We start from the raw sequence: 103,053 nt of genomic DNA, 5'->3' as shown, positions 1-103,053 counted from the left end.
GACCCGACCAGTGTTAGCCGCGGAAAAATCCCCTGGCAAAGGTGTGACCTACTACTGAACCGGGCGGAAAGGGGCACCCCGAACACCGGCAGAATGCCCGAATTGACCGCATAGGCGGCCCACTACCGCGAGTCGTATGTGACCTGGGCCCTATGGGTGCCCTCACAAGCCGGACCCCCCGCAGTCACGCTGCGCTGGGCACTGGTGACCGGATTTTGCGGCGAGAATGAAGCCGTGCCCGCACCGAACACCGCCTCCTTCACCGCCCTCCTCACCGACGAGGGCCGGCGCCTCCTCGACGAGCTGCGCCACTACGACCCCTCCCAGGAGCTCGCGACAGCGACCCGGCTGCGGCGTGAGCACCCCGCCGAGCTGGTGTCCGCCGCACTCGGGCAGGCGCGGCTGCGGCAGCGGGCGGTGGCGAAGTTCGGTACCGAGGATGCGTACCGCATGTACTTCACCCCCCACGGCGTCGAGCAGGCGACCCGCGCCTCGGTCGCCGCGTACCGCGCCCGCCGCTTCGTGGCGGCAGGGGTGCGCCGGGTGGCGGACCTCTGCTGCGGCATCGGCGGCGACGCCATTGCGCTCGCGCGGGCCGGCGTCTCGGTCCTCGCCGTCGACCGCGACCCGCTGACCTGCGAGGTCGTCCGGGCGAACGCGGCGGCGCTGGGGCTGTCCGAACTGATCGAGGTGCGCTGCGCGGACGTGACCGAGGTCGACACCTCCGCGTACGACGCGGTCTTCGTCGACCCCGCGCGGCGCGGCGGCCGCGGCCGGATCTTCGATCCCGAGGCCTATTCGCCGCCGCTGTCCTGGGCGGTCGAGGCGGCTCGCAAGGCCCCGTTCGCGGCGCTCAAGATCGCGCCGGGGGTGCCGCACGAGGCCGTCCCCGAGGAGGCGGAGGCGGAGTGGATCTCGGACGCCGGTGACGTGAAGGAGGCCGTGCTGTGGTTCGGCACGGACCCGGGCGTCCGGCGGGCGACGCTCCTGCCGGGCGGCGCGTCGCTGACGGGCCGGGGGCTCCCGGACCCGGCGGTCCGCCCGGTGGGGCGGTATCTGTACGAACCGGACGGCGCGGTGATCCGTGCGCACCTGGTCGCGGAGGTAGCGGAGGAGCTGGGCGGCGGGCTCGTCGACGAGACGATCGCGTACGTGACGGCCGACGAGCTGCGCGCGACGCCGTATGCGGCGGCGTACGAGATCACGGACGTGCTTCCCTTCAACCTCAAGAAGCTGAAGGCGGTCGTGCGCGAGCGCGGGATCGGGGTGGCCGTGATCAAGAAGCGGGGGTCGGCCGTCGAGCCGGAAGAACTGCGGAAGAAGCTGAAGCTCGACGGGCCGAACTCCTGCGTCATCGTGCTGACTCGGGTTGCCGGAGCGCCGACCATGCTGCTCGGGCAGGCTGTTCGGGCGTAGGTGGTCCGGTCCGGGTGGTTTTGGGCTAGTCGCGCAGTTCCCCGCGCCCCTTCGGGGCCCGGGAATCGCTCAAGTCCAGGTCCGTCAGGTCTTCCGCGTACAGCGTCGTCAACGGCTGCGGGCCCACGTACTGCTGGCAGTTGCAGCGGCCCGGCTCGTAGCCGACCGGCTTCCTGTCCGCGTCCCAGGCGACGGCCACCTCGACCGACTCGTGGCACTTGCCCTGCTTGTCGTGCTTGGCGAGGTGATGTCCGCAACCGCACACCGGGGCGGGCGGTTTGGCGGCCGCCTCCAGTGCAGCGCGCTCCTCGCGCTGGGACTCGCGCTGCGCCTCCAGCTCCGCCAGCTTGCGCTCATGGCGCATCTTGAGCCCGCTCCGGACGGGCTCGGTGACCTTGGCGACGATGCCCGCAGCCGGACCGGCGAAGATGAACGCCCACCAGAACCATTCCACCGCGGATCGCCGCCTTCCCCGTGTCCCCCGGTTGCACGAGCACCAGGATAAGCCGTCAGGAATACAGGTTGTCCTTGCTCAACTCGTGGAAATGGTCGTGGTCATGGCCGTGACCGTGGTCGTGCCCCGGCACGTGCGGCTCCGTCACCGGCAGCGAGGAGTCCGCCGAGAGGTCCCACGACGAGGCCGCCCGGCCCCGCGCCACCATCTCCGCGCCCAGCGCCGCGACCATGGCGCCGTTGTCCGTGCACAGCTTCGGGCGCGGGATGCGCAGGGTGATGCCCGCGTCCTCGCAGCGGCGCTGAGCCATCGCGCGCAGGCGGGAGTTGGAGGCGACGCCGCCGCCGATCATGAGGTGGTCGACACCCTCGTCCTTGCAGGCGCGCACGGCCTTGCGGGTCAGGACGTCGACGACCGCCTCCTGGAAGGACGCCGCCACGTCCGCGACGGGGACGTCCTCGCCCGCGGCGCGCTTGGCCTCGATCCAGCGGGCCACCGCCGTCTTGAGACCCGAGAAGGAGAAGTCGTAGGCGGGGTCGCGCGGGCCGGTCAGGCCGCGCGGGAAGCGGATGGCCTCCGGGTCGCCCTCGCGCGCGTAGCGGTCGATGACCGGGCCGCCCGGGAAGCCGAGGTGGAGGACACGGGCGATCTTGTCGAAGGCCTCGCCCGCCGCGTCGTCGATGGTGGAGCCCAGCGGGCGGACGTCGGAGGTGATGTCGGGGGCCAGGAGCAGCGAGGAGTGGCCGCCGCTCACCAGCAGGGCCATCGTCGGCTCCGGCAGGGCACCGTGTTCGAGCTGGTCCACGCAGATGTGGGAGGCCAGGTGGTTCACGCCGTACAGCGGCTTGCCGAGCGCGTAGGCGTAGGCCTTCGCCGCCGAGACGCCGACGAGCAGGGCGCCCGCGAGGCCGGGGCCGGCCGTCACCGCGATGCCGTCGAGGTCCTTCGCGCTGACCCCGGCCTCCTTCAGGGCGCGCTGGATCGTCGGGACCATCGCCTCCAGGTGCGCCCGGCTGGCGACCTCGGGGACGACGCCGCCGAAGCGGGCGTGCTCGTCGACGCTGGAGGCGACCGCGTCCGCGAGGAGCGTGTGGCCGCGGACGATGCCGACGCCGGTCTCGTCGCACGAGGTCTCGATGCCGAGGACGAGGGGTTCGTCAGCCTTGCGAGCCATGGGTCATTCCTTGCACTGCGGTAGAAGGGTCGGAGAGGCGCATGACGAGGGCGTCGACGTTGCCCGGCTGGTAGTAGCCGCGGCGGACGCCGACCGGCTCGAAGCCGAAGCGCTCGTAGAGGCGCTGGGCCCGGGTGTTGTCGACGCGCACTTCGAGCAGCACCTCGCGGCACTCGAAGGAGGTCGCGGTGGTCAGCAGCTCGGTGAGCAGCCGGGCTCCGAGTCCGGTCCCCCAGAAGTCGTAGGCGACCGCGATGGTCTGGACGTCGCCGGTGCCGTCGACGGCGGCGAGCCCGGCGTAGCCGACGACGCGGGGCTTCTCCTCGCCGGTCTCGGCGACCACGTAGCGGCGGTTGGCGTTCGGCCCGCGCGCGTGGGCCAGTTCGGACCAGAAGAGGCCCTTGGACCAGGCGTCGTGCGGGAAGAGCTCACGCTCCAGCTCGAGCACCGGGGCGATGTCCCACCAGCGCATCTCCCGGATGCGGACGGGCACATCGGCCGGGTCGGGCACGGGTGTCGCCGTCACTTCGGGGTGACCACCTTGTAGTTGGCCGGTACCTGGGCGTCGGGACGGCGCAGGTACAGCGGCTGGTCCGGCAGGAACTCCCCGCCCGTGCGCAGCTTCTCGGCCGCGAGCGCCGCCAGGGCGGCCGCGGACTGGTGCTGCGGCAGGTCGGCCCGGACGTCGGTGAAGGCGTCGGCGTACAGCACGGCGCCCGCACCGACGGCCGTCAGGCCGGCGAGCTTCTCGGTGAGCTCGGCGGGACGGTCCACGGCGGGCTCGGTCAGGCGGGTGCGCGGGTCCGCGTAGCGGGCCCAGTAGACCTCCTTGCGGCGGGCGTCCGTCGCCACGACGAACTCGCCGGTCAGGCCCGCCTGCCCGGCCGCGTACGCGATGCCGTCGAGCGAGCACAGGCCGTGGACGGGGACGGAGAGCGCGGCGCCGAAGGTGGCCGCCGTGACGATGCCGACGCGCAGGCCGGTGTACGGGCCGGGACCGACGCCGACGACGATGTCCGTCACGTCCGCCGGCTTCCGGCCGGCCTCGGCGAGGACCCGGTCGACGGCGGGAAGCAGCAGCTCACCGTGCCTGCGGGCGTCCACCTGACCCGATTCGGCGACGACGGAGTCGCCGTCGTGGAGGGCGACGGTGACGGCGGGGGTGGCGGTATCAAGAGCGAGCAGCAGCACACCGACAAGCGTACGGCGCCGGGTGGGGCCGCCGGTGCCGGGCCGGGAACCGAGCGGTGTGCGCACCGGGGCTGCCGGAGGCGCGGGCGGGGGCGCGTCCAGGTGCTACGGTCGCCGTACCGCAGGGCGCGTGTGCGCGCGTGCGCGTATCCGCAGCGTATTCGCAGACGAAGGGGTGCTCAGCGTGGCACGCAGCAGCTCGGGGGCCATCGTGGCCGCGCTCACCGCGGCGGCGCTGGCCGGGGTCGGCTTTCTCGCCTACCAGGCCGAGGCCGCGCCCGACAAGCCCGCCCGTCACGCCGCCGCCCAGGGCAAGGACAAGAAGGACCAGCCGGGCGGCAAGCCCGCTGCGGGCCCGCAGGGCGGCCAGCAGCCGGAGACGAACGCGGTTCCGGCGGCCTCGGGCACCGGGATGCGGGTCGTCTACGCGCTCGCGCAGAAGCGGGTGTGGCTGGTGGGGGCCGACGGCAAGGCCTCGCGCACCTTCGACGTCGCGCCGAGCGCGGTGAGCCCGCAGCCGGGGGCGTACGCGGTGACGTCGCGCTCGGCGAACATCACCGGGTCGGACGGGATCCCGGTGGAGCACGTGGTGCGCTTCCACGCGGTGAACGGGATCGTGTTCGGCTTCAGCGCCGCCGTGGACGGATCCTCGCCGGATCCGAGCTCCGGGAAGAAGACGGGCGGCATCCGTGAGAAGCCGGCGGACGGCAGGGCCATGTGGGAGTTCGCGGTGAGCGGGACGAAGGTCGTCGTCGTCCCGTAAGTGCGGGTCGACTGTGGTTGATCGCGCAGTTCCCCGCGCCCCCTACGGGGCGCCCTACGCCGCGTCGCGCTCCCGGTCCTCGGCCGGCTCGGCCGAAGGCTCGTCCTCGTCCCTCGGCGGAGTCGACACCGCATCGGCCGCCGCGCACGCCGCGAGCAGATCGCGCATCGAAGGCGTCCGCTCCTCGGAGCGGCTCGCAGGCTCGTGGGCCGACATGGGCGCCTCCAGGGATGCCATGGGCGAAGTTAGGCAGGCCTAACCGAGTCTCTGCACTCCATGTGACCACGCCCGGAGCCACCCGCGCAACATTTTGCCGACGGCTTGTCGGAATGTTGTCGGAATACCCGCCTCAGCAGCCGAGCGGCGCCAGGTCCACGTCCGCCCAGCGGGCGCCCACGCCCGTCACCGTCACGGTGCGCACGTCGTCCGCCTCCTCGATCGCAAGGCCGTCCGCCCCGACGGCCCGCTCGATGACGACCCGCAGCCGGTCGTCCGACAGGTCCTCGACCTTGCCGTCGCCCCACTCCACGACGATCACCGACTCCGGCAGGGAGACGTCCAGGTCGAGGTCCTCCATCTCGTCCAGCCCGCCGGAGAGGCGGTAGGCGTCGACGTGGACGAGCGCCGGGCCGCCCCGCAGCGAGGGGTGGACCCGGGCGATCACGAACGTCGGCGAGGTGACGGCACCGCGCACGCCGAGGCCCTCGCCCAGGCCGCGGGTCAGCGTCGTCTTGCCGGCACCGAGCTCGCCGGAGAGCAGCACGAGGTCGCCGGGGTGCAGCAGGCCCGCGAGCCTGCGGCCCAACTCCCGCATGTCGTCTGCGGACTTGACGGTGAGCTGCGCTGTGGTGTCGTGCGGGGCGTTCATGCAGACCGATGTTACGGGGCCGGAGCCGTCCGCGGCGCCGGGGCGGCCACGGCCCCCGCCTCGGCGAGCAGCCACGCGAGGCGGTCGTCGACGAGCCCGGACTGCTCCATCATCACCATGTGCCCGGCCCCGGGGACCACCACCAGCTCGGCGTCCGGCAGGGCCTCGGCGATGACCTCGCTGTGGCCCGGCGGGATGACCATGTCCCGGTCCCCGGTGAGGATCAGCACCGGCAGGTGGTCGAAGGCGCACAGCGCCGCGAGCTTGTCGTGCGTGGCGAAGACCGCGTAGAACTCGGCGACCACGTCCACCGGCGTCGCCTCGATCAGCCGCTCGGCGAAACGCGCCACCGCGGGGTCGACGTCCCGCGCGCCGAACGAGTAGCGCTTGATGACGCCGCCGACGATCTCGCTGGCGGCCCGGCGGCCCTTCTCGACCAGCTCGGGCTGGGTCGTCATCAGCTTGAAGGCGCCCGGCAGGATCCGCCGCGCCACGCTCCACCCGGCGGCCGGGAGCCCGTACGTCACCTCGGACATCCGCCCCGAGGACGTGCTGACGAAGGCCGCGCCGAGGACGCGCTCCGCGATCAGGCCGGGGTACTGCGCGGCGAGCGCCATGGTCGTCATACCGCCCATCGAGTGCCCCACGAGCACCAGCGGGCCCTCGGGGGCGGCGGCGTCGATGACCGCCTTCAGATCGCGGCCCAGAAGGTCGACGGAGAGGGGCGCGCCCCTCCCGCGCTCGGAGCGGCCGTGGCTGCGCTGGTCCCAGAAGACCATGCGGACCTTGCCGCGCAGGGCCGCGCGCTGGAAGTGCCAGGAGTCCTGGCTCAGGCAGTAGCCGTGGCTGAAGACGACGGTGACGGGCGGCGCCGCGGCGGCCTGCCGGCGGCCGAAGCGGCGCCCCGGGCGCTCCGCCGCCTCCTGGTCCGCGACCTCGTCGACCTCGTAGTAGATCTCGGTGCCGTCCTCGGCGACGGCCGTCCCGGGCGTGCCGCGCAGCGTCCCGTACGGGCCCGCCGAGTCCAGGACGAGGCGCGCCTTGCGGCGCATGCCGCGCCCGACCGTCAGCCGCTCCACCGCGACCCCGACGGCGGCTCCGGCCGCCACCACGCCGACCGCGGCCCCGGCGAAGCCCGCTCCCCGCCGCCAGGCGGCGCCGGCCACCGCGGTGCCCGTGCCCGTACTGTCGCCCTCGCTCATCCTGTGCCCCCCGTGTCGTGGTCACGTCCCGTGTCACCACGTGGTGTGCGCGCAGTGCTGCCGTTACTTGCAGTGTCACCGACATAGACGCGGGGCACACGCACCGAGATGCGGGTGACCACTTCATAGGCGATGGTTCCGGTCGCTCTTGCCCAGTCCTCGGCGGTGGGCTCGCCGTGGTCGCCCGGGCCGAAGAGGACGGCCTCGTCGCCGGGCTCCGCGCCGTCGCCGCCGAGGTCCACGACGAACTGGTCCATCGCGACCCGGCCCGCGACCGTGCGCCACTTGCCGCCGATCAGCACGGGGCCGGTGCCGGAGGCGGCGCGCGGGATGCCGTCCGCGTAGCCGACGGGGACGAGCGCCAGGGTCGTCTCGCCCGGGGTCGTGTACCGGTGCCCGTACGAGACGCCGTGGCCGCCGGGCACCCGCTTGACCGAGGCCAGGGAGGCCGTCAGCGTCATCACGGGCCGCAGGCCGAGCGACTCCGGGGTGCCGAGCTCGGGGCTCGGCGATATGCCGTACATCGCGACGCCGGTGCGCACGAGGTCGAAGTGGCTCTCGGGGAGGGTGAGGGTGGCCGGGGAGTTGGCGATGTGCCGCACCTCGGGGCGCAGGCCCTGGCGCTCCGCGTAGCCGACGGCGTCCCGGAAGACGGCCAGCTGGGCGCGGATGGAGGGGTGCCCGGGCTCGTCGGCGCAGGCGAAGTGGGACCAGATGCCGGTGACCCGCAGCAGGCCCGCCTCCTCCGCGGCGCGGGCGGCGGCCACGAGCTGCTCCCAGTCGCCGGGCTGGCAGCCGTTGCGGCCGAGGCCGGTGTCGATCTTCAGCTGGACGCGGGCGGGGCGGCCGCAGGCCCGGACGGCCTCGGCGACCTCGTCCAGCGCCCACAGTCCGCTGACGGAGACGTCGATGTCCGCCTCGACGGCGTCCCGCCACGGGTCGCCCGGCGTCCACAGCCAGCACATCAGCCGGCCGGTGTCCCCGGCGGCACGCAGCGCGAGCGCCTCCTCCGGCAGGGCCGTGCCGACCCACTCGGCGCCGGCCTCCCGGGCGGCGCGGGCGCAGGGCAGCGCGCCGTGGCCGTACGCATCCGCCTTGACCACGGCCATCAGCTGCGCGCCGCGGGCGCGGGCCTTCAGCGTGCGTACGTTGGCCCGCAGGGCGGCCAGGTCGACCACGGCTCGGACGCGCATCGGTGTCTCACTCATCCCCGTCAGTGTCTCAGGCCACGCGGCGGGCGGGGATGGGGGCGGTGCGGCGGGTGTCGCGACCGGGGCCCGTGGGGGAGGCTGGCCCCATGAGGACTGGCTACAGCGTGGAGACCGTACGGGCCGCCGAGCGGGCGCTCATGGCCGGGCTGCCCGAGGGCGCCCTGATGCAGCGGGCCGCGGCCGGACTGGCCGCGGCCTGCGCGGATCTGCTGGGGAAGGTGTACGGGGCCCGGGTGGCGCTGCTGGTCGGCAGCGGCGACAACGGGGGCGACGCCCTCTACGCGGGCGCCCGGCTCGCGCGCCGGGGCGCGGGGGTCACGGCGGTGCTCCTCGCACCGGAGCGGGCGCACCGGGGCGGCCTGGCGGCGCTGCGGGCGGCCGGCGGGCGGGCGGTGCCCGCCGGAGCCGGCGAACCCGCGCTCCGCCGGGCCGACCTGGTGATCGACGGCATCGTCGGCATCGGGGGCCGCGGCGGCCTGCGTCCGGAGGCGGAGGCCCTGGTCAAGGCTGCGGAGGGGGCGCTCGTGGTTGCCGTCGACCTGCCGAGCGGCGTGGACGCGGACACCGGGGAGGTGCGGGGGGCCGCGGTGCGGGCGGATGCAACGGTGACGTTCGGCGCGTACAAGCCGGGCCTGCTCATCGACCCGGCGCGGGAGCACGCGGGGGCGCTCCGCCTCGTGGACATCGGCCTCGGGCCGTTCCTGGAAGGCCCTCCGGACGTCGAGGCCCTCCACCACGCGGATGTGGCCGAATTGCTCCCCTTCCCCGAGCCGGAGAGTGACAAATACCGCCGCGGTGTGATCGGCATCGTCGCGGGCTCGGCCCGCTACCCCGGCGCCGCCGTCCTGGCCGTGGCCGGCGCCCTCCGGGGCGGCGCGGGCGCGGTGCGCTACGCCGGCCCCGCGGCGGACGCGGTGATCGCCCGCTTCCCCGAGACCCTGGTGACGGCCGGCCCGCCGTCGGAGGCGGGCCGGGTCCAGGCGTGGGTGGTGGGCCCCGGCCTGGGCGACGGCCCGGAGGCGCGCCGGGCGCTGGTGGACGTCCTGACCCAGGACGTCCCGGTCCTGGTCGACGCGGACGGCCTGCGCCTGCTGGACCCCGTGGCGGTACGGGCCCGCCGGGCCACAACGGTCCTCACCCCGCACGCCGGGGAGGCCGCGGCCCTGCTCGGCCTCTCCCGCGAGGAGGTGGAGGCCGGCCGCCTGCCGGCGGTACGCGCCCTGGCGGACCGCTTCGGGGCGACGGCTCTCCTGAAGGGCTCGACCACCCTGGTCACCGACGGCACGGACACCCCCGTACGGGTGAACCCCACGGGGACCCCGTGGCTGGCGACGGCGGGAAGCGGCGACGTCCTCTCGGGCCTGACGGGCTCCCTGCTGGCGGCGGGCCTGCCGGGGCGGGACGCGGCATCGGTGGGCGCGTACCTGCACGGCCTGGCGGCACGGGACCTCGGCGCGGCGCCGATCACATCGATGGCGGTGGCGGAGGGGTTGCGGGGGGTGTGGCGGGACGTGGTGCGGGGGTGAGAAAGCGGAGGCGGCTCCGGCAGACGGGGCCGCCCCGCCCCCTCACTTCTCCGCGATCACCACAGCGGAGGCCACCCCCGCGTCATGGCTCAGCGACACGTGCCACGACGTCACCCCCAGCGCCTCCGCCCGCGCCGCCACCGTGCCGGTGACCACCAGGCGCGGCTGCCCGCTGTCCTCCGCCACGACCTCCGCGTCCGTCCACAGCAGGCCCGCCGGGGCGCCCAGGGCCTTGGCCAGGGCTTCCTTGGCCGCGAAGCGGACGGCCAGCGAGGCGGTGCCGCGGCGTTCGCCGCTCGGCAGGTAGAGCTCGCGCTCCACGAACAGGCGCTCCGCCATGCCGGGGGTGCGCTCCAGGGCGGCGCCGAAGCGCTCGATCTCGGCGACGTCGATGCCGACTCCGACGATCATTCGACCGTCACCGACTTCGCCAGGTTGCGCGGCTGGTCCACCTCGTTGCCCCGCGCCGTCGCCAGCTCGCAGGCGAAGACCTGGAGCGGGACGGTCGCGACGAGCGGCTGCAGCAGCACCGGGGTCGCCGGGATCTCGATCAAGTGGTCCGCGTACGGGCGCACCGCCTCGTCGCCCCGCTCCGCGATCACGATGGTGCGGGCGCCGCGGGCCCGGATCTCCTGGATGTTGGAGACGATCTTGTCGTGCAGGACGGACCGGCCGCGCGGCGACGGCACCACGACCACCACCGGCAGGTCCTCCTCGATCAGCGCGATCGGGCCGTGCTTCAGCTCACCCGCCGCGAAGCCCTCGGCGTGCATGTACGCCAGCTCCTTCAGCTTCAGCGCGCCCTCCAGGGCGACCGGGTAACCGACGTGCCGGCCCAGGAACAGCACGGTCCCCTTGTCCGCCAGCGAGCGGGCCAGTTCGCGCACCGGCTCCATCGTCTCCAGGACCTCGTCCACCTGCGTGGCGATGTCCGACAACTCCCGCACGACGGACCGGACTTCGTCGCCCCACTTGGTGCCGCGCACCTGCCCCAGGTACAACGCCACCAGATAGCAGGCCACCAGCTGCGTCAGGAACGCCTTCGTCGAGGCGACCGCCACCTCCGGGCCGGCGTGCGTGTACAGCACGGCGTCCGATTCGCGCGGGATCGTCGAGCCGTTCGTGTTGCAGATCGCCAGGACCTTCGCGCCCTGCTCGCGTGCGTGCCGCAGCGCCATCAGCGTGTCCATCGTCTCGCCGGACTGCGAGATGGCGATCACCAGCGTCCGCGCTCCGAGGATCGGATCGCGGTAGCGGAACTCGCTCGCCAGCTCCGTCTCGCACGGGATGCGCGTCCAGTGCTCGATCGCGTACTTGGCGATCAGCCCGGCGTGGTACGCCGTGCCGCACGCCACGATCACGACCTTGTCGACCTCCCGCAGCACCGGGCCCGGGATCCGCACCTCGTCCAGCGACAGCGTCCCGGCCGCGTCGATGCGGCCCAGCAGCGTGTCCGCGACGGCCTTCGGCTGCTCGGCGATCTCCTTGAGCATGAAGTAGTCGTAGCCGCCCTTCTCGGCGGCCGAGGCGTCCCAGTCGACGTGGTACGGGCGGATCTCCGCGTCCTTGCCCTCGAAGGTGGTGACGGTGACGGTCACGTCCAGACCGTCCCGGCGGAGCTCGACCACCTGGTCCTGGCCGAGCTCGACCGCCTCCCTGGTGTGGGCGATGAAGGCCGCGACGTCCGAGGCCAGGAAGGCCTCGCCGTCCCCCACGCCCACCACCAGCGGGGAGTTGCGGCGGGCGCCCACCACCACGTCCGGGTCGTCCGCGTGCACCGCGACGAGCGTGAACGCGCCCTCCAGGCGGCGGCACACCTGCCGCATGGCCTCGGCCAGGTCGCCGCAGGAGGAGAAGGACTCCGAGAGCAGGTGGGAGACGACCTCGGTGTCCGTCTCCGAGACCAGCACGTGACCGCGCTCGGCCAGTTCGGCGCGCAGCGCGGCGAAGTTCTCGATGATGCCGTTGTGGACGACCGCGACACGGCCCGGATTGTCCAGGTGGGGGTGGGCGTTGGCGTCGGTGGGCGCGCCGTGCGTGGCCCAGCGCGTGTGGCCGATGCCGGTGGCCCCGGACGGCAGGGGGCGGGCGGCGAGCTCCTTCTCCAGATTGGCGAGCTTGCCGGCCTTCTTCGCGGCCGCGAGCCCGCCGTCGGCCGGCACCGCCACACCGGCCGAGTCGTAGCCGCGGTACTCCAGCCGCCGCAGCCCGGCAAGGACGACGTCGAGGGCGCACTGCCCTCCCACATACCCAACGATTCCGCACATGGACTGCAGCGTACGGCCCGGGTGCTAACGCCCGCGCTCGATCCGGTAGATGGCCTCCTGCACCAGCTCCAGGTACTCGACCTCCTCGCAGCGCGGTTTGCTGCCGAGAACGTACCGGTCCAGGCAGTCGCCCAGCTCCTGCCCCAGGTCCTCCTCCGGCAGCTCGGCGGCGAGCTCGCCGCGCACCCGGTCGGCGAAGACCTCACGATCGGCCACGGTGCCGCGCCCGGAGCCGGAGCGGCGGAGCGCGCGCCGGACCGAGTAGCGCAGGTGGCGGTGTACGAGACGGAGAACGAACACGGGAGCCTCGCGCGGGGTGCGAACGGGACCGGACCGGGACACAGCAAGACCGGAACGTATTCCTGACCCGCGAGTAAGTACAGGCTCCCGGCCGAACTTCACCCACCGGCACCACACGCAACCCTCGGTGTCGTCGGCGCCACACACCCCCGGGGTGATCACTGCCCGTGGCCCCCGCAGAATGGGGGCCGTGCCGACCACCACAGACCCTCATCAGCGACGGCGTGCGGACTCCTCGCCCTTCGTCGACCTCACCCGGGCCGAGTGGAGCGCCCTGCGCGAGAACACGCCGCTGCCGCTCACCGCGGCCGAGGTGGAGGCGCTGCAGGGGCTCGGCGACGTCATCGACCTCGACGAGGTCCGCGACATCTACCTGCCGCTCTCCCGGCTGCTCAACCTCTACGTGGGGGCCACCGGACAGCTGCGCGGCGCGCTCAACACCTTCCTCGGCGAGAAGGGGGCCCAGCGCGGCACGCCCTTCGTGATCGGGGTCGCCGGCAGCGTGGCGGTCGGCAAGTCGACCACGGCCCGGCTGCTGCGCGCCCTCCTCGCGCGCTGGCCCGAGCACCCGCGCGTGGAGCGGGTCACCACGGACGGCTTCCTGCTGCCCAACGCGGAGCTGCAGGCGCGCGGCCTGATGTCGAGGAAGGGCTTCCCCGAGTCCTACGACCGGCGGGCCCTGACGCGCTTCGTCGCGGACGTGAAGGCCGGCAAGGAGGAGGTCTCGGCGCCGGTCTACTCCCACCTGACCTACGACATCGTGCCGGGCGAGCGGCTGACCGTGCACCGCCCCGACATCCTGATCGTCGAGGGCCTGAACGTCCTGCAGCCGGCCCAGCCCGGCAAGGACGGCCGCACCCGGGTCGGACTCGCCGACTTCTTCGACTTCAGCGTGTACGTGGACGCGCGGGCCGACGACATCGAGCAGTGGTACTACCACCGCTTCAGGAAGCTGCGGGCCACGGCGTTCCAGGACCCGGACTCGTACTTCCGGCGCTACACGGAGGTGTCGGAGGAGGAGGCGCTGGACTACGCGCGCCGGAACTGGCGGACCATCAACCAGCCCAACCTCCTGGAGAACGTCGCCCCGACACGGGGCCGTTCGAACCTGATCCTGAGGAAGGGCCGGGACCACAAGGTGCAGCGGCTGTCGCTGCGGAAACTCTGAAGAACGCCGGACGGGCTGAGAAATCAGCCCGTCCGGCGTTTGAGGACACCGCGCGCAGCGCGGTACGGGGTCCGGGGCGGAGCCCCGGGAACTCCCCTAGCCCAGTGCCGACTTCACGACATCCGCCAGGCGCTGTGCAACAGCCCTGGCCTGCTCGATGTCGGCGGCCTCGACCATGACGCGCACCAGCGGCTCCGTGCCGGAGGACCGCAGCAACACCCGCCCGGTCGCACCGAGTTCGCGCTCCGCCGTCTTCACGGCCTCCGCCAGCTCCTCCGAGGTGGCGACGCGCGACTTGTCGACGTCGCGCACGTTGATGAGCACCTGCGGCAGCCGCTCCATCACGCCCGCCAGCTCGGCGAGCGAGCGGCCCGTGGCGGCGACGCGGGCCGCCAGCATCAGGCCGGTCAGCGTGCCGTCGCCGGTCGTCGCGTGGTCCAGGACGATGACGTGGCCGGACTGCTCGCCGCCGAGGGCGAAGCCGTTCGCCTTCATCTCCTCCAGGACGTAGCGGTCGCCGACCGCCGTCTGGACGAGTTCGACGCCCTCGCACTCCATGGCCAGCTTGAAGCCCAGGTTCGACATCACGGTCGCGACGATCGTGTTCTTGCGCAGCGACCCGGCATCGCGCATCGCGAGACCCAGCACGGCCAGGATCTGGTCGCCGTCGACCTCGTCGCCCTTGGCGTCCACGGCCAGGCAGCGGTCGGCGTCGCCGTCGTGCGCCACGCCCAGGTCGGCGCCGTGCTCGACGACGGCGGCGCGCAGCTTGGCCAGGTGCGTGGAGCCGCACTCGTGGTTGATGTTGAGGCCGTCCGGCTCGGTGCCGATGGTGACGACCTCGGCACCGGCCCGCGCGAAGGCCTCGGGCGAGACCCGGGCCGCGGCGCCGTGGGCACCGTCGATGACGACCTTGAGGCCGTCGAGGCGGTTCGGGAGGACGCCGATCAGGTGGGCGACGTAGTTGTCGAAGCCCTGGTCGTAGTCGCGGACCCGGCCGACGCCGGCGCCGGTGGGCCGGTCCCAGGGCTCGCCGGAGGCGTGGGCCCGGTAGGTCTGCTCGATGCGGTCCTCGAGCTCGTCGGCGAGCTTGTGGCCGCCGCGGGCGAAGAACTTGATGCCGTTGTCGGGCATCGCGTTGTGGCTGGCGGAGAGCATCACGCCGAGGTCCGCACCGAGCGCCCCGGTGAGGTAGGCGACCGCCGGCGTGGGCAGCACGCCCACCCGCAGGACGTCCACGCCCGCACTGGCCAGTCCGGCCACCACGGCGGCCTCCAGGAACTCCCCGGACGCACGAGGATCACGGCCGACCACCGCCACCGGGCGATGGCCCTCGAAGGTGCCCGCCTCGGCGAGCACATGCGCCGCCGCGACCGACAGGCCGAGCGCGAGCTCCGCCGTCAGATCGGCGTTGGCGACACCGCGCACACCGTCCGTACCGAAGAGTCGTCCCACTGGTGTCCTCCGAAAACACTGGAGTGCGGGGTCCGCGCACGGACCCCCGAACGTGAAGGTGTCGAGCCCGGGGCCAGAGCGTTTCCTCCAGGTATACGCCCCGGGCCGCCAATGGCCGAACGCCCCGGCGGCACGTTTCGTGCCACCGGGGCGTTCGGGCGGTGCAGCGAGCTGCGATTTAGCGCTTGCTGTACTGCGGAGCCTTGCGGGCCTTCTTCAGACCGGCCTTCTTGCGCTCGACCGCACGGTCGTCGCGCTTGAGGAAGCCGGCCTTCTTCAGCGGGCCGCGGTTGTTGTCGACGTCGGCCTCGTTGAGGGCGCGGGCCACACCGAGGCGCAGGGCGCCGGCCTGGCCGGACACGCCGCCACCCGCGATGCGGGCGATGACGTCGTAGCGGTCGTCGAGCTCGAGCACCTTGAAGGGCTCGTTGACTTCCTGCTGGTGCACCTTGTTGGGGAAGTAGTCCTCAAGGGTGCGGCCGTTGATCTTCCACTTGCCGGTGCCCGGAACGATCCGGACGCGGGCGATGGCGTTCTTGCGACGGCCCAGGCCGGCGGCCGGCTGCGGCTCGCCGAAGCGGGAGGCGAGGGACTCGGAGGTGTACTCCGACTCGACGACCTCGGTCTCCGTGGTGTACTCCTCGACGCCCTCGACCGGCATCTCGGCGGTGGTCTCAGCCACTGATTCTCCTCAGACTTTCTGGTTCGGCGGTGGCCGGGACTCAGCCCTGCTTGACCTGGGTGATCTCGAACGGAACGGGCTGCTGGGCGGCGTGCGGGTGCTGGTCGCCCGAGTAGACCTTCAGCTTCGAGAGCATCTGACGGCCGAGGGAGTTCTTCGGCAGCATGCCCTTGATGGCCTTCTCGACGGCCTTCTCGGGGTTCTTGTCGAGCAGCTCGTCGTAACGGACAGAGCGCAGACCGCCCGGGAAGCCAGAGTGGCGGTACGCCATCTTCTGGGTCTTCTTGTTGCCGGACAGGTGCACCTTGTCGGCATTGATGATGACGACGAAGTCACCCATGTCCATGTGCGGGGCGTACACAGGCTTGTGCTTGCCACGCAGCAGGGAGGCAGCCGTGGAGGCGAGACGGCCCAGGACGACGTCCTGCGCGTCAATGATGTGCCACTGGCGCGTCACATCGCCGGGCTTGGGGCTGAACGTACGCACGGTCGTAGCCTTTTCTCAGTTGAGTTTGGGTCCTGACACGGTCCGCACATGCGTGACCACACAGCATTGGCCGCACCACGGGGACGCAACCCGCGTGCAGGCCGCCGGCGATCAAACCTGACGGACAAGCGTAAGGGCCCCTCGCGTGAGAACGACCAAGCCAATACGCATAACGAACCCACAGAGTACCCGGCGGCGCCCGGCAGGGTCAAAACGTGCCGGGGCACCTTATCGCTTGCGCGCCACCCGGCCCTCGTCCCACACCGGCTCCGGCACCTCCCTGACGCGCCCGTCCGCGCCGAAAACCACGAACCGGTCGAAGGAACGAGCGAACCAACGGTCGTGCGTCACCGCGAGCACCGTGCCCTCGTACGCCTCCAGCCCCTCCTGGAGCGCCTCAGCGCTCTCCAGGTCCAGGTTGTCCGTCGGCTCGTCCAGCAGCAGCGCCGTCGTACCCGCCAGCTCCAGCAGCAGGATCTGGAAGCGCGCCTGCTGGCCGCCCGAGAGCCGCTCGAAGCGCTGGTCGCCCTGGCCCTCCAGCTCGTAGCGGCGCAGCGCCGACATGGCGCCCCCGCGGTCCTTGGCGTGCTCCGTCCACAGGATGTCGACGAGCGTGCGGCCCTCCAGCTCGGGGTGGGCGTGGGTCTGGGCGAAGTGGCCGGGGACGACCCGGGCGCCCAGCTTCCACATGCCGCTGTGCGCCACCTCCTCCCCCGCCAGGAGGCGGAGGAAGTGCGACTTCCCGGAGCCGTTCGAGCCGAGGACGGCCACCCGCTCGCCGTAGAAGACCTCCAGGCCGAAGGGCTGCATCAGCCCCGTGAGCTCCAGCTTCTCGCAGGTCACCGCGCGAATGCCGGTACGGCCGCCGCGCAGCCGCATCCGGATGTCCTGCTCGCGCGGCGGCTCCGGCGGCGGACCCGCCTCCTCGAACTTCCGCAGCCGGGTCTGGGCCGCCGCGTAGCGGGACGCCATCTCATGGCTGACGGCGGCCGCCTCGCGCAGGCTGATCACCAGCTTCTTCAGCTGGGCGTGCTTCTCGCTCCAGCGCCGGCGCAGCTCCTCGAAGCGGGCGAAGCGCTCCTTGCGTGCCTGGTGGTAGGTGGCGAAGCCGCCGCCGTGCACCCAGACGTCGCTGCCGGCCGGGCCCGGCTCGACGCTGATGATCTTCTCCGCGGCGCGGGCGAGCAGCTCACGGTCGTGGGACACGAAGAGCACCGTCTTCCGCGTCTCCCGCAGCTGCCCCTCCAGCCACCGCTTGCCGGGGACGTCCAGGTAGTTGTCCGGCTCGTCCAGCAGCAGCACCTCGTCCGGGCCGCGCAGCAGCGCCTCCAGCACCAGCCGCTTCTGCTCGCCGCCGGAGAGGGTGCGCACCTGGCGCCACTGGGCCTTCTCGTACGGAACGCCGAGCGCGGCCACGGTGCACATGTCCCACAGGGTCTCGGCCTCGTAGCCGCGGGCCTCCGCCCAGTCGGCCAGGGCCTGCGCGTAGGCCAGCTGCGCGGCCTCGTCGTCCACGGTCATCATCGCGAGCTCGGCCGCGTCCACGGCCCGCGCCGCCTCGCGGATGCGCGGCTGGGCCACGGAGACCAGCAGGTCCCGCACCGTCCGCTCGTCCCGCACGGACCCCACGAACTGCGGCATCACACCCAGCCCGCCGCCCACCGCGACCGTGCCGCCGTGCGGCTGCAGCTCCCCCGCGATCAGCCGCAGCAGGGTCGTCTTGCCCGCGCCGTTGGCCCCGACGAGGGCGACGGAGGCCCCTTCCCCGACGCGGAAGGAGGCGTCACCGAGCAGTGCCCTGCCGTCCGGTAGGTAGTACTCGAGATGCGCCGCCTCCACATGTCCCATGTGCCGCATTCTCCCGGCTGACCGGGCCGTGACCAACCGGTTTACGATGCCGGACATGAGTTTTGGGCAGGGGGGGCCGTACGGGCCCACGGGCGACTCCGGACCGACGGCTCCGCAGTGGGGGCCTCCCCCCTCGCAGCCCATGCCTCCGCACATGCCCCCGGCGTCCCACACGCCCGACTGGGCGCAGCTCGCCGACGACACCGCCGCCCGCGGCCGGCGCCGCAAGCTGCTGCTCATCGGCGGCGGGGTGCTCGGCGCGGGCGCCGTGGCCGCCATCGTGGCCACCGCCGTGGTCATGACGGGCAAGAACGACAAGAACGGCAAGGCCGACGCCACGGGCGGCAGACCGCCCAGCGCCTCGGCCTCCGCCGAGCCGACCTTCGCCCCGGTCGCACCGCCGTCGCCGCCGGACCCGCGGGAGTTCATATCCAGCGCGGACAAGGACAAGGCACCGCTCACCCCGCAGAGCCTCTTCCCGCAGGCCCAGCCGGTGATGAGCCCCGGCGCCGCCTACAAGCGCATCGCCACCGGCTCCACCGCCGACTGCACCGACGCCGCCGAGGGCGGCCTGGGCCAGGTCCTCAAGGACAACGGCTGCCGTCGACTGCTGCGCGCCACCTACCTGCGCAACGGCGTCGCCGTGACGGTCGGCGTGGCCGTCTTCGACTCCAAGGCGGCCGCGGACAAGGCGAAGGACCGGTACACGGGGTACGTCACCCCGCTGCCCGGCGAGGACGGCACGGCCTTCTGCCACGGGCCGGCGTGCCGCAACTCCGCGAACACGGAAGGGCGGTACGCGTACTTCACCGTCGCGGGTTTCACGGACGGCTCCGCGGTCGCCGCCGACGACACCAAGGCCCTGACCGCGGGCCGTGACGTGGGGGACTACACGTTCCGGCGCATCTACGCCCGCGGCAGCGAACAGGCCGCGGCGTCGGTGCAGTCGAAGACGCCCGGGCATTGATCCTTGCAACGTGACCCAAGCCACAATGTAGGCTGCCCGGGCAACCCAAATCCCTCTCAACGGTCTTAACCGACGGTGGGGAGACCTCGACACCCGGGCCAGGGGGAAGGACGGACGCAGCGCCTGCAGCGCGCCGCGGACACACCGCCATGAAGATCTCTTTCCTTTTGCAGAACGCCTACGGCATCGGCGGCACCATCCGCTCGACGTTCAACGTCGCGAGTGCCCTCGCGGAGCGGCACGACGTGGAGATCGTGTCGGTCATCAGAAGCGGGAAGACGCCGCGGCTGTCCCTCCACCCCAGGGTCAGACTGGTCAACCTCATCGACCAGCGACCCGACGAGGGCGCCGACCGCGACCACGAACTGCTCGCGCAGGAGAGCACGTACATCCCCGCGGTCGAGGCCAAGGGCGCGCACTTCAGCGCCCTCACCGACCAGCGCGTGGCCGAACACCTGGCGCGCACCGACGCCGACGTCGTCATCGCCACCCGCCCCGGCCTGGTGATGTACCTCGCCGAGTTCGGCACCGACCGCTACCTGCGCATCGGCCAGGAGCACCGGATCTACGGCACCCACGAGCCGGCCATCCGCGCCTACCAGGACGCCTCCATCCCGCACCTGGACGCGCACACCACCGTCTCCGAGGCGGACGCGGCCACCCACCGGGAGCACTTCCCCGACGCCAGGACGAAGATCGTCTGCCTGCCCAACGGCGTACCGGCCTCCGAGGTCGAACAGGCCGACCCCGAGGCCAGGATCGTCGTCGCCGCCGGCCGGCTCATCCCCGTCAAGCGCTACGACCTGCTCGTCAAGGCCTGGGCCACCGTCGCCGCCGCACACCCCGACTGGAAGCTGCGCCTCTACGGCCGCGGCCCCGAACAGGCCAAGCTGCGCGCGCAGATCGACCGCCTCGGGCTCAACGAGTCCGTCACGCTCATGGGCGCCCACTCCCCCATCGAGACCGAGTGGGCCAAGGGCTCCATCGCCGCCGTGACCTCCCGCGAGGAGTCCTTCGGCATGACGATCGTGGAGGCCATGCACTGCGGCGTCCCCGTCGTCGCCACCGACTGCCCGCACGGGCCCGGCGAGATCATCACCCACGGCGAGGACGGCCTCCTCGTCCCCGTCGGCGACAGCGACGCCATCGCCAAGGGCCTGCTCGAACTGATCGAGGACGACGGCCTCCGCCGCCGCATGGGCGAGGCCGCCCGCGCCTCCGCCCAGCGCTACTCCCCCGAACGCATCGCCGACGCCTACCTCGACCTCATCGAGGGCCTCCGCGGCGGGCACACCGGGACGTCCGGGACCGACAGCACGTCCGTGCCGCTGCGCAAGCTGCTGCGCCGCGCCCTCGGCAAGCTCGTCCGGCGGCCCGTGGCCAAGCCGGCCAAGCAGCCGGTGAAGAAGGTCCTCAAGGACATCGTCGTCCGCAAGCCGCTGCGCCCCGTGGCCTCCTGCCGCGTCGACGCCGACGGCAACATCCTGGTCTCGGTCGACGGCAGCGGCGTCTCCGGCGACAAGCTCACCCTCACCGTCACCCGCCGCCGCGAGGGCAAGCCCGTCGGCGTGCCGCTCACCCCGCCGGCGGGCGGCAAGGGCGGCCCCTGGACGGCCGTCCTGGACCGCCGCAAGCTCCGTCTGGGCGAGGGCCGTTGGGACCTGCACGTCGTGCGCGAGGAGGACCGTGCCCGCCGCCGTGTGGTCTCCCACCTCGCCGAGGGCAAGGGCCTGCTCACCGTGGAGCCGCTGCCGGACGCCCCGTTCACCTGGTGGGTGCCCTACCCGACCGTCGACGGCTACCTGGCGCTGCGCGCCTGGCACCGCCCGGCCCACGCCGAGGCCCGCAGCATCCGCACCGGCGAGGACGCGTTCACGGTCGAAGGCACCCTGCACGGCGCCGAGTTCACCGAGGGCGGCAAGCCCGTCCTCGTCGGCACCCCGCGCACCGAGAGCGCGGCCGAGGTGACGGTGGACGCCGAGGTCACCGGCGGGACGGCGTTCCGGGTCACCGTCCCCTACGAGCAGCTGAAGGCCGCCCGCGGCGGCACCGGGAGCACGACCTGGGACCTGGCCCTGGTCCCGGCCTCCGGGGCCGAACCGGTCAAACTCGCACGGCTCACCGGGGACATCGTCGACCGCAACAAGACCGACATCTACCCGACGGTCGCGGGCGTCCACCCGTACTTCACGATGTCGAGCGACTTGGCGGTCAACCTTCCATGACAGCGTCCCGCGCCCCGAAGGGGCGCGGGGAACTGCGCGACCAGCCACAGACGACCCGCAGGTTTCGGCCGAGCGCTCAGCAACACCCCGCCCCGCCGGGCAGCGTCCGCTTGTTGCGCGCTTCCCGGTTGCGGGCGGCCAGCTCGGAGTCGGCCGGGTAACCGACCTCCTCCAGCGTCAGCCCGTGCGGCCGCACAACGTGCACGGCCGAGTCCCGCACCCGCGCAGCCAGCACCTTCGCCGGCCAGTCGACCGGCCGGTGCCCGTCGCCGACGAACAGCAGCGCGCCGACGAGCGACCGCACCATGTTGTGGCAGAAGGCATCGGCCCGCACCGTCGCGGTGATGACGCCGGAGGCGTCCCGCACCCAACTCAGCTGCTGCAGCGTGCGGATGGTGGTGGCGCCCTCGCGCTTCTTGCAGTACGCAGCGAAGTCGTGTTCGCCAACGAGCTTCTCTGCAGCGGCATTCATCGCGTCGACGTCCAACGGCCAGTCGTGCCACAGGACATGACCGCGCAGCAGCGGGTCGACACCGCCGTGATGGTCCGTCACCCGGTAGGCGTAGCGCCGCCAGACCGCCGAGAAACGCGCGTTGAAACCGGCCGGGGCCTCCTCGGCCTTCCACACACGGACGTCGTGCGGGAGCCGTCCGGCCAGCCGGCGCAGCAGCTTGTCCTGGTGCTCGGCCCACACCTCGGCCGGCAGATCGACGTGCGCGACCTGGCCGCGGGCGTGCACCCCTGCGTCCGTCCGCCCGGCGACGGTCAGTTCGTACGTCTCGGACGAGCGCGTCACCGTCCGGATCGCGTCCTCCAGCTCGCCCTGGACCGTGCGCTGCCCCTCGCGCTGCTTGGCCCAGCCCGAGAAGTCCTTGCCGTCGTACGACAGGTCCAGCCGCACCCGGACCTTGCCGGGCTCCACCTCGTCACTCACCGCTGAGTTTCCTTCCACAAATGCGGGACGGGCCCGCCCCCGAAAGGGGCGGGCCCGTCCTGACACACGATGTGCGTCAGGCGTCCTTCGACTCCTCGGCCGGAGCCTCGGCGGCAGCCTCGGACTCCTTGACCGCACGCTTGGTGGCGGCCTCGGCCTCGGCGACGGTCGCCTTCTTGGCGATCTCACCCTCGACCAGCTCGATCACAGCCATCGGGGCGTTGTCGCCACGACGGTTGCCGATCTTGGTGATGCGGGTGTAGCCACCCGGACGCTCGGCGAAGCGCGGAGCGATCTCGGTGAAGAGGACGTGGACGATGCCCTTGTCCGTGATCGTCTGCAGCACCTGGCGACGGTTGTGGATGTCGCCCTTCTTCGCCTTGGTGATCAGGCGCTCGGCGACCGGACGCAGGCGGCGGGCCTTGGCCTCGGTCGTCGTGATGCGGCCGTGCTCGAAGAGCGACTTGGCGAGGTTCGCCAGCATCAGCTTCTCGTGCGCGGCACCGCCGCCCAGACGGGCACCCTTGGTGGGACGCGGCATGGTGTTTCTCCTAGGTGTCTGCCCCGGCCGTACCAGGTACCGGAGTCAGTATCCGAGCGAGCGGTTGCCCGTCGGAGATCCGGGGCTGCGCCCCGGAAGGGGCGCGGGGAACTGCGCGATCAAGCACAGCGCTCCCGCACCCGAAGACCGATCAGTACTGCTCGGTCTCCACAAAACCCGCATCCGCGTCGTCGTCGGCGCCAAAGGCGTCGGCGGCAGCGGTCGGGTCGAATCCGGGCGGGCTGTCCTTGAGGGCCAGGCCCATGCCGGCCAGCTTCGCCTTGACCTCGTCGATCGACTTCGCACCGAAGTTGCGGATGTCGAGCAGGTCGGCCTCGGAGCGGGCGACGAGCTCACCCACGGAGTGGATGCCCTCGCGCTTGAGGCAGTTGTAGGACCGAACGGTGAGCTCGAGCTCCTCGATCGGCAGCGCCAGATCGGCGGCCAGGGCGGCGTCCGTCGGGGACGGGCCCATGTCGATGCCCTCGGCGTCGATGTTGAGCTCGCGGGCCAGACCGAACAGCTCGACCAGGGTCTTGCCGGCGGACGCCATGGCGTCGCGCGGGCGCATGGCCTGCTTGGTCTCGACGTCGACGATCAGCTTGTCGAAGTCGGTGCGCTGCTCGACACGGGTCGCCTCGACCTTGTAGGTGACCTTGAGAACCGGCGAGTAGATGGAGTCGACCGGGATACGGCCGATCTCCTGGCCCACCTGCTTGTTCTGGACGGCGGAGACGTAGCCGCGACCGCGCTCGACGGTCAGCTCCATCTCCAGCTTGCCCTTGGCGTTCAGGGTCGCCAGGACCAGGTCGGGGTTGTGCACCTCGACGCCGGCCGGCGGGGCGATGTCCGCGGCGGTGACCAGACCCGGGCCCTGCTTGCGCAGGTACATCACGACCGGCTCGTCGTGCTCCGAGGAGACGACCAGCTGCTTGATGTTGAGGATGAGGTCGGTGACGTCCTCCTTGACGCCCGGCACGGTGGTGAACTCGTGCAGGACACCGTCGATGCGGATGGACGTGACAGCCGCACCCGGGATCGAGGAGAGGAGCGTACGACGCAGGGAGTTGCCGAGGGTGTAGCCGAAGCCCGGCTCCAGCGGCTCGATGACGAACCGGGAACGGAACTCGTCCACGACCTCTTCGGTCAGAGAGGGGCGCTGAGCGATCAGCATGTGTGGATCAGATCCTTCAGTCGTGGGCGCCCGCTATTTGACGCCCTGCTGTACTGCAAGGGTACGGGCGGCACGGCTCGAAAGAGCCGTACCGCCCGAATGCACGTGTGTGCCAGACCTCAGACGCGGCGGCGCTTCGGCGGACGGCAGCCGTTGTGCGGGGTGGGGGTGACGTCCTGGATCGAACCGACCTCGAGGCCCGTGGCCTGGAGGGAACGGATCGCGGTCTCACGGCCGGAGCCGGGACCCTTGACGAAGACGTCGACCTTGCGCATGCCGTGCTCCTGCGCGCGACGGGCAGCCGACTCGGCGGCCATCTGCGCGGCGAACGGGGTGGACTTGCGCGAGCCCTTGAAGCCGACGTGGCCGGCGGAGGCCCAGGAGATCACGTTGCCCGTGGGGTCGGTGATCGAAACGATGGTGTTGTTGAACGTGCTCTTGATGTGCGCGTGGCCGTGAGCGACGTTCTTCTTTTCCTTGCGGCGCACCTTCTTGGCAGCGCCCTGGCGTCCCTTGGGGGGCATTCGATTCTCCCGTGGAGGTGGTCGGTCCTACAGCGAAGACCGCTAAATGAGCGTCCGCTGAGGACTACTTCTTGCCCGGCTTCTTCTTGCCGGCGATGGCGCGACGCGGGCCCTTGCGGGTACGGGCGTTCGTGCTGGTGCGCTGGCCGTGGACGGGCAGGCCACGACGGTGGCGCAGACCCTGGTAGCAGCCGATCTCGACCTTGCGGCGGATGTCGGCCTGGACCTCGCGGCGCAGGTCGCCCTCGGTCTTGATGTTGGCGTCCACGTACTCGCGGATCTTGACCAGGTCCTCCTCGGACAGGTCACGAACGCGGGTGTTCGGGTTCACACCGGTGTTGGCGAGGGTCTCCTTCGCCAGGGTGCGGCCGATGCCGAAGACGTAGGTGAGTGCGACCTCCACGCGCTTTTCACGCGGGATGTCGACACCGGAAACGCGTGCCATTGAATGGCTCCAGGTGTTCGTCGGAGGTCTTCCACAAGACCACTCCCGGCGGCCGGCCTCTTTGGATTCAAAGATTTGGTACCGACCGGGTCCCCGGCCTCCGAGCCGGGGGTGCCGCCCTCCATCACAGAGAGGGACGGGTCCTGCGTATGTACGTATTGCGCGCGTCGCGCGAAGAAACTGCTGAAGTGCAGGTTCTGCGTCAGCCCTGGCGCTGCTTGTGGCGCAGGTTGTCGCAGATGACCATGACCCGGCCGTGACGGCGGATCACCTTGCACTTGTCGCAGATCTTCTTGACGCTCGGCTTGACCTTCATGGGATGCAGGTTCTCCGAAGTCAGTGCCTTCACCCCACGGGAGGCGGGGCTGTGGGCAAGATCTACTTGTACCGGTAGACGATCCGGCCGCGCGTCAGGTCGTACGGAGACAGCTCCACCACGACCCGGTCGTCGGGAAGGATACGGATGTAGTGCATCCGCATCTTGCCGCTGATGTGCGCGAGGACCTTGTGACCGTTCTGGAGCTCCACCTTGAACATGGCGTTCGGCAGAGACTCGATCACGGTGCCCTCGATCTCGATGGCACCTTGCTTCTTGGCCACGCTTCGCCTTTCGAATCGGCTACCTTGATCAACTCTGGTGTTCGCACGGCCACGCGGAACGCGGGCATGCGGATAGACGAGAGCCGACGCGTCAGTCTACGTCAGTGAAACGGGAAAGCCTAATCGAGGGTGATACGTCCACCCACTCCCCGACCTGCCACTGCGGGGGCGGCGCCCCCGCCCTCGCTGCAGGCCACTGCCTCCGTACGTTGCCCGGTGCCGGCCGTCCTGGGCCGGTCGCGCAGTTCCCCGCGCCCCTACGGGGCGCGGCCCCCGTCAGGGGCTAGGCCAACGGGTCCGGGGCCGCCGTGATGCCGAGCGCAGCGAGCTTGGCGCGGCCGCCGTCCGGTGAGGTGAGGACCAGCGGTCCCTCCTCCGTGACGGCGATCGAGTGCTCCCAGTGCGACGACCACGTCTTGTCGTCCGTCAGCACCGTCCACTCGTCCGCAAGGACGTACGTCTTCGCCGTCCCCAGGCTCACCATCGGCTCGATGGCGATGCAGAAGCCCGGCACCAGCTTCGGCCCCTTGCCGCGCTTGCGGGAGACGTAGTTCAGCAGGTGCGGGTCCATGTGCATCTCGGAGCCGATGCCGTGCCCGCCGTAGTCCTCGATGATCCCGTACTTGCCGCTCGCGGGGCGCGGCTGGCGGCGGATGTAGCCCTCGATGGCCTTGGAGAGGTCGACCAGGCGGTTGCCGGCCTTCACGGCGGCGATGCCGGCCCACATGGACTCCTCGGTCACCCGGGAGAGCTCGACCAGCTCCGGAGCGTGACCGGAGCCCACGAAGGCCGTGAAGGCCGCGTCCGCGTGCCAGCCGTCGATGATCGCACCGGCGTCGATCGAGATGATGTCGCCGTCCTTCAGGACCGTCTTCGTGTCCGGGATGCCGTGCACGACGACCTCGTTCACCGAGGTGCAGATGGTGGCGGGGAAGCCGCCGTAGCCCAGGAAGTTCGACTTCGCGCCGTGCTCGGCGATCACCTTGCGGGCGACCTCGTCCAGGTCCTTGGTCGTGGCACCGGGAACGGCCGCCTCCCGGGTGGCCGCGTGGATGGCGGCGACGACCAGCCCCGCCTCGCGCATCTTCGCGATCTGCTGGGGGGTTTTGATCTCCACCATGTGGGGTGCCTTTCTCGGCTCTCTGTTCGTGGGGTCGGGAACAACACTACGGCCGCGGTGCCCTTGCGGGCACCGCGGCCGTGTACGGACCGTGAGGGTCAGGCGCGCTGCGCCGACAGGGCGTCCATCGCCCGCCCGGTGACCTCGGCGACCTTGCCGAGGGCCGAGATCGTCACCACGAGGCCCTGGGCCTTGTAGTAGTCGATGATCGGCTCCGTCTGCGTGTGGTAGACCTCCAGCCGCTTGCGGACGGTCTCCTCGCTGTCGTCGTCGCGCTGGTACAGCTCGCCGCCGCACACGTCGCAGACGCCGTCCTGCTGCGGGCGGCTGTAGGTGACGTGGAAGACGTGGCTGGAGTCGTTCCGGCAGATCCGGCGGCCGGCGATGCGCTTGACCACCTCGTCCTCGGGGACCTCCAGGTCCAGCACGGCGTCCAGCTTCACGCCGTCCGCCTTGAGGGCCTCGTCGAGGGCCTCGGCCTGGGCGACGTTCCGCGGGAAGCCGTCCAGCAGGAAGCCGTTCTCCGCGTCCGGCTGGTTCATCCGGTCCTGGGCCATCCCGATGGTGACCTCGTCCGGCACCAGCTGGCCCTGGTCCATGTACTGCTTGGCCCGCAGGCCCAGCTCCGTGCCCTGGCTGATGTTCGCCCGGAACAGGTCACCCGTCGAGATGTGCGGGATCGCGAGATTCTTGGCGAGGTACGCGGCCTGCGTACCCTTGCCGGCGCCGGGCGGCCCGACGAGGACGATTCGCATCAGCGGAGGAACCCTTCGTAGTTGCGCTGCTGAAGCTGGCTCTCGATCTGCTTCACAGTCTCCAGACCGACACCCACGATGATCAGGATGCTGGTTCCACCGAACGGGAAGTTCTGGTTTGCGTTGAGTGTGACCAGTGCCACGGTCGGCACCAACGCGATCAAGCCCAGGTACAGCGAGCCGGGCCACGTGATGCGATTCAGCACGTAGCTCAGATACTCCGCGGTGGGTCGGCCGGCCCGGATGCCCGGGATGAACCCACCATACTTCTTCATGTTGTCTGCAACTTCTTCGGGGTTGAAGGAGATGGCGACGTAGAAGAAGGCGAAGAAAACGATCAGCAGGAAGTACGTGGCGATGTAGACGGGGTGGTCGCCCTTCACCAGGTTGGACTGCACCCACGTCGCCCAGCCCGCCTTGGAGCCGGTGAACTGCACCAGCAGCGCCGGGATATAGAGGAGCGACGAGGCGAAGATGACGGGGATCACACCCGCCTGGTTCACCTTCAACGGGATGTAGGTGGACGTGCCGCCGTACGAACGGCGGCCGATCATGCGCTTCGCGTACTGCACGGGGATCCGCCGCTGTGCCTGCTCGACGAAGACGACGAGCGCGACCATGGCCAGACCACAGAGGATCACCAGGCCGAACTCCAGCCAGCCGCCCATCAGCTTGCCCTGCATCTTGATGCCCCACAGGGCGCTCGGGAAGCCGGCGGCGATGGAGGTGAACATCAGGATGGACATGCCGTTGCCGATGCCGCGGTCGGTGATGAGCTCACCGAGCCACATGATGAGGCAGGTACCGGCGGTCATCGTGATGACCATCGTGATCGTGGTGAAGATCGAGTGGTTGGGCACGATCTGGTTGCCGACCGGGCAGCTCCCGAAGAGCGCACCAGTGCTGGCGGTGGCCACGAGACCGGTGCCCTGGAGGACGGCGAGGGCGACCGTCAGATAACGCGTGTACTGCGTGATCTTGGTCTGGCCCGACTGCCCCTCCTTCTTGAGGGCTTCCAGGCGCGGGATCACGACCGTGAGCAGCTGCAGGATGATGCTCGCAGTGATGTACGGCATGATGCCGAGCGCGAAGATCGTGACCTGCAGCAGTGCACCACCGCTGAACATGTTCACGAGGCCGAAAAGGCTCTGGCCGCTCTTGGCCTGGTCGAGGCACGTCTGGACATTGCGGTAGTCGACGCCCGGCACGGGGACGTGCGCCCCGAGCCTGAAGAGCACCATGATGCCCAGCGTGAACAGTAGCTTCTTGCGCAGGTCGGGCGTCTTGAACGCCCGGGCGAACGCGGTGAGCACGGTGCCTCCTGCGCCTCTCACGCAGCCACGCGAGAGGTGACGGTCTTGAGGATCGACGAATACATATCGGTCAAAGTCCGCACGGAAGCAGGCCGCACGGAGGTTAACAGCAGTGCACGCCACCTTACCGGCGACCGTGCCCCCCTTGGAACGACCAACCGGGGATGCCCCGTTATGGGACATCCCCGGTTGTCAGATCAACGAACTCAGATGAGCTCGGTGACGGTGCCGCCGGCGGCGGCGATCTTCTCCTTGGCGGAGCCGGAGACGGCGTCGACCGTCACCTGCAGCGCCACGGAGATCTCGCCCTGGCCAAGGACCTTGACGAGCTCGTTCTTGCGAACCGCACCCTTGGCGACCAGACCGGCCACCGTGACCTCGCCACCCTGCGGGTAGAGCTCGGCCAGCTTGTCCAGGTTCACGACCTGGAACTGCTTGTGGGCGGGGTTCTTGAAGCCCTTCAGCTTCGGGAGGCGCATGTGGAGGGGCATCTGCCCACCCTCGAAGCGCTCCGGAACCTGGTAACGGGCCTTCGTACCCTTGGTACCGCGACCAGCCGTCTTACCCTTCGACGCCTCACCACGACCGACACGGGTCTTGGCGGTCTTGGCGCCCGGGGCGGGACGGAGGTTGTGGACCTTCAGCGGGTTCTGCTCCGCCATGTCAGTCGACCTCCTCGACCGTCACGAGGTGGCGGACGGTCTGCACCATGCCGCGGATCTCGGGGCGGTCCTCCTTGACAACCACGTCGTTCAGGCGCTTGAGCCCGAGCGAACGCAGGGTGTCGCGGTGGTTCTGCTTGCTGCCGATGTAGGACTTGACCTGCGTGACCTTGAGGCGAGCCATTACGCACCCGCCCCTGCACGCGCCCGCAGCAGTGCGGCGGGGGCGACGTCCTCGAGCGGCAGACCACGACGGGCGGCGATCTCCTCGGGACGCTGCAGTCCCTTGAGGGCCTCCACCGTGGCGTGCACGATGTTGATCGGGTTCGACGAACCGAGCGACTTCGACAGAATGTCGTGGATGCCGGCGCACTCGAGCACCGCACGCACCGGGCCACCGGCGATAACACCGGTACCGGGGGACGCGGGCTTGAGCAGCACGACACCGGCCGCCTTCTCGCCAGTGATCGGGTGCGGGACGGTGCCCTGGATACGGGGGACCTTGAAGAAGTTCTTCTTGGCCTCTTCCACGCCCTTGGCGATGGCAGCCGGAACTTCCTTGGCCTTGCCGTAACCGACACCGACCGTGCCGTCACCGTCGCCCACCACGACCAGCGCGGTGAAGCTGAAGCGGCGACCACCCTTGACAACCTTGGCGACGCGGTTGATCGCGACTACGCGCTCAACGTATGCGGTCTTCTCGGCGGCAGCGCCACCGTCACGGCCCTTCCGGTCCCGCCGCTCGCCGCCACCGGCACCGCTCCCGCGGCGCTGGGGTCCAGCCATTGGAATTACCTCTCTCTGTTACGTCCGCTAGCTCCGGAACCGGGGCTTAGAACTTCAGCCCGGCTTCGCGGGCGGCGTCCGCCAGAGCGGCAATGCGCCCGGCGTACTGGTTGCCACCGCGGTCGAACACGACGGCCTCGACACCGGCGGCCTTGGCACGCTCGGCGACCAGGGCGCCCACCTTCTTGGCCTGGGCGCCCTTGTCGCCCTCGCCACCACGGATCGACGCGTCCAGGTGCGACGCCGACGCCAGGGTGTGACCCTTGATGTCGTCGATGACCTGAGCGGTGATGCCACGGTTGGAACGCGTCACCACGAGGCGGGGGCGCTCAGCCGTACCCGAGACGTTCTTACGGATGCGGATGTGACGGCGCTGCTTGGCGGCACGCTTGTAGGCGTCGCCCTTAGCAATCTTGACACCGTATGCCATGGCTTACTTACCAGCCTTTCCGACCTTGCGGCGGATGACCTCGCCCGCGTACTTGACGCCCTTGGCCTTGTACGGGTCGGGCTTCCGCAGCTTGCGGATGTTCGCGGCGACCTCGCCGACCTTCTGCTTGTCGATGCCCTCGACAGACAGCTTGGTCGGGGACTCCACCTTGAAGGTGATGCCCTCGGGAGCCTCGATCAGGATCGGGTGGCTGTAGCCCAGGGCGAACTCCAGGTTGGAGCCCTTCGCCTGGACGCGGTAACCGACACCGCTGATCTCGAGATTCTTGCTGTAACCCTGGGTCACGCCGGTGATCATGTTCGCCACCAGCGTGCGGGACAGGCCGTGCAGGGCCTTGTTCTGACGCTCGTCGTTCGGACGGGTCAGCTGCAGGATGCCGTCCTCGCCCTTGACGATCTCGATGGGCGCGGCCACGGTGTGGGTCAGGGTGCCCTTGGGGCCCTTCACCTGGACCGTGCGGCCATCAATGGTGACGTCCACACCAGCGGGAACCTGGATGGGCTGCTTGCCAATGCGCGACATTAGCTCTTCCTCCGTTCCCGATTACCAGACGTAGGCGAGGACTTCCCCACCCACGCCCTTCTTGCTGGCCTGCTGACCGGTCAGGAGACCGTGGGACGTGGAGATGATCGCCACGCCCAGGCCGCCGAGGACCTTCGGCAGGTTGGTGGACTTTGCGTAGACCCGCAGGCCCGGCTTCGAAATCCGCTTGATGCCCGCGATGGAGCGCTCACGGTTCGGACCGAACTTCAGGTCGATGACGAGGGACTTGCCGACCTCGGCGTCCTCGACCTTCCAGCCGGCGATGTAGCCCTCCTGCTGCAGGATCTCGGCGATGTGCGCCTTGATCTTGCTCGCAGGCATGGCCACGGAGTCGTGGTACGCCGAGTTCGCGTTCCGCAGACGGGTCAGCATGTCTGCGATCGGATCGGTCATGGTCATGTTTGGCCTTCGGCCTCTCTCGCCGTGGTTTCCTATCTGCGCCATCCCTCTCCCCGAACTTCGTCGGGACGGGTGCGGCGCGGGGACCTACGGCGTAGTAAGACGGTCATGGGCGGCGGGCGCCCAACCCTTCAACTCTACGTGAGCCGGGGTCGGGCCCCCACCATCCTTGATGCTTACCGAGAGCCCTGGTCAACCCAAGTGGGTTGTTACCAGGAGCTCTTGGTCACGCCCGGCAGCTCGCCACGGTGAGCCATCTCACGAAGGCACACGCGGCAGAGGCCGAACTTGCGGTAGACGGAGTGCGGGCGGCCGCAGCGGTTGCAGCGGGTGTACGCGCGAACCGAGAACTTCGGCTTGCGAGCGGCCTTGGCAATCAGAGACTTCTTCGCCACGGTCAGTTCTCCTTGAAGGGGAAGCCGAGGTGACGAAGCAGGGCGCGGCCCTCGTCGTCGTTCTTCGCCGTGGTCACCACGGTGATGTCCATGCCCCGGACCCGGTCGATCTTGTCCTGGTCGATCTCGTGGAACATGACCTGCTCCGTGAGACCGAAGGTGTAGTTGCCCCGACCGTCGAACTGCTTGGGGGAGAGACCACGGAAGTCGCGGATGCGCGGCAGCGCGAGCGACAGGGTGCGGTCCAGGAACTCCCACATGCGGTCGCCACGAAGGGTGACGTGGGCACCGATCGGCTGGCCCTCGCGCAGCTTGAACTGCGCGATGGACTTACGAGCCTTGGTGACGGCGGGCTTCTGACCGGTGATCGTGGTGAGGTCGCGGATGGCGCCCTCGATCAGCTTGGAGTCGCGGGCGGCGTCGCCCACACCCATGTTGACCACGATCTTGGTCAGGCCGGGAACCTGCATGACGTTCTCGTACGAGAACTCCTCACGCAGCTTGCCCGAGATCTCCTCGCGGTACTTCGTCTTCAGACGCGGAGTGGTAGCCATCAGATGTCCTCACCCGTCCGCTTGGCAACGCGGATCTTGTTGCCGTTGTCGTCGAAGCGGTAACCGACGCGGGTGACAACCTTCTTGCCGTCCTTCTCCACGACCAGCTGAACGTTGCTGACGTGGATCGGGGCCTCGGTCGTCACGATGCCGCCGGTCTTGGAACCGCGAGCGGTCTGGCCGGCCTTGGTGTGCTTCTTGACCCGGTTGACACCCTCGACGAGGACACGGTTCTCAGCGGGCATGGCCTGAACGACCTTGCCCTGCTTGCCCTTGTCCTTGCCGGTGATGACCTGAACCAGGTCGCCCTTCTTGATCTTCATGCTTACAGCACCTCCGGCGCGAGCGAGACGATCTTCATGAACTTCTTCTCGCGCAGCTCTCGGCCGACGGGGCCGAAGATACGGGTGCCGCGGGGGTCGCCGTCGTTCTTCAGAATGACGGCGGCGTTCTCGTCGAAGCGGATGTACGAGCCGTCCGGACGGCGGCGCTCCTTGACGGTGCGAACGACGACGGCCTTGACGACGTCGCCCTTCTTCACGTTGCCACCGGGGATCGCGTCCTTGACGGTGGCGACGATGACGTCACCGATGCCCGCGTAGCGGCGACCCGAGCCACCGAGAACACGGATGCAAAGGATCTCCTTGGCACCAGTGTTGTCGGCGACGCGAAGTCGCGACTCCTGCTGGATCACGTCTATCTCCTGATCGTCTGCCGGTTCCCGGCGGGGGCCTCATTGCTGAGGCCCCACGCCGAGCCTGGCGGAACTTATCCGAGGGAGAACCCCTCAGACTGCGTTACTTGGAATTCCCTTGCGGGAATTACCTACTTGGCCTTCTCGAGGATCTCGACGACGCGCCAGCGCTTCGTCGCGGACAGCGGCCGGGTCTCCATGAGGAGGACGCGGTCGCCGACACCCGCGGCGTTCTGCTCGTCGTGCGCCTTGAGCTTGTTGGTACGGCGGATGACCTTGCCGTACAGCGCGTGCTTGACGCGGTCCTCGACAGCGACGACGACGGTCTTGTCCATCTTGTCGCTGACGACGAGGCCCTCACGGGTCTTGCGGAAGCCGCGCTCGTTCGTCTCAGTCATGTTCTTCTCGCTCATCAGGCGCTCTCCACCGTCTCGATGCCGAGCTCGCGCTCACGCATCAGGGTGTAGATCCGGGCGATGTCCTTGCGGACGGCCTTCAGCCGGCCGTGGTTCTCAAGCTGTCCGGTCGCCGCCTGGAAACGGAGGTTGAACAGCTCTTCCTTGGCCTCACGGAGCTTGGCAACGAGGTCCTCGTTGTTCAGCTCACGCAGCTCGGTCGCCTTGGTACCGGCAGCCATCACGACTCACCTGCCTCGCGCCGAACAATGCGGCACTTCATCGGAAGCTTGTGGGCGGCTCGGGTGAGCGCCTCACGTGCAACCTTCTCGTTCGGGAAGGACAGCTCGAACATCACCCGACCGGGCTTGACGTTCGCGACCCACCACTCGGGGGAACCCTTACCGGAACCCATGCGGGTCTCGGCGGGCTTCTTCGTGAGGGGACGGTCCGGGTAGATGTTGATCCACACCTTGCCGCCACGCTTGATGTGACGCGTCATGGCGATACGAGCGGACTCGATCTGACGGTTCGTCACATAGGCCGGGGTCAGGGCCTGGATACCGTACTCACCGAAGGCGAGCTCGGTGCCACCCTTGGCCATGCCGTTCCGCTTGGGGTGGTGCTGCTTGCGGTGCTTGACCCTGCGAGGGATCAGCATGTCGGTCAGGCCTCCGTTCCGGTGGTCTCAGCCGGAGCAGCGGTGGCCTCGGCCTTGGGGGCCTCGGCAGCAGCCTGCTGCGGCTTGCGGCCGCGGCCGCCACGCTCGCCACCACGGCCACCACGGGCCGGGCGCTCGCCGGCGCCACGCGACGGGCGGTTGCCCGCACGGGCCGCAGCGTTCTCGGCGCGGACCTCGGCGATGTTCTTGACGTCGCCCTTGTAGATCCAGACCTTCACGCCGATACGGCCGAAGGTGGTCTTGGCCTCGAAGAAGCCGTAGTCGACGTTCGCGCGGAGCGTGTGCAGGGGCACACGGCCCTCGCGGTAGAACTCCGAGCGGGACATCTCGGCGCCGCCGAGACGGCCACCACACTGGATCTTGATGCCCTTGGCGCCGGCCTTCATCGTCGACTGCATGCTCTTGCGCATGGCACGACGGAAGGAGACGCGGGAGGACAGCTGCTCGGCGACGGCCTGGGCCACCAGCTGAGCGTCCACCTCGGGGTTCTTGACCTCGAGGATGTTCAGCTGGACCTGCTTGCCGGTCAGCTTCTCCAGCTCGCCACGGATGCGGTCGGCCTCGGCGCCACGGCGGCCGATGACGATGCCCGGGCGGGCGGTGTGGATGTCGACGCGGACGCGGTCGCGGGTGCGCTCGATCTCAACCTTCGAGATACCGGCGCGCTCCATGCCCTTCGTCATCATGCGACGAATGGCAACGTCTTCCTTGACGTAGTCCTTGTACAGCTTGTCGGCGTACCAGCGGGACTTGAAGTCCGTGGTGATGCCGAGCCGGAACCCGTGCGGGTTAACCTTCTGGCCCATTACCGGGTTCCTTCCTTGCTGCTGACGACCACGGTGATGTGGCTGGTCCGCTTGCGGATCCGGTAGGCACGGCCCTGAGCACGCGGACGGAACCGCTTCAGGGTCGGGCCCTCGTCGACGTACGCCTCGCTGATGTACAGCGCAGAGGCGTCCGTGTGGTCGTAGTTGTGCGCGGCGTTGGCAATGGCGCTGTCCAGCACCTTGCCGACCGGCACGCTCGCGGCCTGCGGGGCGAAACGCAGGACCGCCTGAGCCTCCGTGGCATCCATGCCACGGATGAGGTCCACCACGCGGCGGGCCTTCATGGGCGTGACGCGGATGTACCGCGCCTGGGCCCTGGCTTCCATGGTTGTCCCTTCGGTGTCAGTCATAGTCGTTCGCACCCCGCTTAGCGGCGCTTCGACTTGCGGTCGTCCTTGACGTGGCCGCGGAAGGTGCGGGTCGGCGAGAACTCGCCGAGCTTGTGGCCGACCATGGACTCGGTGACGAACACCGGGACGTGGGTCTTGCCGTTGTGCACCGCGAGCGTGTGGCCGAGCATGGCCGGCACGATCATGGAGCGACGGGACCAGGTCTTGATGACGTTCTTGGTACCAGCCTCGTTCTGAGCGTCCACCTTCTTGATGAGGTGTCCGTCGACGAAGGGTCCCTTCTTGAGACTACGCGGCATCTAAACCCGCTCCTAGCGCTTCTTGTTCGTCTTGCGGCGGCGGACGATGTACTTGCTGGACGCCTTCTTCGGCGAGCGAGTACGACCCTCCTTCTGACCCCACGGCGAGACCGGGTGGCGACCACCGGAGGTCTTGCCCTCACCACCACCGTGCGGGTGGTCAACGGGGTTCATGGCGACACCGCGGACGGTCGGGCGAACGCCCTTCCAGCGCATACGGCCGGCCTTGCCCCAGTTGATGTTCGACTGCTCGGCGTTGCCGACCTCGCCGACGGTGGCGCGGCAGCGGATGTCGACCAGGCGAACCTCACCGGACGGCATGCGCAGGTGGGCGTAGGCGCCCTCCTTCGCCAGCAGCTGCACGGAGGAACCGGCGGAACGGGCGATCTTCGCACCGCCGCCGGGCCGCAGCTCGATGGCGTGGATCGTCGTACCGACCGGGATGTTGCGCAGCGGCAGGTTGTTGCCCGGCTTGATGTCGGCCCCGGGGCCGTTCTCGATCCGGTCGCCCTGGTTCAGGCCACGCGGAGCGATGATGTAGCGCTTCTCGCCGTCCAGGTAGTGGAGCAGCGCGATGCGCGCGGTGCGGTTCGGGTCGTACTCGATGTGAGCGACCTTGGCCGGCACGCCGTCCTTGTCGTGACGACGGAAGTCGATCACGCGGTAGGCGCGCTTGTGGCCACCACCCTGGTGGCGAACGGTCACACGACCGGCGTTGTTACGGCCGCCCTTGCTGTGCAGGGGGCGGACCAGCGACTTCTCCGGCGTGGACCGCGTGATCTCGACAAAGTCGGCGACGCTGGAGCCACGACGGCCCGGGGTCGTCGGCTTGTACTTGCGGATACCCATTTCTCAGTCCTCGTCCGATTCCGGACGACTCGAACTCCGTTAGGAGACCGGGCCGCCGAAGATGTCGATACGGTCGCCCTCGGCGAGGGTCACGATGGCGCGCTTGGTGTTGGCGCGCTTGCCGAAACCGGTCTTGGTGCGCTTGCGCTTACCCTGACGGTTGATCGTGTTGACCCCGGTGACCTTGACCGAGAAGACCGCCTCGACGGCCTGCTTGATCTGGGTCTTGTTGGCGCGCGGGTCGACGATGAACGTGTACTTGTTCTCGTCCAGCAGCGCGTAGCTCTTCTCCGAGACAACCGGCTTGACCAGAAGGTCGCGCGGGTCCGAGAAGGTCTTGCTGGTGACGACGGCCTCAGTCATCAGGCCTCGCTCCCTTCGGTCTCAACGGCCTTGGGGCCAGACACGAAGGACTCCAGAGCGGCCTGGGTGAAGACCACGTCGTCGGAGACGAGCACGTCGTACGTGTTCAGCTGGCCCGGCTCCAGGATGTGCACCTGGGGCAGGTTGCGGGCGGACAGCCACGCGGCCTCGTCGGACCGGTCGGCGACCAGGAGCAGGTTCTTGCGCTCCGAGATCTTGCCGAACAGGGTCTTGGCGGCCTTGGTGGACACCGCGCCGTCGACCACGCCGGAGACGACGTGGATGCGGCTGTGGCGCGCCCGGTCGGTGAGGGCACCGCGCAGGGCGGCGGCCTTCATCTTCTTCGGGGTCCGCTGCGAGTAGTCACGCGGCACGGGACCGTGCACGACGCCACCACCGGCGAACTGCGGCGCGCGGGTCGAACCCTGACGGGCGCGACCGGTGCCCTTCTGGCGGTACGGCTTCTTGCCACCGCCGCGGACCTCGCCACGAGTCTTGGTCTTGTGCGTGCCCTGACGGGCAGCGGCCAGCTGCGCGACGACGACCTGGTGGATCAGCGGAACGCTGACCTTGGCGTCGAAGATCTCCGCGGGGAGCTCGACGGTCCCGGCCTTGTCGCCTGCCGGCGAAAGGATGTCAATGGTGCTCATCGGTTACCTCAGGCCCCCTTGGCCGCGGTACGGACCAGGACGAGGCCGCCGTTCGGACCAGGAACCGCGCCCTTGATGAGCAGCAGGCCCTTCTCCGCGTCAACGGCGTGGACGGTCAGGTTCTGGGTGGTGACCCGCTCGTTGCCCATGCGGCCCGCCATGCGGAGGCCCTTGAACACACGGCCCGGGGTGGCACAGCCACCGATGGAGCCGGGGGAGCGGTGCTTGCGCTGGGTGCCGTGCCCGGCGCCGAGGCCACGGAAGTTGTGGCGCTTCATGACACCGGCGAAGCCCTTGCCCTTGCTCTTGCCGGTGACGTCGACCTTGACGCCGGCCTCGAACACGTCCGCGGCGATCTCCTGGCCGAGCGTGTACTCGGACGCGTCGGAGGTGCGGAGCTCCACCAGGTGGCGGCGGGGGGTCACGTCGGCCTTGGCGAAGTGGCCCTTGAGGGGCTTGTTCACCTTGCGCGGGTCGATCTCGCCGAAGGCGATCTGGACCGACTCGTAGCCGTCGGTGTCGTTGGTGCGGACCTGGGTAACGACACAGGGCCCGGCCTTGACGACGGTCACCGGGACGACACGGTTGTTCTCGTCCCAGACCTGCGTCATGCCGAGCTTCTCGCCCAGGACGCCCTTGATCTGCTTAGCCATCTCGCGCGTCACCTCAGAGCTTGATCTCGATGTCGACGCCGGCCGGCAGGTCGAGACGCATAAGCGAGTCAACCGTCTTCGGCGTGGGGTCGAGGATGTCGATGAGGCGCTTGTGCGTGCGCATCTCGAAGTGCTCGCGCGAGTCCTTGTACTTGTGCGGCGACTTGATGACGCAGTACACGTTCTTCTCAGTGGGCAGCGGCACCGGGCCCGCGACCGACGCACCAGTGCGGGTCACCGTCTCGACGATCTTCTTCGCCGAGGAGTCGATGACCTCGTGGTCGTAGGCCTTGAGCCGGATGCGGATCTTCTGTCCCGCCATGGCTACTTCGTAGTCCTGTCTCTCGTAACGCTCCGGAACTCGGCGGGCTGTGCGGCCGCACTGCCCCTCCCCGCTCCACCCTCCGACCCACGCGGTCGGGCGTGTCGCGCCCCTTCCAGCAGATCTCCCCGAAGGAAGATCCCTGCTCAAGGGGGTTGTGGGGGAAGAACACCCACCGAGTGCCTGGCTGGGGCCCCGCTGACACTTCCCGGAAGATTCCCGTACTTCCACCCCTGAAAAGAGGTGACGAGTACTGCGGGACTCGCTTCCAGTCCTCCCGGCGGGAGGCGCGCAGCATCGGCACTCAACCGAGCAACCTGAACAGTGTGCCATACGGGCCCGAAGGGACGCCAATCGTGGCCGAAGAAGGTACCTCTAGCGGCGCAGTTGTCAAACCAACCCGCCGCGCACAGGCGACACTGTGGATCTCCAGGAGGCTTTGTGAGTGCTTGGGCAACCCGCCCGGACCCTGTGCCGTCCCCCTACTACGCGGGGGCATCCGGGGGCTGCACGCTGCACAACGGGACGGAGTCGTTAGTTGAACATCTCACAGCGTGGGGTCGTCACACGCCGCAGCGTACTCGCGGGGATCGCGGTCGCCACGGCGGCCGTCGCCACCGGGTGCAGCAGCGGCGGCGACGGCTCGTCCAAACCCTCCGAGTCGCCCGTCACCGCCGTCGACCCGGCCTCCCGGCAGTCCTTCACGGGCGCCGAGAACCCCCTGCTGCTCCAGGTGATGGCGCACCCCGACGACGACCTGTTCTTCATGAACCCCGACGCCGAGCGGATCGTGCAGGCCGGCGTCCCCGTCGTCTCCGTGTACGTCACCGCCGGCGAGTCCGTCGGGCAGAACTGGATCAAGGGCATGCCCAGGAGCAGGCCCGACAAGGCCGGCTACTCCTCCGCGCGCCACCAGGGCCTGCGCCAGGCGTACGCGGAGATGCTGGGCACCGACCGGTTCACGCCCTGGAAGAAGTCCGTGCTGGACCTGCCGGGCGGCGTCCGGGCCGAGACGAACGAGCTCGTCCACGGCAACCGCAGGGCCCGGCTGATCTTCCTCAACATCGCCATGCTCTCCCCCGGCAACACCCGCCTCCCCCAGCTCTGGGACGCCCCGTACGCGGTCATGGAGTCCCTCGTCGCCACCGGCTCGCCGTGCACCAGCGTCAGCAAGTACGAACACGGCACCCTGGTCGACACGCTGGCCTCGATCATGGACACGTACCGGCCGACCGTGGTCCACACCATGGACCCGGACCCGGACTACCAGGTCCACGACGCCACCCACCCCAAGGACAACGACTACGGGTCGTGCTCGGACCACCGCGACCACACCCCGACGGCGCTCTTCACCTGGAAGGCGCTCTCCCAGTGGGTCGCGGACACCACCCGCCGCAAGGGCCACCCGCCCCGCTTCACCACCACGTCCTTCCGCGGCTACTACAACCAGCGCTGGCCGCACAATCTCCCGCAGCAGATCGTCGAGGACAAGCACAGGCTCGTCGCCGACTACGGCGGCGCCCCCGACTGGCAGTGCGGCAACACCGCGGGCTGCGGCGACTACGGCCAGGGCGGCGACCGGCCGCTCACCAACCGCAAGGGCTGGATCCGCTCCACCCACTACCGCCACCCCGGCGCCATGCCCGTCGCCGTCAGCGACCGCGCCGGCCGCCTGGAGGCCTTCGGCGTGCTGGGCCTGCAGGCCGTGCGCTGGCAGGAGACCTCCGCCGGCAGCGGCCGCTGGGGCACCCCGCAGAACCTCGGCGGCGGGCCGCTGGCCCCCGCGCTCGCCGCGGTCGAGGACTCGGGCGGCCGGCAGCTGCTGTTCGCCATGCGCTTCGCCAAGCTGGAGGGCCAGGGCCGGGCCGACTCCCGGGAGATCGTCGTCCTGGAGCAGCACACCCCGGGCGGCGCCTTCAAGGCCTGGAAGGGCCTGGGCAACCCCGAGCACAAGGCCGAGCGCGGCCGCCGCGTCGGCATGCCCGCCGCCGTCGCCACGCCCGACGGGCGGGTGTACGTCTTCGTCCGCAACGCGGGCAAGGGCGTCTCCTGCCGGATGCGCGCGGCCGACGGCAAGTGGGGCAAGTGGCAGAGCCTGCACGGCCAGGAGATCCAGGAGGGCCTCACCGCCGTGCTGGACAAGGACCACCGCGTCCACGTCTTCGGCATCGGCCGGGACACCGTGCACCACTGGAGCCAGGAGGCCCCGGACAAGCCGGTCAGCTTCATGCCGCTCAAGGGCCTGCCGGGCCCCGGCGGCGAGCCCGTCGCCGCGGACCTGGGCCCGGACGGCGCCGTCACCCTCGTCTACCGCGTCCCGGAGGCGGCGGAGCCCGTCTCCTACCGCCTCGCCGCGAGCGGCGACGGCACGGAGGAGGTGAGCGCCTCGGGGCTGCACGGCTTCTCGGGCTACGGGCCGCTGGCCGCCACCCTGCTCCCGCAGCGCGGCGGCAAGGACGCCCTGATGGTCCTGGGCCGGTCGATGGACGGCCGCGTCCAGCTCGTCGACACGGAGTCGGGCGGCTCCCCCGCCCAGGGCGACCAGCTGCCGGTCGGCACCCCGTCCCTGTCGGTCGACGCGGCGCACCGGCTGTGCGCCGTCGGCATGGGCATGGACGCGACGCCGTGGATCTGGCGGCCCTCGGCCACGTAGGTTGGCCGCATGCCGCAGTTACCCGCGCCCTCGCTCCTCGCCGTCAGTGACCTGCACACCGGCGTCGCCGACAACGTGCCCATCGCCGAGTCGCTGCGCCCCGTCTCGGACGGGGACTGGCTGATCGTCGCGGGCGATGTCGCCGAGCAGTTCGACGACATCGAACGCACCCTGCGCATGCTCGCCGGGCGGTTCGCCAAGGTCGTCTGGACGCCGGGCAACCACGAGCTGTGGACGCCGCGCGCCGACCCCGTCCAGCTGCGCGGCAAGGCCCGCTACGAGCGCCTGGTGGAGCTGTGCCGCAGCCTCGGCGTGGCGACGCCCGAGGATCCGTACCCGGTGTGGCGGGGCGAGGGCGGGCCGGCCGCGGTGGCGCCCGTGTTCACGCTGTACGACTACACGTTCCGCACGCCCACGGCGGCCACCAAGGAGCAGTCCCTGGCCCAGGCGCACGAGGCGGGCATCGTCTGCACGGACGAGTACCTGCTGCACCCCGAGCCGTACGCCGGCATCGACGACTGGTGCCGTGAACGGGTCGCGGAGACCGAGGCCAGGCTGGCGGCCCACGACCCGGCGCTGCCGCTGGTGCTGATCAGCCACTGGCCGCTGGTGCGCGAGCCCACCGACGTGCTGACGTACCCGGAGTTCGCCCAGTGGTGCGGCACCGTCCGCACCGGCGACTGGCACCGGCGCTTCAACGTCGCCGCCGCGGTCTACGGGCACCTGCACATCCCGCGGACGACCTGGTACGACGGCGTGCGCTTCGAGGAGGTCTCGATCGGCTATCCGAGGGAGTGGCGCCGCCGCGGCCACCCGCGCGGCCTGCTGCGGCGGATCCTGCCGTACGACGCGTAGAGCGAGACGCACAAAAGCAAGCGGGCCCCGCATCCCGGAGGATGCGGGGCCCGCTCAGATCCCGAGCAAGCGGAGCTTACTTGGTGATCTTGGTGACCTGGCCGGCGCCGACGGTGCGGCCGCCCTCACGGATGGTGAAGCGCAGGCCCTCCTCCATCGCGACGGGCTGGATCAGGGAGACGGACATCTCGGCGTTGTCGCCGGGCATGACCATCTCCGTGCCCTCCTTGAGGGTCACAACACCGGTCACGTCAGTCGTACGGAAGTAGAACTGCGGACGGTAGTTGTTGAAGAACGGGGTGTGGCGGCCGCCCTCGTCCTTGGAGAGGATGTACGCCGTGGCCTCGAACTCGGTGTGCGGGGTGACCGAACCCGGCTTGATGATGCACTGGCCGCGCTCGACGTCCTCGCGCTTGATGCCACGGAGGAGCAGACCGACGTTCTCACCGGCCTGGCCCTCGTCGAGCAGCTTGCGGAACATCTCGATACCGGTGACGGTGGTCGAGGTCTTCTCGGTCTTGATGCCGATGATGTCGACGGTCTCGTTGACCTTGAGGACACCACGCTCGATACGACCGGTGACGACGGTGCCACGACCGGTGATCGTGAAGACGTCCTCGATCGGCATGAGGAACGGCTTGTCGACGTCGCGCTCCGGCTGCGGGATGTTCTCGTCCACAGCGTCCATCAGGTCCTCGACGGACTTGACCCAGGTCGGGTCGCCCTCGAGCGCCTTCAGAGCGGAGATCTTGACGACCGGGGCGTCGTCGCCCGGGAACTCGTACTCGTTGAGGAGCTCACGGACCTCGAGCTCGACGAGCTCCAGGATCTCCTCGTCGTCCACCATGTCGGCCTTGTTCAGGGCGACGACGATGTACGGAACGCCGGACTGACGGGCCAGGAGCACGTGCTCCTTGGTCTGCGGCATCGGGCCGTCGGTGGCGGCCACGACCAGGATCGCGCCGTCCATCTGGGCGGCACCGGTGATCATGTTCTTGATGTAGTCCGCGTGACCGGGGCAGTCGACGTGAGCGTAGTGACGGGCATCCGTCTGGTACTCAACGTGCGCGATGGAGATGGTGATACCGCGCTGACGCTCCTCCGGGGCCTTGTCGATGTCCTCGAAAGGCGTGTACGGGTTCAGGTCAGGGAACTTGTCGTGCAGCACCTTGGTAATCGCCGCGGTAAGCGTCGTCTTACCGTGGTCGACGTGACCGATGGTGCCGATGTTGACGTGCGGCTTAGTCCGCTCGAACTTCGCCTTCGCCACTGGGTCCTCCTACGGAGTGGTTCTGTACGCCTTACTCATCGGCGCCAGGTGATCTTTGCTGGGGTGCCGTCCGCCGGGGTGCGCCGCCGCATTCCTTGCGGTTTGCGGTGGTACACCCCGACAGTCGGTGTAAAGCCTAAAGCGTGTGCCCCGCCCATGAAGACGGGAGCCGGTTACTCGCCCTTGGCCTTCGCGATGATCTCCTCGGCGACGTTCCGCGGAACCTCGGCGTAGGAGTCGAACTGCATCGAGTAGCTTGCGCGACCCGAGGTCTTGCTGCGGAGGTCGCCGACGTAGCCGAACATCTCCGACAGCGGAACCAGGCCCTTGACGAGCTTGGCACCGTGACGGTCCTCCATGGCCTGGATCTGGCCACGGCGGGAGTTGATGTCACCGATCACGTCGCCCATGTAGTCCTCGGGAGTGGTGACCTCGACGGACATCATCGGCTCGAGCAGAGCCGGCGACGCCTTGCGGGCACCCTCCTTGAACGCCATGGAACCGGCGATCTTGAAGGCGAGCTCGGAGGAGTCGACGTCGTGGTAGGCACCGTCGAGCAGCGTCACCTTGACGCCGGTCAGCGGGTAGCCGGCCAGAACACCGAACTCCATGGCCTCCTGGCAGCCCGCGTCCACGGACGGGATGTACTCCCGCGGGATACGGCCACCGGTGACCTTGTTCTCGAACTCGTAACCGTCGCCCTCGAGGGGCGCGATTGCGATCTGCACCTTGGCGAACTGGCCCGAACCGCCAGTCTGCTTCTTGTGCGTGTAGTCGATACGCTCGACGGCCTTGCGGATCGTCTCGCGGTACGCGACCTGCGGCTTGCCGACGTTGGCCTCGACCTTGAACTCACGCTTCATACGGTCGACCAGCACGTCGAGGTGCAGCTCGCCCATACCCGCGATGATGGTCTGGCCCGTCTCCTCGTCCGTGTGGACCTGGAAGGAGGGGTCCTCCTCCGCGAGACGCTGGATGGCGACACCCAGCTTCTCCTGGTCGCCCTTGGACTTGGGCTCGATCGCGACCTGGATGACCGGCGCCGGGAAGTCCATGGACTCCAGGATCACCGGGTTCGCGGCGTCGCAGAGGGTCTCACCGGTGGTGGTCTGCTTCAGACCCATGACGGCGACGATGTCACCGGCACCCACCGACTCGATCTCCTCACGCTTGTTCGCGTGCATCCGGTAGATCTTGCCGATGCGCTCCTTCTTGCCCTTGACGGAGTTCTGCACCTGGGTGCCCGCCGTCATGCGGCCCGAGTAAACCCGGACGAAGGTGAGCTTGCCGAGGTGCGGGTCGCTCATGATCTTGAAGGCAAGGCCGGCGAACGGCTCTTCGTCGGACGGCTTGCGCTTCACGACCTCGTCGGCGTTGTTGACGGCGTGGCCCTCAACGGCCTCGACGTCGAGCGGCGACGGCAGGTAGCGGACGACTGCGTCGAGCAGGGGCTGGACGCCCTTGTTCTTGAACGCGGTGCCACAGAACACCGGGGTGACGGTGACGGAGTCGCCGCCGCCACGCGAGGCGAGGGTGATGCGGCGGATGGCCGCCATCAGCTGCTCCTCGGTCGGCTCCTCGCCGCCCAGGTACAGCTCCATCATCTCTTCGTCGTTCTCGGCGACGCCCTCGAGGAGCTTGCCGCGCCATTCCTCGGCAGCCTCGATGTGGGTGTCCGGGATGTCGACGGTGTCGTACATCTCGCCCTTGGCGGCCTCGGCGGACCAGACCAGCGCCTTCATCTGGACGAGGTCGACCACGCCCTTGAAGTCGGCCTCGGTGCCGATCGGCAGCTGCATGACCAGCGGAACCGCGCCCAGGCGGTCGACGATCATGTCGACACAGCGGTGGAACTCGGCACCGGTGCGGTCGAGCTTGTTGACGAAGCAGATACGCGGCACGCCGTAGCGGTCCGCCTGACGCCAAACGGTCTCGGACTGCGGCTCAACACCGGCAACGCCGTCGAACACCGTCACGGCACCGTCGAGGACGCGCAGCGAACGCTCCACCTCGACGGTGAAGTCGACGTGGCCCGGGGTGTCGATGATGTTGATGGTGTGGTCGACGTTGTTCAGCGGCCAGTGGCAGGTCGTCGCGGCAGACGTGATCGTGATGCCGCGCTCCTGCTCCTGCTCCATCCAGTCCATCGTGGCAGCGCCGTCGTGGACTTCACCGATCTTGTAAGAGACACCGGTGTAGAACAGGATCCGCTCGGTGGTGGTCGTCTTGCCCGCGTCGATGTGGGCCATGATCCCGATGTTGCGGACCTTGGCCAGGTCAAGCGAAGTGGTGGCCATATGGCTCAGTCTTCTCTCGGTTCTCGATGGGGGTAGCGACTACCAGCGGTAGTGCGCGAAGGCCTTGTTGGACTCGGCCATCTTGTGCGTGTCCTCACGCTTCTTGACCGAGGCGCCGAGACCGTTCGAGGCGTCCAGCAGCTCGTTCATGAGGCGCTCGGTCATGGTCTTCTCGCGACGGGCGCGGGAGTAACCGACCAGCCAGCGCAGCGCCAGGGTGGAGGCGCGGCCGGGCTTGACCTCGACCGGGACCTGGTAGGTCGCGCCACCGACACGGCGGGACTTGACCTCGAGAGCGGGCTTGACGTTCTCGAGGGCGCGCTTGAGGGTGATGACCGGGTCGTTGCCGGTCTTCTCGCGCAGACCCTCCATGGCGCCGTACACGATGCGCTCGGCGGTGGAGCGCTTGCCGTGCAGCAGGATCTTGTTGATCAGCGAGGTGACAAGAGGAGAACCGTAGACCGGGTCGATGATGACCGGGCGCTTCGGGGCGGGGCCCTTACGAGGCATTCTTACTTCTCCTTCTTGGCGCCGTAGCGGCTGCGAGCCTGCTTGCGGTTCTTGACGCCCTGGGTGTCGAGCGAGCCGCGAATGATCTTGTAGCGGACGCCCGGCAGGTCCTTCACACGGCCACCGCGCACGAGCACGATGGAGTGCTCCTGCAGGTTGTGACCCTCACCCGGAATGTAAGCGGTGACCTCGATGCCGCTGGTCAGACGCACACGCGCGACCTTACGGAGGGCCGAGTTCGGCTTCTTCGGGGTGGTCGTGAAAACACGCGTGCAGACGCCACGACGCTGGGGCGAACCCTCGAGTGCGGGCGTCTTGTTCTTCTCGACCTTGTCCTGCCGGCCCTTTCGGACCAGCTGCTGGATCGTAGGCACCGTTTCTCCGGTTTCTGTGATCGCGATAAAACTAACCCGGGAGCAAACACCGACCCACGCGGTCGGGTGTGTCGAAGGCTGCAGACCCCCGCCGATGGCGGGAAGTGGCGCAGATTCCGGTGTCGCCGAGTCGGTGCGGACCGCTCGGTTCCGGGCGTCCCGTACGGTTTGAAGGCACGCACGAGAGCCCAGGGACACCCCAGGCACAAGGTCAGAGCGTACCTACCGCATGGGCTGCGGTCAAAACAAATGCACACGCGGACGACGCCCCTGTGTGCGGTCTCACCCGCAGATCAGAGGCGCCCCGCCGGGTCCCGCCGGGACCACCCGGGGCGGGGCGGGCGGCGTGACGCCGCTCCGCCCAACGGGTGACATCCGGGGGCGAGTTGTCCACCCTGACAACCGTCCGGTTGCCACCGGCCCGCCGCACTCCGGCCTCGGGCAGGCCCTAGCGCCCGGTCGCCGTCTTCCGCGGATCCTCCGGCTTGGTGCCGCCGACGGCGATGATCATTTCCGTCATCTCCACGAACTGCCGGCGGTGGCTGTCCGGGATGCCGAGCAGGTCGGCGGCCTCGGCGGGGGTCACCCGCCCGCCGCCCGGGACCCGCTCCGCGGCCGCGGCCGCCGCGGCGCGCGGGGCGCCCGGCAGCGGCAGGTCCTCCGGGGTGACCTTGCCGGACTGGATGAGCATGTCCCGCAGCGAGACGCCGAGCACCCGCGCGAGGGCCCGCATGGTCTCCAGGTCGGGCATGCTCTGCCGCTGCAGCAGCCGGGTCACCGCCGCGCGATGCACCCCCGCGTCCTCCGCCAGCCGGGACCGGCCGCCGCCCCGGGGGCTGTCGATGTCATATCCGCGGTCCCGCATAAGACCTTCGACCCAGCCCGCGAACCGCTCCATCTCCGAGCCCTTTTCGCCCATGGCACTGCTCCCTCCGCAACTTCAGACCCTACCGTCCGATCGCGCACGCAATAACCAGAATGCTGTGCGCGGGCGCAACTTGCCACCTCGGGCGGGTAAATTCGCGCCGTTTGGCTGATCAATAGTGGTTCAAGTCCGGCTTGAGCAAGGGGGAAATCCCTTCAGGCCCCTTCAGATCCCTTCAGTGATGTGACGGGAGCCACGAGAGGAACGAGAGGTGGGCAAGGGGCGGAAGTTGTTGCGATGCCGCACGCAAGCCCGTACAGTCTGATTGCGCCACCGCAACAACTCCCCGCTCCGCCCGCCCCGTTCCCGAAGGGGACCGCTCCCGTATGCCCGCCCCCGCCCTCCGCGCCCCGCTCCCCCAGGACCACTACCCCTCCGCCTCCCGCCGCCCCGCCGACTGGCGCTCCCTCGCCGCCTGCACCGGCCTCCCCGACCACACCGTCTTCGCCCGCCGCCCGAAGGCCGCCCTCCCGGCCCTGCGCGCATGCGCCGTCTGCCGCGTCCAACGCCCGTGCCTGGAGGCCGTCGCCCCGCGCGAGAGCTGGTTCGACGGCGTCTGCGCGGGGCGCCTGTGGCGCAACGGCCGGGAGGTCCGCATCCCCGAGGAGTACTGCCCATGACCACCGCTTCGACCTCTTCCTCCTTCTGGCTGGGCGTTCTGCTCCGCCAGTTCCCGGAGCTGAACCGGGAACTGGCCCCCAGCCGCACGGCCCGCCCGGCGACGGGCGTGCCGAACCGCTCGGGCATGCCGCCCTCCGCCCCCATCCGCCTCTTCGTCTCCGACACGATCCGCGACATCACGGACGGCGTGGTCGAGTTGGAGGAGGCGGTCTGCGGCCGGCTCCGCCTCCCGCGCCCACCGCGCGGCACGGTGGGACAACGCCTGGTCCGCCTGCTCGCCCTGGACCGTGACATCACGGACGACCCGCTCCTCGCGGACCACGTCCGCGCCGAGGCCCGCCGCATGGCCCGCCGTTGCTCCCTCGCCCTGGGCGACGCCGAGACCCCCGTCCGCGTACGCGGCCGCTGCCCGCACTGCGACTCCGTCTCGCTGCGGGTGTTCCCCCACCGCGAGACGGTCCTCTGCATCAACCCCGGCTGCCGCTGCGCGGATCCGTCCTGCACCTGCACGACGGACGGCCGTCACCGCCACGCGTGGCCGCGCGACCAGTGGCAGCGGCTGACGGAGGCGGTCGCCGCCGACCTGAAGGAACTCACGGCGGCAACGGACGAGGAGGGCTCGGCACGATGACGACACCACTGACGACTTTGGTGACCACGGCCATCGCCGCCCAGGAGGCGGCGGTCTCCCCGGACGCCGTCCGCAAATGGGTCCAGCTCGCCCACCTCACCCCGGCGGGCCGCCGGGGCCGCGCGAACCTGTTCCGCCTGGAGGACGTGTTCGCCGCGGAACGGGCGACACGGAGGGGCATGAGAAGGGCCCCTATATATAGGGGCCCCGTACGGCACGTGCGGGGGTGACACCTCTGGGGATCGCTTGTGCCGGTGGGAACCGGCTCCCTACGTTCGGACACTGTGGACGACACCGCTGCCGACACGGACAGCCCCTGCCTGCTCACCCCCCAGCCGGCCGGCACCCTGGAAGACCTCCGGTCCGCACTGGCGCTGGCGGCTCCCCAGTCGCTGCCCGCCTTCGACGCGGAACGGACAGCTGCTGCACAGCAGGCGCGCGAGACGGTGAACGTGGCACCTCTGCGGCGTTTCGCCGGGCAGTGGTCGGTGTACGTCGCCATTGAACGGCAGCCGCACCGGGCCGCGCGCCTGCGCGAGTTGGAGGTCTGCGTGGACCAGGCCGAGAACATCGACGAAGTCCGCGCACTCACCGCGGAGATCGGCCGCATTCTCGATGCGGCATTCGCCGAAGCGGGCGGGCCACTTGGAGGGCACGATGCCCCATGAGTAACAAGGGCCGGTGGCAATGGGAGCACGTCCCGGGCACCGGACACGTTGCCGGACGCCCCCGGCGAGTCGTCACGGAAGTCGAGCGACTCGCATCGCATCTCGTCGCTCTCGCCGAGTTCGGTGTCGACATCACCGACATCGGCCACGGCCCGCACAACGGAGCGCCGGGCGGGGTGCGCCGGATCCCGCTTCTCACCGACGGGTGGCTCTGCTTCGTGGCGGCGCCCCGCTGCCGACTGATCGCCATCACGCACGTTGTCCCGCAGTAGGGCGCGTCGCGACAGGTCTACCGGCGCCCCGTCGGCCGAGCCGGCCCGGCCCCGTCAGCTCGCGGCCCGCCCGCCGCGGAACACCGCCGTGATGAGCCTGTCCAGCGCCTTCGGGAATTCCTGCGCCGGGTCCATCGCGGAGTCGCCGGTGGTCAGCCCCGCGGCGAGTTCGCCGGTGCAGTTGTACACCCCGCTGGTGTGCTGCAGCAGCATCCGGACCGTGATCCGGCGGTCCAGCCCGAGTTGGGGCAGGTGTTCGGCCACCGGGGCGTCCAGCGCGATCGTGCCGTCGGCCACGAGTTGCAGCACCAGCGTCGCGACGAAGGTCTTGGTGGTGCCACCCACCCAGAACTGCCCGTCCGTCGACGGCTTCGCGGCCTCGCCCGGCTTGCGCACCCCCGCGCTGCCGGCCCACTCGCCGCGCTCGTCGTGCACGCGCATCCGCATCCCGGCGAAACCGGCGTCGACGAACGCCTGGACGGCTTCCTGCAGTTCCGGACGACCCTGCTGCCGGAGCCACTCTCGGCGGTCTGAAGAACCGCACTCATGGTCATTCCCTGTCTGGCAATGGGGAGTTGGCGGGCAGAGCCGGAGCGGGCTACAGGCTGCGAGCGGTGATGTCGCCGTAGGAGGTGGTGGCGCGGATCTGGAGTTCGGCGGTGCCGTCGTTCCTGAGGGCGTTGCTGATGCGGCCGTGGCTGGTGCCGGCGTCGAGGGAGGCGGAGGCGCCGGCAGCGACGCCGACCGTGATGCTGCCGGACTGGGTGTGGAGCACGACCGAGCCGCGCACGGCTTCGGCGATGCGGATGTCGCCGTGTGCGGTGCTGATTTCGGCGGGGCCGCCCAGCCGGCCGACCTCGACGTCGCCGTCGACCGCGGTGAGGCGGAGGCTCGCGGCCTCGTCGATCTTGATCCGGCGGTAGGCGCCGTCGAAGGTGACGTCGCCGAGGCGGCCGACGCCGCGCAGCTCGCACGCGGAGGTCCTGGCCTCGACGCGGGAGCCGGCGGGCAGTTGGACGGTGACCTCGACGGCTCCGGAGCCGAGGAGCCGGTTCTCGGCCTCGGGGGTGTGGATCCGCAGGACGCCGTCGGTGCAGGCAACGGTGGTCTGCTCGGCGGTCTGGACGTCGCGGCTCTTGGCGGGGTCGGCGGGCCGGACCTCGACGGTGGTGTCGGCGCGGTCGGCGGCGATGAACTGGATACGGCCGGCGGGGACGTCCAGGGCGGCGACGACCGGGGCGGGAGTGTTGAACGTACGCATCGCTTTTCTCCTTCTTCGGCGGCGGGCGCCTCACCGGCCCGTCGTTTCTAATAGAGGAAAAGCTACGTTGCGTTCGCGGCTCTGGCAACATACTCGTTGCACTAAATCCCAATCCATGCAGGTCAGATCACAGATTTCATTGCAACGAGCCTGAATTGAATGCAACACCCATCTCCCCGGGCGTTGCAATGAATCGGGAGCGAACGCTACGCTGGAGCCGCGCACGGACCACGAAGGAGGCCGCAATGCCGGGAGGCAGACTCACCCAGCCCGAACGCCAGCAGATCGCGCTGGGGCTGGCCGACGGGCTCGCCTATGCGGAGATCGCCAGACGCCTGGAGCGCCCGACGTCGACCATCACGCGCGAGGTGATGCGCAACGGCGGCCCCACCGCCTACCGCGCCGACCTGGCCCACCGCGCGACCGAACGCCGCGCCCAGCGCCGCCGGCAGACCGCCGCCCGAGGTCCGGAGACGCCTCCCCAGGTCCACGGGCGCAACGCGGAGGCGGTGCGCGCCTACGAGGACACGTTCACGACCGTCCTCATGCAGTCGGGCACGCCCAAGATGATGGCCCGGGTACTGGCCTGCCTCTGCACCACCGACACGGGCAGCCTCACCGCCTCCGAACTCGCCCGGCACCTCCAGGTCAGCCCGTCGTCCGTCTCCAAGGCGGTCACGTACCTGGAGGAACAGGGCCTCGTCCGCCGGGAACGCGACGAACGCCGCCGTGAGCGCTATGTCGTCGACGACGACGTCTGGTACCAGTCCATGATGGCCAGCGCCCGCGGCACCGCCCACGTCGCCGACATCGCACGTCAGGGCGTCGGCATCCTCGTCCCGGGCACGCCGGCCGCCGTCCGTCTCGAGAACATCACCCGCTTCCTCGAATTCGTCTCCGAGAGCATCGCCCGAGCCGCGGACCAGGCCCGCGAAGTCCTCCACACGAAAACGGAGGCGACTTCGGGCGGCGCTGCCACGCCGAGTTCGTCAGAGGACGAACTCGGCGTGCTCCTGCGCACAGCTCCACACGGCGTCGAAGGCTGACGCGTAGAGGCGGCCGGGTGGCTGCAATGCGGAGTGGTCGCTTCCAGCAGCGGAAACCTTGAATTTCCGGGCCCAAAAGTGAGGGTTTCCGCCACCGGAAGCATGCACTCCGGTTACTGCGAGCGCACCCGCATGACGGCCGCGGGCGGAACCGACCGACTCCACTGCCCGTCCGTCTCCCTCGGCGATTGGCGCTTGCCGTCTCCGGGCTCGCCCATCAGACTTCCCCCTCCGACGGCTTCGTCCTGTCCATCGAGCGACGTGAGCCCGTAATGGGCCATGCAACTCGGGCAGGCATGCACTCTCGCCGCCACCTGGTCCCCATAGACCACTGCGACCGCGACGGGCAGTGCCGTCACTCCCTTGTGCCACGCACACCAGCCGGTCGCCGCTGCCGACTTCACTTCTCCGGGCCGATCAGCCTGCGCAGGACTGCGGGGTCGCACAGCCCTTCGGTGTCGTCCGGCGGCGTCAGGAGCCAGTACGCACCGGGCGGCTCGGCCCGGTGCGGGGCGGGTACGCGGACGTAGCCGAGCGGGTGTTCCGCGCCCAGGCAGCCGATGCCGGGCACGCTCCAGCCGGTGCTCGTGCCGGGCGGTACGAGCACGGTGTAGCTGCGGTTCGGCCGGTCGACGATGACGGCACCGCCGATGCCGGCCACGCGGAAGACCCACTCGACGGCGTCCCGTTCACCGCTCCCGGAGAGGCGGTGCACGACGTGGGCGGGCAGCACCACCGCGTCGAAGTGCAGGCCCGCTCGCAGCGGCGCTGCGGTATCGCGCATCCACGCTTCCCGGGCCAGGTAGGGGTGCTGCTCCCTCGACAGGAGCCAACGGCTGGCGGGGGCGTCCATGTTGGGACCCCTGTGAGACGAACCACCTTTAAGCATGGCCATGTCGCTCCTTGAAACAGGATGTTTCGATCAGCCCAACGGACACGTCACGTCACGGACCGTCCGGTTCGGCGAGCAAGTCAGAACGGTGAGGCTGAGGAACAACGGCCGCCCCAGGTAGTACCCGAAGCAGACGTCCCCACCCCACCTCAAGTTCTCCACGGTGCACGCGATTCGATGCGACAGCCGGTCAGGAGCCCTATCGGACTGCGCGGCGAATCGCGGCGCATACTCTGTCAGCCGTTCGCTCAGCCAGTCCGCAGCCGCTTGGGGACACTCCCAGGTTCCCTGAATCAACTTGCACGGCTTGACCAGCCAATATGCCACTTCCAGGGGCGGCACCTCAGTCACTCGCCACTCCGCCGCGGCCTCCCGGTACCTCTCCAGCACATCCGGAGAACTCGTGGCCGTCGGCTCGACCGGCGAGGGTGGGCGCCGAATGCTCTCCTTGTCGAAGACGCCTTTGTCGCCGACCCACAGATAGCCGTGGAAGTGCACATGATGTCCCGTTCTACGAAGTGGGAGCGGCTCGCGCCCTCCAGGAACGGGAGGGCACGAGCCGCGGTTCGGGTGTCAGACCGTGATGCCGAAGCGAGCCGGATCGATGCCGGCTGCGTTGAGCTCGGCGGTGGTGAACCTCAGCGGCTCAGCCTCCGAGCGCTTGCTGTCGCCCACTGCCCACGCGTCGGAACCGAGGTGCGCGAGCGTCACACACGCCTCACCATCCGGATGTGTGTTGCCGCCGCAGGCCCTCGCGAAGATGACGCCGGTGATGTCGAGCCCGTACAGGTCAGTCATGGGAACCTTCCTGAGAGATGGGACACCGGTCGGGTGCAGCAACCAGGCACAAGGCGTTGCAGGGCTGCCGCGGTGTCCGCCACGACGCTATGAACCGGAGCATGTTGAGCACCACGCGATTGCAAGCGATTGCAGGGATTCACTCGAGGGAGTCGATGGCCCTGGTGATGCATGCACGCGCCTGCGCGCCATAGACGGCCGTCTCTTGCAGTTGCGCAAAGGCCTTGCTGTAGACCGCGATCTCTCCGGGCGACGTGATGTTGACGAAGGCGGACAGCGTCTCGACAGAGACGAGCCCATCGTCGAACATGTAGAACGCCTCCAGCGGCCACACCCGGCGCGCGGCCGTGAGAGGGATGACCCCCAGTGACACCGACGGCATCGGCATCACCGTCAGCAGGTGGCCGAGCTGACCGGCCATCGTTGGGGCATCACCGACACGCGCTCGCAGGACCCACTCCTCGATCAGCACCGAGAATCGGTGATCGCCCTCCACGAGCAGGCGAGAGCGGGCCAGCCTCGCAGCCACGGCGTCGTCCACATCATCAGGTGTCCCCTGAAAGTCGGTGATGGCCGACATCAGTGCCCGCGCGTACGCCTCGGTCTGGAAGAACCCCGCAATGACGTTGGAGGCGTAGACACGGCATACGCGCGTCCGTTCGTACAGTGGCAGCACATCGTCCTGCGATTTGCGCATGCCTGTGCGGTGCACCCGCTTCCACTCCACATACATGGACTCCGCGGTGCGGGAAGCGGCGATGAGGTCGCCAATCTGGTCTTCCGCTCGACAGGCTGCACACCAGAGACGGATGTCCGCGTCAGAAGGCCAAGTCTTCCCGTTGGCGATACGGGAAGACTTGGCAGGGTGCCAACCACAGAGTGCCGCCAACTCCTGCCCTGTGAGCCCGGCGTCCTTCCTGATCTCGGCAAGTCGCTGGGCCACGGCCTCACGGGCTGCCTGCGCGCTGGCGAACGGCGAGGGCATGGGCTTGTCGTCTCCGTGTGGCTCTAGATGATGAAGTCAGCGTGATCCTTCGCTCTGCTCCACACGGACTCGAAAGCTGCGGCGCAGAACTTGACGACGGAAGGCCCCTCCAAGAAGTCGGCGTGCTCCCAACGTCCGTCGCTTGCGAAGACGTTGAACTGCGCAGGCCGGTTGTCGAAGAGCCAGAAGCCGTTGCCCGGCAGACGAAGGTCCGAGGCTTCGCGGCGGGGCAGCCAGCGAACTTGTTCCCCAGCAGCGACATTCACGATGGTCGTTGCGTGTTCGAACCGGATGTAGTCGCTCGGCGGGGCAGAGAAAACGCGAGCCCTGCGCATGTCGACCCCGCGGGCGACGGCTTCCCGCACCAGCTCGGACCAAGGCCGCCAGTACTCGGAGTCAGGATCGGCGTCGAAGGCGCCGGTCTCCTTCCACGTGGCGAAGTCCGCAGCTTCGCCCTCGACCCCGTAGAAGTCGCGCGTCTCCAGGTGGAGCGCGGAAGTGCGGGTGGCGTCCAGAAGCTCAGCGAAGCTCTCCACGCTCTGCGACATCACATGCCTCCCTCAACGCCCGCACCATGCGAGCCGGAATCCGGATCACTGCCTCGTCAGCAGGAATGGGGCCCACGCTCAAGACGTCGGCCTCCGTCCGCTCGTCGGCCTTCCAACCCTGCAGGACGAAGTCGGACGTCTCCTCGTCAACGAAGACCGACGGCGAGCCGTTGACCCCTGACTTGTCGCCCTTGGCGATGAACCGTAGTGCCACGAACCCGCCTGCGCCGAGTGGGTTGCGCCAGCTTGCACGAACTTCGGTCGTGGGCGGTTGTACCGTCAAGAGGACCTCACGCCGGACGCTGTCCTGGAACCACTGATGAAACCCATCATGGGGGCTCTCCTACATCAGTCAGAGCTCAACTTGCAATAATTGACCGCCAGTCACGCCCCGTGCGCTACGGTGCCAACAACAAAACGACCCCCGCACCGGTTGCACCCGGCGCGAGGGTCTTCACCCACAAGGAATCAGAGGTTCCCTGGGATGCTCCGGCATGTTATCGCCCCTGCCCGCTTCTTCTCCCAAGTACCGAACGAGATCATCCGCCATCCGCGCCTCTCCTCGGACGCCGTCCGGCTCCTGCTCTGGCAGCTGTCGCTCCCCGAAGGCGCGAACGAACCGCTGTACGAGTCCGCGAAGCGGGCCGGGATCAAGAAGACCGCATTCCTGTGCGCGAAGCGGGAGTTGGCGGGCGAGGGGTACCTGCACGACTGGCGCCGTCAGGACGGAGCCGGCCGGTGGTCGCGGTCGCAGCTCGTCTCCAACGTGCCGTTGACCGCTGAACAGGCCATCGCCGTAAGGGATACGGGCCAGCCGCCGACCACCCCGAAACCGGCGGTCGGTGAGCCGGGTGCCCGGTCCGTCGGCCGTTCCCCACACATCAACACCGGGGAGAACACCTCCCACCCGCTCGCCACCCGCGGCGCCGAGGCGCTGGCCGCCGCCGTGCACGGCGAACGCCGACTCGCGCTCAACAGCCGGGAGGTGCGCCGCCTCGCCCCGCTGGCAGGCGAATGGCTGGTGCGCGGCGCCACGTTGCAGGAGCTGCGCGAGGCGCTGACGTCCGGGCTGCCGGACCGTATCCACTCCCCCGTCGAGATCACGCGGGACCGGCTGCTGCGGAAGATGCCGGATCCACTGCCCGAGCGGACCCGGCGGATCCCGGTCCCGGTCCCGGTCCCGGTCCCGGCACCCTCCACGGCCGCCCCGTCACCGGCCCCGTACGACGTATCGGCCGCCGTCGCGGCCACCAGACGCGGCGCCGCCGCAGTGCGCGAGGCCCTGCTGCAGCGGCACGGCTGACTACTCGTCGCCCTTCCCGGCGGGCCCGCTCTCCAGCGCGCCCCACGACGGCATCCGGTACACCTGCGCACCGGCCGCGCCGGTGCGCTTCTCCTGCATGACCTCGACCGCCTCCTGCCACCCGCTGACGAAGCCCTGGACCTCGGCGGCATCGAAGGCCTTCCCGGCGAGCTTCTCCACGACCGAGGTCAGCGCCTTGGCGACCTCACCGGTGAAGGCCCCGGCCTGCCCGGACTCGGCGGCCACTTCCACCGTGGCAGCCACGACATCCGCGAGCTGCTCGCTGCGCATGCTCACTGAGTGGTTCCTCCGCACATCCCGAACTGCTCGCTCATGCCACCCCCAGGTGCCGTCCACCGACTGATTTGCCCCCGCCAAGACGCCTCCGGGGTATCTGTACGGGATACCCGGGAGTGTGTGCGATCGCCCACTTAATCTATCCCGAGGGTCTGACACTCCGTCGCCAGACCGGCAGTCGGCCGGAAGTTCGCGAGGCGGCGCTACTTTCCCATCGCGAAGCGGAGCAGGCTGTCCCGGTCGCCCTGCTGGACGGTGCCGCGCTCGTTGACGACCTCCAGTTTCCAGGAGGCGCCGACCCGGTACGCCTTCGCGACGGCGATGGCGTTGCCGGCGCCGAGCAGCGACGGCCAGATGTCGGCGACCTGCGCCGTGCTGCCGCCGGTGCTGTCGTAGATCTTGAAGGAGATGTTGGCGGCGTGCTGGAAGTCGCTGCCCTTCTTGAAGGCGGCGCACACGAACACGATGGAGGTCACCTGGGGCGGGACCTTGTCGAAGGTGACCTCGATGAGCTCGTCGTCGCCGTCGCCGCGGCCCGTCCGGTTGTCGCCGGAGTGCGTGATCCCACCGTTCTTCAGCGGGTCGGTCACGTCCAGACCGGCGAACCGGACCGGGTCGTCGCCGCTCATGAGGATCGCGATCGCGTCCAGATCGGTGCCACGGGCCTTCCGCAGCGCGCCCATCAGCCCGCCGCCGAGGCCGGCCGTGGTGTCCCACGAGGCGCCGACACCCATCTTCGTCACGCCGTCCAGGTCGGCCGCCCCGTCCGCCTTGGTCAGGGTGATCACAGCAGGGGTGTTGGGCGTGGTCACGGCGCGAGCCCTTCGTCGTTACGTCGTTTCGTCGTTTCCGGACACGGGCCGCAGTCGGCCCCACTTCTACGCAAAACGTAACACGCACGTGATCATGAAAAGGAGGGTCCAAAGGGACCGGAACGGCAACGGGGTGGGAGTTCACCATGTGGGGACGCAGACGGGTACGGCGCGCGCAGGAATACGAAGCGGCCGTCGCCGAGGCGCGCAGCGATCTGGCGGAAGTCCTCCGCATCGCCGACGAGACACACGCGGGCATCGCGGACGTCTTCGGCAAACTCCGCGACGCCTACGCCATGATCGAGGAACTGCTCGACCAGGGGGACGGCCTCCCGGCCAAGTCCGCACGGGCCCGGCTCGCCTGCCACCGGGAGGCGTGGGACGAGATCGAGGAGGACATGGCCTCCTTCGTGGAGACCCGGCGCGCCTGGCACGGCGACCGGACGGCCGATGCCGACCTCCTCGAACTGACCGAAGCAGCAGAGCACTTCGCCGAGTACGTCTCCTCCTGCGCGCAGACCATGGAGGAGATGGCCGGCCTCATGAGCTCGTTCCACGACCTCTACCTGAACATGGTCGAACTCCGCGACAAGCTCGCCCCCATCCGTGACCGCGCCCACGCCGCGGTCGCCGCCGCCGCGAACGAACTCGCCTGGGCGGGCCCCACGGCCCAGGGCAAGTTCGCCCTCGAAGTCCGCCTCCACACGATCGGGGACCGGCTCCGGGAGCTGGACGCGGGGCGCGTGGAGCTGGAGCCGGGGCGCAAGGTGACGGACTGGTACCGGGACGTCGAGGCGGAGATCGCGGAGATCCGCGAGGCGGTGCTGCGGCTGGGGTACTGACCGACCCCGTTCGATCGGCCCCGCAACTTCTTGTTGCGCTCGCGCGCGATCTCGTTCACAATAGATGCAGCGGCGGAGCTGTGCCCACAACTCGGGTACGGAGTCCGCCGCTTGGCGTTGAGCCGGCCAGTACGCCGGGCCACCTGCACGGCGGTGCCGTCGACAGCGACGGGCCGCAATGGCCGACCGGAGACGACTGCGCGGCTCGACCGCCTGCACGCGACAGCGTGCCGAACTCCCATCACTTCAGCCCCCGATGGAGGGCACATTTAAAAATGGCCAATACAGCTAAGGCAATGCTCGACGAGGCCGCCAAGCACATCGGATACAAGGAAGGGCCGAACAACGACAACATGTTCGGCCGCTGGTACCCGATGAACAACGAGCCTTGGTGCGCGATGTTCATCTCGTACTGCGCCTACAAGTCGGGCAACGACGACATCATTCCGAAGTTCGCCTACTGCCCGAACGGCGTGAGCTGGTTCAACGATCGCCGCCTGTGGAGCAGGACGCCTTCCGTCGGCGCGATCGTGTTCTACGGAACCGAAGGACAGGACCACGTCGAGGTCGTCGAGTCTTTCGACGACGACACCATCACCACCATCGGCGGAAACACCAACACCGACGGCTCCTCCAACGGCGACGGTGTTTACCGCCGCCACATCAGCCGAAACTCTTCCCGCATCTACGGATACGGCCACCCCAACTACACCGAGGACATTGACATGCCGAAGCGCGTCAGCCTTGCCCGTAAGACCGAGCTCGTTCTGAAGCGGAACACCGTTACGCAGATTCCGTTCATCGACGAGTACTCCGACGGCGGCGACCAGCACCCCGACAAGGGCGGCCCGGCCTTCATCTCCAGCAACTCGGACTACATCGCCACCGCCGCGGCGACCCTCAAGGACGTCAAGCCCGGCCTGACGATCCAGACCCGCTTCAACGAGATCAACGCCAAGGGCGAGATCGCGAAGGAGGGCCCGATCGAGGAGCACCTGGGCACCGGTGGCAACACCTACATCACCCAGACCCGCGCCGGTGCCGTCTGCGGCCCGGGCAACCGTGTCGTCTGGACCATCGAGATCATCAACGGCGATGTCGACCCGACCCTGACCTACGCCGAGGTCCAGGCCAACTACTGGCCGCGATAAGTCTTGGCGCTCGCTGAGCATCAGGGGTGTCCCGGCATGCAATGCATGCCGGGACACCCCTTTCCCGTATTCCCTTTGAAAGGAAATCAGCATGGTTTCGGTCAGTGACCTGCTGCCGTACAAGCTCACGTACACCCAGCAGCCGTGGAGCTTCGACGCCGACCAGCGGAGCAACGCCCAGGCAATCCTGGAAGAGGCGCTCAAGGCAGGTCTCGGTCACCGCGGTGCGGTCGTCGGTGTTGCCACCGCGCTCCAGGAGTCGGGAATGCGCAACCTCGACCACGGTGACGCGACCAGCATCGGTATGTTCCAGCAGCAGGACTGGTGGGGCACCCGCGCCCAGCGACTCGATCCGCACTGGACGTCCTGGAAGTTCTTCTCCGAGATGAAGAACATCTGCCCCGGAAAGTTCGGCGCCGATTACCTCAACTCAACGCAGCTCTACCAGGTGGCCCAGGCCGTCCAGGTCAGCGCGTTCCCGACGTATTACGCCAAACACGAGCAGGCAGCGGCCGAACTGATCGCCGAACTCGTCGACAAGGGCGACGACGCCCCCAAGCGCGTCAGCCTCGCCCGCAAGGCGGATCTCGTCCTGAAGCGGAACACGGTCACCGCGATCCCGTTCATCGACGAGTACTCCGACGGCGGCAACCAGCACCCCGACAAGGCCGACCCCGCCTTCATCACCGGCAACTCCGACTACATCGCCACCGCTGCCGCGACCCTCAAGGGCGTCGCCCCGGGCCTGACCGTCCAGACCCGCTTCAACGAGCTCAGCGCCAAGGGCGAGGTCGTCAAGGAAGGCCCGATCGAGGAGCACCTCGGCACTACGGGCAACACCTACATCACCCAGACCCGCGCGGGCGCCGTCTGCGACCCCGGCAACCACGTCGTGTGGACCATCGAGATCATCAACGGCGACGTCGACCCCACCCTCACCTACGCCGAGGTCCAGGCCAACTACTGGCCGCGGTGACGGCGATGAGCGAGGCCCTGCTGTCGTTCCCCGATGTGGAACGCCTCATCGTCGACAACCTCAAGTACCGGCCGGAGCTCGCGGGCGTCGTGGTCGACAACCGTCCGCCGAGCGGATTCGACGGTACGCAGAAGGTCGTGCTGGTCTCCCGGACCGGCGGTGCGTGGGTGGACGACCTTCATCTCGACACGCCGCTCGTGGAGTTGGAGGTGTACGGCCCCGACAAGACCACCGCGCACGCCGTCTCCCTCGCCATGCGCGCCGCGCTGCTCCAGCTCCGCGGCACCGTCCACGGCACGGCCGTCGTGACCGACGTGGTCGAGACGGAGGCCGTGCGCTGGCTGCCGGACTACAACCGGCCCGCGGGCAACCGCTATCTCACGACGGTGCGCTTCTCCCTCCGCCCGGCGTGACCCGCCGCTTTCTCCCAAGCCTTTTTCCTCCCTCTTTTCCTCCCTCCTAGGAGTTCTCATGTCCGGAATGAACCCGAGCGAGATCCGCGTTGCCGGCACCGGCCGCATCCTGATCGCCAAGGTCGGCACCGACGCCCCCGCCGACACCACCACCGAGTGGGGCGCCGCCTGGCACGACCTGGGTTACACGAGCACCGACGGCGTGAAGTTCGGCCGCAAGGGCAAGACCGCCAACATCGACACCTGGCAGTCGCTCACCCCCGCCCGCACGATCTACACCGAGCGCGAACTGACCCTGAAGTTCGGCATGCTGCAGCTGAACGAGGACACGCTGCCGTTCTTCTTCGGCGGCGGCGAGGTCGTCGAGACGGCGCCGAACTCGGGCCTGTTCAAGTACGAGATCCACAGCGACCAGGGCGAGGACGAGCGCGCGCTGGGCGTCGAGTTCAGCGACGGTGCGGACGTCCGATACCGCTTCGTGGTGCCGCGCGGTCTGGTGACCGTCAGCGACGACATGGACCTCAACCGCAAGGGCGCGGTCAAGCTGGGCGTCACCTTCGCGGCGATGGCGCCGAAGCCGGGTGCGCCGCTGGCGACGTGGCTGATGAAGGACAAGGCGTTCGCGCCGGCGACGGCGCCGGCCGGCAAGTAATCGCCCCCACCTTCCCCGAACCGGGGCGCCGCCCTTCCCCGGTTCGGGGAAGGGCGGCGCCCCATTTCCCCTCTCACCTCAAGGAGCATTCCATGCCCGCTTTCGACGTCAACGCGGCCCGCGCCCAGCGCTTGGAGGCCCACGGCCGTTCGTGGTCCTTCTCGCTGGACGACGACACCTTCGAACTCCCCACGGAGATCGGCCATCGCACGGCGCGCGCCCTGCGCGAGCTCGACGACAACGACGTGGACGGGCTGCTGGGCCTGCTGCTGGGCAAGGAGCAGTTCGCGCGCTTCGTCGAGCACGACGTGACGATGCAGGACATCGCCGCGATCCTGGAGGCGTACGGCAAGGAGACCGGGCTCGGCCTGGGGGAAGACTGAGCCTCGACGCGTTCGTAGAAGAACACGCCGAGGCTCTCGAAGCCGATCTGCTGCGGCACTTTGGCGTGGATCTGCTGGACTGGCACCGGGGGTCGCTGTCTTCGCGGCGACTGACGGTGCTGGTCAAGCACATGCCGCGGGACAGTGCGGTGAACCGGGACCTCCACGGCGAGGCCGTGGAGTGGGATGCGGGGACGCACTTGCTGGCAGCGGCAGTTGACCACTTGGCTGTCGCCAACTGGATGACGGCGACGGTCAACAGTGGCGAGGACGGCGAGCCGCTGGACTATCCGGAGCCGGTGCCGAGGCCGTCCGCTGCGGTTTCCGAGGAACCGGCCCTTGCCGAGCCCGGGAGCGGAGAAGGTCCCGCTCCAGTTGGTCTCCCAACGCCAGGTGAGCTTGCGCGGTTCTTTTCCTGATTCCAGGCCACAGCACCAATATCGCCGAGCCGACGAGCAACGGCTAAATGAAGATCTTGTAGAAGAACGCATGCATGGCGACCAGCAGCCCGATGCCGCCCCAAAGGTTCCGCCACGCCTCGGACTTCCTCGCGAGCTCACGTTCGGTCCGGGCCCGCTTGGGGTTCCGCGGATCGTACACAAGATCCACCACTTCGCCGTTGCCGGCCACGCGACTGCCACGCAGAGGGGACCTGTACAGCACATGCCGCCCCTCTCCGGTCTGAAACTCAAAATGCTCCGAGACGCGGTCCTCCGACCAGTATCCGCCCGTGCACTCCGCCTTCACCTTCACACCCGCAGAGCGGAGGCGGCGGTCTATCAGCAATGGGCGAAGCCCGAAGGGAAGGACCAGACCACCGAAGATGAACAACCACATGAACCCGTAAATAAACCATCCGACCACGGGAAAATCTCCAAGACAGGCGGCTCGAATCTCGCGACAGCGCCGCTCACATGAGGTTGTAAAAAATCACGTACACCCAAAGCAGCTGCGGGATCAGGAAGATGCCCTCGATCGCGAGGACCACCCGCTTGACAAAGCGATGCCCAGGCTCTCCATCGAGCCACTTTTCCAGTTGCGCCACATGCGGCTTGTCCGGATCGTAAACGATGTCAACGACATCACCGGGATCGATTGGCATGGAGTAATTCGGGCCCGTGGTGTGCAGAAACTTCCGGCCACCAACAGCGGAATACTCGATCGTCGATATCGAAGAGTTCTCGTCCCATGAAATTCTGACGCAGACGCCGGGAACCTTCACCCCCACCCGCATTAACCTCTTACTGCGCCGCCGCGGGACAACAATAAAAGCAACGACGAATGGAATCGGGCAGAGCAATCCCAGCCCGATGATGCAAATAACAGTCACGACTACCCCCTGTCCTGCTCCTAAATGAGCGGAGTTCATCGTACACCGCACCCCGTCCAGACCTAACGACGATTCAGATCGCGACAGAGGGATTCAACGTGTCCAAGGACCCCACCATACCCTCGCCAGGGGATGCAATCCCGAGCTGGCTGAACGACCTGGGCCGCCTGTACTTCTCCAAGGAGGACGGGGACCAGGTAAAAGCAAAAATCAACGGCCTCAGCGTCGGCATCGATCACCTGAAGTTGGCTGTCGGCTTGCTGGCCACTGGCGCGACGGCAGTCAAAGCCGACTTCACGGGCATCAAAATCGACGAAAAAGGGATCACCGTCCTCGGCCGCCAGAAAGTTACTTGGCCGCACGCCAGAGACGACAAGGCGAAAGCCGACTCGGCAGAGAAGCTGATAACCAAGCGGATCGGTCAATTCGACAAGAAACTCGGGGAGCTCGGCACGCTGCGCAGAGCGAACGCAATGAGCGGCGGCGACAAGTATCTCGAGAAGCAAATTCGCAAGGTTTCCGGGAAGCTCCAGAAATTTCAGCGCGACATCGACAAGCAGCAGAAGGAACTGCAAAGGATCGAAGCTTCGGACAGTTCGAAGAAGGCGGGCCACAAGAAGTTCCGCGAAGACGAAAGCGGACAGATCACCAAGATCGAACGTGAAGTCAAACGACTCAGCACCGCACTGGCCGGAGGGTCTTAAGCATGTCTCTAGTTCAATCCCTCGGCCGCGCCGGTGGCGCCGCCCGGGATTTCAGAAGCAAAGTCGACGCCGCCGGAAAGGCGGCGGGGCTCCTCGGCCGACAGGCCGGGACGGCGAACACCGGCATCGGGAAGATCCGCGGGTCCGCCCAGCAGTCCACCCGTGAGCTCAAGGGCATGAAGACCGCCGCCGACCAGGCGGCCAAGTCCGTGGCCAAGGTCGGCAAGGAGGCCGGCAAGGGCGGCCCCGCCATGGCGAAGTTCCAGGGTGGGCTCAAGAAGGCCGACGGCGGGGTCAAGGGGCTCAACAAGTCCATGAAGGGCAACGTCATCGGGATGTTGCTCGGGCTGCTCGCGCCGCTCATCGAGAAGGTCGTCGAGATGGCGTCCCGTTCGAAGGCGATGCAGAAGATCATGAAGGTGGCCTTCGACGTCATCGGCAAGGTCGTCAACACCGTCATGAAGGCCATCGGGCCGCTGATGAAGTCCACCGGAGCCCTCATCTCCAAGGTGTGGAACGGCATCAAGGCCGCGATCCTCCCGATCGCGCTCTGGATCGGCTCCGCCATCCCCGACGCCTTCCACACGGTCAGCAGCGCGCTCTCCAGCGCCTGGGGCGGGCTCTCCTCCTTTGCCGGATCCGTCTTCAACGGCATCCTGTGGGCCGTCAAGGCTCCGATCAACGGGGTCATCAGCCTCATCAACAGCGCCATCGGCGCCCTCAACGGCATCAGCGTCACCATCCCGGGATGGGTGCCCTTCGTCGGCGGCAAGACGTTCGGCGTGCACATCCCGTCCATCCCCATGCTCGCCGAGGGCGGCATCGTCGCGCCGCGCAGCGGCGGTGTTCCGGCGATCGTCGCCGAGGCCGGGGAGTCCGAGGCCGTCATGCCGCTGTCCAAGCTCGACCGGCTGCTGACGCGTACCGCCATTGAAGCGCGCCTCGCCGGAGCCCGAGTCGGTGCCCGGCAGTCCGCCGGTGCCGGGTTCCACATCGAGAACTACTACGCCACCCGGGCCAGCAGCCCCCAGGACACCGCCCGGTCCCTGATGTTCCTGGCCAAGGCCCGTGGGTGAGCCACGTGCCCGCCGCCACAGCTCTCCCCCGTGCCCGTAATCCCCTCGCCGACTCGGCCGGTGCGTTCCGCAACTTCGGCTCCGCCCTCGGCCAGGCCGCCCGGTCCGTACAGACCGGTCAGCGTGCCATCGCCACCGCCTCCCGCGTCCTCGACCGCATCAAGCAGTCATCAGCCCAATCCGGCCCGCAGATCAAGCAGTTCGGGACCGGCGCCACCACCGCAGGCCGCGCCGCACAAGCACTCGGCAAGCAAGCAGGCACCGCCAACTCCGGCCTGCTGAGGACCAAGACCGGCTCCCAGCAGTCCGCCCGCCTGCTCAAGAACGTCAAGCGGCAGTCCGACACCACCGCCAAGTCCCTCACCCTGCTCGGCAAGGGCGCCGGCAAGGCAGGCGCCTTCGCCGGGAAACTCGGCGGCAGCCTCAAAATCGCCGGCGGCGTCATGAACGTCGTCAATCTGGTGATGAAGGCGAACCCCTTCGTCCTCCTCATCACCCTGCTCGCCCCGTTCGCCGAGCAGCTCATCGAGTTCGCCCTGAACTCCGAGCTCGGTCAGCAGCTCATGGAGCAGGTCTTCGACACCGTCAGCCAACTGATCGGCGCCGCACTGACCGTCATCGTGCCCGTCGTCACGGCCTACCTCACCGTCGTCACCGGCTTCTGGAAGGGCGTCTTCAACGTCGTCAAACCCGTGGCCAAATGGGTCGCCGAGAAGATCCCCGGCGGTTTCCGCAAGGTCAGCTCCGCCATGGTGAAGGCCCTGCACGGCATGGGCGGCTTCCTCCAGACCGCCTTCCAGACGGTCGCCGGTGTCGTCGAGGGGCCCATCAGCGGGCTCATCGGCTTCGCCAACTGGGTCATCGACGGCCTCAACAGCATCAGCGTCAACATCCTCGGCAAGAAGTTCGGCATCCACCTGCCGAAGATCCCGATGCTCGCCCAGGGCGGAGTCGTCTCGCCCCGCAACGGCGGTGTCCCCGTCATCCTCGCCGAGGCCGGCGAGGCCGAGGCCGTGCTGCCGCTGTCCAAGCTCGACCGGCTGCTCGCGCAGACGGCCCAGGCCGCCCGGGCCACCGCCACCACGACGACAACGGTCCCGCGCATCGACCACTACTACGAGCCCGAAGGCCGCGGCTCCCGCGGCATCGCCGCGGACCTGCTCTTCCTCGCACAGACACAACAGACGAGAAGGTGAGGGCCAACTCCCCATGCCCCCGGTAGACATGAACACCGCCATCGAACCCCCCGGCTCACTGATCACCCAAGACGGGCAGGTCCAGTGGGCCGGGCTTCTTTTCGGCCCCGGCACGCCCTACCAGATCGACGCCAAGGGCCTGACCGGCTGGGACGACCTGCCGGAGCTCGACTCGGCCGACGTGCCCAAGCCCGGCCAGCACGGCTCCTGGCCCGGCGCCCAGTGGGCGAAGCCGCGGACGGTCTCCGCGACCGTCTGGCTGCTGCCCGACCGCCCGGACCAGGCACAGGCCGTCGCCCAGGCCTTCCGCGCCGCCACGGGCATCAACAGCGGCGAACGGTGGCTTGCCGTACGACTGCACGGTCAGACGCTCGCCTGCCGGGCGCGCGTCGACCGCCGCGCAGCAACGACCGACCGCACATACGTCACCCACGGCATCGCCTCGGTGTCGATCCAGTGGCTGTGCACCGACCCGCGTCGCCTCGGCATCACCGAGCAGCGCGGCCGGACCGCCCTCCCCACACCCGAGCCCGGACTGCTGTGGGAGCCGGGCAGCGGCCTGGAATGGCCCCTGGAGTGGGGCACGCCCGGCAGCACCGGCACGATCACCGCCGTCAACACGGGTGACGCACCGGTGAGTCCCGTGATCGAGTTCCGGGGGCCGGTCGAGACGCCGGCCCTCACCCGGCTCAGCGACGGTCAGCAGCTCGAATACGACATCCGGCTCGCCGAGTCCGACGTGCTGACCGTCGACACCACGGCAGGCACCGTCACCCTCAACGGCACCGCCTCCCGGCTCTACACCGCCACCGCCCGCTCCACCCCGGAGCAGCTCTTCCAACTGGAGCCCGGCGTCACCTCGCTCGCCTTCCGCGCGGGCCCCGCCTCGGACGCATCACACGCCTCGGTGACCGTCCGCTGGCGCGACGCCCACTGGTGACAGCACCCCCCTTCTCAGCCCCTTACCACCCACTTCTCGGAGGACGAGATGAACAGCGTCCGCAGCGCATGGCTGCTCAACCGCACCGACGCAGGCGGCGGTCAGTCCCGCGTCGACACCCGGCTCGCCCCGCTCGGCACCATGACCCCGTCCGGCGTGCTGGCCTCGCGCGACGGTGTGATCCCCGGTTCCCAGTACGGCAAGTACGTCATGGACGGCCTGTACGTCTTCGGCGACCAGGCGGGCATGACCGGCAAGATCGCACCGGGCCGCGCCGTCGTCCAGAGCACCGAGCAGGCCGGCGCCTACCCGGTGACCGTCACCGACTACGTCCCGCTCGTCTTCACCGACGGCGACGCGAGCAACCCGCGCGTCGACCTCGTCGTCGTGCGCGTCTACGACGCCCAGCAGGACGCCTCGAACCGCACCGAGGCCGTCATCGAGATCGTCCAGGGCGTTCCCGCCGCCAACCCGGCCGCGCCCTCGACGCCCGCCGGCGCCCTCGCCCTGGCCGAAGTGACCGTGCCCGCCGGCGCCTCCGCCGGCAAGGGCGGCATCGACTGGGACACCGCCGTCCGCGACCGCCGCCGCGCCACCGTCTCCGTCGGCGGCATCATCCCGCGCGGCTGGGGCCTGAACTTCCCCGGCGCCTACCCCGGCCAGTACCGCGACACCGGTACGGGCCTGGAGCGCTGGGACGGTGCGCAGTGGAAGGTGTACCCGGAGCCGCGGCCGCGCTGGCAGGACTACACGCCCGAGTGGGGCGCGGACAACGGACCGAAGCCGGTTATCGGAAACGGATCGCTGTACGGCCGGTATCTGCACGACGGTGCGATCGTCCACTTCACCGCGACGCTGAAGATCGGTTCGAGCACGAAGTGGGCCGACACGAACGGCAACTGGTGGCTCTCCCTGCCGGTCCGCCCGACCGGCCCCGCCATCAACGGCCTTCTCCGATCCCGCCTCACCAAGGGCTACTACACGGGAAGTTGCTTCCTCGACACCACCCGCCACGCAAACGGCGCCGCGTGCGGCTGGACGACGAGCAAGTACACCGGCGAGGCCGCCCCCGATTGGGCCGACGGCAACTTCCCGGAGACTGCCTCCGACGGCCAGTGGTACACCGTGTGGGGCAGCTACGAGGCCTCCCAGTGATCACGGCCGTCCAGCCCGCCTACCGAGCACTCTTCTGCGACCTGCGCACCGACCAGATCGTCGACAGCCTGCCACTGACAGGCGTCGAGTTCGACGACTACATCGGCAAGGCCGGTTCGCTGCGCGCCACGGTCCCCCTCCCCGACCAGGCGCTCGCCCAGCGGGCCCGCACCGCGCTCCAGCCCGGCCGCACGGCGGTCTGGCTGGAGCGCGGCGGCGAGATCTGGTGGGGCGGCATCCTGTGGACCTGCACACCGTCCGGTGACGAACAGGGCCGGATGGCGGCCGAGATCCAGGCGGGCACCTTCGACTCGTACTTGGACCACCGGATCCTGTCGAACAGCCTCGAAGCCAAGGAACCGGTCGACCAGTTCGACATCGTCCGCACGCTCGTCGACCACATCCAGGCCCAGCCCGGCGGCGACATCGGCATCGAGTACGGGACCGAGATCTCGGGCGTCACCCGCAGCCAGAACTACGCCTACACGGACGTCGCCCGTGTCCGCGAGATCCTGGACGGCCTCGCCGCCCACCAGGACGGCTTCGAGTGGCGGATCCACTGCTACCGCGACCCCGTCACCGCCCGGCGCGTCAAGCGGCTCCAGCTCGGCCACTCGCAGATCCGCGTCGGCACGCAGGACATCGTGCTCGACCGACCCGGGCCACTGCTGTCCTACTCCCTGCCCAGTGACGCGACCCTGCAGGCCAACATCTGGGTCGCGCGCGGGGATTCGGCCAACCGCAATCAGGCTGCGGACTCCGTCCCGACGATGTCCGAGAAGAAGACGGCGATCGCCGACCTGGACGCCGGCTGGCCCCGGCTCGAAGGGACCTCCGACCACAGCTCCGTCAGCGACCGGGCGACCCTGAACAGCCTCGCCCGGGCCGAACTCGACCGCTCCCGCCGCCCCCAGCTCATCCCGGAGGCCACCATCCGGCTGGACGGGCGGATGACCCCGGCCCTCATCGGCGCCACGGTCAGGCTGCGCATCACCGACCTGTGGCACCCGGAAGGGCTCAGCGCCCGCTTCCGGGTGGTGGGCATGACCGTGTCGCCTCCGGAACGCGCAAAGGCCGAGACCGCCAAGCTCTATCTGGAAGGAATCTGATGGCTGCCATACCCCTCGATCTCCTCGACCGCATCCGCGACTTGGAGCGCCAGGTACGCGCCCTCATGGGCAGCGCCAACACCCGTCCCCGGATGGACGAGATCCAGGGCGGCCGGGTCGTCATCGGCGACGGCGGGTCGCTGACGGTACGCACCCCCGATGGCAAGGACCTCGCCTACGTCGGCCGGGTCTACCCCGACCGGCCAGGTAACCAGTTCCAGCAAGGTGTCGTCCTCCGGCGCGACGACGGTTCACTGGCCTTCAGCGTGTGGACGGGCGATGCCCAGGACCTGCCCGTCCAGCCCATCCGCATGTGGGACCGCAACGGCAACATCATCTTCGCGGAGGACTCCAGGAACTTCGGCCTGGCCAAGCCGTTCATCCCGTACCCGCTGCCCACCCCGGAGAACACCGACAGGTGGGAGTCCACCAGTTCCACCGGCTGGACGACCCTGTACAACGGCAACGCCATCGTCCAGCACCCCAAGCTCTACTGCCTGATCGCCGCGACGCTGGGCGGCGAGATCCGGCTGCTGGTCAACGACCGCCAGGTCGGGCCGACTTCGAAGGGCACGCTGGAGTTCACCGATCTCATCGGTGCGGACTACGACAGCCACATCACCTTCAAGGTGCAGGCCCGCGCGGTCGGCAGCAACAGCAGCGTGGCCTGCTCTCCGCGCGCCCTCTACGGCGTTCTCTCCTGACCCGCTCCTCCTTCATCCGCACAACAGGAAGGCGTCTTTCGTGCTCCCCAGTGCCATCCCCACGGTCACTGTGACCGCCCGCTATCTCTCCCCGGACGGCAACGCCCTCACCGGCAGCGTCGTCTTCGAGCCGCCCCCGCTGCTGACCCACAGCGCGAGCGACGTCATGCTCGGCGGCCCCGTCACCGGCGCGCTCGACGCCGACGGGCGGATGTCCGTCACGCTGCCCGCCACGGACACGCCCGGCATGAACCCGCAGAACTGGGCCTACACCGTCACCGAGAAGCTGTCCGGGGTGACGGGGCGCGCCCCGTACAAGATCCTGCTGCCGGCTGCACAGCCGAAGGCCGATCTCGCCGAGATCGCACCCACCGATCCCCACACGCCCGATTACGTCGCCGTGGCCGGCCTCCCGGGCCCGCCCGGACCGCCCGGACCGGTCGGTCCCGCGGGCCCCGTGCGCTCCGTCAACGGCCGCTCGGAGACCGACATCCGCCTCGGCGCCGAGGACGTGGGCGCCCTCCCGGCCGCCGGCGGCACGGTCGCCGGTCCGCTGGCGGTGACCGGTACGTTCACCGCGCGCGGCGCCGACGTGCAGGACACGACGGGCGCCACCCGCGTCCGCATCGACCCGTCCGGCCGGCTCACGGCCACCGCCGACGCCCAGTTCACCGGCAACGTCCAGATCGGCGCCGCCGTCACCGACGCCGCGGGCGGCCAGGCCGTTCTCGGCATCAAGAACGCCACCGCCGTGCCGAACGGCAAGCCCACGGACGGCATCGTGCTCTACGCCAACGGCGGCACACTGGCCTACCGCAAGCCCGACGGCACCACGGTCACGCTGGACGAGCGCGCTGCGGGCGTGCGGTCCGTCAACGGCCACGGCGGCGACGTGCAGCTCACTGCCTCCGACGTGGGCGCGGAACCCACCGGGCGGGCCGTGCTGCTCGCCGGAGCGCAGACTGTTGACGGCGCCAAGACCTTCAGCACCGTGCCGTCCGCGACGGCCGATCCGACGGCGCCCGAGCAACTGGCTCGTAAGTCCTACGTGGACAGTGCAGCGCGCTCCGACGCCTGGGCACCGGCCGATCTCGGCTTCCTGGCCTGGACGTTCGACCCCGGGCTCGGAGACGGCAGCAGCGCAAGGAACAGTGCGCCCGGTGACATTCCGGCCAGCGGCCGTATCTACTACAACGCCGTGGTCGTACGCTCGGCGGCCACGGTCAAGGAGCTCTGCGTCCACACGCTCGGTTACTCCGGTGCGTCCGGTGGCATCGGCGCAGGCTCCTTCGCGGGCCTCTACAACGCCTCGGGCAAGCGGATAGCCCAGACCGCCGACCTGAGCATGGTCTACCCGGAGGAGCACAGCGTCGGTGGCGCGACCACCTTCCTCCCACTGAACGCCCCCGCAGCACTCCAGCCCGGCATCTACGTCGTCGCGCTGCTGCTCAACTTCTCCAACTCGGCCAACGCCCCCCGGATCATGACCGGCAACGGCGGCTACGACGTCCCGGGCCGCTTCGGCCGCCCCGGCACCGTCCCGCGCACGGTCATGTCGCCCACGAAGGCCAACACTGCGCTGCCCACCGACATCGTCTGGGCCACCGGAACCGTCGCACTGGGCACCCGGTACTGGTTCGCGCTGGCCTGACACATCCAACGAAAGGGAGATCCCCATGACCACCCGCTCCATCTTTACCGGTGCCATCAAGACCATCGAGACGCGTACCGAGAAGTTCACTGTCACCAGCCTGCTCGACGGCCCGTTCACTGTCCGAATTCCCGAAGGCGGCCTGCTCCTCGGCGGCGGCCAGCGATTCACGCTACTCACCGCCGGAATCGACTGGCGAGGTGACCTCAATGTCGTCGGGCAGCTCTCCGCCGACGGGCTCGGCTGGGAGGTCACGCCTCCCCGCGGCCTCCAGATCAGCGGCACCGAGCCGTGGAAGGGCGAACTGACCGTCACCGTCTCCTACGCCGTCCCCGCCTGACACCAGTTTCCCCGCCCCGCACCGCCCCTCGGCGGTGCGGGGCGCCCTCATTCGCACCCCTGGAGTGAACCCGCATGGCAACTCCCCTCTCCGCCACCCAATTCGTCACCGCCCTCCGCGCCGAAGGCGTCCAGGTAGACGAAGTTGACGACTGGCGCGACCACAACCGCAACCACAAGGGCGCCTGGGGCCCCGTCCACGGTGTGATCGTCCACCACACCGTCACCTCCGGCACCGCCTCCTCCGTCGAGCTCTGCCACGACGGCTACGACGAGCTCCCCGGTCCGCTCTGCCACGGCGTGATCGACAAGGACGGCGTCGTCCACCTCGTCGGCAACGGCCGCGCCAACCACGCCGGTACGGGCGACAGCGACGTCCTCTCGGCCGTCGTCAACGAGTCCGCGCTTCCCCGCCCCGCCGCCAACGACACCGACGGCAACGCACGGTTCTACGGCTTCGAGTGCATCAACCTCGGCGACGGCGACGACCCGTGGCCCGCCGCCCAGTTGGACGCCATCGAGCGGGTCTCGGCCGCACTGTGCCGCGCGCACGGCTGGGAGGCCGGATCCGTCATCGGCCACAAGGAGTGGACGAACACCAAGATCGACCCCGTCGGCTTCGCCATGGCCGACATGCGCGACCGCGTCGCAGCGCGCCTCAGCGGCCGAAACGATGGCACCAACTCCCGCCCTGCCGCTGCCACTTACACCGTCCAGCCCGGCGACACCCTCACCGCCATCGCCGAGTCCCACGCCACCACCGTCGACCGGCTGGCCGCCCTCAACGACCTGTCCGACCCCGACACCATCCACTCCGGACAGGAGCTCGCCGTCCCCGCCGCCGGCAACAGCTACGAGCCCTTCCCCGGCGCCGACTTCTTCCGCAAGGCGCCCGACTCCCCCATCGTCACGGCCATGGGACGCCGCCTCGTCGAGGAGGGCTGCTCCGCCTACTCCCAGGGGCCGGGCCCCCGCTGGAGCGACGCCGACCGGCAGTCGTACGCCAACTGGCAGCGCAAGCAAGGGTTCACCGGCTCCGACGCCGACGGCCGGCCCGGGCGCGTCACCTGGGACGCGCTGAAGGTCCCCCACTCCTGACCCCGAAAGCCCCGAAATCCCCGAAAGGCAATTCCGTGTCCGACGCCGCCAAGCGGACCCTCCGCACCCTCCTCCAGACCGCCGTCGGTCTCGCCGTCGCGCTTCCCGCGATCGTCGACGCCTCCGGCATCCCCGCCTCCCTCCCCTGGGTCGCCGGCGCCCTCGCCGTGGCCGGCGGGCTCGCGCGCGTCATGGCGCTGCCGGCCGTTCAGACGCTGCTGCCCACCTGGCTGCGCACCGAGCAGCCGGACAAGCAGCTGGACAAGCACCGGGCGCACGGGGCCACGCATGAGTGACGAGCCCGCATCCCCCGTCGCCCTCGAACTGGAGCGGCTGCGCGGCACCATGGAGGCCGGGTTCGCCCGCGTCGACGGGTCGCTCGCGCTGCTCGTGCAGCGCAGCGATCAGACCGACAAGCAACTGGCCGACCATGAAGCCCGGTTGGACGCGCTGGAGCGCAACCGCTGGCCGCTCGCCAGTATCGGAGCGGTGACGGCGGTCGCGGGGGTCGCCGTCTCCGTGTTCCAGCTCACCGCACGATAAGACGCACGCTGAAACGCCGCAGGGCGGTCACCCCGTTTCGGGGTGACCGCCCTGCGCGCGGATCAATCAACTCACTGGTTGTACGGACCGTAGTCGTAGTCCTCCAGCGGCACCGCCTGGCCCGAACCCGTGCCGAACGGCGAGTAGTCGATGTCGTCGTAGCCGACGGCCGAGTACATCGCGGCCTTGGCCTCCTCGGTCGGCTCGACCCGGATGTTGCGGTAGCGGGAGAGACCCGTACCGGCCGGGATGAGCTTACCGATGATGACGTTCTCCTTGAGGCCGATGAGGCTGTCGGACTTGGCGTTGATCGCCGCATCCGTCAGGACTCGGGTCGTCTCCTGGAAGGAGGCGGCCGACAGCCAGGACTCCGTCGCCAGCGAGGCCTTGGTGATACCCATCAGCTGCGGACGGCCGGAGGCCGGGTGGCCGCCTTCCGTCACGACCCGACGGTTCTCGGACTCGAAGCGCGAGCGCTCCACGAGCTCGCCCGGCAGCAGCTCCGCGTCGCCGGACTCGATGATCGTCACGCGGCGCAGCATCTGCCGGATGATGATCTCGATGTGCTTGTCGTGGATCGACACACCCTGCGAGTTGTAGACCTTCTGGACCTCGCCGACCAGGTGGACCTGGACGGCGCGCTGGCCGAGGATCCGCAGGACGTCGTGCGGGTTGGTGGCACCCACGGTGAGCTTCTGGCCCACCTCGACGTGCTCGCCCTCGGTGACCAGCAGACGGGCACGCTTCGAGATCGCGAACGCGGTCTCGTCGGAGCCGTCGTCCGGGGTGACGACGATCTTCTTGGTCTTCTCGGTCTCCTCGATCCGCACGCGGCCGGCGGCCTCGGAGATCGGGGCGACACCCTTCGGGGTACGGGCCTCGAAGAGCTCGACGACACGGGGCAGACCCTGGGTGATGTCGTCACCGGCCACACCACCGGTGTGGAAGGTACGCATCGTCAGCTGGGTACCGGGCTCACCGATGGACTGGGCGGCGATGATGCCGACCGCCTCACCGATGTCCACCAGCTTGCCGGTCGCCAGCGAGCGGCCGTAGCAGAAGGCACAAGTGCCGACCGCGGACTCACAGGTGAGGACCGAGCGGGTCTTGACCGTCTCGACGCCGTGGGCGACGAGCTGGTCGATGAGCACGTCACCGAGGTCGACGTTGGCCGGCGCGATGACCTTGCCGTCGACGACGACATCCTCGGCCAGCATGCGGGCGTAGACCGACGTCTCGACGTCCTCGGCCTTGCGCAGGACGCCGTCCTCGCCCCTGGAGGCGATCGACAGCTTGAGGCCGCGCTCGGTGCCGCAGTCCTCCTCGCGGATGATCACGTCCTGCGAGACGTCCACCAGACGACGGGTCAGGTAACCCGAGTCGGCGGTACGCAGAGCGGTGTCCGCGAGACCCTTACGGGCACCGTGCGTGGCGATGAAGTACTCCAGCACGGTGAGACCCTCACGGAACGACGCCTTAATGGGTCGCGGGATGGTCTCGTTCTTCGCGTTCGACACCAGACCACGCATACCGGCGATCTGCCGCATCTGCATCATGTTTCCTCGGGCACCCGAGTCAACCATCATGAAGATGGGGTTCGTCTTGGGGAAGTTCGCGTTCATCGCCTCGGCAACCTCGTTGGTCGCCTTGGTCCAGATCGCGATGAGCTCCTGCGTGCGCTCGTCCTTGGTGATCAGACCGCGCTCGTACTGCTTCTGGACCTTCTCGTCCTGGGCCTCGTAGCCCGCCACGATGGCGCGCTTGGCCTCGGGGACGATGATGTCCGAGAACGCGACGGTGACACCGGAACGGGTCGCCCAGTAGAAGCCGGCCGCCTTCAGGTTGTCGAGCGTCGCCGCCACGATGACCTTGGGGTAGCGCTCGGCCAGGTCGTTGACGATCTCGGAGAGCTGCTTCTTGCCCACCGAGTAGTCGACGAACGGGTAGTCCTCGGGCAGCAGCTCGTTGAAGAGCGCGCGGCCCAGGGTGGTGCGCAGGCGGAACGAGTCGCCCTGCTGCCACTCCGGCTCGCCCTCCTCGGCGACCGGGGGAACCCAGCCGCGCGGGGGAACGGTGCCGATCGGGAAGCGGATGTCGACCTTCGCCTGGAGCGAGAGCTCACGGGCGTCGAACGCCATGATCGCCTCGGCGACCGAGCCGAAGGACCGGCCCTCACCGATGACCTTGCGCTCTTCCTCGTCGGTGGTGAGGAAGAACAGACCGAGCACCATGTCCTGGGTCGGCATGGTGACCGGACGGCCGTCGGCCGGCTTGAGGATGTTGTTCGAGGACAGCATCAGGATGCGGGCCTCGGCCTGCGCCTCCGCGGAGAGCGGCAGGTGGACGGCCATCTGGTCACCGTCGAAGTCCGCGTTGAACGCGGTGCAGACGAGCGGGTGGATCTGGATGGCCTTGCCCTCGACCAGCTGCGGCTCGAAGGCCTGGATGCCGAGGCGGTGCAGCGTGGGCGCACGGTTCAGCAGAACCGGGTGCTCCGCGATGACCTCTTCCAGCACGTCGTACACGACCGTGCGGCCGCGCTCGACCATGCGCTTCGCCGACTTGATGTTCTGCGCGTGGTTGAGGTCCACCAGGCGCTTCATCACGAACGGCTTGAAGAGCTCCAGCGCCATGGCCTTGGGCAGACCGCACTGGTGCAGCTTGAGCTGCGGGCCGACGACGATGACGGAACGGGCCGAGTAGTCGACACGCTTACCGAGCAGGTTCTGACGGAATCGACCCTGCTTGCCCTTCAGCATGTCGCTGAGGGACTTCAGCGGACGGTTGCCGGGGCCCGTGACCGGGCGGCCGCGACGGCCGTTGTCGAAGAGGGCGTCGACCGCCTCCTGGAGCATCCGCTTCTCGTTGTTCACGATGATCTCGGGGGCACCGAGGTCGAGCAGACGCTTCAGACGGTTGTTGCGGTTGATGACACGGCGGTACAGGTCGTTCAGGTCGGAGGTCGCGAAGCGGCCACCGTCCAGCTGCACCATCGGACGCAGGTCCGGCGGGATGACCGGGATGCAGTCCAGCACCATGCCGCTGGGGCTGTTGCGGGTCTGCAGGAAGGCGGAGACGACCTTGAGGCGCTTGAGCGCACGGGTCTTCTTCTGGCCCTTGCCGGTACGGATGATCTCGCGGAGGCGCTCGGCCTCCTCGTCCAGGTCGAAGGACTCCAGGCGCTTCTGCAGCGCGGCGGCGCCCATCGCACCCATGAAGTAGGTGCCGAAGCGGTCGCGCAGCTCGCGGTAGAGCAGCTCGTCGCCCTCGAGGTCCTGGACCTTGAGGTTCTTGAAGCGGCTCCAGACCTCGTCGAGGCGGTCGATCTCGCGCTGCGCACGGTCGCGCAGCTGCTTCATCTCACGCTCGGCGCCCTCGCGCACCTTGCGGCGCACGTCGGCCTTGGCACCCTCGGCCTCGAGCTCGGCCAGGTCGGCCTCGAGCTTCTTGGCGCGGGCCTCGAGGTCGGCGTCGCGGCGCTGCTCGATCTGCTGGCGCTCGACGGAGACGTGGGCCTCCAGCGAGGGCAGGTCGCGCGTACGGCGCTCCTCGTCCACCCACGTGATCATGTAGGCGGCGAAGTAGATGACCTTCTCGAGGTCCTTCGGGGCCAGGTCCAGCAGGTAGCCCAGGCGGGACGGAACGCCCTTGAAGTACCAGATGTGGGTGACGGGGGCGGCGAGCTCGATGTGGCCCATCCGCTCACGGCGCACCTTGGCGCGGGTGACCTCGACGCCACAGCGCTCACAGATGATGCCCTTGAAGCGGACACGCTTGTACTTGCCGCAGTAGCACTCCCAGTCCCGGGTGGGGCCGAAGATCTTCTCGCAGAAGAGCCCGTCCTTTTCCGGCTTCAGGGTGCGGTAGTTGATGGTCTCCGGCTTCTTGACCTCGCCGTGGGACCAGGTTCGGATGTCGTCCGCGGTCGCCAGGCCGATCCGCAGCTCGTCGAAGAAGTTGACGTCGAGCACTTTGTCGTCAATCCCTCTTTCAGGGTTCGTGCCCTCCCGCCGTGGCGGGATATGGGCTCTACATCAGTGGTCTGGGGGTCCGGGGACGGTGGGGGGCTTCCCGGGGGAAGCCCCCCACCAGACCCGTCAGACCTCTTCGACGCTGCTCGGCTCGCGCCGGGACAGGTCGATACCGAGCTCCTCCGCAGCGCGGAAGACGTCCTCGTCGGTGTCGCGCATCTCGATGGACATGCCGTCCGAGGACAGCACCTCCACGTTGAGGCACAGAGACTGCATCTCCTTGATGAGCACCTTGAAGGACTCGGGGATGCCGGGCTCGGGGATGTTCTCGCCCTTGACGATCGCCTCGTAGACCTTCACACGGCCGGTGACGTCGTCGGACTTGATGGTCAGCAGCTCCTGGAGGGCGTATGCGGCGCCGTATGCCTCCAGCGCCCACACCTCCATCTCACCGAAGCGCTGGCCACCGAACTGAGCCTTACCACCCAGCGGCTGCTGGGTGATCATGGAGTACGGACCGGTCGAACGCGCGTGCAGCTTGTCGTCGACCAGGTGGTGCAGCTTGAGGATGTACATGTACCCGACCGAGATCGGGTCCGGGAACGGCTCGCCGGAGCGGCCGTCGAACATCCGGGCCTTGCCGGACGGGAGCACGAGGCGCTCGCCGTCGCGGTTGGGGATCGTGGACTCGAAGAGACCGGCGATCTCGTCCTCGCGGGCGCCGTCGAAGACCGGGGTCGCGACGTTGGTGCCGGCGGCGACCTCGTCGGCGCCGATCGCCTGGAGGCGCTTCATCCAGTCCTCGTCGCCCTCGACCTTCCAGCCGCGGCTGGCGAGCCAGCCGAGGTGGATCTCGAGGACCTGTCCCGGGTTCATTCGGGACGGGACACCGAGCGGGTTGAGGATGATGTCGACCGGGGTGCCGTCCTCGAGGAAGGGCATGTCCTCGACCGGAAGGATCTTGGAGATGACACCCTTGTTGCCGTGGCGGCCGGCGAGCTTGTCACCGTCGGTGATCTTGCGCTTCTGGGCCACGTAGACGCGGACCAGCTGGTTCACGCCCGGGGGCAGTTCGTCGCCCTCTTCGCGGTCGAAGACGCGGACGCCGATGACCTTGCCGATCTCGCCGTGCGGGACCTTGAGCGAGGTGTCACGGACCTCACGGGCCTTCTCACCGAAGATCGCGCGGAGCAGGCGCTCCTCCGGGGTCAGCTCGGTCTCACCCTTCGGGGTGACCTTGCCGACCAGGATGTCGCCGGCCACGACCTCGGCACCGATGCGGATGATGCCGCGCTCGTCGAGGTCGGCGAGGACCTCCTCGGAGACGTTCGGGATGTCCCGGGTGATCTCCTCGGGGCCCAGCTTGGTGTCACGGGCGTCGACCTCGTGCTCCTCGATGTGGATCGAGGAGAGGACGTCGTCCTGGACGAGGCGCTGCGACAGGATGATCGCGTCCTCGTAGTTGTGGCCCTCCCACGGCATGAACGCCACGAGGAGGTTCTTGCCGAGGGCCATCTCGCCCTCGTCCGTGGACGGACCGTCGGCGAGCACCTGGCCGGCGACGACGCGGGCGCCCTCGTCGACGACGACCTTCTGGTTGAAGGAGGTGCCCTGGTTCGACCGGGAGAACTTGGCGACGCGGTACGTGTTGTACGTGCCGTCGTCGTTGGCCACCGTGACGTAGTCGGCGGAGACCTCCTGGACGACACCGTCCTTCTCGGCCTTGATGACGTCACCGGCGTCGACCGCGCAGCGGTACTCCATGCCGGTGCCGACGAGCGGGGCCTCGGCCTTGATCAGCGGCACGGCCTGGCGCATCATGTTCGATCCCATGAGCGCGCGGTTGGCGTCGTCGTGCTCGAGGAACGGGATCATGGCGGTCGCGACCGACACCATCTGGCGCGGCGAGACGTCCATGTAGTCGACCTCGGACGGGTCGACGTAGTCGACCTCGCCGCCACGGCGGCGGACCAGGACGCGCGGCTCGGCGAAACGCAGGTCCTCGTTGAGGGCGGCGTTGGCCTGGGCGATGACGAAGCGGTCCTCCTCGTCGGCGGTCAGGTAGTGCACCTCGTCGGTGACCTGACCCTCGACGACCTTGCGGTACGGGGTCTCCACGAAGCCGAACGCGTTGACGCGGCCGTAGGACGCGAGCGAGCCGATCAGACCGATGTTCGGGCCTTCGGGGGTCTCGATCGGGCACATGCGGCCGTAGTGCGACGGGTGAACGTCACGGACCTCGAAGCCGGCCCGCTCACGGGAGAGACCACCCGGGCCCAGCGCCGACAGACGGCGCTTGTGGGTCAGACCCGACAGCGGGTTGGTCTGGTCCATGAACTGGGACAGCTGGCTGGTGCCGAAGAACTCCTTGATGGAGGCGACGACCGGCCGGATGTTGATCAGGGTCTGCGGCGTGATCGCCTCGACGTCCTGGGTGGTCATCCGCTCGCGGACGACGCGCTCCATACGGGCCAGACCGGTGCGGACCTGGTTCTGGATGAGCTCGCCGACGTTGCGCAGGCGGCGGTTGCCGAAGTGGTCGATGTCGTCGACCTCGACGACGATCGAGGAGCCGTTCTCGCCGGCCGTCTCGACCTCGCCCGCGTGCAGCTTCACCAGGTACTTGATCGTCGCGATGACATCGTCGACGGTCAGCACACCGGCGTCGAGCGGGGCGTCCGCGCCCAGCTTCTTGTTGACCTTGTAGCGGCCGACCTTGGCCAGGTCGTAGCGCTTCGGGTTGAAGTAGAGGTTCTCGAGCAGCGTCTGCGCGGCCTCACGGGTCGGGGGCTCGCCCGGGCGCAGCTTGCGGTAGATGTCGAGCAGCGCGTCGTCCTGGCCCTGGGTGTGGTCCTTCTCCAGGGTGGCGCGCATGGACTCGTACTCGCCGAACTCCTCGAGGATCTGCTCGGTCGTCCAGCCGAGCGCCTTCAGGAGGACGGTGACGGACTGCTTGCGCTTGCGGTCGATGCGGACACCGACCATGTCGCGCTTGTCGACCTCCATCTCCAGCCAGGCACCCCGGGACGGGATGATCTTGGCGGTGAAGATGTCCTTGTCGGAGGTCTTGTCGATCGACGAGTCGAAGTAGACGCCCGGCGAGCGGACCAGCTGCGAGACCACGACACGCTCGGTGCCGTTGATGACGAAGGTGCCCTTGTTCGTCATGAGCGGGAAGTCGCCCATGAAGACCGTCTGGGACTTGATCTCGCCGGTCTCGTTGTTGGTGAACTCGGCCGTGACGAAGAGCGGAGCCGCGTACGTGAAGTCGCGCTCCTTGCACTCGTCGATGGAGTTCTTCGGGGGCTCGAAGCGGTGGTCACGGAAGGTCAGCGACATCGACCCGCTGAAGTCCTCGATCGGGGAGATCTCCTCGAAGATCTCCTCCAGACCGGACTTGGTGGGGACGTCCTGACCACTGTCCAGCGCAGCCTCGACGCGAGCCTTCCAGGCGGCGTTGCCGAGCAGCCAGTCGAAGCTCTCGGTCTGCAGCGCAAGGAGGTTCGGAACCTCGAGGGGCTCCTTGATCTTCGCAAAGGAGATGCGCAGCGGGGCAGTGCTGGCGCCGGTGTTCGTATTGGCGGTCGAGGCGTTGCGCGAGGCGGCCAAGAGGGGGTCCTTCCGAGGGCTCGGACTCACTACGCGCGTACCGGTCCCACTACGTGCAGCACGGGGAGAAATCCCAGGTCAGAGGGTCTCTCTCAGCAATGCTCGGAAGTGGGCATGCCCCTGGTGACGGGCAGGGAGCAGCTAACAGGCAGCGCAAAGGGTCAGTGTAGCCACTTGGCCCACTGATGTCCAGAGCGGATTTCCGGAGACCGGTGCGATACCAATCTCTCCCTCCGGGATCCTGTTGTTCCTCGCCGTCCGCTGCGCCCGACCTGCGCCCGGCCCACGCCTGACGCGAGCCATGCGCCGGAAGCGCATGACGATACTTCCCTGCCCGCCTTCGATCCATGCCTCGGACGGAGGATCGATGTGGCGACGCGTCCTGAGAATTGCGCGCGGCGTGCCGTTCGTCAAGGCCCCCGGGCTCCCGGGCGCCCCCTCGAGCACCCCGGACAACGAAGATCACCATACTCGCACCCTCCGACAGTCACACGCATCCGTCCCGGGAACGCCCAAGGGCGACCACCCGCATGGGTGATCGCCCTTGAGTTGTCCGACCGGGGCCGCAGGGGCCCGGGCCGGCAGGTGTTACTTGACCTCGACGGAGGCGCCGGCGCCCTTGAGGGACTCGGCGGCCTTCTCCGCGGCGTCCTTGGCGACCTTCTCGAGGACCGGCTTCGGGGTGCCGTCGACGAGGTCCTTGGCCTCCTTCAGACCCAGGGAGGTCAGCTCACGCACGACCTTGATGACCTGGATCTTCTTGTCACCGGCGGCGGTGAGGATGACGTCGAACTCGTCCTTCTCCTCGACCTCGGCGGCAGCGGCGCCACCGGCGGCACCGGCGACGACGACCGGCGCAGCGGCGGCGGCGGTGACGTCGAACTTCTCCTCGAAGGCGGAGACGAACTCGGCCAGCTCGATGAGGGTCATCTCCTCGAACTGCGCGAGCAGCTCGTCCTTGGTCAGCTTCGCCATGGTGGCGGGTCCTTCCACTAATTCGGCAGGTGCCGGGATGTACATGTCGGCGGGCGTACGGCCCGCTGCGACCGGCGCCTCAAGCGGCACCGGTCAATGCGCGAGCCGAATTACTCGGCACCGCCCTGCTCGGCGAGCTTGGCGCGAAGAGCGTCCGCAGTGCGGACGAGCTTCGTCGGCAGCGCCTGGAAGAGCGAGGCAGCCTGGGACTGCTTGCCCTTCATGGCACCGGCCAGCTTGCTGAGCAGAACCTCGCGGGACTCGAGGTCCGCAAGCTTCTTGATCTCATCGGCGGACAGCGCCTTACCGTCAAGGACACCGCCCTTGATGATCAGGTTGGGGTTGTCCTTGGCGAAGTCACGGAGACCCTTCGCCGACTCCACCGGGTCACCGGTGACGAAGGCGACAGCCGTCGGACCAGCAAAAAGCTGGGCGTCGAGCTGGAACCCGGCCTCTTCGGCCGCGATCTTGGTCAGCGTGTTCTTCACCACGGCGTACTGCGCGTTCTCACCGAGCGAACGGCGCAGCGTCTTGAGCTGCGCCACGGTGAGACCGCGGTACTCGGTCAGCACAGCGGCATTGGAGCTGCGGAACTTGTCCGTCAGCTCGGCAACCGCGGCGGCCTTGGCGGACGTCGCCATGAGCCTCGGCCTCCTTCCGGGTGATGTCGGACCGCATAGGCGCGAGAAGGGACCTGAGGCAAAACGAAACGCCCCGGCGCAGGCGCTCGGGGCGTGACTCGACCAGACGGACTCACATCCGTATGGGAGTTGCAACCACAGTCACCTGCGCAGGTCGCCCGCAGCTAGCGGATCCTTCGGCCACCACGCCTCCGAGACGGAGGCACAGCAACGACCAGCGGTCTTTGGCTTCCGGGACACCATAGGTGAGCGACCTGCGGTCAGGCAAATCGAGGCCGGCCGGACGGCTCAGAGGCTCTTCGGGGCCCCGCCCGGACCGCCGCCCAGGCCACCCGGGCGGTCGCCCATGTCGGCCGTGTCGCCGGCCGCCGGGGCCTCTATGGTGACCGGCTTGTCGAAGTCCTTGAAGACCATCGTCATGTCGAGCGGGCCCTTGGCGGCCTGCCCGCGCTCGTGCATCTGCACCGGCCGGCCGTTCTTGTCGATCCACAGGTCGACGTCGAGCTTCTGGATGCCCTGCTGCCGGAGCTGCTCGACCGACTTGCGACGGCTCTCCTTGGTCGCGTCACTGCCGCCCTGACCGACTGCCTTGTCCATCTCGTCGGCTGTGACGGAGCCCGCGTAGTGCGTGGCCGGGATGCCGTCGACGGTCTCCTCGCCGACCTTCTTGATGTCCTTGGAGCCGGTGAGCAGGCCCGTCTGGGCGGACGGGTCCTGGCGAGCCGCGCCCATGCCGTCCGGGGAGTCCTTCATCGTGCCGTTCAGCGGCAGCTTCATCCAGTGCTTGCCGTCCAGCTGGCCGGATATCTTCTCGCTGCCGCCCAGGTACATGGCGTCCCCGACGAGCTTGATCGTGACCCTGCCGGTCTCCCCCTGGCCGGGGACCTCCATGTTCATCTCCATGGCCTTCGGGTCCATGGTCATCGCCATCTCGGCCTTCATCCGCCCCGGGACGCCCGGCGTCGTGCCGCTCATCTCGACCCGCAGGGACTTCAGCTCCGCGGCCTTCTTCGCTGCGGCCTGCACGGCGGCTGCAGAGGCCCCGGAGGCGGCCTCCGAGGAGGCTGCGGCCGATGTGGCGGTGCGCTTGCCGTCCGAGGACGAGCAGCCCGTGACGGCCCCGCAGAGCAGCAGCCCGGCGGCCATACCGGTGGTGACGTGGAGCGTACGGCGATTCATGAACACGACCCCCCATAAACGATGTTGTACGGACGATATCCCCGGGCACCAACAGCCCGGCAACCGGATATCCGGCCCCGCCGCACCGCCCCCGGACAACGCACCGGGCCCCGCACCCAGAAAGGGTGCGGGGCCCGGTGGAAGCCCGTTACAAGCGGTCTCAGACGGTCTCGTCCTCGGCCAGCAGGTTGCGGGTGCGGTTCGGGTCCAGGGCGATGCCCGAGCCCATCGTGGTGGCCAGGGTCGCCTTCTTGACGTAGCGGCCCTTGGCGGCCGACGGCTTCAGACGGAGGATCTCCTCCAGGGCCGCGGCGTAGTTCTCCACCAGCTTGGTGTCGTCGAACGAGACCTTGCCGATGATGAAGTGCAGGTTCGAGTGCTTGTCGACGCGGAACTCGATCTTGCCGCCCTTGATGTCCGTGACAGCCTTGGCGGTGTCCGGGGTGACCGTGCCGGTCTTCGGGTTCGGCATCAGACCACGCGGACCGAGCACGCGGCCGAGGCGGCCGACCTTGCCCATGAGGTCCGGGGTGGCGACGACGGCGTCGAAGTCCAGACGGCCCTTCGCGACCTCGTCGATCAGCTCGTCGGCACCGACGATGTCGGCGCCCGCGGCACGCGCGGCCTCGGCACGGTCGCCGGTCGCGAAGACCAGGACCCGGGCGGTCTTACCGGTGCCGTGCGGAAGGTTCACGGTGCCACGGACCATCTGGTCGGCCTTGCGCGGGTCGACACCCAGGCGGAAGGCAACCTCGACGGTCGCGTCGAACTTGGCGGTGGAGGTCTCCTTCGCCAGACGGACGGCCTCGAGCGGGGCGTACAGGCGCTCCGCATCGATCTTGGCGTCCGCAGCGCGGAGGTTCTTGCTGCGCTTCACTGCTTCTCCTCAGTGTTTATGGAGTTCGTGGTACGGACCGCGCCGGCCCTTCCACGGGTACTGCGAGGTGGTGGCCGTCAGCCCTCGACCGTGACGCCCATGGAGCGCGCGGTGCCGGCGATGATCTTCGCCGCGGCGTCCAGGTCGTTGGCGTTCAGGTCGGGCATCTTGGTGGTGGCGATCTCGCGGACCTGCGCCTCGGTGATCTTGGCGACCTTGGTCTTGTGCGGCTCGCCGGAGCCCTTCTCCACGCCCGCAGCCTTGAGGATCAGCTTCGCGGCCGGCGGAGTCTTGGTGACGAAGGTGAAGGAACGGTCCTCGTAGACCGTGATCTCCACCGGCACGACCATGCCACGCTGCGACTCGGTCGCGGCGTTGTAGGCCTTGCAGAACTCCATGATGTTGACGCCGTGCTGGCCCAGCGCGGGGCCGACCGGCGGAGCCGGGTTCGCGGCACCGGCGCTGATCTGGAGCTTGATAAGCCCCGTGACCTTCTTCTTCTTGGGAGGCATTGCTCTCTCCGGGTCCTAGTGAGAGGTTTTGCGCCTGCACACACTGCGCGCAGGCATACCGCACCACGATAACGGGTAACGTGGCCGGGCCAAAAACCGAGAGGCCAGACCGGGTCCGGTCTGGCCTCTCGGATGTCTGGAAGCTAGTTCTTCTGGATCTGGTCGAAGCTCAGCTCGACCGGGGTCTCGCGGCCGAAGATCTCGACGAGGCCCTTGACCTTCTTCGAGTCGGCGTTGATCTCGTTGATCGTCGCCTGCAGCGTCGCGAACGGGCCGTCGGTGACGGTGACCGAGTCGCCCACCTCGAAGTCCAGCACCTGGACCTCGACCTTGCGGGACGGCACGGGCTTGCCCTCGGCCTCGGCGGCCTCGCGGGCGGCCTTCTCCTCCGCCTCCGGGGCGAGCATCTTGACGATCTCGTCCAGGGTCAGCGGGTACGGGTCGTAGGCGTTGCCGACGAAGCCGGTGACGCCCGGCGTGTTGCGGACGACGCCCCAGGACTCGTTCGTCAGGTCCATGCGCACCAGCACGTAGCCGGGGAGCTTGTTCTGGCGGACGGTGCGGCGGTCGCCGTTCTTGATCTGGACGACCTCTTCCTGCGGCACCTCGGCCTGGAAGATGTAGTCCTCGACGTTCAGCGAGACGGCGCGCTGCTCGAGGTTGGTCTTCACACGGTTCTCGTAGCCCGCGTAGGTGTGGATGACGTACCACTCGCCGGGCAGGCCGCGCAGCTCCTCGCGGAGGGCGGCGATCGGGTCGGCCGGGGCCTCCTGGACGGGCAGCTCGGCGGCGGCCTCGTCGGCCGCCTCGGCGGCAGCAGCGTCCTCGTCGCTCTCGACGTGCAGAGCGGCCTCCTCGGCCGGCTCGCCCGCGGCGGCTTCCTCTGCGTCGAGCTCGTCGGTGCCGTCGGCGTTCTCGACGATCTCCTGCGCGGTGTCGTCGCCCTCGACCTCGGCCGAGACGGCCGCCGCGTCCACGTCGGCCTCGGCCTTCTCGACGGAGTCGACGGCGTCGTTCAGGTTCGGGTCAGACACGTGGCTGCTTCTTCCTGGCTTCAAGGGGTGGAACGTGCGAAGAGGCGAACCTCCCTGGAGGCCGCCTTACGCGCGGGCTCAGCCGAAGACGTACTTGACGGCCTGGTTGAACCCATAGTCAATCACGGTCACCAGTCCAATGACGATGACAACGAAGACGATCACCACGGTGGTGTACGTCGACAGCTGATTCCTGGTGGGCCAGACGACCTTGCGGAGCTCCGCGACCACCTGGCGGTAGAACAGCGCGAGGCGGCCCAGAGGGCCCTTCTTCCCGCGCTTCCCGCCACGGCGGCCCTTCTTGGAGGCCAGCTCGTCCTCAGGACGACCGCTCTCAGGTGTCGCGGTGGAGCCCAGGGCTTCCGTCACTACGTCCTCACCTGAATCCGGGTCGTGGCCGTGCCGCGCCCGGTTCGAGCCGCACGGCGGTGCATCAGTACATCTGCACGCACGCACCTGGTGACGATGCGTGTAGCAGGGCCGAAGGGACTTGAACCCCCAACCGCTGGTTTTGGAGACCAGTGCTCTACCAATTGAGCTACGACCCTTTGTGGTTCCCCCAACGTACCGCATCCGCCCGGACGCACGGAGTGCGTGGACTGGAGTTGCCGGTGAGGGGCCAACGACGCATGAGTGTACGTGGTCCTGGGCCCAGCGTCGAACGGCTTGCGGTGCGGAGGGCCGGAACGGTCTCCTCCACGGGCCTCCGGCGGGCCTTTGCGGCGATGTGGATGACTGCTCTGCGAAACGTATGTGTCCGCCTCCTGCCGGGTCTGCGACGATGCCTCTATGAGCGCTGCGACTCCGCCCGTCCCCCCCGTCCAGTCCCCCACCGAGCGCCGGGTCTCCGCCCGCATCGGTGCGATCTCCGAGTCCGCCACCCTCGCCGTGGACGCCAAGGCGAAGGCCCTCAAGGCCGCCGGGCGCCCGGTGATCGGCTTCGGCGCCGGCGAGCCCGACTTCCCGACGCCCGGCTACATCGTCGAGGCCGCCGTGGAGGCCTGCCGCAACCCCAAGTACCACCGCTACACGCCCGCCGGCGGCCTCCCCGAGCTGAAGGCCGCCATCGCCGCGAAGACGCTGCGCGACTCCGGCTACGAGGTCGAGGCGTCCCAGGTGCTCGTCACCAACGGCGGCAAGCAGGCGATCTACGAGGCGTTCGCCGCGATCCTCGACCCGGGCGACGAGGTCATCGTCCCGGCCCCGTACTGGACCACGTACCCGGAGTCCATCCGTCTGGCCGGCGGCGTGCCGGTCCCGGTCGTCGCCGACGAGACCACCGGCTACCGCGTCTCCGTGGAGCAGCTGGAGGCCGCGCGCACCGAGCGCACCAAGGTGCTGCTCTTCGTCTCGCCGTCGAACCCGACCGGTGCGGTCTACAGCCGCGAGCAGATCGAGGCCGTCGGCCGCTGGGCCGCCGAGCACGGCCTGTGGGTGCTGACGGACGAGATCTACGAGCACCTGGTCTACGGCGACGCCGAGTTCCACTCGCTGCCGGTCGTCGTGCCCGAGCTGCGCGACAAGTGCATCGTCGTCAACGGCGTCGCCAAGACGTACGCGATGACCGGCTGGCGCGTCGGGTGGGTCATCGGCCCGAAGGACGTGGTGAAGGCCGCGACCAACCTGCAGTCGCACGCCACGTCCAACGTGAGCAACGTCGCACAGGCCGCGGCCGTGGCGGCCGTCTCCGGTGACCTGAAGGCCGTCGAGGAGATGAAGACCGCCTTCGACCGCCGCCGCCGCAAGATCGTGCAGATGCTCAACGAGATCGACGGCGTCGTCTGCCCCGAGCCCGAGGGCGCGTTCTACGCGTACCCGTCCGTCAAGGGCCTCCTCGGCAAGGAGATCCGCGGCAAGCGGCCCGCCACGTCCGTGGAGCTGGCCGCGCTGATCCTGGACGAGGTCGAGGTCGCGGTCGTCCCGGGCGAGGCCTTCGGCACGCCGGGCTACCTGCGCCTGTCCTACGCCCTGGGCGACGAGGACCTCGTCGAGGGCGTCTCGCGCGTCCAGAAGCTGCTGGCCGAGGCCAAGTAGCCTGCGGCTCGCTTGCACCCGGCCGACGTCCGCAGTCGGCCGGGCGCGGGCCGGTGGGGGTTGATCGCGCAGTTCCCCGCGCCCCTCACGGGGCGCAGGCCCAGGAAACGTTTTCGGGCTTCCCGTAGGCCGCCCTCCTGCGGCAGGATCGGCCAATGGAAGACGTTCGTGACCTCCGCCGCCTGCCGAAGGCCCACCTGCACCTGCACTTCACCGGGTCCATGCGCCCCTCGACCCTGCTGGAGCTGGCCGACAAGTACGGCGTGCACCTGCCCGAGGCGCTGAGCAGCGGGGAGCCGCCGAAGCTGCGGGCCACGGACGAGCGCGGCTGGTTCCGCTTCCAGCGGCTCTACGACATCGCGCGGTCGTGCCTGCGCTCCCCCGAGGACATCCGGCGGCTGGTGCGGGAGGCCGCCGAGGAGGACGTGCGGGACGGCTCGGGGTGGCTGGAGATCCAGGTCGACCCCACGTCGTACGCCCCCCGGCTGGGCGGGCTGATCCCCGCGCTGGAGATCATCCTGGACGCGGTGGAGACCGCGTCGCGGGACACGGGCCTGGGGATACGGGTGCTCGTCGCCGCGAACCGGATGAAGCACCCGCTGGACGCCCGTACCCTCGCCCGGCTCGCCGTGCGCTACGCGGACCGCGGCGTGGTGGGCTTCGGGCTCTCCAACGACGAGCGGCGCGGGCTCGCCCGCGACTTCGACCGCGCCTTCCAGATCGCCCGCGAGGGCGGCCTGCTGGCCGCTCCGCACGGCGGCGAGCTGGCCGGGCCGGGCAGCGTGCGCGACTGCCTGGACGACCTGCACGCGGGCCGCGTGGGCCACGGCGTGCGGGCCGCCGAGGACCCGAAGCTGCTGCGCAAGCTCGCCCAGCGCGGCGTGACGTGCGAGGTGTGCCCGGCGTCGAACGTCGCCCTCGGCGTCTACGAGAAGGCCGCCGACGTGCCGCTGCGCACGCTGTACGAGGCCGGGGTGCCGATAGCGCTGGGCGCGGACGACCCGCTGCTCTTCGGCTCGCGGCTGGCCGCCCAGTACGAGCTGGCGCGGGAGCACCACGACTTCACGGACGCGGAGCTGGCCGAGCTGGCCCGCCAGTCCGTCCGGGCCTCCAGGGCGCCGGAGGACGTGCGCGGGCGGCTGCTGGCGGGCGTGGACGAATGGCTGGCCGCGGGCTGACGCCGGAGGCGACGGCTACAGGCTGACGCCGACCGTGACCGGCTCGTTGACGAGGGTCACCCCGAAGGCCGCGTGGACGCCGTCGCGCACCTCGCGAGCGAGGGCGAGGAGGTCCTCGGTGGTCGCGCCGCCGCGGTTGGTGAGGGCGAGCGTGTGCTTGGTGGAGATGCGGGCCGCGCCGGTCCCGTAGCCCTTGGTGAAACCGGCCCTGTCGATCAGCCAGGCGGCCGAGGTCTTGACCATGCCGTCGCCCGCGGGGAACGCGGGCGGCATGACGTCCGGGCCGAGCCGCTCGGTCACGCGGGCCAGGAAGGCCTCGTGCTCCGCCGCGGTGAGGACGGGGTTGGTGAAGAAGGACCCGGCCGACCAGGTGTCGTGGTCCTCGGGGTCGAGGACCATGCCCTTGCCGGAGCGCAGCCTGAGCACCGTCTCGCGGGCGACCGCGGCGGGGACCCGGTCGCCGGCCTCGACGCCGAGGGTGCGGGCCGTCTCCGGGTACTTGATCGGTGCCGACAGCCCGCCCGCGTCCTCCAGCTCGAAGCGGACGCGCAGCACGACGTGCCGGTCCGGCTCCTGCTTGAAGCGGCTGTGCCGGTACGAGAAGCCGCACTCGGCGTTGGGGACGGTGACGACCTCGCCGGAGCGGCGGTCGTAGACGACGGCCTCGGTGAGCGTCGCGGAGACGTCCTGCCCGTAGGCGCCGACGTTCTGGATCGGGGTGGCGCCCGCGGAGCCGGGGATGCCGGCCAGGCACTCGATGCCCGCCAGGCCGGCCTCGACGGTGCGGGCGACGGCGTCGGACCAGTTCTCGCCGGCGGCGAGCTCCAGCGACGTGCCGTCGAGCACGAAGCCCTCGGTGGCGATGCGCAGGGCGGTGCCCTCGAAGCCCTTGTCGGAGATGACGAGGTTGCTGCCGCCGCCGATGATCAGCAGCGGGGTGCCGCTCGCGTCGGCCTCGCGGACGGCCGCGATCACCTCGTCGTCGGTGACGGCCGTGACGAGGCGGGAGGCGGGCCCGCCGAGCCGGAAGGTGGTCAGGGGCGCGAGGGGGGCATCGTGGTTTTCCTGCACGCGCACAAGAGTACGGGCCCGGGCCGCACGGTAAGGGGCGCCCGCTACTGCGGGCGCCCCTTACCGTGCGCCTCAGACGAGCTTGACGACCGCCCGCGACATGCCCAGGACCTTCTGGTCGGCGCACCGCACCACCAGGTCGACGCGGACCGTGCGGGCCTCGTCGTCCAGCTTGGCCGCGACCTTGGCGCTGACCTCGAGGAGCGCGCCCTTGTCGTCGTTCGGCACCACGACCGGCTTGGTGAAGCGCACGCCGTAGTCGACGACGGCCGCCGGGTCGCCGGCCCAGTCGGTCACCACGCGGATCGCCTCGGCCATGGTGAACATGCCGTGCGCGATGACGTCCGGGAGCCCGACCTCCTTGGCGAACTTCTCGTTCCAGTGGATCGGGTTGAAGTCGCCGGACGCGCCCGCGTAGCGGACCAGGGTGTCCCGGGCGACGGGGAAGGTCTGCGCCGGCAGCTCCATGCCGACCTCGACGTCCGCGTAAGCGACCTTGGCGGCCATCACGCCTCCTCGGCGGCGCGCGCCACCAGCTTGGTCTCCGCGGTCACCACGTGCTCGCCGTTCTCGTCGTGGACGTCGCCACGGATCGTCAGCACGTCGTTGCCCGCGAGGGACTTGATCGACTCGATGGTGGAGACGACCGTCAGCCGGTCGCCCGCGCACACCGGGCGGCTGTAGGCGAACTTCTGGTCGCCGTGCACCACGCGGCTGTAGTCCAGCCCGAGCTGCGGGTCCTCGACGACCTGGCCGGCGGCCTTGTACGTGATGGCGAACACGAAGGTCGGCGGGGCGATCACGTCGCGGTGCCCGAGCGCGCGGGCGGCCTCGGGGTCGGTGTACGCCGGGTTGGCGTCACCGATGGCCTCGGCGAATTCGCGGATCTTCTCCCGCCCGACCTCGTACGGGTCGGTGGCCGGATAGGTCCGTCCGACGAAGGACTGGTCGAGCGGCATCGCTCGGCACCTCCTGGACTGGGGGATTCGGTACGCCATGGGTACACCCATGGATACACCTGGGTACGTCTGGATACGCCACGAGGCCGCCCCCATCAGAATGGGGACGGCCTCATGTGACGACGTATGCGTTTAGCGAGTCTCGCGGTGCGCCGTGTGGGCGTTGCAACGCGGGCAGTGCTTCTGCATCTCAAGTCGGTCCGGGTTGTTGCGCCGGTTCTTCTTGGTGATGTAGTTCCGCTCCTTGCACTCCACGCAGGCCAGCGTGATCTTCGGGCGGACGTCGGTGGCAGCCACGTGAGTGCTCCTTGACGGATGGACGGATTAACGCAGACAAGAGTAGCCGACCGGAGGACCGACCCCACAATCGGCTACTGTGTGTAGCGGTGACCGGACTTGAACCGGTGACACAGCGATTATGAGCCGCTTGCTCTACCGACTGAGCTACACCGCTGTGATGCGGGAGGGATTCCCCGTCCGAAGACGGGGAAACCTCTCGCACCAGAGCCCCAAAACGGAATCGAACCGTTGACCTTCTCCTTACCATGGAGACGCTCTGCCGACTGAGCTATTGGGGCGAGCGAGGAAGACATTACACGGTCTGCCGCCGAAGGTGAAATCCGTATCGGGCCACCCCCGCGGCCCCCGTCCCGGCACGACGCGCGGGCCACACCGGTACGACTATTCGGCGCCTGCTCGAAGCGGCTGCACAGGCGTCCTACGCTCGGACCACGCTGCGTGATCATGCATGCCCCGGCCCCCGGAGGAGCGCGATGCCCGACAGTCAGCCGCAGCCCGCCAGAAACCCCGACGGCGACGCCAGCAGCCCGCCCGGCGGCCTGCCCGCGCCGCTGTCCGCCGGCGACGGTGCGCTGCTGCTCTGCGGCGCGCGGCTGGCCGACGGCCGCATCGTGGACGTGCGGCTGAGCGGCGGGCGCATCGAGGCCGTGGGCACGGCGGGCAGCCTCGCACCCGGACCCCGCGTCGACCTGGGCGGCTACCTGCTGCTGCCCGCCCCCGCCGAGCCGCACGCCCACTGCGACACCGCGCTGACGGCCGACCTCGGCGGCCCCGTCCCGCACTCCGCCGAGGACGTCCAGCGCCGCACCACCGAGGCCGCCCTGCTGCAACTCGGCCACGGCGCAACGGCGGTGCGCACCCACGTCCGCATCGGCGACGTCCAGGGCCTGCGCCCGCTGGAGGGGGTGCTCCAGGCCCGCCGGACGCTGCGCGGGCTCACGGAGCTGTCCGCCGTGGCCGTGCCCCGGCTGCTGACGGGCGTGGCGGGCGCCGACGGGCTGGCCATGCTGCGGGACGCGGTGAAGATGGGCGCCACGGCCGTCGGCGGCTGCCCCGACCTCGACCCCGACCCCACCGGCTACGCCGAGGCCGTGCTGGACGTCGCCGCCGAGTACGGCTGCGCCGTCGACCTGCACACCGACGGCGAGGACCCCGTCCGCCTGGCCCGGCTGGCCGCCATGGCGGGGCGGCTGCGCCCGGGCGTCGCCCTCGGCCCCTGCGGCGGCCTGGGCCGGCTGCCGTACGACCAGGCCGTGCGGGCGGCCGAGCAACTCGCCGCCGCCGGCGTGACGGTGGTGTGCCTGCCGCAGGGCGACTGCCCCGCCGCACGGGGTGCGGCCGCCGTGCCCGTGCGGCTGCTGCGGGCGGCGGGCGTGCGGATCGCGGCGGGCAGCGGCGCCCTGCGGGACGCGGCCAACCCGGTCGGCCGCGGCGACCCCCTGGAGGCCGCCTTCCTGCTGGCCGCGCGGGCCGAACTGCCGCCCGCCGGGGCGTACGAGGCCGTGGCCGGCCGGGCCCGCGCGGCGATGGGGCTGCCGGAGGTGCGGGTGGAGGCCGGGTTCCCCGCGGAACTGCTGGCGGTGCGGGGCGGGGGGATCGCGGGGGTCCTGTCGCTGGGATACAGCCGGCTCGTGGTGCACCGGGGGCGGGTGGTGGCGAGGACGAGCGCGGTACGGGAGTTCTGCGACGCCCAGGCCGCGGTGGCCCTGGACCTGCCGCGGCAGGCGCCGCGCGGCGCGGACCCGGCCTGACCGCCGGTAGCGGGCTACGGTCGGATCATGCGCATTGTCATCGCAGGTGGACATGGTCGGATCGCGCTGCGGCTGGAGCGGCTGCTCGCCGCGCGCGGTGACGAAGTGGCGGGCGTCATCCGCCGCACGGAACAGGCGGGCGATCTGCTCGCGGCAGGTGCCGAACCGGTCGTGTGCGACCTGGAGTCGGCGACGGTCGGGGATGTGGCACGGCATCTGGAGGGCGCCGACGCCGCGGTGTTCGCGGCCGGCGCGGGCCCGGGCAGCGGCACGGAACGCAAGGACACGGTGGACCGCGCGGCGGCCTCGCTCTTCGCCGATGCGGCCGAGGCGGCCGGGGTGCGCCGCTTCGTGGTCGTCTCCTCGATGGGCGCCGACCACGAGCCCCCGGAGGGCACGGATCCGGTCTTCGCCGCGTACCTGCGCGCGAAGGGCGCCGCCGACGCGGACGTCCGCTCCCGGCCCGGCCTGGACTGGACGATCCTGCGCCCGGGACGCCTGACGGACGGGCCGGGCACGGGCCTGGTGGCCCTGGCGGACGCCACGGGCCGGGGCGACGTCACCCGCGACGACGTGGCGGCCGTGCTGGCGGCGCTGCTGGACGAGCCCGGGACGGCGGGCCGGACGCTGGAGCTGACCGGCGGCGACACGCCGGTGGCGGAAGCGGTTGCAAAGGCGTCGGGGGCCTGATCCGCAGGCCGCGCCGGGCCGGGCCGTGCCGCAAACGGAAAGGCCCCCGATCCGAAGATCGGGGGCCTTGTCCGGTGGCGGCGCCAGGATTCGAACCTGGGTAGGCTAAGCCGACGGATTTACAGTCCGCTCCCATTGGCCACTCGGGCACACCGCCATGGGTTGTCGCCTCGGGTCCCTTGCGAGATCCCCCGGAGCAACGACGTAAACCATACCCGATGACCAGGGGTGGTCCGCCACTCGGTTCAGAGCACCCCTGTGCGGGCCGGGATGACTAGGCTGGCGGCGCGGCCGTCCCCGGCCACCGGCCCGGGTGCCACCGGGCCGCTCCCCTGATGGATCTATGTACGAGGAGCCAACTCAATATGGCCGACTCCAGTTTCGACATCGTCTCGAAGGTCGAGCGGCAGGAGGTCGACAACGCCCTCAACCAGGCCGCCAAGGAGATCTCGCAGCGCTACGACTTCAAGAACGTCGGTGCGTCGATCGCCTGGTCCGGCGAGAAGATCGAGATGCGTGCCAACTCCGAGGAGCGGGTCAACGCGATTCTCGACGTCTTCCAGTCCAAGCTCATCAAGCGCGGCATCTCGCTGAAGGCCCTGGACGCGGGCGAACCGCAGGCCTCCGGCAAGGAGTACAAGATCTTCGCCTCGCTCGAGGAGGGCATCTCCCAGGAGAACGCGAAGAAGGTCGCCAAGATCATTCGCGATGAGGGCCCCAAGGGCGTCAAGGCCCAGGTCCAGGGCGACGAACTGCGGGTCTCCTCCAAGAGCCGCGACGACCTCCAGGCCGTCCAGGCCCTGCTGAAGGGCAAGGACCTGGACTTCGCCCTGCAGTTCGTCAACTACCGCTAGACGACTGCCGGTTGCAGCGACCCGAAGAGGGCGCGTCAGGGACGGTTCCGCCGTCCCCGACGCGCCCTTTCCGCATGCGGGCCGCCGGCTCGCTGCTACCAGCGCCCGAACGCCTCGTCCGTGGACACGATTTCCCTGCCGAGCGGCATCAGCGAAATCGGGATCAGCTTGAAGTTGGCGATGCCCAGCGGAATGCCGATGATCGTGCAGCAGAGCGCGATTCCGGTGAAGATGTGGCCCAACGCGAGCCACCAGCCTGCGAACACGATCCAGATGACATTGCCGAGGAACGAACCCGCACCCGCGTCACGCCGCTCGACCGTCGTGCGGCCGAAAGGCCACAGGGCGTACGAGGCGATACGGAAGCTGGCGATGCCGAACGGGATCGTGACGATGAGTACGCAGCAGATGAGGCCTGCGATGCAGTAGCCGATGGCCATCCACAGCCCGCAGAGGACCAGCCAGACGATATTCAGGATGAACCTCATAGTTGACAGCCTTCCACGCGACCGGTTCTCCGGCCACTGAGACGCCGTAGAGCTGAGCTTCGGTTGCTCCTTCTCGCAGGTAGAACGTCTGATCCGGTCAGCCGCCGGCAGGCCGAGAACCGCGACCGTGCAGGAGCTCGCCGGCGGTAACCCTCCTCAAGCCCGGGCAACGCCTTCCCCGCACTGACCAGGCCTCTGGGACGCTGGCGGCCGACGGCGAGAGGGGTATCACGCATGCGGTGGAAGACCCACGGCGAGCGGCAGACATACACAAATCCCTGGGTGAACCTGTGCCTTGTGGATGTCGAGCAGCCCGACGGGCGGCGCTGGGAGCATCACGTCGTGCGGCTGCGGCACCCGGCGGTGGCGGCCGTGGTGAACGAGTGGAACGCACGGCCGCGGTTGTTGTCGGGGTGGGCGCGTCTCAGGGCGTCTGCAACGAGCGGCTCGGCGGCGCCTGCTTGGCCGAGCCGGCCACGGGCAATACCCGTGTCCACGATCAGCTTGGCCTCGTCGAAGTAGGTGACCCGAGCGGGGCCGGGGCCCTCGGTGATGACGCGTTCGAACCGGCTGCGCACTTCGGCGAGTGCAGCGTGGGTTGCCGACCGCTCGTTCGGGGAGGCGTAGGCAAAGGCCTCCCGCATCGACAGCATCGACATGAAGGGACACCGGGCGTTGAGGGCCTCGACCGCCTAAACGCTCAATCGGGACACCTATAGCGCTGAGTCACATCCGTGAGCGCCGCGTAGGAGGCGTCGCAGTCGACATGCCAAGAAAATCGAACACATACTCTACTTCGGGCGTGGTCGCCGCCTTCCCCCACGACCTGGTGCAGGCCCGGCGACTCGGCCACGCGGGGACCTCGTCCGCTGAGGCGGTATGCGCCAAACATTCTCCACGCCCGAACGGTATCGGCACAAACGCCCCCGTCCTTCGGAGGTCCGCTAGGCTCGCCAGTGTGACGGTCGACCAGTCCCCAGGGGACGGCTACGCCATCGTCGCGGTTGCTTCGTCCGCTGGTGGCGTCCACGGCCTGGCCGTGCTCCTGGAGGCGTTGGGCCCGGTCGTTCCGGTGCCCGTGCTCGTGGTCCAGCATCTCGACCCCCGGCACAAGACGGTGATCGCCGACATCCTCGCCCGCCGTTGTGATCTTCCGGTCAAGCTCGCGGAGACCGGGGAGTACGCGCTGCCCGGCACCGTCTACATCGCCCCTCCCGACCGGCACCTCCTCATCAGCTCCGACGGCGTCATGACGCTGTCCGACACCGAACTCGTCCACTTCGTACGGCCCTCCGCAGACCTCCTTTTCGAATCGGTCGCCGGCGCCTACGGGCCCCGGGCGATCGCGTGCGTGCTCACCGGATCCGGCAGCGACGGTGCGATGGGCGTGGACGCCGTGAAGTCGCGGGGCGGCACGGTGATCGCCGAGAACCCGCTGACAGCCGAGTTCAAGGGAATGCCGCAGGCGGCGGTGGACACCGGAGCGGCGGACTTCGTGCTACCCCTTGAGGAAATCGCGGCAGTCGTCCGCGGGCTTGTCGAGACTAAGAGGCAGTGATGGCAGAACCCGAGCGCGCACAGCCCGACGAGGCGCTGGAGAATCTGCTCGCCTTCCTCAGGGACGCCCGCGGCTTCGACTTCACCGGCTACAAACGCTCCACCCTGGGCCGGCGCGTCCGCAAGCGGATGGCCGACGTGGGCATCCGCTCCTACCAGGACTACCAGGATCTCCTCGAAACCAGCGCGTCCGAATTCGGCGCCCTCTTCAACACGATCCTGATCAACGTCACGTCGTTCTTCCGCGATCCCGACGCCTGGAACTTCCTCCAGCACGAGGTCATCCCCGAGCTGCTCACCGACCTCACGCCCGACCAGGAGATCAGGGTGTGGAGCGCCGGCTGCTCCAGCGGCGAGGAAGCCTACTCCCTGGCCATCATGTTCGCGGAGGTGCTGGGCCTCGAGGAGTCCCTGCGCCGCGTCAAGATCTACGCCACGGACATCGACGAGGAAGCGCTGCGCCAGGCACGCTCGGGACTGTACCCGGAGAAGTCACTGGAGCCGCTTCCCCCCGAACTGCGTCAGACGTACTTCGATCAGAACGGCGCGCAGTTCGGCTTCCGCCCCGATCTGCGGCGCCGGGTGATCTTCGGTCGGCACGACATCACCAGCGACGCCCCGATCTCCCGGCTCGACCTGCTGATCTGCCGCAACACGCTGATGTACTTCAACGTCGAGGCCCAGATCAAGATCATCGACCGCTTCCACTTCGCCCTGCGCAAGAACGCCTTCCTCTTCCTCGGCAAGGCCGAGATGCTGCTGAACGACGCCGAGCGGTTCGACGTGGTCAACATGCGGGAGCGGATCTTCCGGCGCCACGTCGGCGACTCCGGGCTGCCGTACCACCCGGCTCCCTCGAAGCTCAGGATCGGCGGGGGCACCGAAGTGCACTCGGTGTCGCGCAACCGCCAGCTGCGCGACATGATCCTCGACGCGGGCCCGACCCCGTCGATCGCCGTCGACGACGACGGAACCGTCGTGGTGATCAACAGCCAGGCGAGGATCCAGTTCGGCCTGGCCGCCACCGATGTCGGCCGCCCCTTCCAGGACCTGGAGATCTCCTACCGGCCGGTCGAACTCCGCTCTCTGATCGACCAGGCCACGCACGAACGCCGGACCCTGCGGGTCAACCGGGTGGAACGCAGGACGGGTGAGGATCTCCAGTACTTCGACATCATCATCCAGCCGCTCACCGGGCCCAACGGTCTGCATGCCGCCACCACCATCTCCTTCATCGACGTCACGGTGGCCACCCAGCTGAATGCCGAGATCAAGCGGGTGCGCGAGGATCTGGAGACGGCGTACGAGGAACTCCACTCCACCAACGAGGAGCTGGAGACCACCAACGAAGAACTCCAGTCGAGCATCGAGGAGCTGGAGACCACCAACGAAGAACTCCAGTCGACCAACGAGGAGTTGGAGACCACCAACGAGGAACTCCAGTCGGGCAACGAGGAACTGGAGACCATGAACGACGAGATGCGCATGCGCACCGAGGAGCTGGACGAGGCCAGGGCCTTCCTGGAAGCCGTCCTGACCAGCATCGAGGCGGGCGTGGTGGTCCTGGACCGCGAGCTGAAGGTCAAGGGCTGGAACCGAGGCGCGGTCGACCTGTGGGGGCTGCGTACGGACGAGGTCCTGGGCGAGAAGTTCTTCGCACTGGACTTCGGGCTGCCCACCGAGAAACTGCAACCCGTCGTACGGGTCTGCCTCGAGACCCGTGAACGTTCCGGGCCGTTCAGCATCAAGGCGCTGAGCCGCATCGGCCGGTCCATCATGTGCGACGTGTTCTGTTCCCCGTTCGACGGCCACAACGGAGGCGTCGTCCTGCTGATGGAAGAAAGCAGAAACCACGACACGGACGACGCCACGTCCTAGTCTTCAAACATGAACCCGCCGGGGCACGACGAGTCCCGCAGTCTGGCGACAACGGCGCGAGATCGCGCGGTCCGGGCCCTGGAGCGCGCGGACCGGGCCGAGGCGGCAGCCGAGCGGCATGAACGGCTGGCCGCGGAGACCGGACGCAGGATGTACGCACAGATCGCGGCGATGCACCGCCGCACGGCCGCATGCCACCGCTCCTCGGCCGCCCTCCAGGAGTCGTTCGCCCGCCGTACGGCGGAGTGGGCCGGACGAGGTGCCCAGCCCCGGTTCATGGCCGGCGTCGCGGAGGCGTGCGGCTCGGGCGGCGCGGCGCTCACCCTGGTCGACTCCGGCCACAACCAGCTCGCGGTCGCCGCGTCCGACGAACAGTCCCGCGCCGCCCAGGACCTGGAGTACGTGCTCGGCGAGGGCCCGTCCCGGGACGCGGCGTCGGGGCGCAGCCCGGTTCATGCGTCGGGCCGGTCGATCGGGACCCGCTGGCCCGCTTACGGACCGGCGCTGTCCTCCCTGGGCATCACCTCGGTGACCGCCGTTCCGCTCCGGACGCAGGACGACTGCATCGGCGCGCTCGCAGTGTTCGACCCCCACCCCACCCTCGCCGGGTCGGTCCGTCTCACCGATGTCGCCGCGGCCCTCACCCGCATCGTGCTGCTCGGCCCCGACGCCGACCCGGACCTCTACGGCGGCACCGACTTGAGAGCGGCTGTGCAGCAGGCGGCGGGCATGCTCTCCGCACGGATCGGCTGCGCCGCCGACGACGCCCTGGCGCTCATCAAGGCCCGGGCATTCACCGAGAACGTGTCCACCGAGGTGATCGCGCGGAGGATTCTGCGCGGTGTCCCAGAACTCGACTGGGGAGAGACGCCATGACGCCCGAGCAACGGCTGGCCGACGTCTTCGTGGCCCTGGCGGGTGATACGACGGACGGCCCCACGGACGTTCCCGGAACCCTCTCGGTCCTCGCACACCACAGCCCGAGCCTGCTCGGCGCCGACGCCGCCGCCGTGGTGTTCACCCCCGGAAGGCACGGGATCACGCACGTGGCGGCGTCCGAGCCGGAGGTGTCCCGGCTGGAGCGCGACGCCGACGGCTGGCAGGAGGGTCCTGGCCACGACTGCCGGCTCGCCCACGGGTTCCGGCTTCAGGCGGCCCTCGACAACGGCCCGGTCAGACAGCGCTGGCCGCGCTACGCCCCGCGGGCCCTGAGCCTGGGCTACACCCGCGTGGCAGCCCTGCCCCTGCGCGAACGGCCCGGGACCGCCGGCGCGCTCGTGCTGTTGACCGGCGCGCGACAGAGCGCCTTTCCCGAGGGGACCCTGACCCTCGGCCAGTCGATGGCGGACTTCACCTCCGTCACCCTGCGGCGCGCGTGGGAGGCCGACCGCAGCCGAACCCTCACCGCCCAGCTGGAACGGGCTCTGACCAGCCGGGTGATCATCGAGCAGGCCAAGGGGATCCTCGCGGTGCGTCGGACGATGACGGTGGACGACGCCTTCGCCCGCCTGCGCGGGTATGCACGCTCACACCAGCAGCCGTTGCACGACGTGGCACGTGAGGTGGTCGAGGGGCTTGCCGACCCCGACCTGGTCGGGGAGTGACGCCGGACCCGGCACCGCACCTTCGTGCCCGGGCCGATGAGCGCGAGACCGACGGGTGAGCGTGTCCCTGCCCGGCAGGGTCTCCCCAGGCGATTCCGGCCCGCCTCACGAGAGCCGTTCAAGACCGCCCCTGGTCAGCGGGCGTCCCGGGGAACCTCCTTGACCTCCGCGCTCGGTGCGTTGCGCTTCACGGACTCGATGCCCTTCTCGCAGGCGGACTTCGAGTTGTAGGCCTCGCCGACGGCGATGATCTCGCCGTTGCCCGCCTTGAGCCGGTAGCGGTACTTCCCGGACTTGTCCTCGTACATCTCGAACTTGCCGGACACGGTGCCTCCTCGGTCGCAGGTGTGCTGATCCCAGGAACGCACTTCACGGACCGACCGGCAGCCCCATGGCCACCGTCCGGGTGAGCGGGCAATGCGGCGCCTGCCCACCCGCGCACCTTCCGGAACCAGGCATATCACCAGTCCTGCAAGGGCAGTTCCTGGGTATCGTCGGCATCGGCATGCACCCAGGGGGAACCTCATGCAGCCTTTCATCGAACACGCCCGCACGCTGAAACAGCGCATCGCCCGCAACGCCCGCAGGCGCGCCGAGTTCGGGCGGCTCGCCGACGGGCAGTCGCCCACGGCGCTGTTCGTGACGTGCTCCGACTCCCGGGTCGTACCGTCCCTGATAACCGGCGCCCGTCCGGGCGAGCTGTTCGAACTGCGGACGGCCGGCAACGCCGTCCCCGCGTACGACGACGCCCGGCCCAGCGGCGAGTCCGCGACCGTCGAGTACGCGGTGGACGTGCTCGGGGTGCCGGACGTCGTCGTGTGCGGCCACTCGCACTGCGGCGCGGTGGGGGCCCGGGTGCGCGGCGAGGACCTGACCGCCGTGCCGGCCGTCGCGGGCTGGCTCAACTCCCAGCTGCCGGACGGCCTGGACCGGTTCGGGCACGAGGGCGACCCGGGCGTGCACGCGGCGGTGCAGCGCAACGTGCGCGTACAGCTGGAGCGGCTGCGCACGTACCCGTCCGTCCGGGAGCGTCTGGCCGACGGCCGGCTGCGGCTGCACGGCTGGTTCTACGAGGTGAACACCGGCCTGGTGCTCGCGCACGACCCCGGGCTCGACGCGTTCCTGCCCCTCTGACCCTCCGGCCCGCTGCCCCCGAATGGGGTAACGCAGCGAGGCGTCCGGCGGGGCGGCCGGTCATGGTGGGCGTGTCGCAACCCTGCGCTTTTCGCGAGGAGTCCCCATGTCCATACGCAGGCCCGTACGGGCCCGGGCGGTCCGCCCCGCCGTCGTCGCCGCGGTGCTGGTCGCCCTCAGCGCACTCGGAGCCTCCGCCTCCGCCGTCGTCCCGACGGGCACGGACTTCAGAAGCTGCGTCAACGGCAAGGGCAGGCTCGGCGTGATCAAGGGCGGGCTGCCCACGCAGCCCTACTACACGCTGGTCTGCAAGGGGGGCACCTTCAACGGCCAGACCGTCGCCTTCGCCAGCGGCAGCGACTTCACGCTCGTCGACGACGTCGGCGGGGCCGACGGCTTCACCGGACTCGACGGCTTCGGCAAGGCCTGAGCTCCCGGCTACGGCCGGTGGTAGCCGGCCATCTGCTCCAGGCGGGCGATGCGCTCACCCATCGGCGGGTGCGTGGAGAAGAGCTTCGACATGCCCTCCCCGGCCCGGAACGGGTTCGCGATCATCATGTGGCTCGCGGTCTCCAGGCGCGGCTCGGGCGGCAGCGGCAGGCGCTGGGTGCCCGCCTCCAGCTTGCGCAGCGCCGAGGCCAGGGCCAGGGGGTCGCCCGTGAGGCGGGCGCCGGAGGCATCGGCCTCGTACTCCCGGGAGCGGCTGACGGCCAGCTGGATGAGCGAGGCCGCGACCGGGCCCAGGATCATGATCAGCAGCATGCCGAGGATGCCGGGGCCCTCGTCGTCCTCGTTGCGGCCGAAGGGGATCAGCCAGGCGAAGTTGACCAGGAACATCACCACCGAGGCCAGGGCGCCGGCCACGGAGGAGATGAGGATGTCCCGGTTGTAGACGTGGCTGAGCTCGTGGCCGATGACGCCGCGCAGCTCGCGCTCGTCGAGCAGGCGCAGGATGCCGTCCGTGCAGCAGACCGCCGCGTTGCGCGGATTGCG

General features: G+C 69.3%; 125 protein-coding genes, 4 tRNA genes and 1 pseudogene (1 of these 130 cut by a window edge). 46 read left to right on the top strand and 84 right to left on the bottom strand.

The features are described 5' to 3' along the window. Positions 1-234: 234 nt before the first annotated feature. Positions 235-1,416 carry a class I SAM-dependent methyltransferase gene (locus ACLHRZ_RS23225; protein ID WP_490420404.1) on the top strand — a complete coding sequence of 394 codons (1,182 nt, stop codon included), beginning with the start codon at positions 235-237 and terminating at the stop codon, positions 1,414-1,416. A gap of 25 nt (positions 1,417-1,441) precedes the next feature. Here ACLHRZ_RS23225 and ACLHRZ_RS23220 read toward each other — a convergent pair whose 3' ends face one another. Genes ACLHRZ_RS23220 through tsaB form a run of 4 tightly spaced genes read right to left on the bottom strand, consistent with a single transcriptional unit; the run spans position 1,442 to position 4,235 of the window. Further along, positions 1,442-1,870: a hypothetical protein gene (locus tag ACLHRZ_RS23220; protein ID WP_490420403.1), complete on the bottom strand. Its 429-nt coding sequence runs from the start codon at positions 1,868-1,870 to the stop codon at positions 1,442-1,444. Between the two features lie 55 nt (positions 1,871-1,925). After that, the gene (gene tsaD, locus ACLHRZ_RS23215; protein ID WP_490420402.1) at positions 1,926-3,044 is read right to left on the bottom strand and encodes a tRNA (adenosine(37)-N6)-threonylcarbamoyltransferase complex transferase subunit TsaD; all 1,119 of its coding nucleotides are present in this window, start codon (positions 3,042-3,044) and stop codon (positions 1,926-1,928) included. After that, entirely contained in the window at positions 3,028-3,516 is a 489-nt protein-coding gene (gene rimI / locus ACLHRZ_RS23210; protein ID WP_490420417.1) for a ribosomal protein S18-alanine N-acetyltransferase, read from the bottom strand. The genes tsaD and rimI overlap by 17 nt, the downstream gene beginning before the upstream one ends. Before the next feature lie 50 nt (positions 3,517-3,566). After that, positions 3,567-4,235, bottom strand: coding sequence for a tRNA (adenosine(37)-N6)-threonylcarbamoyltransferase complex dimerization subunit type 1 TsaB (gene tsaB, locus ACLHRZ_RS23205; protein WP_490420401.1), 669 nt, complete (start codon positions 4,233-4,235; stop codon positions 3,567-3,569). A 184-nt stretch (positions 4,236-4,419) separates the two neighbouring features. On the opposite strand from tsaB, the gene ACLHRZ_RS23200 reads away from it, so the two are divergent. Continuing rightward, positions 4,420-4,998, top strand: coding sequence for a hypothetical protein (locus ACLHRZ_RS23200; RefSeq protein ID WP_490420400.1), 579 nt, complete (start codon positions 4,420-4,422; stop codon positions 4,996-4,998). Between the two features lie 54 nt (positions 4,999-5,052). Here ACLHRZ_RS23200 and ACLHRZ_RS23195 read toward each other — a convergent pair whose 3' ends face one another. The 4 genes from ACLHRZ_RS23195 to alr form a co-directional block, all read right to left on the bottom strand. After that, a complete protein-coding gene (locus tag ACLHRZ_RS23195; RefSeq protein ID WP_490420399.1) occupies positions 5,053-5,235 on the bottom strand; it encodes a hypothetical protein in 183 nt (60 codons plus the stop codon). 112 nt (positions 5,236-5,347) lie between these two features. Beyond that, on the bottom strand, positions 5,348-5,866 hold the full coding sequence (gene tsaE / locus ACLHRZ_RS23190) for a tRNA (adenosine(37)-N6)-threonylcarbamoyltransferase complex ATPase subunit type 1 TsaE (protein ID WP_490420398.1): 519 nt from the start codon (positions 5,864-5,866) through the stop codon (positions 5,348-5,350). 11 nt (positions 5,867-5,877) lie between these two features. Then, entirely contained in the window at positions 5,878-7,068 is a 1,191-nt protein-coding gene (locus ACLHRZ_RS23185) for an alpha/beta fold hydrolase (RefSeq protein WP_490420397.1), read from the bottom strand. Further along, the gene (gene alr / locus ACLHRZ_RS23180) at positions 7,065-8,276 is read right to left on the bottom strand and encodes an alanine racemase (RefSeq protein WP_490420396.1); all 1,212 of its coding nucleotides are present in this window, start codon (positions 8,274-8,276) and stop codon (positions 7,065-7,067) included. The genes ACLHRZ_RS23185 and alr overlap by 4 nt, the downstream gene beginning before the upstream one ends. Before the next feature lie 89 nt (positions 8,277-8,365). Here alr and ACLHRZ_RS23175 point away from each other — a divergent pair, with 89 nt between their 5' ends. Further along, positions 8,366-9,805, top strand: coding sequence for an NAD(P)H-hydrate dehydratase (locus ACLHRZ_RS23175; protein WP_490420395.1), 1,440 nt, complete (start codon positions 8,366-8,368; stop codon positions 9,803-9,805). A 42-nt stretch (positions 9,806-9,847) separates the two neighbouring features. On the opposite strand, the gene ACLHRZ_RS23170 is transcribed toward ACLHRZ_RS23175, so the two are convergent. Genes ACLHRZ_RS23170 through ACLHRZ_RS23160 form a run of 3 tightly spaced genes read right to left on the bottom strand, consistent with a single transcriptional unit; the run spans position 9,848 to position 12,372 of the window. Continuing rightward, positions 9,848-10,216, bottom strand: coding sequence for a holo-ACP synthase (locus ACLHRZ_RS23170; RefSeq protein ID WP_466997111.1), 369 nt, complete (start codon positions 10,214-10,216; stop codon positions 9,848-9,850). Further along, the gene (gene glmS / locus ACLHRZ_RS23165) at positions 10,213-12,072 is read right to left on the bottom strand and encodes a glutamine--fructose-6-phosphate transaminase (isomerizing) (RefSeq protein ID WP_490420394.1); all 1,860 of its coding nucleotides are present in this window, start codon (positions 12,070-12,072) and stop codon (positions 10,213-10,215) included. The genes ACLHRZ_RS23170 and glmS overlap by 4 nt, the downstream gene beginning before the upstream one ends. 24 nt (positions 12,073-12,096) lie before the next feature. Then, positions 12,097-12,372 (bottom strand): hypothetical protein, encoded by a 276-nt coding sequence (locus ACLHRZ_RS23160; RefSeq protein WP_490420393.1) that lies wholly within the window; start codon positions 12,370-12,372, stop codon positions 12,097-12,099. 190 nt (positions 12,373-12,562) lie between these two features. Here ACLHRZ_RS23160 and coaA point away from each other — a divergent pair, with 190 nt between their 5' ends. Further along, positions 12,563-13,540: a type I pantothenate kinase gene (gene coaA, locus ACLHRZ_RS23155; RefSeq protein WP_490420392.1), complete on the top strand. Its 978-nt coding sequence runs from the start codon at positions 12,563-12,565 to the stop codon at positions 13,538-13,540. Between the two features lie 96 nt (positions 13,541-13,636). Here the strand turns inward: coaA and glmM are convergent, their stop codons facing one another. The 4 genes from glmM to ACLHRZ_RS23135 form a co-directional block, all read right to left on the bottom strand. Continuing rightward, entirely contained in the window at positions 13,637-14,995 is a 1,359-nt protein-coding gene (gene glmM / locus ACLHRZ_RS23150) for a phosphoglucosamine mutase (protein WP_490420391.1), read from the bottom strand. A 178-nt stretch (positions 14,996-15,173) separates the two neighbouring features. After that, positions 15,174-15,677, bottom strand: coding sequence for a 30S ribosomal protein S9 (gene rpsI, locus ACLHRZ_RS23145; RefSeq protein WP_490420390.1), 504 nt, complete (start codon positions 15,675-15,677; stop codon positions 15,174-15,176). Between the two features lie 40 nt (positions 15,678-15,717). Continuing rightward, the gene (rplM, locus tag ACLHRZ_RS23140; protein WP_390779883.1) at positions 15,718-16,164 is read right to left on the bottom strand and encodes a 50S ribosomal protein L13; all 447 of its coding nucleotides are present in this window, start codon (positions 16,162-16,164) and stop codon (positions 15,718-15,720) included. Positions 16,165-16,392: 228 nt separating this feature from the next. After that, entirely contained in the window at positions 16,393-18,012 is a 1,620-nt protein-coding gene (locus tag ACLHRZ_RS23135) for an ABC-F family ATP-binding cassette domain-containing protein (protein ID WP_490420389.1), read from the bottom strand. A 154-nt stretch (positions 18,013-18,166) separates the two neighbouring features. Here ACLHRZ_RS23135 and ACLHRZ_RS23130 point away from each other — a divergent pair, with 154 nt between their 5' ends. Both ACLHRZ_RS23130 and ACLHRZ_RS23125 read left to right on the top strand, forming a co-directional pair. Next, positions 18,167-18,979, top strand: coding sequence for a hypothetical protein (locus tag ACLHRZ_RS23130; RefSeq protein ID WP_490420388.1), 813 nt, complete (start codon positions 18,167-18,169; stop codon positions 18,977-18,979). Positions 18,980-19,128: 149 nt separating this feature from the next. Further along, a complete protein-coding gene (locus ACLHRZ_RS23125) occupies positions 19,129-21,204 on the top strand; it encodes a glycosyltransferase family 4 protein (protein WP_490420387.1) in 2,076 nt (691 codons plus the stop codon). A gap of 76 nt (positions 21,205-21,280) precedes the next feature. On the opposite strand, the gene truA is transcribed toward ACLHRZ_RS23125, so the two are convergent. From truA to rpsJ, 31 genes are all read right to left on the bottom strand, one after another. Then, positions 21,281-22,138: a tRNA pseudouridine(38-40) synthase TruA gene (gene truA / locus ACLHRZ_RS23120; RefSeq protein WP_490420386.1), complete on the bottom strand. Its 858-nt coding sequence runs from the start codon at positions 22,136-22,138 to the stop codon at positions 21,281-21,283. Positions 22,139-22,214: 76 nt separating this feature from the next. Beyond that, positions 22,215-22,679 (bottom strand): 50S ribosomal protein L17, encoded by a 465-nt coding sequence (gene rplQ / locus ACLHRZ_RS23115; RefSeq protein ID WP_030368392.1) that lies wholly within the window; start codon positions 22,677-22,679, stop codon positions 22,215-22,217. A 151-nt stretch (positions 22,680-22,830) separates the two neighbouring features. After that, a complete protein-coding gene (locus tag ACLHRZ_RS23110; protein ID WP_004946635.1) occupies positions 22,831-23,853 on the bottom strand; it encodes a DNA-directed RNA polymerase subunit alpha in 1,023 nt (340 codons plus the stop codon). A 119-nt stretch (positions 23,854-23,972) separates the two neighbouring features. Then, a complete protein-coding gene (rpsK, locus tag ACLHRZ_RS23105) occupies positions 23,973-24,377 on the bottom strand; it encodes a 30S ribosomal protein S11 (protein WP_003948617.1) in 405 nt (134 codons plus the stop codon). A gap of 64 nt (positions 24,378-24,441) precedes the next feature. After that, positions 24,442-24,822 carry a 30S ribosomal protein S13 gene (rpsM, locus tag ACLHRZ_RS23100; RefSeq protein WP_171082784.1) on the bottom strand — a complete coding sequence of 127 codons (381 nt, stop codon included), beginning with the start codon at positions 24,820-24,822 and terminating at the stop codon, positions 24,442-24,444. A gap of 202 nt (positions 24,823-25,024) precedes the next feature. Further along, positions 25,025-25,138, bottom strand: a complete 114-nt coding sequence (gene rpmJ / locus ACLHRZ_RS23095; RefSeq protein WP_003956441.1) for a 50S ribosomal protein L36 — start codon at positions 25,136-25,138, stop codon at positions 25,025-25,027. A gap of 62 nt (positions 25,139-25,200) precedes the next feature. Further along, entirely contained in the window at positions 25,201-25,422 is a 222-nt protein-coding gene (gene infA, locus ACLHRZ_RS23090; protein ID WP_003956442.1) for a translation initiation factor IF-1, read from the bottom strand. A 283-nt stretch (positions 25,423-25,705) separates the two neighbouring features. Further along, positions 25,706-26,542, bottom strand: a complete 837-nt coding sequence (gene map, locus ACLHRZ_RS23085; RefSeq protein WP_490420385.1) for a type I methionyl aminopeptidase — start codon at positions 26,540-26,542, stop codon at positions 25,706-25,708. Positions 26,543-26,640: 98 nt separating this feature from the next. Then, entirely contained in the window at positions 26,641-27,297 is a 657-nt protein-coding gene (locus ACLHRZ_RS23080; RefSeq protein ID WP_490420384.1) for an adenylate kinase, read from the bottom strand. Continuing rightward, positions 27,297-28,610, bottom strand: a complete 1,314-nt coding sequence (gene secY, locus ACLHRZ_RS23075) for a preprotein translocase subunit SecY (protein WP_490420416.1) — start codon at positions 28,608-28,610, stop codon at positions 27,297-27,299. The genes ACLHRZ_RS23080 and secY overlap by 1 nt, the downstream gene beginning before the upstream one ends. Before the next feature lie 206 nt (positions 28,611-28,816). Then, entirely contained in the window at positions 28,817-29,272 is a 456-nt protein-coding gene (gene rplO, locus ACLHRZ_RS23070; RefSeq protein ID WP_171082775.1) for a 50S ribosomal protein L15, read from the bottom strand. 1 nt (position 29,273) lies between these two features. Next, positions 29,274-29,456, bottom strand: coding sequence for a 50S ribosomal protein L30 (rpmD, locus tag ACLHRZ_RS23065; protein ID WP_087927574.1), 183 nt, complete (start codon positions 29,454-29,456; stop codon positions 29,274-29,276). Next, entirely contained in the window at positions 29,456-30,058 is a 603-nt protein-coding gene (gene rpsE, locus ACLHRZ_RS23060; protein WP_190066381.1) for a 30S ribosomal protein S5, read from the bottom strand. Before rpsE ends, rpmD begins: the two co-directional genes overlap by 1 nt. A 46-nt stretch (positions 30,059-30,104) precedes the next feature. Further along, positions 30,105-30,488 (bottom strand): 50S ribosomal protein L18, encoded by a 384-nt coding sequence (rplR, locus tag ACLHRZ_RS23055; RefSeq protein WP_490420383.1) that lies wholly within the window; start codon positions 30,486-30,488, stop codon positions 30,105-30,107. A gap of 3 nt (positions 30,489-30,491) precedes the next feature. Next, a complete protein-coding gene (gene rplF / locus ACLHRZ_RS23050; RefSeq protein WP_490420382.1) occupies positions 30,492-31,031 on the bottom strand; it encodes a 50S ribosomal protein L6 in 540 nt (179 codons plus the stop codon). Positions 31,032-31,052: 21 nt separating this feature from the next. Then, positions 31,053-31,451, bottom strand: coding sequence for a 30S ribosomal protein S8 (gene rpsH / locus ACLHRZ_RS23045; RefSeq protein ID WP_121801998.1), 399 nt, complete (start codon positions 31,449-31,451; stop codon positions 31,053-31,055). 209 nt (positions 31,452-31,660) lie between these two features. Then, positions 31,661-31,846: a type Z 30S ribosomal protein S14 gene (locus ACLHRZ_RS23040; protein WP_004946670.1), complete on the bottom strand. Its 186-nt coding sequence runs from the start codon at positions 31,844-31,846 to the stop codon at positions 31,661-31,663. Positions 31,847-31,848: 2 nt separating this feature from the next. Next, on the bottom strand, positions 31,849-32,403 hold the full coding sequence (gene rplE / locus ACLHRZ_RS23035) for a 50S ribosomal protein L5 (RefSeq protein ID WP_373313215.1): 555 nt from the start codon (positions 32,401-32,403) through the stop codon (positions 31,849-31,851). Beyond that, the gene (gene rplX, locus ACLHRZ_RS23030) at positions 32,400-32,723 is read right to left on the bottom strand and encodes a 50S ribosomal protein L24 (protein WP_490420381.1); all 324 of its coding nucleotides are present in this window, start codon (positions 32,721-32,723) and stop codon (positions 32,400-32,402) included. The genes rplE and rplX overlap by 4 nt, the downstream gene beginning before the upstream one ends. A gap of 2 nt (positions 32,724-32,725) precedes the next feature. Continuing rightward, a complete protein-coding gene (rplN, locus tag ACLHRZ_RS23025; protein WP_004946682.1) occupies positions 32,726-33,094 on the bottom strand; it encodes a 50S ribosomal protein L14 in 369 nt (122 codons plus the stop codon). A 131-nt stretch (positions 33,095-33,225) separates the two neighbouring features. Further along, positions 33,226-33,507 carry a 30S ribosomal protein S17 gene (gene rpsQ / locus ACLHRZ_RS23020; protein WP_004950457.1) on the bottom strand — a complete coding sequence of 94 codons (282 nt, stop codon included), beginning with the start codon at positions 33,505-33,507 and terminating at the stop codon, positions 33,226-33,228. Then, entirely contained in the window at positions 33,507-33,731 is a 225-nt protein-coding gene (rpmC, locus tag ACLHRZ_RS23015; protein ID WP_004950453.1) for a 50S ribosomal protein L29, read from the bottom strand. The genes rpsQ and rpmC overlap by 1 nt, the downstream gene beginning before the upstream one ends. Further along, positions 33,731-34,150 (bottom strand): 50S ribosomal protein L16, encoded by a 420-nt coding sequence (rplP, locus tag ACLHRZ_RS23010; RefSeq protein ID WP_004950450.1) that lies wholly within the window; start codon positions 34,148-34,150, stop codon positions 33,731-33,733. Before rplP ends, rpmC begins: the two co-directional genes overlap by 1 nt. Before the next feature lie 5 nt (positions 34,151-34,155). Further along, positions 34,156-34,977: a 30S ribosomal protein S3 gene (gene rpsC / locus ACLHRZ_RS23005; protein ID WP_171082764.1), complete on the bottom strand. Its 822-nt coding sequence runs from the start codon at positions 34,975-34,977 to the stop codon at positions 34,156-34,158. Beyond that, the gene (rplV, locus tag ACLHRZ_RS23000) at positions 34,977-35,324 is read right to left on the bottom strand and encodes a 50S ribosomal protein L22 (RefSeq protein WP_384946107.1); all 348 of its coding nucleotides are present in this window, start codon (positions 35,322-35,324) and stop codon (positions 34,977-34,979) included. The genes rpsC and rplV overlap by 1 nt, the downstream gene beginning before the upstream one ends. A gap of 41 nt (positions 35,325-35,365) precedes the next feature. Then, on the bottom strand, positions 35,366-35,647 hold the full coding sequence (rpsS, locus tag ACLHRZ_RS22995) for a 30S ribosomal protein S19 (protein ID WP_004950443.1): 282 nt from the start codon (positions 35,645-35,647) through the stop codon (positions 35,366-35,368). Positions 35,648-35,659: 12 nt separating this feature from the next. After that, the gene (rplB, locus tag ACLHRZ_RS22990) at positions 35,660-36,496 is read right to left on the bottom strand and encodes a 50S ribosomal protein L2 (RefSeq protein ID WP_490420380.1); all 837 of its coding nucleotides are present in this window, start codon (positions 36,494-36,496) and stop codon (positions 35,660-35,662) included. Positions 36,497-36,535: 39 nt separating this feature from the next. After that, a complete protein-coding gene (rplW, locus tag ACLHRZ_RS22985) occupies positions 36,536-36,859 on the bottom strand; it encodes a 50S ribosomal protein L23 (protein WP_058046827.1) in 324 nt (107 codons plus the stop codon). Then, positions 36,859-37,509 (bottom strand): 50S ribosomal protein L4, encoded by a 651-nt coding sequence (gene rplD, locus ACLHRZ_RS22980; protein WP_390780822.1) that lies wholly within the window; start codon positions 37,507-37,509, stop codon positions 36,859-36,861. The genes rplW and rplD overlap by 1 nt, the downstream gene beginning before the upstream one ends. A gap of 8 nt (positions 37,510-37,517) precedes the next feature. After that, positions 37,518-38,162, bottom strand: a complete 645-nt coding sequence (rplC, locus tag ACLHRZ_RS22975; protein WP_490420379.1) for a 50S ribosomal protein L3 — start codon at positions 38,160-38,162, stop codon at positions 37,518-37,520. A gap of 13 nt (positions 38,163-38,175) precedes the next feature. Then, on the bottom strand, positions 38,176-38,484 hold the full coding sequence (rpsJ, locus tag ACLHRZ_RS22970; RefSeq protein ID WP_003948644.1) for a 30S ribosomal protein S10: 309 nt from the start codon (positions 38,482-38,484) through the stop codon (positions 38,176-38,178). 538 nt (positions 38,485-39,022) lie between these two features. On the opposite strand from rpsJ, the gene ACLHRZ_RS22965 reads away from it, so the two are divergent. After that, positions 39,023-41,137: a PIG-L family deacetylase gene (locus tag ACLHRZ_RS22965; protein ID WP_490420378.1), complete on the top strand. Its 2,115-nt coding sequence runs from the start codon at positions 39,023-39,025 to the stop codon at positions 41,135-41,137. A gap of 9 nt (positions 41,138-41,146) precedes the next feature. Further along, entirely contained in the window at positions 41,147-41,992 is an 846-nt protein-coding gene (locus tag ACLHRZ_RS22960; protein ID WP_490420377.1) for a metallophosphoesterase family protein, read from the top strand. A gap of 76 nt (positions 41,993-42,068) precedes the next feature. Here ACLHRZ_RS22960 and tuf read toward each other — a convergent pair whose 3' ends face one another. The 5 genes from tuf to ACLHRZ_RS22935 form a co-directional block, all read right to left on the bottom strand. Continuing rightward, positions 42,069-43,262 carry an elongation factor Tu gene (gene tuf, locus ACLHRZ_RS22955; RefSeq protein WP_490420376.1) on the bottom strand — a complete coding sequence of 398 codons (1,194 nt, stop codon included), beginning with the start codon at positions 43,260-43,262 and terminating at the stop codon, positions 42,069-42,071. Between the two features lie 173 nt (positions 43,263-43,435). Further along, a complete protein-coding gene (fusA, locus tag ACLHRZ_RS22950) occupies positions 43,436-45,559 on the bottom strand; it encodes an elongation factor G (RefSeq protein WP_490420375.1) in 2,124 nt (707 codons plus the stop codon). A 39-nt stretch (positions 45,560-45,598) separates the two neighbouring features. Beyond that, the gene (gene rpsG / locus ACLHRZ_RS22945) at positions 45,599-46,069 is read right to left on the bottom strand and encodes a 30S ribosomal protein S7 (protein WP_171082751.1); all 471 of its coding nucleotides are present in this window, start codon (positions 46,067-46,069) and stop codon (positions 45,599-45,601) included. 2 nt (positions 46,070-46,071) lie between these two features. Next, entirely contained in the window at positions 46,072-46,443 is a 372-nt protein-coding gene (gene rpsL, locus ACLHRZ_RS22940; protein ID WP_003948652.1) for a 30S ribosomal protein S12, read from the bottom strand. A 448-nt stretch (positions 46,444-46,891) separates the two neighbouring features. After that, positions 46,892-47,362 carry a helix-turn-helix domain-containing protein gene (locus ACLHRZ_RS22935; protein ID WP_490420374.1) on the bottom strand — a complete coding sequence of 157 codons (471 nt, stop codon included), beginning with the start codon at positions 47,360-47,362 and terminating at the stop codon, positions 46,892-46,894. Between the two features lie 332 nt (positions 47,363-47,694). Here ACLHRZ_RS22935 and ACLHRZ_RS22930 point away from each other — a divergent pair, with 332 nt between their 5' ends. From ACLHRZ_RS22930 to ACLHRZ_RS22910, 5 genes are read left to right on the top strand one after another with little or no spacing between them, the layout of a single operon-like run. Then, on the top strand, positions 47,695-47,988 hold the full coding sequence (locus ACLHRZ_RS22930) for a WhiB family transcriptional regulator (protein ID WP_490420373.1): 294 nt from the start codon (positions 47,695-47,697) through the stop codon (positions 47,986-47,988). Beyond that, positions 47,985-48,620: a hypothetical protein gene (locus ACLHRZ_RS22925; protein ID WP_490420372.1), complete on the top strand. Its 636-nt coding sequence runs from the start codon at positions 47,985-47,987 to the stop codon at positions 48,618-48,620. Before ACLHRZ_RS22930 ends, ACLHRZ_RS22925 begins: the two co-directional genes overlap by 4 nt. After that, a complete protein-coding gene (locus tag ACLHRZ_RS22920) occupies positions 48,617-48,850 on the top strand; it encodes a hypothetical protein (protein ID WP_490420371.1) in 234 nt (77 codons plus the stop codon). Before ACLHRZ_RS22925 ends, ACLHRZ_RS22920 begins: the two co-directional genes overlap by 4 nt. Before the next feature lie 54 nt (positions 48,851-48,904). Beyond that, on the top strand, positions 48,905-49,288 hold the full coding sequence (locus tag ACLHRZ_RS22915) for a hypothetical protein (RefSeq protein ID WP_490420370.1): 384 nt from the start codon (positions 48,905-48,907) through the stop codon (positions 49,286-49,288). Further along, positions 49,285-49,560 (top strand): hypothetical protein, encoded by a 276-nt coding sequence (locus tag ACLHRZ_RS22910; protein ID WP_490420369.1) that lies wholly within the window; start codon positions 49,285-49,287, stop codon positions 49,558-49,560. Before ACLHRZ_RS22915 ends, ACLHRZ_RS22910 begins: the two co-directional genes overlap by 4 nt. A gap of 54 nt (positions 49,561-49,614) precedes the next feature. Here the strand turns inward: ACLHRZ_RS22910 and ACLHRZ_RS22905 are convergent, their stop codons facing one another. Beyond that, entirely contained in the window at positions 49,615-50,052 is a 438-nt protein-coding gene (locus ACLHRZ_RS22905; RefSeq protein ID WP_490420415.1) for a serine hydrolase domain-containing protein, read from the bottom strand. Between the two features lie 106 nt (positions 50,053-50,158). Next, complete coding sequence (locus ACLHRZ_RS22900) at positions 50,159-50,821, bottom strand: DUF4097 family beta strand repeat-containing protein (RefSeq protein WP_490420368.1); 663 nt, start codon at positions 50,819-50,821, stop codon at positions 50,159-50,161. Positions 50,822-51,066: 245 nt separating this feature from the next. On the opposite strand from ACLHRZ_RS22900, the gene ACLHRZ_RS22895 reads away from it, so the two are divergent. Beyond that, positions 51,067-51,867 carry a GbsR/MarR family transcriptional regulator gene (locus ACLHRZ_RS22895; protein WP_490420367.1) on the top strand — a complete coding sequence of 267 codons (801 nt, stop codon included), beginning with the start codon at positions 51,067-51,069 and terminating at the stop codon, positions 51,865-51,867. A gap of 400 nt (positions 51,868-52,267) precedes the next feature. Here ACLHRZ_RS22895 and ACLHRZ_RS22890 read toward each other — a convergent pair whose 3' ends face one another. The 6 genes from ACLHRZ_RS22890 to ACLHRZ_RS22865 all read right to left on the bottom strand — a co-directional run bounded on the left by ACLHRZ_RS22890 (position 52,268) and on the right by ACLHRZ_RS22865 (position 55,304). Further along, positions 52,268-52,720 carry a hypothetical protein gene (locus ACLHRZ_RS22890; RefSeq protein WP_490420366.1) on the bottom strand — a complete coding sequence of 151 codons (453 nt, stop codon included), beginning with the start codon at positions 52,718-52,720 and terminating at the stop codon, positions 52,268-52,270. Between the two features lie 69 nt (positions 52,721-52,789). Further along, positions 52,790-53,257, bottom strand: coding sequence for a hypothetical protein (locus ACLHRZ_RS22885; protein ID WP_490420365.1), 468 nt, complete (start codon positions 53,255-53,257; stop codon positions 52,790-52,792). A gap of 75 nt (positions 53,258-53,332) precedes the next feature. Continuing rightward, positions 53,333-53,557 (bottom strand): DUF397 domain-containing protein, encoded by a 225-nt coding sequence (locus ACLHRZ_RS22880; RefSeq protein WP_490420364.1) that lies wholly within the window; start codon positions 53,555-53,557, stop codon positions 53,333-53,335. Between the two features lie 139 nt (positions 53,558-53,696). Further along, positions 53,697-54,542 (bottom strand): helix-turn-helix domain-containing protein, encoded by an 846-nt coding sequence (locus tag ACLHRZ_RS22875; protein ID WP_490420363.1) that lies wholly within the window; start codon positions 54,540-54,542, stop codon positions 53,697-53,699. A 23-nt stretch (positions 54,543-54,565) separates the two neighbouring features. Beyond that, positions 54,566-55,090, bottom strand: coding sequence for a DUF6879 family protein (locus ACLHRZ_RS22870; RefSeq protein ID WP_490420362.1), 525 nt, complete (start codon positions 55,088-55,090; stop codon positions 54,566-54,568). Beyond that, positions 55,062-55,304 (bottom strand): hypothetical protein, encoded by a 243-nt coding sequence (locus ACLHRZ_RS22865; protein ID WP_490420361.1) that lies wholly within the window; start codon positions 55,302-55,304, stop codon positions 55,062-55,064. The genes ACLHRZ_RS22870 and ACLHRZ_RS22865 overlap by 29 nt, the downstream gene beginning before the upstream one ends. Before the next feature lie 270 nt (positions 55,305-55,574). Here ACLHRZ_RS22865 and ACLHRZ_RS22860 point away from each other — a divergent pair, with 270 nt between their 5' ends. Continuing rightward, positions 55,575-56,393 carry a hypothetical protein gene (locus ACLHRZ_RS22860; RefSeq protein WP_490420360.1) on the top strand — a complete coding sequence of 273 codons (819 nt, stop codon included), beginning with the start codon at positions 55,575-55,577 and terminating at the stop codon, positions 56,391-56,393. On the opposite strand, the gene ACLHRZ_RS22855 is transcribed toward ACLHRZ_RS22860, so the two are convergent. Continuing rightward, complete coding sequence (locus tag ACLHRZ_RS22855) at positions 56,394-56,684, bottom strand: hypothetical protein (protein ID WP_490420414.1); 291 nt, start codon at positions 56,682-56,684, stop codon at positions 56,394-56,396. Between the two features lie 209 nt (positions 56,685-56,893). Next, positions 56,894-57,478, bottom strand: coding sequence for a TerD family protein (locus ACLHRZ_RS22850; protein ID WP_451420941.1), 585 nt, complete (start codon positions 57,476-57,478; stop codon positions 56,894-56,896). A 170-nt stretch (positions 57,479-57,648) separates the two neighbouring features. Here ACLHRZ_RS22850 and ACLHRZ_RS22845 point away from each other — a divergent pair, with 170 nt between their 5' ends. From ACLHRZ_RS22845 to ACLHRZ_RS22815, 7 genes are all read left to right on the top strand, one after another. After that, positions 57,649-58,344 carry a hypothetical protein gene (locus tag ACLHRZ_RS22845; protein ID WP_490420359.1) on the top strand — a complete coding sequence of 232 codons (696 nt, stop codon included), beginning with the start codon at positions 57,649-57,651 and terminating at the stop codon, positions 58,342-58,344. Between the two features lie 296 nt (positions 58,345-58,640). Then, the gene (locus ACLHRZ_RS22840; RefSeq protein ID WP_490420358.1) at positions 58,641-59,495 is read left to right on the top strand and encodes a CHAP domain-containing protein; all 855 of its coding nucleotides are present in this window, start codon (positions 58,641-58,643) and stop codon (positions 59,493-59,495) included. A gap of 91 nt (positions 59,496-59,586) precedes the next feature. Next, positions 59,587-60,471, top strand: a complete 885-nt coding sequence (locus ACLHRZ_RS22835; RefSeq protein ID WP_490420357.1) for a hypothetical protein — start codon at positions 59,587-59,589, stop codon at positions 60,469-60,471. 5 nt (positions 60,472-60,476) lie between these two features. Next, the gene (locus tag ACLHRZ_RS22830) at positions 60,477-60,884 is read left to right on the top strand and encodes a hypothetical protein (protein WP_490420356.1); all 408 of its coding nucleotides are present in this window, start codon (positions 60,477-60,479) and stop codon (positions 60,882-60,884) included. 58 nt (positions 60,885-60,942) lie between these two features. Further along, entirely contained in the window at positions 60,943-61,536 is a 594-nt protein-coding gene (locus tag ACLHRZ_RS22825; RefSeq protein ID WP_490420355.1) for a phage tail tube protein, read from the top strand. Positions 61,537-61,628: 92 nt separating this feature from the next. Next, the gene (locus ACLHRZ_RS22820) at positions 61,629-61,919 is read left to right on the top strand and encodes a hypothetical protein (protein WP_490420354.1); all 291 of its coding nucleotides are present in this window, start codon (positions 61,629-61,631) and stop codon (positions 61,917-61,919) included. A 65-nt stretch (positions 61,920-61,984) separates the two neighbouring features. After that, positions 61,985-62,338 (top strand): hypothetical protein, encoded by a 354-nt coding sequence (locus ACLHRZ_RS22815; RefSeq protein ID WP_490420353.1) that lies wholly within the window; start codon positions 61,985-61,987, stop codon positions 62,336-62,338. A 43-nt stretch (positions 62,339-62,381) separates the two neighbouring features. On the opposite strand, the gene ACLHRZ_RS22810 is transcribed toward ACLHRZ_RS22815, so the two are convergent. Next, positions 62,382-62,783 carry a DUF3592 domain-containing protein gene (locus ACLHRZ_RS22810; RefSeq protein ID WP_490420352.1) on the bottom strand — a complete coding sequence of 134 codons (402 nt, stop codon included), beginning with the start codon at positions 62,781-62,783 and terminating at the stop codon, positions 62,382-62,384. A gap of 46 nt (positions 62,784-62,829) precedes the next feature. Then, entirely contained in the window at positions 62,830-63,288 is a 459-nt protein-coding gene (locus ACLHRZ_RS22805) for a hypothetical protein (protein ID WP_490420351.1), read from the bottom strand. Between the two features lie 59 nt (positions 63,289-63,347). On the opposite strand from ACLHRZ_RS22805, the gene ACLHRZ_RS22800 reads away from it, so the two are divergent. From ACLHRZ_RS22800 to ACLHRZ_RS22745, 12 genes are all read left to right on the top strand, one after another. Beyond that, entirely contained in the window at positions 63,348-63,953 is a 606-nt protein-coding gene (locus ACLHRZ_RS22800; protein ID WP_490420350.1) for a hypothetical protein, read from the top strand. 2 nt (positions 63,954-63,955) lie between these two features. Continuing rightward, complete coding sequence (locus tag ACLHRZ_RS22795) at positions 63,956-65,029, top strand: phage tail protein (protein WP_490420349.1); 1,074 nt, start codon at positions 63,956-63,958, stop codon at positions 65,027-65,029. Beyond that, positions 65,026-66,225: a phage tail family protein gene (locus ACLHRZ_RS22790; protein ID WP_490420348.1), complete on the top strand. Its 1,200-nt coding sequence runs from the start codon at positions 65,026-65,028 to the stop codon at positions 66,223-66,225. The genes ACLHRZ_RS22795 and ACLHRZ_RS22790 overlap by 4 nt, the downstream gene beginning before the upstream one ends. A 13-nt stretch (positions 66,226-66,238) precedes the next feature. Further along, positions 66,239-67,165, top strand: coding sequence for a phage distal tail protein (locus tag ACLHRZ_RS22785; RefSeq protein ID WP_490420347.1), 927 nt, complete (start codon positions 66,239-66,241; stop codon positions 67,163-67,165). Between the two features lie 48 nt (positions 67,166-67,213). After that, a complete protein-coding gene (locus ACLHRZ_RS22780; RefSeq protein WP_490420346.1) occupies positions 67,214-68,320 on the top strand; it encodes a hypothetical protein in 1,107 nt (368 codons plus the stop codon). Beyond that, positions 68,317-69,429 (top strand): hypothetical protein, encoded by a 1,113-nt coding sequence (locus tag ACLHRZ_RS22775; protein ID WP_490420345.1) that lies wholly within the window; start codon positions 68,317-68,319, stop codon positions 69,427-69,429. Before ACLHRZ_RS22780 ends, ACLHRZ_RS22775 begins: the two co-directional genes overlap by 4 nt. After that, positions 69,429-70,133, top strand: a complete 705-nt coding sequence (locus ACLHRZ_RS22770; RefSeq protein ID WP_490420344.1) for a hypothetical protein — start codon at positions 69,429-69,431, stop codon at positions 70,131-70,133. Before ACLHRZ_RS22775 ends, ACLHRZ_RS22770 begins: the two co-directional genes overlap by 1 nt. A gap of 40 nt (positions 70,134-70,173) precedes the next feature. Further along, positions 70,174-71,784, top strand: a complete 1,611-nt coding sequence (locus tag ACLHRZ_RS22765; RefSeq protein ID WP_490420343.1) for a phage tail protein — start codon at positions 70,174-70,176, stop codon at positions 71,782-71,784. Between the two features lie 25 nt (positions 71,785-71,809). After that, a complete protein-coding gene (locus ACLHRZ_RS22760) occupies positions 71,810-72,124 on the top strand; it encodes a hypothetical protein (protein ID WP_490420342.1) in 315 nt (104 codons plus the stop codon). 74 nt (positions 72,125-72,198) lie between these two features. Next, positions 72,199-73,221: a peptidoglycan-binding protein gene (locus tag ACLHRZ_RS22755; protein WP_490420341.1), complete on the top strand. Its 1,023-nt coding sequence runs from the start codon at positions 72,199-72,201 to the stop codon at positions 73,219-73,221. 35 nt (positions 73,222-73,256) lie between these two features. Further along, complete coding sequence (locus tag ACLHRZ_RS22750) at positions 73,257-73,517, top strand: hypothetical protein (RefSeq protein WP_490420340.1); 261 nt, start codon at positions 73,257-73,259, stop codon at positions 73,515-73,517. Next, complete coding sequence (locus tag ACLHRZ_RS22745; RefSeq protein ID WP_490420339.1) at positions 73,510-73,764, top strand: hypothetical protein; 255 nt, start codon at positions 73,510-73,512, stop codon at positions 73,762-73,764. The genes ACLHRZ_RS22750 and ACLHRZ_RS22745 overlap by 8 nt, the downstream gene beginning before the upstream one ends. A 71-nt stretch (positions 73,765-73,835) precedes the next feature. Here ACLHRZ_RS22745 and ACLHRZ_RS22740 read toward each other — a convergent pair whose 3' ends face one another. From ACLHRZ_RS22740 to ACLHRZ_RS22695, 10 genes are all read right to left on the bottom strand, one after another. Then, complete coding sequence (locus tag ACLHRZ_RS22740) at positions 73,836-77,735, bottom strand: DNA-directed RNA polymerase subunit beta' (protein ID WP_490420338.1); 3,900 nt, start codon at positions 77,733-77,735, stop codon at positions 73,836-73,838. Positions 77,736-77,861: 126 nt separating this feature from the next. Beyond that, positions 77,862-81,344, bottom strand: a complete 3,483-nt coding sequence (rpoB, locus tag ACLHRZ_RS22735; RefSeq protein ID WP_490420337.1) for a DNA-directed RNA polymerase subunit beta — start codon at positions 81,342-81,344, stop codon at positions 77,862-77,864. 588 nt (positions 81,345-81,932) lie between these two features. Next, positions 81,933-82,319, bottom strand: a complete 387-nt coding sequence (gene rplL, locus ACLHRZ_RS22730) for a 50S ribosomal protein L7/L12 (protein ID WP_490420336.1) — start codon at positions 82,317-82,319, stop codon at positions 81,933-81,935. 110 nt (positions 82,320-82,429) lie between these two features. Continuing rightward, positions 82,430-82,960, bottom strand: a complete 531-nt coding sequence (rplJ, locus tag ACLHRZ_RS22725; protein WP_336413076.1) for a 50S ribosomal protein L10 — start codon at positions 82,958-82,960, stop codon at positions 82,430-82,432. Positions 82,961-83,248: 288 nt separating this feature from the next. Then, entirely contained in the window at positions 83,249-84,139 is an 891-nt protein-coding gene (locus ACLHRZ_RS22720; protein WP_490420335.1) for an SCO4651 family lipoprotein, read from the bottom strand. A gap of 160 nt (positions 84,140-84,299) precedes the next feature. Then, entirely contained in the window at positions 84,300-85,016 is a 717-nt protein-coding gene (gene rplA / locus ACLHRZ_RS22715) for a 50S ribosomal protein L1 (protein ID WP_490420334.1), read from the bottom strand. A gap of 77 nt (positions 85,017-85,093) precedes the next feature. Then, the gene (gene rplK, locus ACLHRZ_RS22710) at positions 85,094-85,528 is read right to left on the bottom strand and encodes a 50S ribosomal protein L11 (protein WP_490420333.1); all 435 of its coding nucleotides are present in this window, start codon (positions 85,526-85,528) and stop codon (positions 85,094-85,096) included. A 143-nt stretch (positions 85,529-85,671) separates the two neighbouring features. Continuing rightward, entirely contained in the window at positions 85,672-86,562 is an 891-nt protein-coding gene (gene nusG / locus ACLHRZ_RS22705) for a transcription termination/antitermination protein NusG (protein ID WP_490420332.1), read from the bottom strand. 78 nt (positions 86,563-86,640) lie between these two features. After that, positions 86,641-86,931, bottom strand: coding sequence for a preprotein translocase subunit SecE (secE, locus tag ACLHRZ_RS22700; protein ID WP_490420331.1), 291 nt, complete (start codon positions 86,929-86,931; stop codon positions 86,641-86,643). Between the two features lie 106 nt (positions 86,932-87,037). Next, positions 87,038-87,110: transfer RNA gene (locus ACLHRZ_RS22695), tRNA-Trp, on the bottom strand. A 241-nt stretch (positions 87,111-87,351) separates the two neighbouring features. Between ACLHRZ_RS22695 and ACLHRZ_RS22690 the strand changes: the two genes are divergently transcribed. Both ACLHRZ_RS22690 and ACLHRZ_RS22685 read left to right on the top strand, forming a co-directional pair. Then, positions 87,352-88,596, top strand: a complete 1,245-nt coding sequence (locus ACLHRZ_RS22690) for a pyridoxal phosphate-dependent aminotransferase (protein ID WP_490420330.1) — start codon at positions 87,352-87,354, stop codon at positions 88,594-88,596. Positions 88,597-88,751: 155 nt separating this feature from the next. Next, positions 88,752-89,774, top strand: a complete 1,023-nt coding sequence (locus ACLHRZ_RS22685) for an adenosine deaminase (RefSeq protein WP_490420329.1) — start codon at positions 88,752-88,754, stop codon at positions 89,772-89,774. Positions 89,775-89,789: 15 nt separating this feature from the next. Here the strand turns inward: ACLHRZ_RS22685 and ACLHRZ_RS22680 are convergent, their stop codons facing one another. The 6 genes from ACLHRZ_RS22680 to ACLHRZ_RS22655 form a co-directional block, all read right to left on the bottom strand. After that, a complete protein-coding gene (locus tag ACLHRZ_RS22680) occupies positions 89,790-90,845 on the bottom strand; it encodes a UDP-N-acetylmuramate dehydrogenase (RefSeq protein WP_490420328.1) in 1,056 nt (351 codons plus the stop codon). 72 nt (positions 90,846-90,917) lie between these two features. Next, positions 90,918-91,352 carry a MaoC family dehydratase gene (locus ACLHRZ_RS22675; RefSeq protein WP_490420327.1) on the bottom strand — a complete coding sequence of 145 codons (435 nt, stop codon included), beginning with the start codon at positions 91,350-91,352 and terminating at the stop codon, positions 90,918-90,920. Continuing rightward, positions 91,352-91,804 (bottom strand): FAS1-like dehydratase domain-containing protein, encoded by a 453-nt coding sequence (locus ACLHRZ_RS22670; protein WP_490420326.1) that lies wholly within the window; start codon positions 91,802-91,804, stop codon positions 91,352-91,354. Before ACLHRZ_RS22670 ends, ACLHRZ_RS22675 begins: the two co-directional genes overlap by 1 nt. A gap of 132 nt (positions 91,805-91,936) precedes the next feature. After that, on the bottom strand, positions 91,937-92,101 hold the full coding sequence (rpmG, locus tag ACLHRZ_RS22665; protein ID WP_490420325.1) for a 50S ribosomal protein L33: 165 nt from the start codon (positions 92,099-92,101) through the stop codon (positions 91,937-91,939). A gap of 84 nt (positions 92,102-92,185) precedes the next feature. Further along, positions 92,186-92,258: transfer RNA gene (locus ACLHRZ_RS22660), tRNA-Met, on the bottom strand. Positions 92,259-92,309: 51 nt separating this feature from the next. Next, positions 92,310-92,382, bottom strand: a tRNA-Thr gene (locus ACLHRZ_RS22655). A gap of 195 nt (positions 92,383-92,577) precedes the next feature. Here ACLHRZ_RS22655 and ACLHRZ_RS22650 point away from each other — a divergent pair. Both ACLHRZ_RS22650 and ACLHRZ_RS22645 read left to right on the top strand, forming a co-directional pair. Then, positions 92,578-93,855, top strand: a complete 1,278-nt coding sequence (locus ACLHRZ_RS22650) for an amidohydrolase family protein (RefSeq protein ID WP_490420324.1) — start codon at positions 92,578-92,580, stop codon at positions 93,853-93,855. A gap of 27 nt (positions 93,856-93,882) precedes the next feature. Beyond that, on the top strand, positions 93,883-94,545 hold the full coding sequence (locus ACLHRZ_RS22645; protein ID WP_490420323.1) for an NAD(P)H-binding protein: 663 nt from the start codon (positions 93,883-93,885) through the stop codon (positions 94,543-94,545). Positions 94,546-94,620: 75 nt separating this feature from the next. Here the strand turns inward: ACLHRZ_RS22645 and ACLHRZ_RS22640 are convergent. Next, positions 94,621-94,702, bottom strand: a tRNA-Tyr gene (locus ACLHRZ_RS22640). 208 nt (positions 94,703-94,910) lie between these two features. Between ACLHRZ_RS22640 and ACLHRZ_RS22635 the strand changes: the two genes are divergently transcribed. Beyond that, a complete protein-coding gene (locus tag ACLHRZ_RS22635) occupies positions 94,911-95,399 on the top strand; it encodes a YajQ family cyclic di-GMP-binding protein (RefSeq protein WP_490420322.1) in 489 nt (162 codons plus the stop codon). Positions 95,400-95,494: 95 nt separating this feature from the next. Here the strand turns inward: ACLHRZ_RS22635 and ACLHRZ_RS22630 are convergent, their stop codons facing one another. Then, a complete protein-coding gene (locus ACLHRZ_RS22630) occupies positions 95,495-95,887 on the bottom strand; it encodes a YccF domain-containing protein (protein ID WP_490420321.1) in 393 nt (130 codons plus the stop codon). Positions 95,888-96,121: 234 nt separating this feature from the next. On the opposite strand from ACLHRZ_RS22630, the pseudogene ACLHRZ_RS22625 reads away from it, so the two are divergent. Further along, a pseudogene (locus ACLHRZ_RS22625) lies at positions 96,122-96,304 on the top strand (NUDIX hydrolase); the annotation flags it as partial. Here ACLHRZ_RS22625 and ACLHRZ_RS22620 read toward each other — a convergent pair. Continuing rightward, a complete protein-coding gene (locus ACLHRZ_RS22620; RefSeq protein WP_490420419.1) occupies positions 96,223-96,546 on the bottom strand; it encodes a hypothetical protein in 324 nt (107 codons plus the stop codon). The pseudogene ACLHRZ_RS22625 and the gene ACLHRZ_RS22620 overlap by 82 nt on opposite strands. 299 nt (positions 96,547-96,845) lie before the next feature. On the opposite strand from ACLHRZ_RS22620, the gene ACLHRZ_RS22615 reads away from it, so the two are divergent. From ACLHRZ_RS22615 to ACLHRZ_RS22600, 4 genes are read left to right on the top strand one after another with little or no spacing between them, the layout of a single operon-like run. Continuing rightward, positions 96,846-97,445: a chemotaxis protein CheB gene (locus ACLHRZ_RS22615; RefSeq protein ID WP_490420320.1), complete on the top strand. Its 600-nt coding sequence runs from the start codon at positions 96,846-96,848 to the stop codon at positions 97,443-97,445. Next, positions 97,445-99,322: a CheR family methyltransferase gene (locus tag ACLHRZ_RS22610; protein ID WP_490420319.1), complete on the top strand. Its 1,878-nt coding sequence runs from the start codon at positions 97,445-97,447 to the stop codon at positions 99,320-99,322. The genes ACLHRZ_RS22615 and ACLHRZ_RS22610 overlap by 1 nt, the downstream gene beginning before the upstream one ends. A 9-nt stretch (positions 99,323-99,331) precedes the next feature. Beyond that, a complete protein-coding gene (locus tag ACLHRZ_RS22605; protein ID WP_490420318.1) occupies positions 99,332-100,198 on the top strand; it encodes a GAF and ANTAR domain-containing protein in 867 nt (288 codons plus the stop codon). Further along, positions 100,195-100,926, top strand: a complete 732-nt coding sequence (locus ACLHRZ_RS22600; protein WP_490420317.1) for an ANTAR domain-containing protein — start codon at positions 100,195-100,197, stop codon at positions 100,924-100,926. The genes ACLHRZ_RS22605 and ACLHRZ_RS22600 overlap by 4 nt, the downstream gene beginning before the upstream one ends. Before the next feature lie 134 nt (positions 100,927-101,060). Here the strand turns inward: ACLHRZ_RS22600 and ACLHRZ_RS22595 are convergent, their stop codons facing one another. Further along, positions 101,061-101,252, bottom strand: a complete 192-nt coding sequence (locus tag ACLHRZ_RS22595) for a YegP family protein (protein WP_490420316.1) — start codon at positions 101,250-101,252, stop codon at positions 101,061-101,063. 199 nt (positions 101,253-101,451) lie between these two features. On the opposite strand from ACLHRZ_RS22595, the gene ACLHRZ_RS22590 reads away from it, so the two are divergent. Together ACLHRZ_RS22590 and ACLHRZ_RS22585 are read left to right on the top strand one after the other, a co-directional pair. Further along, positions 101,452-102,060: a carbonic anhydrase gene (locus tag ACLHRZ_RS22590; protein WP_490420315.1), complete on the top strand. Its 609-nt coding sequence runs from the start codon at positions 101,452-101,454 to the stop codon at positions 102,058-102,060. A 106-nt stretch (positions 102,061-102,166) separates the two neighbouring features. Beyond that, entirely contained in the window at positions 102,167-102,490 is a 324-nt protein-coding gene (locus ACLHRZ_RS22585) for a hypothetical protein (protein ID WP_490420314.1), read from the top strand. An 8-nt stretch (positions 102,491-102,498) separates the two neighbouring features. Here ACLHRZ_RS22585 and htpX read toward each other — a convergent pair whose 3' ends face one another. Next, positions 102,499-103,053 carry the 3' portion of a zinc metalloprotease HtpX gene (htpX, locus tag ACLHRZ_RS22580; protein WP_490420313.1) on the bottom strand. Its footprint extends 312 nt past the window's final position, so only the last 555 of its 867 coding nucleotides appear in the window; its start codon lies beyond the right edge, outside the window; its stop codon occupies positions 102,499-102,501.

It is taken from the genome of Streptomyces sp. AM25, assembly GCF_058146165.1.
The sequence above is the reverse complement of the archived record's forward strand: the minus strand, read 5'-3'. Positions and strand labels throughout refer to the sequence as shown.

What these genes read in the sequence shown, in the direction of transcription:
- tsaD (WP_490420402.1), bottom strand. Translation starts at nt 3,044, where the DNA reads ATGGCTCGCAAGGCTGACGAACCCCTCGTCCTCGGCATCGAGACCTCG.
- rimI (WP_490420417.1), bottom strand. Translation starts at nt 3,516, where the DNA reads ATGCGCTGGTGGGACATCGCCCCGGTGCTCGAGCTGGAGCGTGAGCTC.
- ACLHRZ_RS23195 (WP_490420399.1), bottom strand. Translation starts at nt 5,235, where the DNA reads ATGGCATCCCTGGAGGCGCCCATGTCGGCCCACGAGCCTGCGAGCCGC.
- tsaE (WP_490420398.1), bottom strand. Translation starts at nt 5,866, where the DNA reads ATGAACGCCCCGCACGACACCACAGCGCAGCTCACCGTCAAGTCCGCA.
- ACLHRZ_RS23185 (WP_490420397.1), bottom strand. Translation starts at nt 7,068, where the DNA reads ATGAGCGAGGGCGACAGTACGGGCACGGGCACCGCGGTGGCCGGCGCC.
- alr (WP_490420396.1), bottom strand. Translation starts at nt 8,276, where the DNA reads ATGAGTGAGACACCGATGCGCGTCCGAGCCGTGGTCGACCTGGCCGCC.
- ACLHRZ_RS23175 (WP_490420395.1), top strand. Translation starts at nt 8,366, where the DNA reads ATGAGGACTGGCTACAGCGTGGAGACCGTACGGGCCGCCGAGCGGGCG.
- ACLHRZ_RS23170 (WP_466997111.1), bottom strand. Translation starts at nt 10,216, where the DNA reads ATGATCGTCGGAGTCGGCATCGACGTCGCCGAGATCGAGCGCTTCGGC.
- glmS (WP_490420394.1), bottom strand. Translation starts at nt 12,072, where the DNA reads ATGTGCGGAATCGTTGGGTATGTGGGAGGGCAGTGCGCCCTCGACGTC.
- ACLHRZ_RS23135 (WP_490420389.1), bottom strand. Translation starts at nt 18,012, where the DNA reads ATGGGACATGTGGAGGCGGCGCATCTCGAGTACTACCTACCGGACGGC.
- ACLHRZ_RS23130 (WP_490420388.1), top strand. Translation starts at nt 18,167, where the DNA reads ATGCCCCCGGCGTCCCACACGCCCGACTGGGCGCAGCTCGCCGACGAC.
- ACLHRZ_RS23125 (WP_490420387.1), top strand. Translation starts at nt 19,129, where the DNA reads ATGAAGATCTCTTTCCTTTTGCAGAACGCCTACGGCATCGGCGGCACC.
- rplQ (WP_030368392.1), bottom strand. Translation starts at nt 22,679, where the DNA reads ATGCCGCGTCCCACCAAGGGTGCCCGTCTGGGCGGCGGTGCCGCGCAC.
- ACLHRZ_RS23110 (WP_004946635.1), bottom strand. Translation starts at nt 23,853, where the DNA reads ATGCTGATCGCTCAGCGCCCCTCTCTGACCGAAGAGGTCGTGGACGAG.
- rpsK (WP_003948617.1), bottom strand. Translation starts at nt 24,377, where the DNA reads ATGCCCCCCAAGGGACGCCAGGGCGCTGCCAAGAAGGTGCGCCGCAAG.
- rpsM (WP_171082784.1), bottom strand. Translation starts at nt 24,822, where the DNA reads ATGGCACGCGTTTCCGGTGTCGACATCCCGCGTGAAAAGCGCGTGGAG.
- rpmJ (WP_003956441.1), bottom strand. Translation starts at nt 25,138, where the DNA reads ATGAAGGTCAAGCCGAGCGTCAAGAAGATCTGCGACAAGTGCAAGGTG.
- map (WP_490420385.1), bottom strand. Translation starts at nt 26,542, where the DNA reads ATGGTGGAGATCAAAACCCCCCAGCAGATCGCGAAGATGCGCGAGGCG.
- ACLHRZ_RS23080 (WP_490420384.1), bottom strand. Translation starts at nt 27,297, where the DNA reads ATGCGAATCGTCCTCGTCGGGCCGCCCGGCGCCGGCAAGGGTACGCAG.
- rplO (WP_171082775.1), bottom strand. Translation starts at nt 29,272, where the DNA reads ATGGCGGAGCAGAACCCGCTGAAGGTCCACAACCTCCGTCCCGCCCCG.
- rpmD (WP_087927574.1), bottom strand. Translation starts at nt 29,456, where the DNA reads ATGGCTCGCCTCAAGGTCACGCAGGTCAAGTCCTACATCGGCAGCAAG.
- rpsE (WP_190066381.1), bottom strand. Translation starts at nt 30,058, where the DNA reads ATGGCTGGACCCCAGCGCCGCGGGAGCGGTGCCGGTGGCGGCGAGCGG.
- rplR (WP_490420383.1), bottom strand. Translation starts at nt 30,488, where the DNA reads ATGGCATACGGTGTCAAGATTGCTAAGGGCGACGCCTACAAGCGTGCC.
- rplF (WP_490420382.1), bottom strand. Translation starts at nt 31,031, where the DNA reads ATGTCGCGCATTGGCAAGCAGCCCATCCAGGTTCCCGCTGGTGTGGAC.
- rpsH (WP_121801998.1), bottom strand. Translation starts at nt 31,451, where the DNA reads ATGACCATGACCGATCCGATCGCAGACATGCTGACCCGTCTGCGGAAC.
- rplX (WP_490420381.1), bottom strand. Translation starts at nt 32,723, where the DNA reads ATGAAGATCAAGAAGGGCGACCTGGTTCAGGTCATCACCGGCAAGGAC.
- rpsQ (WP_004950457.1), bottom strand. Translation starts at nt 33,507, where the DNA reads ATGAGCGAGAAGAACATGACTGAGACGAACGAGCGCGGCTTCCGCAAG.
- rpmC (WP_004950453.1), bottom strand. Translation starts at nt 33,731, where the DNA reads ATGGCTGCCGGTACCAAGGCGACCGAGCTGCGTGAGCTGAACAACGAG.
- rplP (WP_004950450.1), bottom strand. Translation starts at nt 34,150, where the DNA reads ATGCTGATCCCTCGCAGGGTCAAGCACCGCAAGCAGCACCACCCCAAG.
- rpsC (WP_171082764.1), bottom strand. Translation starts at nt 34,977, where the DNA reads ATGGGCCAGAAGGTTAACCCGCACGGGTTCCGGCTCGGCATCACCACG.
- rplV (WP_384946107.1), bottom strand. Translation starts at nt 35,324, where the DNA reads ATGGAAGCCAGGGCCCAGGCGCGGTACATCCGCGTCACGCCCATGAAG.
- rpsS (WP_004950443.1), bottom strand. Translation starts at nt 35,647, where the DNA reads ATGCCGCGTAGTCTCAAGAAGGGACCCTTCGTCGACGGACACCTCATC.
- rplB (WP_490420380.1), bottom strand. Translation starts at nt 36,496, where the DNA reads ATGGGTATCCGCAAGTACAAGCCGACGACCCCGGGCCGTCGTGGCTCC.
- rplW (WP_058046827.1), bottom strand. Translation starts at nt 36,859, where the DNA reads ATGACTGAGGCCGTCGTCACCAGCAAGACCTTCTCGGACCCGCGCGAC.
- rplD (WP_390780822.1), bottom strand. Translation starts at nt 37,509, where the DNA reads ATGAGCACCATTGACATCCTTTCGCCGGCAGGCGACAAGGCCGGGACC.
- rplC (WP_490420379.1), bottom strand. Translation starts at nt 38,162, where the DNA reads ATGGCTAAGCAGATCAAGGGCGTCCTGGGCGAGAAGCTCGGCATGACG.
- rpsJ (WP_003948644.1), bottom strand. Translation starts at nt 38,484, where the DNA reads ATGGCGGGACAGAAGATCCGCATCCGGCTCAAGGCCTACGACCACGAG.
- ACLHRZ_RS22960 (WP_490420377.1), top strand. Translation starts at nt 41,147, where the DNA reads ATGCCGCAGTTACCCGCGCCCTCGCTCCTCGCCGTCAGTGACCTGCAC.
- fusA (WP_490420375.1), bottom strand. Translation starts at nt 45,559, where the DNA reads ATGGCCACCACTTCGCTTGACCTGGCCAAGGTCCGCAACATCGGGATC.
- rpsG (WP_171082751.1), bottom strand. Translation starts at nt 46,069, where the DNA reads ATGCCTCGTAAGGGCCCCGCCCCGAAGCGCCCGGTCATCATCGACCCG.
- ACLHRZ_RS22935 (WP_490420374.1), bottom strand. Translation starts at nt 47,362, where the DNA reads ATGGGCGAAAAGGGCTCGGAGATGGAGCGGTTCGCGGGCTGGGTCGAA.
- ACLHRZ_RS22930 (WP_490420373.1), top strand. Translation starts at nt 47,695, where the DNA reads ATGCCCGCCCCCGCCCTCCGCGCCCCGCTCCCCCAGGACCACTACCCC.
- ACLHRZ_RS22925 (WP_490420372.1), top strand. Translation starts at nt 47,985, where the DNA reads ATGACCACCGCTTCGACCTCTTCCTCCTTCTGGCTGGGCGTTCTGCTC.
- ACLHRZ_RS22920 (WP_490420371.1), top strand. Translation starts at nt 48,617, where the DNA reads ATGACGACACCACTGACGACTTTGGTGACCACGGCCATCGCCGCCCAG.
- ACLHRZ_RS22910 (WP_490420369.1), top strand. Translation starts at nt 49,285, where the DNA reads ATGAGTAACAAGGGCCGGTGGCAATGGGAGCACGTCCCGGGCACCGGA.
- ACLHRZ_RS22900 (WP_490420368.1), bottom strand. Translation starts at nt 50,821, where the DNA reads ATGCGTACGTTCAACACTCCCGCCCCGGTCGTCGCCGCCCTGGACGTC.
- ACLHRZ_RS22895 (WP_490420367.1), top strand. Translation starts at nt 51,067, where the DNA reads ATGCCGGGAGGCAGACTCACCCAGCCCGAACGCCAGCAGATCGCGCTG.
- ACLHRZ_RS22890 (WP_490420366.1), bottom strand. Translation starts at nt 52,720, where the DNA reads ATGGACGCCCCCGCCAGCCGTTGGCTCCTGTCGAGGGAGCAGCACCCC.
- ACLHRZ_RS22880 (WP_490420364.1), bottom strand. Translation starts at nt 53,557, where the DNA reads ATGACTGACCTGTACGGGCTCGACATCACCGGCGTCATCTTCGCGAGG.
- ACLHRZ_RS22875 (WP_490420363.1), bottom strand. Translation starts at nt 54,542, where the DNA reads ATGCCCTCGCCGTTCGCCAGCGCGCAGGCAGCCCGTGAGGCCGTGGCC.
- ACLHRZ_RS22870 (WP_490420362.1), bottom strand. Translation starts at nt 55,090, where the DNA reads ATGTCGCAGAGCGTGGAGAGCTTCGCTGAGCTTCTGGACGCCACCCGC.
- ACLHRZ_RS22860 (WP_490420360.1), top strand. Translation starts at nt 55,575, where the DNA reads ATGCTCCGGCATGTTATCGCCCCTGCCCGCTTCTTCTCCCAAGTACCG.
- ACLHRZ_RS22855 (WP_490420414.1), bottom strand. Translation starts at nt 56,684, where the DNA reads ATGCGCAGCGAGCAGCTCGCGGATGTCGTGGCTGCCACGGTGGAAGTG.
- ACLHRZ_RS22845 (WP_490420359.1), top strand. Translation starts at nt 57,649, where the DNA reads ATGTGGGGACGCAGACGGGTACGGCGCGCGCAGGAATACGAAGCGGCC.
- ACLHRZ_RS22840 (WP_490420358.1), top strand. Translation starts at nt 58,641, where the DNA reads ATGCTCGACGAGGCCGCCAAGCACATCGGATACAAGGAAGGGCCGAAC.
- ACLHRZ_RS22835 (WP_490420357.1), top strand. Translation starts at nt 59,587, where the DNA reads ATGGTTTCGGTCAGTGACCTGCTGCCGTACAAGCTCACGTACACCCAG.
- ACLHRZ_RS22830 (WP_490420356.1), top strand. Translation starts at nt 60,477, where the DNA reads ATGAGCGAGGCCCTGCTGTCGTTCCCCGATGTGGAACGCCTCATCGTC.
- ACLHRZ_RS22825 (WP_490420355.1), top strand. Translation starts at nt 60,943, where the DNA reads ATGTCCGGAATGAACCCGAGCGAGATCCGCGTTGCCGGCACCGGCCGC.
- ACLHRZ_RS22820 (WP_490420354.1), top strand. Translation starts at nt 61,629, where the DNA reads ATGCCCGCTTTCGACGTCAACGCGGCCCGCGCCCAGCGCTTGGAGGCC.
- ACLHRZ_RS22805 (WP_490420351.1), bottom strand. Translation starts at nt 63,288, where the DNA reads ATGAACTCCGCTCATTTAGGAGCAGGACAGGGGGTAGTCGTGACTGTT.
- ACLHRZ_RS22795 (WP_490420349.1), top strand. Translation starts at nt 63,956, where the DNA reads ATGTCTCTAGTTCAATCCCTCGGCCGCGCCGGTGGCGCCGCCCGGGAT.
- ACLHRZ_RS22785 (WP_490420347.1), top strand. Translation starts at nt 66,239, where the DNA reads ATGCCCCCGGTAGACATGAACACCGCCATCGAACCCCCCGGCTCACTG.
- ACLHRZ_RS22780 (WP_490420346.1), top strand. Translation starts at nt 67,214, where the DNA reads ATGAACAGCGTCCGCAGCGCATGGCTGCTCAACCGCACCGACGCAGGC.
- ACLHRZ_RS22770 (WP_490420344.1), top strand. Translation starts at nt 69,429, where the DNA reads ATGGCTGCCATACCCCTCGATCTCCTCGACCGCATCCGCGACTTGGAG.
- ACLHRZ_RS22760 (WP_490420342.1), top strand. Translation starts at nt 71,810, where the DNA reads ATGACCACCCGCTCCATCTTTACCGGTGCCATCAAGACCATCGAGACG.
- ACLHRZ_RS22755 (WP_490420341.1), top strand. Translation starts at nt 72,199, where the DNA reads ATGGCAACTCCCCTCTCCGCCACCCAATTCGTCACCGCCCTCCGCGCC.
- ACLHRZ_RS22745 (WP_490420339.1), top strand. Translation starts at nt 73,510, where the DNA reads ATGAGTGACGAGCCCGCATCCCCCGTCGCCCTCGAACTGGAGCGGCTG.
- rplL (WP_490420336.1), bottom strand. Translation starts at nt 82,319, where the DNA reads ATGGCGAAGCTGACCAAGGACGAGCTGCTCGCGCAGTTCGAGGAGATG.
- rplJ (WP_336413076.1), bottom strand. Translation starts at nt 82,960, where the DNA reads ATGGCGACGTCCGCCAAGGCCGCCGCGGTTGCCGAGCTGACGGACAAG.
- ACLHRZ_RS22720 (WP_490420335.1), bottom strand. Translation starts at nt 84,139, where the DNA reads ATGAATCGCCGTACGCTCCACGTCACCACCGGTATGGCCGCCGGGCTG.
- rplK (WP_490420333.1), bottom strand. Translation starts at nt 85,528, where the DNA reads ATGCCTCCCAAGAAGAAGAAGGTCACGGGGCTTATCAAGCTCCAGATC.
- ACLHRZ_RS22690 (WP_490420330.1), top strand. Translation starts at nt 87,352, where the DNA reads ATGAGCGCTGCGACTCCGCCCGTCCCCCCCGTCCAGTCCCCCACCGAG.
- ACLHRZ_RS22685 (WP_490420329.1), top strand. Translation starts at nt 88,752, where the DNA reads ATGGAAGACGTTCGTGACCTCCGCCGCCTGCCGAAGGCCCACCTGCAC.
- ACLHRZ_RS22675 (WP_490420327.1), bottom strand. Translation starts at nt 91,352, where the DNA reads ATGGCCGCCAAGGTCGCTTACGCGGACGTCGAGGTCGGCATGGAGCTG.
- ACLHRZ_RS22670 (WP_490420326.1), bottom strand. Translation starts at nt 91,804, where the DNA reads ATGCCGCTCGACCAGTCCTTCGTCGGACGGACCTATCCGGCCACCGAC.
- ACLHRZ_RS22650 (WP_490420324.1), top strand. Translation starts at nt 92,578, where the DNA reads ATGCCCGACAGTCAGCCGCAGCCCGCCAGAAACCCCGACGGCGACGCC.
- ACLHRZ_RS22645 (WP_490420323.1), top strand. Translation starts at nt 93,883, where the DNA reads ATGCGCATTGTCATCGCAGGTGGACATGGTCGGATCGCGCTGCGGCTG.
- ACLHRZ_RS22635 (WP_490420322.1), top strand. Translation starts at nt 94,911, where the DNA reads ATGGCCGACTCCAGTTTCGACATCGTCTCGAAGGTCGAGCGGCAGGAG.
- ACLHRZ_RS22630 (WP_490420321.1), bottom strand. Translation starts at nt 95,887, where the DNA reads ATGAGGTTCATCCTGAATATCGTCTGGCTGGTCCTCTGCGGGCTGTGG.
- ACLHRZ_RS22620 (WP_490420419.1), bottom strand. Translation starts at nt 96,546, where the DNA reads ATGTCGATGCTGTCGATGCGGGAGGCCTTTGCCTACGCCTCCCCGAAC.
- ACLHRZ_RS22610 (WP_490420319.1), top strand. Translation starts at nt 97,445, where the DNA reads ATGGCAGAACCCGAGCGCGCACAGCCCGACGAGGCGCTGGAGAATCTG.
- ACLHRZ_RS22605 (WP_490420318.1), top strand. Translation starts at nt 99,332, where the DNA reads ATGAACCCGCCGGGGCACGACGAGTCCCGCAGTCTGGCGACAACGGCG.
- ACLHRZ_RS22600 (WP_490420317.1), top strand. Translation starts at nt 100,195, where the DNA reads ATGACGCCCGAGCAACGGCTGGCCGACGTCTTCGTGGCCCTGGCGGGT.
- ACLHRZ_RS22590 (WP_490420315.1), top strand. Translation starts at nt 101,452, where the DNA reads ATGCAGCCTTTCATCGAACACGCCCGCACGCTGAAACAGCGCATCGCC.
- ACLHRZ_RS22585 (WP_490420314.1), top strand. Translation starts at nt 102,167, where the DNA reads ATGTCCATACGCAGGCCCGTACGGGCCCGGGCGGTCCGCCCCGCCGTC.